Annotated in this window: 89 protein-coding genes and 1 tRNA gene (2 of these 90 cut by a window edge); 59 read left to right on the top strand and 31 right to left on the bottom strand. The window is 64.1% G+C overall.

All coding sequences use genetic code 11. The annotated features are described in order from the left end of the window. Window positions 1-396 carry the 3' portion of a formate-dependent phosphoribosylglycinamide formyltransferase gene (gene purT, locus ACCQ07_RS06395; protein ID WP_071117299.1) on the top strand. It extends 807 nt beyond the left edge of the window, so only the last 396 of its 1203 coding nucleotides appear in the window; the start codon falls outside the window, past its left edge; its stop codon occupies window positions 394-396. 130 nt (window positions 397-526) lie between these two features. Here the strand turns inward: purT and ACCQ07_RS06400 are convergent, their stop codons facing one another. The 4 genes from ACCQ07_RS06400 to ACCQ07_RS06415 all read right to left on the bottom strand — a co-directional run bounded on the left by ACCQ07_RS06400 (window position 527) and on the right by ACCQ07_RS06415 (window position 4518). Then, window positions 527-1579 carry an XVIPCD domain-containing protein gene (locus ACCQ07_RS06400; protein ID WP_011346739.1) on the bottom strand — a complete coding sequence of 351 codons (1053 nt, stop codon included), beginning with the start codon at window positions 1577-1579 and terminating at the stop codon, window positions 527-529. A 28-nt stretch (window positions 1580-1607) separates the two neighbouring features. Further along, window positions 1608-2222 (bottom strand): hypothetical protein, encoded by a 615-nt coding sequence (locus tag ACCQ07_RS06405; RefSeq protein WP_011346740.1) that lies wholly within the window; start codon window positions 2220-2222, stop codon window positions 1608-1610. Between the two features lie 255 nt (window positions 2223-2477). After that, window positions 2478-3809, bottom strand: a complete 1332-nt coding sequence (locus ACCQ07_RS06410) for an endonuclease/exonuclease/phosphatase family protein (RefSeq protein ID WP_372358184.1) — start codon at window positions 3807-3809, stop codon at window positions 2478-2480. Further along, complete coding sequence (locus ACCQ07_RS06415) at window positions 3763-4518, bottom strand: arginyltransferase (protein WP_080721371.1); 756 nt, start codon at window positions 4516-4518, stop codon at window positions 3763-3765. The genes ACCQ07_RS06410 and ACCQ07_RS06415 overlap by 47 nt, the downstream gene beginning before the upstream one ends. A gap of 199 nt (window positions 4519-4717) precedes the next feature. Between ACCQ07_RS06415 and ACCQ07_RS06420 the strand changes: the two genes are divergently transcribed. Then, on the top strand, window positions 4718-5308 hold the full coding sequence (locus ACCQ07_RS06420) for an EF-hand domain-containing protein (protein ID WP_277574924.1): 591 nt from the start codon (window positions 4718-4720) through the stop codon (window positions 5306-5308). A 167-nt stretch (window positions 5309-5475) separates the two neighbouring features. Here ACCQ07_RS06420 and ACCQ07_RS06425 read toward each other — a convergent pair whose 3' ends face one another. The 5 genes from ACCQ07_RS06425 to ACCQ07_RS06445 form a co-directional block, all read right to left on the bottom strand. After that, a complete protein-coding gene (locus tag ACCQ07_RS06425; RefSeq protein WP_008574722.1) occupies window positions 5476-5961 on the bottom strand; it encodes a hypothetical protein in 486 nt (161 codons plus the stop codon). A gap of 259 nt (window positions 5962-6220) precedes the next feature. Then, the gene (locus ACCQ07_RS06430; protein WP_277574925.1) at window positions 6221-7414 is read right to left on the bottom strand and encodes an RNA polymerase sigma factor; all 1194 of its coding nucleotides are present in this window, start codon (window positions 7412-7414) and stop codon (window positions 6221-6223) included. A gap of 109 nt (window positions 7415-7523) precedes the next feature. Then, window positions 7524-8036 (bottom strand): putative signal transducing protein, encoded by a 513-nt coding sequence (locus ACCQ07_RS06435; protein WP_014089633.1) that lies wholly within the window; start codon window positions 8034-8036, stop codon window positions 7524-7526. Window positions 8037-8269: 233 nt separating this feature from the next. Next, complete coding sequence (gene tesB / locus ACCQ07_RS06440) at window positions 8270-9175, bottom strand: acyl-CoA thioesterase II (RefSeq protein ID WP_372363915.1); 906 nt, start codon at window positions 9173-9175, stop codon at window positions 8270-8272. Between the two features lie 69 nt (window positions 9176-9244). After that, the gene (locus ACCQ07_RS06445) at window positions 9245-10015 is read right to left on the bottom strand and encodes an enoyl-CoA hydratase/isomerase family protein (protein WP_008574729.1); all 771 of its coding nucleotides are present in this window, start codon (window positions 10013-10015) and stop codon (window positions 9245-9247) included. A gap of 65 nt (window positions 10016-10080) precedes the next feature. Here ACCQ07_RS06445 and ACCQ07_RS06450 point away from each other — a divergent pair, with 65 nt between their 5' ends. Next, the gene (locus tag ACCQ07_RS06450) at window positions 10081-10509 is read left to right on the top strand and encodes a copper chaperone PCu(A)C (protein WP_014089634.1); all 429 of its coding nucleotides are present in this window, start codon (window positions 10081-10083) and stop codon (window positions 10507-10509) included. A gap of 113 nt (window positions 10510-10622) precedes the next feature. Here the strand turns inward: ACCQ07_RS06450 and ACCQ07_RS06455 are convergent, their stop codons facing one another. Continuing rightward, the gene (locus ACCQ07_RS06455; RefSeq protein WP_007967522.1) at window positions 10623-11027 is read right to left on the bottom strand and encodes an acyl-CoA thioesterase; all 405 of its coding nucleotides are present in this window, start codon (window positions 11025-11027) and stop codon (window positions 10623-10625) included. Further along, window positions 11027-13993 (bottom strand): excinuclease ABC subunit UvrA, encoded by a 2967-nt coding sequence (gene uvrA / locus ACCQ07_RS06460; protein ID WP_029818918.1) that lies wholly within the window; start codon window positions 13991-13993, stop codon window positions 11027-11029. The genes ACCQ07_RS06455 and uvrA overlap by 1 nt, the downstream gene beginning before the upstream one ends. Before the next feature lie 292 nt (window positions 13994-14285). Here uvrA and rplU point away from each other — a divergent pair, with 292 nt between their 5' ends. The 3 genes from rplU to obgE all read left to right on the top strand — a co-directional run bounded on the left by rplU (window position 14286) and on the right by obgE (window position 16193). Continuing rightward, complete coding sequence (gene rplU, locus ACCQ07_RS06465) at window positions 14286-14606, top strand: 50S ribosomal protein L21 (protein ID WP_003484328.1); 321 nt, start codon at window positions 14286-14288, stop codon at window positions 14604-14606. Between the two features lie 12 nt (window positions 14607-14618). After that, complete coding sequence (gene rpmA / locus ACCQ07_RS06470) at window positions 14619-14879, top strand: 50S ribosomal protein L27 (protein WP_003484326.1); 261 nt, start codon at window positions 14619-14621, stop codon at window positions 14877-14879. A 246-nt stretch (window positions 14880-15125) separates the two neighbouring features. Next, window positions 15126-16193, top strand: coding sequence for a GTPase ObgE (gene obgE, locus ACCQ07_RS06475; RefSeq protein ID WP_011346750.1), 1068 nt, complete (start codon window positions 15126-15128; stop codon window positions 16191-16193). A gap of 91 nt (window positions 16194-16284) precedes the next feature. On the opposite strand, the gene rpsT is transcribed toward obgE, so the two are convergent. Further along, window positions 16285-16554, bottom strand: coding sequence for a 30S ribosomal protein S20 (gene rpsT / locus ACCQ07_RS06480; protein ID WP_003484323.1), 270 nt, complete (start codon window positions 16552-16554; stop codon window positions 16285-16287). A 116-nt stretch (window positions 16555-16670) separates the two neighbouring features. Here rpsT and murJ point away from each other — a divergent pair, with 116 nt between their 5' ends. From murJ to ACCQ07_RS06545, 13 genes are all read left to right on the top strand, one after another. Continuing rightward, window positions 16671-18263 (top strand): murein biosynthesis integral membrane protein MurJ, encoded by a 1593-nt coding sequence (gene murJ / locus ACCQ07_RS06485; protein ID WP_218195464.1) that lies wholly within the window; start codon window positions 16671-16673, stop codon window positions 18261-18263. Window positions 18264-18448: 185 nt separating this feature from the next. Continuing rightward, window positions 18449-19501: a bifunctional riboflavin kinase/FAD synthetase gene (locus tag ACCQ07_RS06490; protein WP_008577112.1), complete on the top strand. Its 1053-nt coding sequence runs from the start codon at window positions 18449-18451 to the stop codon at window positions 19499-19501. A gap of 6 nt (window positions 19502-19507) precedes the next feature. Next, a complete protein-coding gene (gene ileS / locus ACCQ07_RS06495) occupies window positions 19508-22339 on the top strand; it encodes an isoleucine--tRNA ligase (protein WP_033479258.1) in 2832 nt (943 codons plus the stop codon). A gap of 316 nt (window positions 22340-22655) precedes the next feature. Continuing rightward, window positions 22656-23174 (top strand): signal peptidase II, encoded by a 519-nt coding sequence (gene lspA, locus ACCQ07_RS06500; RefSeq protein WP_008577115.1) that lies wholly within the window; start codon window positions 22656-22658, stop codon window positions 23172-23174. Between the two features lie 66 nt (window positions 23175-23240). Then, window positions 23241-24191, top strand: a complete 951-nt coding sequence (gene ispH, locus ACCQ07_RS06505; protein ID WP_011346754.1) for a 4-hydroxy-3-methylbut-2-enyl diphosphate reductase — start codon at window positions 23241-23243, stop codon at window positions 24189-24191. 90 nt (window positions 24192-24281) lie between these two features. Then, window positions 24282-24357, top strand: a tRNA-Thr gene (locus ACCQ07_RS06510). Window positions 24358-24717: 360 nt separating this feature from the next. Next, complete coding sequence (gene cyoA / locus ACCQ07_RS06515; RefSeq protein WP_372364125.1) at window positions 24718-25653, top strand: ubiquinol oxidase subunit II; 936 nt, start codon at window positions 24718-24720, stop codon at window positions 25651-25653. Then, window positions 25653-27653, top strand: a complete 2001-nt coding sequence (gene cyoB, locus ACCQ07_RS06520; RefSeq protein ID WP_003484298.1) for a cytochrome o ubiquinol oxidase subunit I — start codon at window positions 25653-25655, stop codon at window positions 27651-27653. The genes cyoA and cyoB overlap by 1 nt, the downstream gene beginning before the upstream one ends. Then, window positions 27650-28282, top strand: coding sequence for a cytochrome o ubiquinol oxidase subunit III (gene cyoC, locus ACCQ07_RS06525; RefSeq protein WP_008577121.1), 633 nt, complete (start codon window positions 27650-27652; stop codon window positions 28280-28282). The genes cyoB and cyoC overlap by 4 nt, the downstream gene beginning before the upstream one ends. Next, window positions 28282-28617, top strand: a complete 336-nt coding sequence (gene cyoD, locus ACCQ07_RS06530; protein WP_003484294.1) for a cytochrome o ubiquinol oxidase subunit IV — start codon at window positions 28282-28284, stop codon at window positions 28615-28617. The genes cyoC and cyoD overlap by 1 nt, the downstream gene beginning before the upstream one ends. A 168-nt stretch (window positions 28618-28785) precedes the next feature. Beyond that, a complete protein-coding gene (locus tag ACCQ07_RS06535; protein WP_372363916.1) occupies window positions 28786-30666 on the top strand; it encodes a M61 family metallopeptidase in 1881 nt (626 codons plus the stop codon). Between the two features lie 233 nt (window positions 30667-30899). Next, window positions 30900-32291, top strand: coding sequence for a DNA repair protein RadA (gene radA / locus ACCQ07_RS06540; protein ID WP_008571089.1), 1392 nt, complete (start codon window positions 30900-30902; stop codon window positions 32289-32291). 411 nt (window positions 32292-32702) lie between these two features. Beyond that, window positions 32703-33089, top strand: coding sequence for a DUF805 domain-containing protein (locus ACCQ07_RS06545; protein ID WP_008571090.1), 387 nt, complete (start codon window positions 32703-32705; stop codon window positions 33087-33089). A 531-nt stretch (window positions 33090-33620) separates the two neighbouring features. Here the strand turns inward: ACCQ07_RS06545 and ACCQ07_RS06550 are convergent. Further along, window positions 33621-34412, bottom strand: coding sequence for a winged helix-turn-helix domain-containing protein (locus ACCQ07_RS06550; protein WP_372363917.1), 792 nt, complete (start codon window positions 34410-34412; stop codon window positions 33621-33623). A 904-nt stretch (window positions 34413-35316) separates the two neighbouring features. On the opposite strand from ACCQ07_RS06550, the gene ACCQ07_RS06555 reads away from it, so the two are divergent. The 9 genes from ACCQ07_RS06555 to ACCQ07_RS06595 all read left to right on the top strand — a co-directional run bounded on the left by ACCQ07_RS06555 (window position 35317) and on the right by ACCQ07_RS06595 (window position 47179). After that, on the top strand, window positions 35317-36672 hold the full coding sequence (locus tag ACCQ07_RS06555; RefSeq protein WP_017156588.1) for a helix-turn-helix transcriptional regulator: 1356 nt from the start codon (window positions 35317-35319) through the stop codon (window positions 36670-36672). Between the two features lie 211 nt (window positions 36673-36883). Then, window positions 36884-38752 (top strand): ATP-binding protein, encoded by a 1869-nt coding sequence (locus ACCQ07_RS06560; RefSeq protein ID WP_008571094.1) that lies wholly within the window; start codon window positions 36884-36886, stop codon window positions 38750-38752. 25 nt (window positions 38753-38777) lie between these two features. Beyond that, a complete protein-coding gene (locus ACCQ07_RS06565; RefSeq protein ID WP_372363918.1) occupies window positions 38778-41102 on the top strand; it encodes a tetratricopeptide repeat protein in 2325 nt (774 codons plus the stop codon). A 660-nt stretch (window positions 41103-41762) separates the two neighbouring features. Further along, window positions 41763-42605 carry an STAS domain-containing protein gene (locus ACCQ07_RS06570; RefSeq protein ID WP_011346773.1) on the top strand — a complete coding sequence of 281 codons (843 nt, stop codon included), beginning with the start codon at window positions 41763-41765 and terminating at the stop codon, window positions 42603-42605. A 1-nt stretch (window position 42606) separates the two neighbouring features. Further along, a complete protein-coding gene (locus ACCQ07_RS06575; protein ID WP_003484273.1) occupies window positions 42607-42969 on the top strand; it encodes an STAS domain-containing protein in 363 nt (120 codons plus the stop codon). Next, on the top strand, window positions 42966-43361 hold the full coding sequence (locus ACCQ07_RS06580) for an ATP-binding protein (protein ID WP_008571097.1): 396 nt from the start codon (window positions 42966-42968) through the stop codon (window positions 43359-43361). The genes ACCQ07_RS06575 and ACCQ07_RS06580 overlap by 4 nt, the downstream gene beginning before the upstream one ends. A gap of 2 nt (window positions 43362-43363) precedes the next feature. Then, the gene (locus ACCQ07_RS06585; protein WP_181388214.1) at window positions 43364-44362 is read left to right on the top strand and encodes an ATP-binding protein; all 999 of its coding nucleotides are present in this window, start codon (window positions 43364-43366) and stop codon (window positions 44360-44362) included. Beyond that, window positions 44359-45234 carry a sensor histidine kinase gene (locus ACCQ07_RS06590; RefSeq protein WP_014089646.1) on the top strand — a complete coding sequence of 292 codons (876 nt, stop codon included), beginning with the start codon at window positions 44359-44361 and terminating at the stop codon, window positions 45232-45234. The genes ACCQ07_RS06585 and ACCQ07_RS06590 overlap by 4 nt, the downstream gene beginning before the upstream one ends. Then, complete coding sequence (locus ACCQ07_RS06595; protein ID WP_014089647.1) at window positions 45224-47179, top strand: response regulator; 1956 nt, start codon at window positions 45224-45226, stop codon at window positions 47177-47179. The genes ACCQ07_RS06590 and ACCQ07_RS06595 overlap by 11 nt, the downstream gene beginning before the upstream one ends. A gap of 92 nt (window positions 47180-47271) precedes the next feature. Here the strand turns inward: ACCQ07_RS06595 and ACCQ07_RS06600 are convergent, their stop codons facing one another. Further along, window positions 47272-48957 (bottom strand): glycoside hydrolase family 43 protein, encoded by a 1686-nt coding sequence (locus tag ACCQ07_RS06600; protein ID WP_209260906.1) that lies wholly within the window; start codon window positions 48955-48957, stop codon window positions 47272-47274. 257 nt (window positions 48958-49214) lie between these two features. On the opposite strand from ACCQ07_RS06600, the gene ACCQ07_RS06605 reads away from it, so the two are divergent. Beyond that, complete coding sequence (locus ACCQ07_RS06605) at window positions 49215-51584, top strand: TonB-dependent receptor (protein ID WP_372363919.1); 2370 nt, start codon at window positions 49215-49217, stop codon at window positions 51582-51584. A gap of 105 nt (window positions 51585-51689) precedes the next feature. Here ACCQ07_RS06605 and trxC read toward each other — a convergent pair whose 3' ends face one another. From trxC to ACCQ07_RS06635, 6 genes are all read right to left on the bottom strand, one after another. Continuing rightward, window positions 51690-52136: a thioredoxin TrxC gene (trxC, locus tag ACCQ07_RS06610; protein WP_372363920.1), complete on the bottom strand. Its 447-nt coding sequence runs from the start codon at window positions 52134-52136 to the stop codon at window positions 51690-51692. 173 nt (window positions 52137-52309) lie between these two features. Next, window positions 52310-52675: a DUF1428 domain-containing protein gene (locus ACCQ07_RS06615; RefSeq protein WP_008571105.1), complete on the bottom strand. Its 366-nt coding sequence runs from the start codon at window positions 52673-52675 to the stop codon at window positions 52310-52312. 363 nt (window positions 52676-53038) lie between these two features. Next, window positions 53039-54169 carry a hybrid sensor histidine kinase/response regulator gene (locus ACCQ07_RS06620; RefSeq protein ID WP_008571106.1) on the bottom strand — a complete coding sequence of 377 codons (1131 nt, stop codon included), beginning with the start codon at window positions 54167-54169 and terminating at the stop codon, window positions 53039-53041. Further along, on the bottom strand, window positions 54166-54750 hold the full coding sequence (locus ACCQ07_RS06625) for a chemotaxis protein CheB (RefSeq protein ID WP_011346781.1): 585 nt from the start codon (window positions 54748-54750) through the stop codon (window positions 54166-54168). Before ACCQ07_RS06625 ends, ACCQ07_RS06620 begins: the two co-directional genes overlap by 4 nt. Then, window positions 54747-55595, bottom strand: coding sequence for a CheR family methyltransferase (locus ACCQ07_RS06630; RefSeq protein ID WP_008571108.1), 849 nt, complete (start codon window positions 55593-55595; stop codon window positions 54747-54749). The genes ACCQ07_RS06625 and ACCQ07_RS06630 overlap by 4 nt, the downstream gene beginning before the upstream one ends. Next, complete coding sequence (locus ACCQ07_RS06635; RefSeq protein WP_218555804.1) at window positions 55568-58741, bottom strand: response regulator; 3174 nt, start codon at window positions 58739-58741, stop codon at window positions 55568-55570. The genes ACCQ07_RS06630 and ACCQ07_RS06635 overlap by 28 nt, the downstream gene beginning before the upstream one ends. A gap of 159 nt (window positions 58742-58900) precedes the next feature. On the opposite strand from ACCQ07_RS06635, the gene ACCQ07_RS06640 reads away from it, so the two are divergent. Both ACCQ07_RS06640 and ACCQ07_RS06645 read left to right on the top strand, forming a co-directional pair. After that, on the top strand, window positions 58901-60064 hold the full coding sequence (locus ACCQ07_RS06640; protein WP_046937560.1) for a two-component system sensor histidine kinase NtrB: 1164 nt from the start codon (window positions 58901-58903) through the stop codon (window positions 60062-60064). Beyond that, window positions 60057-60425 (top strand): response regulator, encoded by a 369-nt coding sequence (locus tag ACCQ07_RS06645; RefSeq protein WP_007967477.1) that lies wholly within the window; start codon window positions 60057-60059, stop codon window positions 60423-60425. Before ACCQ07_RS06640 ends, ACCQ07_RS06645 begins: the two co-directional genes overlap by 8 nt. Window positions 60426-60652: 227 nt before the next feature. On the opposite strand, the gene ACCQ07_RS06650 is transcribed toward ACCQ07_RS06645, so the two are convergent. Then, window positions 60653-62236 carry an alpha-N-arabinofuranosidase gene (locus ACCQ07_RS06650; RefSeq protein WP_122272229.1) on the bottom strand — a complete coding sequence of 528 codons (1584 nt, stop codon included), beginning with the start codon at window positions 62234-62236 and terminating at the stop codon, window positions 60653-60655. A gap of 237 nt (window positions 62237-62473) precedes the next feature. Between ACCQ07_RS06650 and ACCQ07_RS06655 the strand changes: the two genes are divergently transcribed. Continuing rightward, entirely contained in the window at window positions 62474-63523 is a 1050-nt protein-coding gene (locus ACCQ07_RS06655) for an aldose epimerase family protein (RefSeq protein WP_011346786.1), read from the top strand. A gap of 264 nt (window positions 63524-63787) precedes the next feature. On the opposite strand, the gene ACCQ07_RS06660 is transcribed toward ACCQ07_RS06655, so the two are convergent. Further along, window positions 63788-64579, bottom strand: coding sequence for a cytochrome C assembly family protein (locus tag ACCQ07_RS06660; protein ID WP_008571117.1), 792 nt, complete (start codon window positions 64577-64579; stop codon window positions 63788-63790). 369 nt (window positions 64580-64948) lie between these two features. Here ACCQ07_RS06660 and ffh point away from each other — a divergent pair, with 369 nt between their 5' ends. The 7 genes from ffh to rplS all read left to right on the top strand — a co-directional run bounded on the left by ffh (window position 64949) and on the right by rplS (window position 70659). Continuing rightward, window positions 64949-66325: a signal recognition particle protein gene (gene ffh, locus ACCQ07_RS06665; RefSeq protein WP_008571118.1), complete on the top strand. Its 1377-nt coding sequence runs from the start codon at window positions 64949-64951 to the stop codon at window positions 66323-66325. Between the two features lie 187 nt (window positions 66326-66512). Further along, complete coding sequence (locus tag ACCQ07_RS06670) at window positions 66513-67583, top strand: NAD(P)H-dependent flavin oxidoreductase (RefSeq protein ID WP_372165574.1); 1071 nt, start codon at window positions 66513-66515, stop codon at window positions 67581-67583. Then, entirely contained in the window at window positions 67574-68371 is a 798-nt protein-coding gene (locus tag ACCQ07_RS06675) for an aminotransferase class IV family protein (RefSeq protein WP_008571120.1), read from the top strand. The genes ACCQ07_RS06670 and ACCQ07_RS06675 overlap by 10 nt, the downstream gene beginning before the upstream one ends. A 97-nt stretch (window positions 68372-68468) precedes the next feature. Next, on the top strand, window positions 68469-68726 hold the full coding sequence (rpsP, locus tag ACCQ07_RS06680; RefSeq protein WP_003484223.1) for a 30S ribosomal protein S16: 258 nt from the start codon (window positions 68469-68471) through the stop codon (window positions 68724-68726). A gap of 43 nt (window positions 68727-68769) precedes the next feature. Next, complete coding sequence (gene rimM, locus ACCQ07_RS06685; protein WP_008571121.1) at window positions 68770-69282, top strand: ribosome maturation factor RimM; 513 nt, start codon at window positions 68770-68772, stop codon at window positions 69280-69282. A gap of 65 nt (window positions 69283-69347) precedes the next feature. Then, on the top strand, window positions 69348-70106 hold the full coding sequence (gene trmD / locus ACCQ07_RS06690; protein WP_014089658.1) for a tRNA (guanosine(37)-N1)-methyltransferase TrmD: 759 nt from the start codon (window positions 69348-69350) through the stop codon (window positions 70104-70106). Between the two features lie 145 nt (window positions 70107-70251). Further along, the gene (gene rplS, locus ACCQ07_RS06695) at window positions 70252-70659 is read left to right on the top strand and encodes a 50S ribosomal protein L19 (RefSeq protein WP_003484215.1); all 408 of its coding nucleotides are present in this window, start codon (window positions 70252-70254) and stop codon (window positions 70657-70659) included. A 267-nt stretch (window positions 70660-70926) separates the two neighbouring features. Here the strand turns inward: rplS and ACCQ07_RS06700 are convergent, their stop codons facing one another. Then, window positions 70927-72420 carry an MATE family efflux transporter gene (locus ACCQ07_RS06700; protein WP_029818941.1) on the bottom strand — a complete coding sequence of 498 codons (1494 nt, stop codon included), beginning with the start codon at window positions 72418-72420 and terminating at the stop codon, window positions 70927-70929. Window positions 72421-72799: 379 nt separating this feature from the next. On the opposite strand from ACCQ07_RS06700, the gene ACCQ07_RS06705 reads away from it, so the two are divergent. The 3 genes from ACCQ07_RS06705 to ACCQ07_RS06715 all read left to right on the top strand — a co-directional run bounded on the left by ACCQ07_RS06705 (window position 72800) and on the right by ACCQ07_RS06715 (window position 74842). After that, a complete protein-coding gene (locus ACCQ07_RS06705; RefSeq protein ID WP_372363921.1) occupies window positions 72800-73495 on the top strand; it encodes a helix-turn-helix transcriptional regulator in 696 nt (231 codons plus the stop codon). Between the two features lie 58 nt (window positions 73496-73553). After that, window positions 73554-74210, top strand: a complete 657-nt coding sequence (locus ACCQ07_RS06710) for a glutathione S-transferase family protein (protein WP_008571125.1) — start codon at window positions 73554-73556, stop codon at window positions 74208-74210. Window positions 74211-74434: 224 nt separating this feature from the next. Then, on the top strand, window positions 74435-74842 hold the full coding sequence (locus ACCQ07_RS06715) for an RNA-binding S4 domain-containing protein (protein WP_029818945.1): 408 nt from the start codon (window positions 74435-74437) through the stop codon (window positions 74840-74842). A gap of 123 nt (window positions 74843-74965) precedes the next feature. Here the strand turns inward: ACCQ07_RS06715 and katG are convergent, their stop codons facing one another. The 3 genes from katG to mutS all read right to left on the bottom strand — a co-directional run bounded on the left by katG (window position 74966) and on the right by mutS (window position 81102). After that, the gene (gene katG, locus ACCQ07_RS06720; protein ID WP_372363922.1) at window positions 74966-77212 is read right to left on the bottom strand and encodes a catalase/peroxidase HPI; all 2247 of its coding nucleotides are present in this window, start codon (window positions 77210-77212) and stop codon (window positions 74966-74968) included. Window positions 77213-77644: 432 nt separating this feature from the next. Continuing rightward, window positions 77645-78259, bottom strand: a complete 615-nt coding sequence (locus ACCQ07_RS06725) for a DUF937 domain-containing protein (RefSeq protein ID WP_008571130.1) — start codon at window positions 78257-78259, stop codon at window positions 77645-77647. Between the two features lie 287 nt (window positions 78260-78546). Then, window positions 78547-81102: a DNA mismatch repair protein MutS gene (mutS, locus tag ACCQ07_RS06730; RefSeq protein WP_372165578.1), complete on the bottom strand. Its 2556-nt coding sequence runs from the start codon at window positions 81100-81102 to the stop codon at window positions 78547-78549. Window positions 81103-82163: 1061 nt separating this feature from the next. Here mutS and ACCQ07_RS06735 point away from each other — a divergent pair. The 8 genes from ACCQ07_RS06735 to ACCQ07_RS06770 all read left to right on the top strand — a co-directional run bounded on the left by ACCQ07_RS06735 (window position 82164) and on the right by ACCQ07_RS06770 (window position 94469). Then, on the top strand, window positions 82164-84977 hold the full coding sequence (locus ACCQ07_RS06735; protein ID WP_071117320.1) for an RHS repeat protein: 2814 nt from the start codon (window positions 82164-82166) through the stop codon (window positions 84975-84977). Continuing rightward, window positions 84974-88600, top strand: coding sequence for an RHS repeat domain-containing protein (locus ACCQ07_RS06740; RefSeq protein WP_503255618.1), 3627 nt, complete (start codon window positions 84974-84976; stop codon window positions 88598-88600). Before ACCQ07_RS06735 ends, ACCQ07_RS06740 begins: the two co-directional genes overlap by 4 nt. Before the next feature lie 20 nt (window positions 88601-88620). After that, the gene (locus ACCQ07_RS06745) at window positions 88621-89112 is read left to right on the top strand and encodes a hypothetical protein (RefSeq protein ID WP_143030772.1); all 492 of its coding nucleotides are present in this window, start codon (window positions 88621-88623) and stop codon (window positions 89110-89112) included. 133 nt (window positions 89113-89245) lie between these two features. Continuing rightward, on the top strand, window positions 89246-89728 hold the full coding sequence (locus tag ACCQ07_RS06750; RefSeq protein WP_071117321.1) for an RHS repeat-associated core domain-containing protein: 483 nt from the start codon (window positions 89246-89248) through the stop codon (window positions 89726-89728). Between the two features lie 18 nt (window positions 89729-89746). Next, window positions 89747-90901, top strand: coding sequence for an RHS repeat-associated core domain-containing protein (locus ACCQ07_RS06755; RefSeq protein WP_372363923.1), 1155 nt, complete (start codon window positions 89747-89749; stop codon window positions 90899-90901). 1 nt (window position 90902) lies between these two features. Then, window positions 90903-91436, top strand: a complete 534-nt coding sequence (locus ACCQ07_RS06760) for a hypothetical protein (protein ID WP_136733450.1) — start codon at window positions 90903-90905, stop codon at window positions 91434-91436. A 584-nt stretch (window positions 91437-92020) separates the two neighbouring features. Beyond that, on the top strand, window positions 92021-93949 hold the full coding sequence (locus ACCQ07_RS06765; RefSeq protein WP_109290624.1) for an alpha-L-fucosidase: 1929 nt from the start codon (window positions 92021-92023) through the stop codon (window positions 93947-93949). 166 nt (window positions 93950-94115) lie between these two features. Continuing rightward, complete coding sequence (locus ACCQ07_RS06770) at window positions 94116-94469, top strand: hypothetical protein (RefSeq protein ID WP_031421772.1); 354 nt, start codon at window positions 94116-94118, stop codon at window positions 94467-94469. Window positions 94470-94705: 236 nt separating this feature from the next. Here ACCQ07_RS06770 and galA read toward each other — a convergent pair whose 3' ends face one another. The 4 genes from galA to ACCQ07_RS06790 form a co-directional block, all read right to left on the bottom strand. Then, window positions 94706-97270 carry a beta-galactosidase GalA gene (gene galA / locus ACCQ07_RS06775; RefSeq protein ID WP_372363924.1) on the bottom strand — a complete coding sequence of 855 codons (2565 nt, stop codon included), beginning with the start codon at window positions 97268-97270 and terminating at the stop codon, window positions 94706-94708. Beyond that, window positions 97267-98478, bottom strand: a complete 1212-nt coding sequence (locus ACCQ07_RS06780; protein ID WP_218195487.1) for a glycoside hydrolase family 53 protein — start codon at window positions 98476-98478, stop codon at window positions 97267-97269. Before ACCQ07_RS06780 ends, galA begins: the two co-directional genes overlap by 4 nt. Window positions 98479-98662: 184 nt before the next feature. After that, window positions 98663-101356, bottom strand: coding sequence for a TonB-dependent receptor (locus tag ACCQ07_RS06785; protein WP_218540221.1), 2694 nt, complete (start codon window positions 101354-101356; stop codon window positions 98663-98665). Between the two features lie 514 nt (window positions 101357-101870). Then, window positions 101871-103256, bottom strand: coding sequence for a helix-turn-helix domain-containing protein (locus tag ACCQ07_RS06790; protein ID WP_372363925.1), 1386 nt, complete (start codon window positions 103254-103256; stop codon window positions 101871-101873). 138 nt (window positions 103257-103394) lie between these two features. On the opposite strand from ACCQ07_RS06790, the gene ACCQ07_RS06795 reads away from it, so the two are divergent. The 6 genes from ACCQ07_RS06795 (at window position 103395) to ACCQ07_RS06820 (ending at window position 110305) form a co-directional block, all read left to right on the top strand. Beyond that, complete coding sequence (locus ACCQ07_RS06795) at window positions 103395-104900, top strand: CoA-acylating methylmalonate-semialdehyde dehydrogenase (RefSeq protein ID WP_372363926.1); 1506 nt, start codon at window positions 103395-103397, stop codon at window positions 104898-104900. A 10-nt stretch (window positions 104901-104910) separates the two neighbouring features. Beyond that, the gene (locus tag ACCQ07_RS06800; RefSeq protein ID WP_008574310.1) at window positions 104911-106092 is read left to right on the top strand and encodes an acyl-CoA dehydrogenase family protein; all 1182 of its coding nucleotides are present in this window, start codon (window positions 104911-104913) and stop codon (window positions 106090-106092) included. Beyond that, window positions 106089-106886, top strand: a complete 798-nt coding sequence (locus tag ACCQ07_RS06805) for an enoyl-CoA hydratase (protein WP_372353770.1) — start codon at window positions 106089-106091, stop codon at window positions 106884-106886. Before ACCQ07_RS06800 ends, ACCQ07_RS06805 begins: the two co-directional genes overlap by 4 nt. Next, window positions 106886-108073 carry an enoyl-CoA hydratase/isomerase family protein gene (locus ACCQ07_RS06810; RefSeq protein WP_122273571.1) on the top strand — a complete coding sequence of 396 codons (1188 nt, stop codon included), beginning with the start codon at window positions 106886-106888 and terminating at the stop codon, window positions 108071-108073. The genes ACCQ07_RS06805 and ACCQ07_RS06810 overlap by 1 nt, the downstream gene beginning before the upstream one ends. Window positions 108074-108221: 148 nt before the next feature. Next, window positions 108222-109124 carry a 3-hydroxyisobutyrate dehydrogenase gene (mmsB, locus tag ACCQ07_RS06815; protein ID WP_031421779.1) on the top strand — a complete coding sequence of 301 codons (903 nt, stop codon included), beginning with the start codon at window positions 108222-108224 and terminating at the stop codon, window positions 109122-109124. Window positions 109125-109339: 215 nt separating this feature from the next. Further along, window positions 109340-110305: a cation diffusion facilitator family transporter gene (locus ACCQ07_RS06820; RefSeq protein ID WP_029818966.1), complete on the top strand. Its 966-nt coding sequence runs from the start codon at window positions 109340-109342 to the stop codon at window positions 110303-110305. Between the two features lie 216 nt (window positions 110306-110521). Here ACCQ07_RS06820 and ACCQ07_RS06825 read toward each other — a convergent pair whose 3' ends face one another. After that, entirely contained in the window at window positions 110522-112600 is a 2079-nt protein-coding gene (locus ACCQ07_RS06825) for a 3-hydroxyacyl-CoA dehydrogenase NAD-binding domain-containing protein (protein WP_014089681.1), read from the bottom strand. Window positions 112601-112836: 236 nt separating this feature from the next. Between ACCQ07_RS06825 and rpoE the strand changes: the two genes are divergently transcribed. The 3 genes from rpoE to ACCQ07_RS06840 all read left to right on the top strand — a co-directional run. Further along, a complete protein-coding gene (gene rpoE, locus ACCQ07_RS06830) occupies window positions 112837-113457 on the top strand; it encodes an RNA polymerase sigma factor RpoE (protein ID WP_003488227.1) in 621 nt (206 codons plus the stop codon). Beyond that, a complete protein-coding gene (locus ACCQ07_RS06835; protein ID WP_372363927.1) occupies window positions 113454-114350 on the top strand; it encodes an RseA family anti-sigma factor in 897 nt (298 codons plus the stop codon). The genes rpoE and ACCQ07_RS06835 overlap by 4 nt, the downstream gene beginning before the upstream one ends. 109 nt (window positions 114351-114459) lie before the next feature. Then, window positions 114460-115343, top strand: partial view of a DegQ family serine endoprotease gene (locus ACCQ07_RS06840; RefSeq protein WP_039416718.1) — the 5' portion only. Its footprint extends 694 nt past the window's final position; 884 of the gene's 1578 nt are visible here — the first part of the coding sequence; its start codon is at window positions 114460-114462; its stop codon lies beyond the right edge, outside the window.

Here is a 115343-nt window from a genome sequence, read left to right on the forward strand (position 1 = left end):
TTCGTCAAGGGCGACGAAGTGTGGTTCAGCGAAGTCTCGCCGCGCCCGCACGACACCGGTCTGGTCACGCTGGTGTCGCAGGACCTGAGCGAATTCGCGCTGCATGCCCGCGCCATTCTCGGCCTGCCGGTGGGCGCGCAGGACGGCGGCGTGATCCGTCAGGCCGGCCCCTCGGCATCGTGCGCGTTGCTGGCGCACGGCAATGGCGTGCCGGTGTTCGACAACGTGGCCGAGGCGCTGCGCGACCCGGACACCGCACTGCGCCTGTTCGGCAAACCCCGGGTGGACGGCCATCGCCGCGTCGGCGTCACCCTGGCGCGCGCGGACAGCATCGATGCGGCGCGTGAGAAGGCGCGCGTCGCCGCTGCCGCGTTGACGATCCAGCTGCAGGCCTGAGTTTCCTGCCGACTCGCATTGGTGCAGTGACAAGGTTGCTGCACCGTAGACTATGGTTGCTGGCTCTGACAAGTCAGTTAGTAGCCAACAGGTCGGGCGCAGGAGTGCACATCTGGCGACTCTCGTGCGGTCAGCTCATGGTCCGAGCTGCTGGTGCCTGCGTCTGCTCTTGTTGCAAGTTCCGATGCTGCTCTGCCTGCCCGCGTTCGGCTGCAGCCTTTGTCCATTCCTGACTGCTCTGCTCCAGCGGTGTATTGAGTGCGGCGACCGTATCGACATGGGCACGCAGCTGGTCGTGCGATCCGGCCGAGTAAGGATTGTTCTGCACTGCAAATGCGCGCGAGGCATCGTCGCTCAGCCTGACTTCGTCGATGCGGTCCATTCCCATCTTGCAGGACTGCACCGCCAGGCAGCCCGCAAGATTGGCGCTGCGCGCGTCCGTTTGTCGTCCGTGCTCGCGATCCAGTATCTGTATGTGATCCTTTGCCTGTGCAAACAGTTGGTAGCCGGGATGCGTGGGATCCTTTAACGATGGCGCGTGCCGCTCCTCGCTGAGAATGTGCTGCTGCAAAGACCTTTGCGATGGAAGCGGGTTACGGATTTCCCTGTTCAATGGACTGTCAGGAAATGGTGCCTCAATGCTCTCTACACCGTGGATATTGCGTAGCGGGCGGTAAGCATCTTTTCCAGGCCCTTCTAGCGGCAGAGGGATGCGAACGTCCGGAAGCAGTTGCCCGGCTCCTGGAATAAGTAAGCCATTTACATCAATGCTCTTGTTTCGATGGAGTCCGGCATGATTGAGGGCCGCCCAGGTGAAATCGACGCAATTGTTGCGTACGTCCCTGTATTGCGTGTCAAAACCAAATTTTTCTGGTTCTTCCCCAAATTTATGGAGTTTTTCATATTGTTCTTTGCTTATTTCGATGGTTCTTGAGTATGCTGGCCTGTGATATTCGCTTGCATCTGTGTCATAGATTTTTCCTGGGCCGTTCATTTGCCCATGAGTGATCGGGGCAAAGCCATAGCTGGCTGGCCTGCTTTTGCCATCGTCGAGTACGAAAAACATGTGCCCTGGGCCAGAGGTGGCTGGTTCACCATCCACCAATTGTTGCTTTCCCTTTGTATAAAGGGGCGTCCCGGGCGCGGCAATGACGACCGTTACTGTGTAATGCTGCCTGTCCATTAGATGCCCCATTCAAATTCATTTTTGATTATTTGGAGGAAGTCCATTCCCGTTGAACGGAAATTTGCGCAGACGGGTCTTTGAGTGCTGGATTTCCTGATTGAGATGAGACATCGACGCGGTATCGGCCGTAGCTGTCTATTGGCAAATAGCAAACGGTCCAGTTGCTCGTATCTGAGGTGTGTGCGGCGACGTCAATGTATTTTTTTTCCTCGTTTCCGAACCGCCATTCAAAAAATTTACGTCTAGCTGGTTCTTTCTTGATGTACGCTTGAAACGCGTCTTCAGTGGGTAGTTTTTGGCATTGATCCCCGATCCATTTGCAGGCCTCGACATGGACCGCATATCGTGGCGGAGATTTCCCGTTATTTAAGAAAGTGACTGGATCGAGCTCGCCTTTGCGGTTCAAAGTCAATCCAACGATGTAGGATTGAGTGAGATTTACATTCTTCGGCGTTGCTTCGAATTCGAAGCGCACATGGGCATCGGTGGCATCCACCGGAAATGGCCGAATGAGGAGAAGGTCTTCTTTTTCAGAAGACGGTGGCTTGCTTGCGCTGCACGCGCTCGCAAGAAGCGCGAGCGCCAATGGCAGAAAAAAAGTACGCAGGAAACCGCGCGCGTCGTGGAAATGCAGTCTCATTCAACTTGCTCACGATACCTGTCTGCGAGGGAGTGTAAGCCTGTCGATCGGATCGGGACCACCAGATTCAATGGGGGCGCCCTCGGAGCCTTGTCGATCACTGCCTCAGTTGCCTCCGAAAGTCGTCTGCTCTTCCGGCATGGCGTTAGGACTCGGGGCGCTGAATCTTCCCTTTCTAGCGTATGGCCTTACTGTTATAAGCAGCCGTCGACACCAGGCCCAGAGCGTGACATCTCGGAGCCTCGGTACGATTGCTTAGTTGCTAGCCACATCCACCCACACCGCATGGTGGTCGCTGCCATCGGCAATCGCCGCTTCTGGTGCGCTGCTGGCCGGCCAGAAAATGCCGCTGCCGATCAGGGTGAACTGGCGCGACGGCAGCACGTAGTCCAGGCGCATGGTGCCGGCCTGCGGGCCGAAGTCGCCGGTGACCTGGTGCGGGTCGCCGCTGTGGGCGATGCCCAGTGCGGCGTATTCGGCGGTTTTTTCCGGGCCGCCATCGCTGCGCGGGGTGGGGTAGTGAAGGACGCGCGGGTGGTCGATCAAGGCGCGGATCGCCGCATGCCGGCCGGCACCATCGACCGGGTCGTTGTTCAGATCGCCCAGGATGACGAAGCGCGCATCGCTATCCAGACCACCGCAGCCGCCCTTGTCGTCGCAGAGCCAGCGTTGGCTTTCGGGTGCGTTGTCCAGATACGCGCGCCACAGCTGCAGTTCGTCGTGGTTGCGCGCGGCGTTGCGTTTCTCGGCACCGTCGAACACCGGCGGGGTGGGGTGCGACACCAGCGCATGCACGACGCCCAGCGGCGTGCGCACCGGCACATCCCAATGCGATTTGGACGAAAGCCGCAGCTGTGCCCAGATGGCATCGCTGTAGTACGACGTCTTGCTGGCCGGATCGATCGGCCGCAGTGCGCCGGGTAGCGCGCTCCACTTCAGCAGCTGGAAGCTTCGCACCGCCTGCGCATCGATCGGGTAGCGCGACAACACCAGCATGCCGTACTGGCCAGGATGCAGCCCGTAGCCCCACGCGTCGTTGCCACGCGCGCGGCCTTCGCCGCCGGTGCTGCCGTTGTTGTCCAGATCCAGGCCGCTCGGCACGCCGGTATTGACCGGTGCCAGATAGCGGTACGGATAACGCAACGCCTCGCCGCCGCCCGGCTGGGCGACCTGCAGGTAGCGTTGCTGGAACAGATCGGCAGCGCGATGTTCCGGGTCGAAGTCGAATTCGTTGAGCAGCACCAGATCCGGGCGCACGCGCTGCAGGACCGCAGCGATCTTGCGCGCATGTGCGCTATCGCCCTGCAGCTCGCGAATCAGGCCGCCGGCCTCGTCCGAATACAGCGAGGTGTTGTAGGTGGCGATGCGCAGCTGTGCCGCGGCCGGCCGGGCGGCGAGGGTGTCGGTCTGCATCTTGGGCGAGGGCGCGGGGTGGGCGCAGGCCGCGCACAAGGCGGTCAGCGTCAGCAGCAGGAAAGGTTTGATCATTGCGAGATTCTCGCATGCGGGATGCGACACGCCGATGTCGCAATCCGGCGGTTCAGTCGACCGATGCGTGAGCGGGCAAGCCGCGCCAGTGGCGACCATCGTAGGCTTCCAGTGCACTGAAGCGGCGCTTGTAGTTCATCTTCGCGTGGCCATCGATCCAGTACCCCAGATACAGGTGCGCGCGTCGCTCGCGTTGCGCCCACTGGATCTGCTGCAGGATCGCGAACGTGCCCAGGCTGCGTGCTGCCGCCTCCGGCGCGTAGAACGTGTAGACCGCCGACAACGCATGCTCGGTGACATCGGTCACTGCAACTGCCAGCAGCCGGCCGGGCAGGTGGGCGATGGCCGGTTCGCGGATCTCCAGAAAGCGCCCGTGCGACCAGCCGCCGATCAGGAACTGGTCAAACTCGGTGGCGCCATGTTCATCCATGCCGCCGCCGGGATGCCGGTGCTTGAGGTAGTGGCGATAGAGCGCCAGTTGTTCGTCGGTGCGCTCGGCGGCCACCACGCGGACCATCAGATCCTGGTTGCGCGCCAGGCAACGGCGTTGGCTGCGGTCAGGGTGGAACGCATCCACCGCGATGCGTACCGGCACACAGGCACGGCACCGTTCGCAGTGCGGCCGGTAGACCAGATCGCCGGAGCGACGGAAGCCCCATGCCAGCGCTTGCGGATAGATCGCCCCCAGGCGCGGATCGTGCGGATCCAGCACCAGATCGCGCGCCTGCCGGTCGGACCAATAGCCACAGGCATGCTCGCCGGTCTGGAACAGGCGCAGGTCGTCGTGGGTGTCGGCATGGATGGCCATGGCCGAAGGATAGCGCCTGAGCGTCGCATCAGCGGCGACTGTCCGCCGGATGAATACGTCCGGCCTGGGCGTCAACGCGCGCATCGATGGCGCGTTGATGGGGGTGTTGGTGGCAGCGCACGGATGATCCGCACGCACCACTCACGCGATGCGGCCCATGCAGGTGCCGCGTGTGGTTCCTATCTTTCAGGAGTGTCTCATGACGTCACGCAAACCCTTTCTCGCCCTGGCCGTGCTGGCCGCGCTGTCCGCTGGCACCGCATTCGCCGCCACTGTGCCGGCTCCCGGCGATGCGCCGCGGCCTGCCAAGCTCGACAAGAACGGCGATGGCGTGATCGACCGCAGCGAAGCGGCTGCCGATCCGACGCTGGCCGCGCAGTTCGATACGTTGGACACCAACAAGGACGGCAAGCTGTCGCGCGACGAGCGCCCGCACCATCGTGGCCCGGGGCGCGGCGGACGTGGCGAATGGATGGCCAAGCTCGATACCAACAAGGACGGCCGTATCAGCCGCGAAGAAGCCAAGGCCGACCCCAAGTTCGCTGCGCGCTTCGACCAGATGGATCTCAACAAGGACGGCTTCGTCGACCGTGCCGACCGTGAGTTGCGCATGCAGCAGCATCGCGATGCGTGGTTCGCCAAGGCCGACACCGACAAGGACGGCAAGTTGAGCAAGGCCGAGTTCGATGCCGCGTCCAAGTGGCGTGGCGGGCACGGACCGGGTGGGATAGGCAGGCACGGCGACGATGGCAAGCCGGCACCGGCGAGCGCACCTGCGGCCAACCGCTGAGGCATCGCCGAGTGCGGCGCTCGCTGCGTATCGGCGAGTGCCGCTTGGGTGAGCGGTGAGTTCACCCCGCGATTTGCAGTACGTAACAAGGCGCCGATCGACCGCGCCCTTCCGCCTGGCGGGAGGGCGCTTGCGTTTGGGGCAGACGCTGAGCGCGGCTACAACGCTCAGTCGTGCTTCCAGGACGTGGGAACCGGATTGGAGACGGTGTTCTTCTCCAGCGTGTAGGTGCCGTTCTGCTGCGCGATCGCTTCGCCGGTGTCGACGATGGCGTTCTGGATAAAGACATTCTGCTTGTCGCCGCGCACGAAGGTCAGCTGATGGAACGCGGTCTTGTTGCCCCAGTCTTCCGAGGGCAGGGAAATGAACCGGATGGTGTAGCTCTGGTCGTCGAATGTTCCCTGCAGGACATAAACGCCGTAATGGTTTTCGCCCTGGGAAATGATCTTGTACATGCCGTTGCTGAAATAATAGATTTCCGCATCGGGGAAGGGCTTCTTGTCGTAGAGCTTGCGGTAGTGAAGCACCTGCTTGAAGGTGGGTGCTCCGAAACTCACCGATAGCGTCTTGCCATCGGGGGACTTGGTGAGTCCGTCCGCATGCGCGCTCATGCTGACCATCATCAGCAGACTGGTGAACAGGCTTGCCTTCACTTCATGACTCCGTGGTCTGGTTGAATCCTGCCTGCTTATAGCAGCGCGGGCGCTGCCCGATGACGGCGACAGTCGGATACGAACCCATCACTTCGGATCATGCGACGTTGCTTGCTACGGGCTCACCGCCGCACGCGCATCGCACTGAACCGGTTCTCATCGCCCATGCCACCAGGCTGCCATACGCAGGGTTGCTCCGTCTGCGCTCACTTGGCCCGCACCGGCGTGTCATCGTCTCCTGCGGTGATATCCGGTCGGCTCAGAGCATTCCCAACTGCATGTAGTGCCGCACGACGGGCACAATGACAGCCGCAGTGCTCACCAGCATCGCGCCTGGACTGAACATGCAGCGGTATAACAGCGGTGCCCGGGTGACGCCGCGTCTGCGCGCATCGCGCTTGAGCATGGGGCGCATGACACGTGGCAGGACGCGCAGGGATTGATAGTTGAGCACCGCCATGCCTGCGCACAGCGCCAGAACCGATGCCCATGCGCCCGCCTGCAGGTGTTTCAGCACCAGCGTGCTGCCGCACGCCAGCACCGAGGTCAGCGTGGTGACGTGCACGAACCGACGGATCGCCGCTGCCTCGCTGGCGCTCTGTGCGAAGCACAGCAGGTACCAGTACGACCAGTAGGTGCCGATCCCGGCAACCAGCACTGCGCACGCAGCGAACAGGGCCGGCATGCCGAGCCAGAGGCTGAGTGCGCCCGCGGCGCCGCTCCCACCAAGCGCCGAGCCGCTCAACCCGCTCGCGCCTAGTTTGCCCGCGCCTCCGATGCCCGTCAGCACAACGGCCGCGCTAGCCTTGCCCGGCGCGCCCAACAGGCTGGCCGAGCTTACTGCGCTGGCGAACGCCACGCCGGGGGCGCTGCCGCGCGCGAATTCGCCGAACCGGCGCAGCAGCTCGCTGCGTACGCTGGCACGTGCGCGCGACAGGCGCTTGCGCACCGCTGCATCGCTGAGTCCAAGCAGCGAGGCAACCTGTTGCGAGCGCTGGCCTTCGCGGTAATACAACAGCAGCGTTTCGCGACTTTCTTCCGGCAGTGCAGAAATGATGTCGAGCGCCGCGATCTCTTCTTCCACCTGCAGCAACTGGTCGGCGGGCGAGGGCGCCGGGTCGGCTGCCATCGCGATGGCAAGCTCCGCCGCCCCACCACCGAGCGCACGATGGCGGTTGGCGCGCAGCCAGTCGCGCGCCAGGTTGCGGCTGATCTGACGAAGCCAGGGCAGGAAGCTGGCCGGCTGATGCAGTTGCCCCAGCCGCTGCCAGGCACGCAGGAAGGCCTCCTGGGCAATGTCTTCGCTGGCCGCGAGGTCGCGGGTGATCGCCAGCGCGATCGCAGTCACCGTGTTCTGGCAGGCAAGCACGATGCGTCCGTAAGCCTGCTGGCAGCCAGCCGCGGCGCTGGGCAGGTCGCGTTGCAACATCAGATTCAGCGTGTCGGCGTTCATCGGCGCAATCCATGTCCTGGTGCCAGCATGACGCAGGCCGGCAACGGATGTGACCGCGCCGACGAGCATGCTTGTCGTACCAGCGGATGGCCGCGCTGGCCAGCTGCGTTCAGCGGGTCGGCTGGATCCGTACGCGCACTTCGTCGTCTTCTGCTGCCGGTGGTGCGCCATCTGGCGTCGGCGTCCGTTGCGATGCCGGCTGGGCTGCTGGTGCCAGTTGCGTCGGCGCGCTGCGATGGCGCATCACCACCACCATCGCCACGGCGCCGATCACCAGCAGCAACACCAGGCGGATACGCCAGGCCCAGCTGCGCGCACTGGAGCTGGAGCCGTTTTCGCCTTCGCGGAAGGTGTATTCCACATTCGGCAGGTCGCGACGGGTGGTGTCCAGCAGGCGGGCGTCGCGCAACAGCTCGCGTGCGCGCGGTTGGTCGTTGGCATGCACGATCCAGACGGTGGGCTGCGCCTGGGCGTTGCTCTGCTCCAGGTAGCTGAACTGGCCGCCGCGCTTGCTCTGATAAGAGCGACCGTTGCTGATGCGGATCTCGATTCCCGCATCGCGCAACAGATTGGCCACGCCTTCGGCGGTTTCGATACGTTGACTGCTGAAGATCTTGCGCATGGTGGAAAACGCCGTTGGGTCCGGAACAGATGGCACCGTTGAGGCGCCAGTTCAAGATGAAACATCAAGGTGCGGGTGGTGTGGTCAGGTGATCGCATGCGCATGCCCATGGCAGGCAAGCATGCCAGCTTGCGGCGTCTGCAGTGCGCGGGGCGCGTTGCTCGGCTGCCTTCGACCCGGCCAAGGGTGCGTGCTGGCATCAAGCAGCGTGCCTTACCGTCGCGGCGTGAGGTCTACTCCTTGGCCGGCACGGCAATCGCGCTGCCGTCAGGCACCACCCGGATCAGGCCTTCCTGTGTGGTGCTTGCCACCAGCACGCCGTCGCGGGTGAAAAACTGCCCGCGGGCCAGGCCGCGTGACCCTTGCGCGGTGGGGCTGTCGAGCGAGTACAGCAGCCAGTCGTCGGTACGGAATGGGCGATGGAACCACAGGGCATGATCGAGCGAGGCCATCTGCACTTTCGGCGTGTAATAGCTGATGCCGTGCGGAAATGTCGAGGTACCGAGCAACTGAAAATCCGACGCGTACGCAAGCAGCGCTTGATGCAGGCCCACATCGTCGCCGATGGGATCGTTCAGGCGCAGCCACATCTGCTGGAACGGCGGACGCTTGGGCGGCTTGAGTTCGTCGCGCGGAAAGACATGGCGAAATTCGAACGGGCCGCCGCGCGACAGCCAACGCTGCACCTTGGCCGGTAGCTTGGCCAACACTTCCGGTGCCAGCGGTGAGGCCGGTTCGATGTCTTCCGGTGGCGGCACCACCGGCATCGCCGACTGATGCTCGGCGCCATCTTCGCGCTCCTGGAACGAAGCCGCGCAGAAAAAGATCACCTTGCCATGCTGGATCGCGGTAACCCGGCGCACCGAGAAACTGCCGCCATCGCGGGTGCGGTCGACGTCGTAGACGATGGGGTGGTCGATATTGCCGGCACGCAGGAAATACGCATGCAGCGAATGCGCCTGGCGGCCGTTTTCGACCGTGGCCTGCGCTGCCGATAACGCCTGGCCCAGCACCTGCCCGCCGAACACGTATTTGGTGCCGATGTCGCGGCTCTGGCCACGGAACAGGTTGTCTTCCAGACGCTCCAGCGACAGCAGGCTGATCAGTTCGGAGACGACGGGTTCGGCGGTGGCGGACAAGGGGCTGGCCTGGGCATGCGACGGAACGCGAGTATACCGGCCCGCCCAATGGGCGCCGCGAGGCAGGGCTCAGGCCTTTTGCAGGCGCGCCACCAGGCCATGCAGCGCGGCCTGCGCATCCGGCGCGTACCAGCCATCGATGAAACGCTCCAGCTGGATCAACTCCGGCGCCAATGCCGCGCGCAGGTCGGCACGCGCAATCGCGCGTGTGGTCAACATCGGTTGGCGGGGGAGCTGCTGCAGCTCCTGCAGCCACGCCACCGCACGCGCGGTGACCAGCTCGCCATCGACCAGTTCGTCCACCAGCCCGATCGCCACCGCCTGTTCGGCCGGCAGCAGTTGCCCGGAGATCAGCAGGCGTTCGGCGCGGTGCGCGCCCACCACGCGGCGCAACAGGCGTTGGATCCCCTCTGGCGCAGCAAGGCCAACCTGCACCTCGTTGAGGCCGATCGTATAGGGTCTTGCGGTATCGGCACTGCGTGCCATCACCCGGTAGTCGCAGCACAGCGCCAGCACGCAGCCGCCGGCCGGCGCATGCCCGCCGATGGCCGCCACCACCGGCACGCGGCTGTTGGCCAGCGCCTGCGCCGCATCGAAGAACGCGGTCCAACTGGCCAGTAGCGCGGCGCGGTCGGTACCGTGCGCCAGCAGATGCGGCACATCCATGCCGCCGGAAAAAATCCGCTCGCTGCCCGACAGCACGATGCCATCGACTTCCTCGCCCGCCTGCTGGACCGCGACGCTCAACGCCTGGCACAACGCGCTGTCCAGCGCATTGACCGGCGGACGCGCCAGACGGATTTCGCGAAGACGGCCATGGTCTAAGATCTGGATGCTCATTCGGGGCTCCTGGAGGTCAGGTCATGATAGACGGCAGTCGAAGCAGGCGGGTTAGGTGTGCCGGCGTGGTGCTCGCGGCGTTGGCGCTGGTGGCAAGTGCGGGCGTGTCGGCGCAATGCCTGCCCGAATTCAAGAATGGCTGGATCCGCATCCCGCCGCCCGGTGGCATGGGCATGGCGGCCGGGTTCGGGCAATTTCATAACGGCTGTGCGCAGCCGCTGAAGATCACCGCTGCCAACAGCAGCGTGTTTGCCGATGTCTCCTTGCACGAAACCACCCAGGTCAATGGCGTCAGCCGCATGCGCGCGGTGCCCGAACTGGCATTGCCGGCCGGCAAATCGGTGCCGTTGGCGCCGGGCGGCCTGCACCTGATGTTGATGGACGCCACTGCGCCGCTGCAGGAGGGCGCGCAGGTGCCGGTGAGCTTCACCCTGCAGGACGGCCGCCAAATCAAGGCCACCTTGGAAGCACGCAAGCGCGCGCCCGGGTCTTGAGTGTTTGATGGCTGTTGCGCGCCTGCGCCGGCATTGAAATGAAAGCGGCGGCTCCACACGGAGCCGCCGCCGATCTTTCGCGCTGCAGCCTCAGCGAATGAGGCGGTGGGAATTCAGCTGCTGGCCGCGCGCACCGCATCCGGCAGCGCGGCGCTCTTGCCGGTCTGCGTATCGATCCACACCACCACCACGTTGCCATCTGAGTACAGCTTGCTGTCGTCCTTCTGGTCGAAGATGCGGTGGCCGATGGTCACGCTGCTGGTGCCCAGGCGTTCGACGAACAACTCGACGGTGATGTCGTTGGGCCAGATCAACGGCTGCTTGTAGTTGACATTGGTGGCGGCCACCACCGGCGCGATGCGGTCGGTCATCGCCACGCCTTGCACGCCCAGCATCCAGCGCACCCGCGCTTCTTCCAGATAGGAAATGTACTTGGCGTTGTTGACATGGCCCATGCTGTCCATGTCGCGCCAGCGCACGCTGATCGGAATGCGTGCCAGTACCTTGTGTTCGCTCATCAGCTTGCCTTCTTCTTCGCAGTCTTCTTGGTAGCGGATTTGGCGGCCTTGGCCACCTTCTCCGGTTTGACCTTGCGCGGCGGGCGCGCATCGGGCTTGTTGGCCATCGCCGCCGGACGCGTCTCGCGCGCCTTCACCGATGGCAGCATCTTGGCCAGGAACTGCCCGGTATAGGACGGCTTATGCGCGGCCACGTCTTCCGGCGTACCGGAAATCAGGATGGTGCCGCCGCGATGTCCACCTTCCGGGCCCAGGTCCACGATCCAGTCGGCGGTCTTGATCACGTCCAGATTGTGTTCGATCACCACCACCGTGTTGCCTTCGTCGCGCAGCTTGTGCAGCACGCCGAGCAACGCTTCGATATCGTGGAAGTGCAGGCCGGTGGTCGGCTCGTCCAGGATGTACAAGGTGCGCCCGGTATCGCGACGCGACAGTTCCTTGGATAGCTTGACGCGCTGCGCTTCACCGCCGGAGAGCGTGGTCGCGCTTTGGCCCAGCTTGATGTAGCTCAGACCCACATCGACCAGCGTTTCCAGCTTGCGCGCGATCGACGGCACCGGTTCGAACAGGCGCAGCGCATCTTCCACGGTCATCTGCAACACGTCGCTGATGTTGAAGCCCTTGTAGCGGATCTCCAGCGTTTCGCGGTTGTAGCGCTTGCCGTGGCAGACATCGCAGGGCACGTAGACATCGGGTAGGAAGTGCATTTCCACCTTGATCATGCCGTCGCCCTGGCAGGCCTCGCAGCGTCCGCCACGCACATTGAAACTGAAACGCCCCGGCGAATAACCGCGTGCACGCGCCTCCGGTACCTGCGCGAACAGCTCGCGCAACGGCGTGAACATGCCGGTGTAGGTCGCCGGATTGGAACGCGGCGTGCGCCCGATCGGCGACTGGTCGATATCCACCACCTTGTCGAACAGGTCCAGGTTTTCGACTTCGCGATGCGGCGCCACCGTGTGCGAGGCGCCATTGATCTCGTTGGCCGCCAGGGTGAACAAGGTATCGTTGATCAGCGTCGACTTGCCCGAGCCGGACACGCCGGTGATGCAGGTCAGCAGGCCGGCGGGAATATCCAGGTCGACATTCTTCAGGTTATTCCCGGTGGCGCCGCGCAGATGCAGCATCATCTTCGGGTTGGGCTTGTGGCGCTGCTTGGGAATCTCGATGCGGCGCTTGCCCGACAGGTATTGGCCGGTCAACGAGCGTGGCGATTTCAGGATGTCGTCCAGCGTGCCTTGCGCGCAGATTTCGCCGCCATGCACGCCGGCGCCGGGGCCGATGTCCAGCACGTGGTCGGCCAGGCGGATCGCATCTTCGTCATGCTCGACCACGATCACCGTGTTGCCCAGGTCGCGCAGCCGCGTCAGCGTGCCGAGCAGGCGCTCGTTGTCGCGCTGGTGCAGGCCGATCGAGGGCTCGTCCAGCACGTACATCACCCCGACCAGGCCGGCGCCGATCTGGCTGGCCAGGCGGATGCGCTGCGCCTCGCCACCGGACAAGGTGTCGGCCTTGCGCTCCAGGGTGAGGTAATCCAGACCCACGTCGACCAGGAAGCCCAGCCGCTCGGCAATCTCCTTGACGATCTTGGCCGCGATCTCGCCACGCCAGCCCGGCAACGACAGGCCGCGGAAGAAATTCAACGCCTCATTGACCGGCAGCACCACCAGCTCGGGCAGCGGGCGATCGGCCACGAACACGTTGCGCGCAGCGCGATTCAAGCGCGTGCCGTTGCAGGCGGGGCAGGGCTGCTGGCTGACGTACTTGGTCAGTTCTTCGCGCACCGCTGGCGATTCGGTTTCGCGGTAACGGCGCTCCAGGTTCGGCAGGATGCCCTCGAAGCGGTGCTTGCGCGTGGTGCGCCCGCCCGCATCGGTGAAGTAGGTGAAGCTGATCACCTCATCGCCGCTGCCGAACAGCACCGCCTGGCGCACCTTGGCCGGCAGCGTATTCCACACCGCATCCACGTCGAACTTGTAGTGCTTGGCCAGCGAGGCAATCAGCTGGAAATAATAGGCATTGCGCCGGTCCCAGCCGCGCACCGCGCCGGCCGACAGCGACAGCTCCGGATGCACCACCACACGATCGGGGTCGAAGAATTCGGCCACGCCCAAGCCATCGCAGCTGGGGCAGGCGCCCACCGGTGCGTTGAACGAAAACAGACGCGGTTCCAGCTCCGGCAGCGAGTAGTCGCACACCGGGCAGCTGTACTTGGACGAGAACAGGTGCGGCGCGGCCGCCGGGTCGTCCAGCGACTGCACCGCCACCATGCCTTCGCCGAGCTTGAGCGCGGTCTCGAAACTTTCCGCAAGACGCTGCTTGATGTCCTCGCGCGGACGGAAGCGGTCGATCACTGCCTCGATGGTGTGCTTCTGGCGCAACGCCAACGGCGGCACCGCATCGATTTCATAGAGCTCGCCGTCCACGCGCACGCGCACGAAGCCCTGCGCACGCAGTTGCTCGAACACCTGCGCATGCTCGCCCTTGCGGTCGCGGATCACCGGGGCCAGCAACATGTAGCGCTGCTCCTGATCCTGGGTGAGCATGTGGTCGACCATCTGGCTGACGGTCTGCGCTTCCAGCGGGAAGCCGTGGTCCGGGCAACGCGGCTGGCCCACGCGCGCGTACAGCAGGCGCAGGTAGTCGTAGATCTCGGTGATCGTGCCGACGGTGGAGCGCGGGTTGTGCGAGGTGGATTTCTGTTCGATCGAAATCGCCGGCGACAAGCCTTCGATGTGGTCCAGGTCCGGCTTTTCCATCACGCTGAGGAACTGGCGCGCATACGCCGACAGCGACTCGACGTAGCGGCGCTGGCCTTCTGCGTAAATGGTGTCGAACGCCAGCGACGACTTGCCCGAGCCGGACAGGCCGGTAATCACGATCAACTTGTCGCGGGGCAGGTCGAGGTCGATGTTCTTGAGGTTGTGCGTCCGCGCGCCGCGGATGCGGATGAAATCCATCGCCATGGGGGATCCGATGTCGGGCCGGCGAACCGGCAGTGGTGCGAGCGTGCTCAGCAGGAATGAGTGGCAGTCGATCAGCCTACCCGCCGACCTAGGTGAGGGCAATTGCCCCAAATGCCAGTCTGCCGGGGCCGTTGTGGCGGCCGGATGATGCGTTCTACCAGCCCAGTGCGGGCCAGTCGCGGCCAGGCTGCTTGCGACTTGACCCGAAACCGGCTAAGCCAGTACAATTCCGCTCCTGTCTGCCCCATGGGCAAGGCAGGCGACCATAATAACTACAGAGGAACACCTGGTCATGTACGCAGTTCTGGTAACCGGCGGTAAGCAATACCGCGTCGCGCAGGGCGAAACGCTCCGCGTGGAAAAGCTCGAAGTCGAAGCTGGCAACGAGATCAAGTTCGACACCATCCTGATGCTGGGCGATAGCGATGGCATCAAGCTGGGCGATGCGCTGAAGGGCGCCTCGGTCACCGCCAAGGTCGTGGCCCACGGCCGCGCCGACAAGGTGCGCATCATCAAGTTCCGCCGCCGCAAGCACCACATGAAGCGTCAGGGACACCGTCAGCACTACACCGAAATCGAGATCACCGGCATTGCCGGTGGCGACAAGAAGTAAGGAGAACCAGTCATGGCACATAAAAAGGGCGTAGGTTCCTCGCGCAACGGTCGCGATTCGAATCCGAAGTACCTCGGCGTGAAGATCTTCGGTGGCCAGGCCATCGACGCCGGCAACATCATCGTGCGTCAGCGCGGCACCCAGTTCCATCCGGGCGCCGGCGTCGGCCTGGGTCGTGACCACACGCTGTTTGCGCTGGTCGACGGCAAGGTGGAGTTTTCCACCAAGGGTCCGAAGAAGCGTCGTACCGTCAGCGTGGTTGCCGAGGCGTAATCGCCCGCTCCATGCAGGCCAGTCCATGAGGCGGTAATGCCTTATGGGCAAGACGGAAAGCCCCGCTTTTGCGGGGTTTTTCGTTTGACGGCTGGGAATCGGGAGTAGGGAATCGGGAATCGGAACAGCGATTCTGCACCCCGACCGGATTCCACGGCTGTGCTGGCAAGCATTCTTGCTGGCAGGAGGCGGCCACTCGCTGTGCCGATTCCCGATTCCCCATTCTCCATTCCCGGTTGTCATCCCATGAAGTTAGTCGACGAAGCAGAAATCCTGGTCACCGCCGGTAATGGCGGCAACGGCTGTGTCGGCTTTCGCCGCGAGAAGTTCATTCCGCTGGGTGGGCCCGATGGCGGCGATGGCGGTGCGGGCGGTAGCGTCTGGATCGTGGCCGACGAGAACGTCAACACGCTGGTCGATTTCCGCCATGAGCGCACCTTTAAGGCGCAGCGCGGCGAGAACGGCATGGGCCGTCAGGCCTACGGCAAGGGCGGCGAAGACCGCATCATCGTGGTGCCGGTCGGTACCGTGGTGATCAATGTGCAGACCGACGAAGTGATCGGCGATCTGACCCGGCACGGCGACCGCTTGCTGGTCGCCAAGGGCGGCAAGGGCGGCCTGGGCAACATGCATTTCAAGAGTTCGGTCAACCGTGCGCCACGCCAGGCCACCACCGGTGAGGAGGGCGAGGAGCGTTTGCTCAAGCTGGAACTGAAGCTGCTGGCCGACGTTGGCCTGCTGGGTTTCCCCAATGCCGGCAAGAGCACCCTGATCCGCGCAGTGTCCTCGGCCACACCGAAGGTGGCCGACTACCCGTTCACGACCCTGTACCCGAATCTGGGCGTGGTCAGTGTCGAGGCGTACCGCAGTTTCGTCATTGCCGACGTTCCGGGCCTGATCGAAGGTGCTGCCGACGGTGCCGGTCTGGGCACGCAGTTCCTGCGCCATCTGCAGCGCACCCGCCTGCTGCTGCATCTGGTGGATATTTCGCCTGCGCTGGGCGTGTATGGCGAGGGTGGTGTGGACGGCGTATCGCCGGCCGATCAGGTGCGCACCATCGAACGCGAACTGGAACGACACGATCCCGAGTTGCTCAAGAAGCCGCGCTGGCTGGTGCTCAACAAGGCCGACCTGATGTTCGAAGACGAGGCGCGTGCCGCCGCAGAGAGCATCGTGGCCGAGTTGGGCTGGACGGCGCCGTGGTACCTGGTGTCCGCTCTCGGGCGTGACGGCACGTTCCCGATCATGAAGGACGTGATGGCGTTCTTCGACCGCCAGCGCGAAGACGAGCTCGATGCACGCAATGCAGGCTGAGTGCAGGCGCAGGCACACAAAAAACCCGGCCAAGGCCGGGTTTTTCTGTATTGCCGGAAGCCAGGCTCCCGGCAATGCGCAAACCGATCGCTTATGCGGCCTTGATGGCCTTGATGCGCGCGGTCAGGCGGCTCTTGTGACGTGCAGCCTTGTTCTTGTGAATCAGGCCACGGGCGCTGAAACGGTCGAGGATGGGCTGGGCAACGGCGAAAGCAGCTTCGGCGCCTGCAGCATCGTTGGCGTCAAGGGCCTTGATCACCTTCTTGACGGCGGTGCGCAGCATCGAGCGCTGACCGGTGTTGCGCTCATTGCGCACAATGGTCTGCTTGGCGCGCTTCTTGGCGGACTTGATATTGGCCACGGTGGTGGGTTCCTGAAAAATCGGTATGGTGGAAAAAGCAAGCGCGAAAGTATGATGGACCCGGATATGTACGTCAAGTCAGTTGTCAAGAGGGATGCAGAGTGAGCAAGCCCGGCATGTTGAGAGGCCTGCTCTCATTCAGCAGTATGACCATGATCTCGCGGGTGCTGGGCCTGATCCGCGACCAGGCGATTTCCACCACCTTCGGCGCCAATGCGGTGACCGACGCGTTCTGGGTGGCCTTCCGCATTCCCAATTTCCTGCGCCGGCTGTTCGCCGAAGGCTCGTTCGCCACTGCGTTCGTGCCGGTGTTCACCGAGGTCAAGGAGACCCGCCCGCATGCCGACCTGCGCGAGCTGATGGCGCGCGTGTCCGGCACCTTAGGCGGGATGTTGCTGCTGATCACCGCACTGGGGCTGATCTTCACCCCGCAACTGGCCGCGGTGTTTTCCGATGGCGCGGCCACCGATCCTGAAAAATACGGTTTGTTGGTCGATCTGTTGCGGCTGACCTTTCCGTTCCTGCTGTTCGTCTCGTTGACGGCGCTGGCCGGCGGCGCGCTCAACAGCTTCCAGCGCTTTGCCATTCCGGCGCTGACGCCGGTCATCCTCAATCTGTGCATGATTGCCGGCGCGCTGTGGTTGGCGCCGCGGTTGGAGGTCCCGATCCTGGCGCTGGGCTGGGCGGTCCTGGTGGCCGGTGCGTTGCAGTTGCTGTTCCAGTTGCCGGCGCTGAAGGGTATCGACCTGCTGACGCTGCCGCGCTGGGGCTGGAATCACCCGGATGTGCGCAAGGTGCTGACCTTGATGATCCCGACCTTGTTCGGCTCGTCGATTGCGCAGATCAACCTGATGCTGGATACGGTGATCGCCGCGCGCCTGGCCGATGGGTCGCAGTCGTGGTTGTCGCTGGCTGACCGGTTCCTGGAACTGCCGCTGGGTGTGTTCGGTGTGGCGCTGGGCACGGTGATCCTGCCGGCGCTGGCGCGCCATCACGTCAAGACCGACCGCAGCGCTTTCTCCGGCGCGCTGGACTGGGGATTTCGCACCACCTTGCTGATCGCGATGCCGGCCATGCTCGGCCTGCTGCTGCTGGCCGAACCGTTGGTGGCGACGTTGTTCCAGTACCGCCAGTTCACCGCGTTCGACACCCGCATGACGGCGATGTCGGTCTACGGTCTGAGCTTCGGTTTGCCGGCCTACGCCATGCTGAAGGTGCTGCTGCCGGCCTTCTACGCACGCCAGGACACCCGCACCCCGGTGCGTGCGGGCGTGGCGGCGCTGATCGCCAACATGGTGTTCAACTTCGCGTTGCTGGCGGTCGTGTACCAGATCATGGTGCCGCCCGAACTCAAGGCGCAGGGTGTGATGCAGGCGCTGGGCAAGCAGCCGGGCCTGCATCTGGCGTTGGGTATCGCCAGTGCATTGTCGAGTTATCTCAATCTGGGATTGCTGTGGTATTGGCTGGGCAAGTCCGGCGTGTACCAGCGCCGCCCGGGCTGGGGGGGCTATACGCTGCGTCTGCTGCTGGCGTGCGCGGCGATGGCGGCAGTGCTGTTGAGCCTGCTGTGGTGGCTGCCGTCGTTTACGCAGATGGACAAGTGGAACCGCATCGGCTGGCTGGCGGTACTGGTGGGCAGTGGCGGGGCGACGTATCTGGTCGCGCAGTTGGCGCTGGGGCTGCGGCCGCGGCATCTGCGCGAAGGCTGAGGCGACAGCCGAACGAATGCGCGGCACGGTCGCCTGCGCTGGCTGAGGTTGCGCATCCCCGCGCACCGCAGGCGGTGGCGCGCTGCCACGCCAAGGTGCCATACGGCTTGACAGGCACGGCTATACTTGCAGGTTATGTATCAACGAGGGTCGGCCGGCGGGCCGGCATCTGTTTGGATCGAGGAATGAGCAGGCTGTTTAGAGACGTCGAAGGCGGGACGCTGTTCCCGCGCGGAAGCGTGGTCTGCATCGGTGCCTTCGATGGCCTGCATCTGGGGCATCGGACGCTGGTGCAACACGCCGTGGCGCGTGCCCGCGCACTCGGTGTGCCGGCAGTGGCGGTGAGCTTCGAGCCGCTACCGCGTGAATTCTTCGCACCCGCCGCGCCGCCGCCGCGTCTGACCCTGGCGCGCGCCAAGATCGAAGGCTTATACGGGTTCGGCGCCGACAGCGTGGGCATGATCCGTTTCGACGGTCGCCTGTCCAAGATGCGTGCGGAAGATTTTGTGCGGCTGGCGCTGGTTGGCCGGCTGCGCGCGCGCGAAGTCTGGATTGGCCCGGAATTCCGTTTCGGCCATCGACGCAGCGGCGACATCGGCCTGTTGCGTACGCTTGGCGAGCAGCATGGGTTTGTGGCGGGCGAGATTGCGCCGGTGCATCTGCATGGGGAGCGGATTTCAGCGACGCGGATTCGCGAACTGCTCGGCGCCGGCGAATTTGCCCACGCTGGCGACTTGCTCGGTCGCCCGTACGCCATCGGTGGCCGGGTCGTGCGCGGCAAGCAGCTTGGCCGGACCTTGGGCTATCCCACCGCCAACCTGCGCTTTCCGCGCACGCCGGCGTTGTCGGGGATCTATGCAACCTGGGTGCACGGCGTGGCCGAACGGCCGTGGCCGTCGGTGTCGAGCTTCGGCACGCGCCCCACGGTAGCGGGCGTGGAGCCGCTGCTGGAAGCGCACTTGTTCGATTTCCAATGCGATCTGTATGGCCGGCACATTGCCGTGGAATTCGTCGCCAAGCTGCGCGACGAAGAAAAATTCGATGGCCTGGAGGCGCTGACCGTGCAGATGCACCGCGATGCCGAACAGGCACGTGAGGTGCTGGCGGCGCAGATGCATGCTGAGCAACAACCCTCGAGTACGGCCAGTCCCTTGCAAGAGCCCGAAGATAATGCGAGTCCCTCGCAAGAGCCCGCACATCCATGTGCGGACTTCTCAAGCAATCCAGCGCAACGGTAGATTCCTGTGACCCAAGACTACAAAGCCACTCTTCATCTGCCTGCGACGGAATTTCCGATGCGCGGCGACCTGCCCAAGCGCGAGCCGGCGATGCTGGAGCGCTGGGAGCGCGAGGGCTTCTACGCGCAGCTGCGTGCCAATGCCGCCGGCCGCCCGTTGTTCGTGCTGCACGACGGCCCGCCGTATGCCAATGGCCAGATCCATCTGGGCCATGCGGTCAACAAGATCCTCAAGGACATCATCGTCAAGTCGAAGTATCTGGCCGGCTTCGACGCGCCGTACATCCCGGGCTGGGATTGCCACGGCCTGCCGATCGAGATCGCGATCGAAAAGAAATACGGCAAGGTCGGCGTCAAGCTCGATGCGGCCCAATTCCGGCAGAAATGCCGCGAGTACGCCACCGAGCAGATCGATCTGCAGCGACGCGATTTCAAGCGCCTGGGCGTGATCGGCGATTGGGACAACCCGTACAAGACGCTGGATTTCCGCTTCGAAGCCAACGAAATCCGCGCGCTGGCCAAGGTGGTCGACAACGGCCATCTGACCCGCGGCGTCAAGCCGGTGCACTGGTGCTTCGATTGCGGTTCGGCGCTGGCCGAGGCCGAGATCGAATACGCCGACAAGGTGTCGCCGACGGTGGATATCGCCTATCCGGCGCGCGATCCAGGTGCAGTGGCTGCCGCATTCGGCGCGACGCTACCGAGTGGCGTGGGCGTGGCGGTCCCGATCTGGACTACCACGCCGTGGACGCTGCCGGCGTCGCTGGCGGTGAGCCTGGGCGCGGAGCTGGACTATGTGCTGGTGGAAGGCCCGGCCGATCGCGGCCAGCCGCGCTGGCTGGTGATCGCCGAAGCGTTGGCTGCCAAGGCGCTGGCGCGCTACGGCGTGGATGCTGTCGTGGTGCACGGCCATGCCAAGGGCGCCGCGCTGGAGCAGATGCTGCTGAACCACCCGTTCTATGCCGAACGCGAGATCCCGCTGCTGCTGGGCGATCACGTGTCGGCCGAGGACGGTACCGGCGCCGTGCATACCGCACCGGGTCACGGCCAGGAGGACTATCAGGTCTCCAAGCACTACGGTCTGCTGGAGCGCTATGGCGCCGCGCAGATCAATCCGGTGGACGGGCGCGGCGTGTATCTGCCGTCGACGCCGCCGCTGGGCGATACCGCGCTGGCCGGCCTACATATCTGGAAGGCCAACGACGTCATTATCGACGCGCTGCGCGGCACCGGTGTGCTGCTGGCGGCCAGCAAGATGGAGCACAGCTATCCGCATTGCTGGCGGCACAAGACGCCGATCGCGTTTCGCGCCACGCCGCAGTGGTTCATCTCGATGGAGCAGGCCAATCTGCGCGCCGATGCGCTGAAAGCCATCGAAAACGTGCATTGGTATCCGTCCTGGGGCCAGGCGCGCATCGCCGGCATGGTCGACGGGCGCCCGGACTGGACCATTTCGCGGCAGCGCACCTGGGGCGTGCCGATCGCCTTGTTCGTGCATCGCGAAACCGGCGAACCGCATCCGCGCAGCACCGAGTTGCTGCGCCAGGTGGCCGACCGCGTGGAGCAGGGCGGTGTGGATGTCTGGTACACGCTGGACGCGTCCGAGCTGCTGGGTAGCGAGGCGGCCGACTACGAGAAGATCACCGACATCCTGGATGTGTGGTTCGACTCCGGCGTGACGCACGAAGCGGTGCTTCCGGATCGTGGCCTGCCCAAGCCGGCCGACCTGTATCTGGAGGGCTCCGACCAGCACCGCGGTTGGTTCCAGTCCTCGCTGCTGAGCGGCGTGGCGATGGACAAGGCCGCGCCGTACAAACAGTGCCTCACCCACGGCTTCACCGTGGACGAGCACGGCCGCAAGATGTCCAAATCGCTGGGCAACGGCATCGAACCGCAGGACATCATGAAGACGCTGGGCGCGGACATCCTGCGCCTGTGGATCGCTTCTGCCGACTACAGCAACGAAATGTCGCTGTCGCAGGAGATCCTCAAGCGCAACGCCGATGCCTACCGCCGGCTGCGCAACACCGCGCGCTTCCTGCTCGGCAACCTGCATGGTTTCGATCCGCTGCAGCACCTGGTGGCGCTGGACCAGATGGTGCTGCTGGACCGCTGGATCGTGCATCGTGCCCACGAGCTGCAGGAAAAGATCGTGGCCGCCTACGCGCGCTACGACTTCGCCGAGATCGTGCAGGCGCTGCTGAATTTCTGCAGCGTGGACCTGGGCTCGCTGTACCTGGACGTCACCAAGGACCGCCTGTACACGATGGCCGAAGACGCACGCGGCCGCCGTTCGGCGCAGAGCGCGATGTACCACGTGGCCGAGGCGTTCGTGCGCTGGATCGCGCCGGTGTTGAGCTTCACCGCCGAGGAACTGTGGGGCTACCTGCCGGGCCAGCATGTCGACAACGTGCTGTTCGCCACCTGGTACGACGGCCTTGCGCCGTTGCCGGCCGATGCTGCATTGACCGGTGCGGATTTCGACAAGTTGCTGGTCCTGCGCGAGCAGGTGGCCAAGGTGCTGGAGCCGATGCGTGCCAATGGCGCGATCGGTGCGGCGCTGGAAGCGGAGATCACCGTGGCCGCCGATGCGCAGACCGCTGCGCGCTGGCAGCCGCTGGCCGAGGAACTGCGCTTTTTGTTCATCAGTGGCGATGTCACCGTGACCGCAGCCAGCACCGACGACATCTTCGTCAGTGCGCAGCCCACCACCAAGGCCAAGTGCGTGCGCTGCTGGCACCACCAGGCCAGCGTGGGCAGCGACCCGCGTCACCCGGAACTGTGCAGCCGTTGCGTCAGCAATATCGAAGGTCCGGGCGAGCAGCGTCGCTGGTTCTGACGCGGCCTCGCCGGCGGCGGCGCGTGGCGGGGATCTCGCCACGCACACTGCCGGCCTCTGGCGCTGGCGCAGCTCGCGTCAGCTGCCGGGGTAGCCCTGGTCGCCCTGCGGCGAGGCGGCCATTCCGCCGTGCGCCTGGCTTGCTGAAGCTTGGGGCATGCACGCGGTCAGGGCGGCGCGGCTGGTCGAGCTGCCCGTGCCATGCTTGTCCGCCTGCAATCGTGCATCTGTCGTTTTCTGCCGCTGCCGTCACTGTCTCCCACCCAGGCGTCTTCTCCGGCATCGGAGCAGCGGCCACCAACTGCGATCCTTCGACATGAGTCAACGCCCCAATCCCTCCGCCCTGATCTGGCTGCTGCTCTCTGTGCTGGTGGTCGGCCTGGACCAGTGGAGCAAGGCCTGGGTGCTGTCCAGCCTGCCCGAGTACACCCCGGTGCCGGTGATCGACGGCTTCTGGAACTGGTACCGCACCTACAACACCGGCGCGGCCTTCAGCTTTCTGAGCGATGCCGGCGGCTGGCAGCTATGGTTCTTCACTGCATTGGCGGTGGGCATCAGCGGCCTGCTGGCGTTCTGGCTCTCGCGCACCGCGCGCGGGCAGTGGCGCAGCGCGCTGCCGTATGCGCTGGTGATCGGCGGGGCGATCGGCAATGTGATCGACCGGCTGATGCACGGCCACGTGGTGGATTTCATCCAGTGGTACATCGGCAGCCATACCTGGCCGTCGTTCAATATCGCCGACTCGGCGATCGTGGGCGGCGCGATCGGAATTGCCGTGTTCGGCTTGTTCGACAAATCCGGCAAACAGGAGCCGGGAACTGGGAATCTGCGCTGAAGCCTGCCTGCAGGCGCATGCCGCCCGGTCCGACCCCGCATCCCTCATTCCCGTAGAATGCCCGCCATGGATGTCCTGCTCGCCAATCCCCGTGGTTTTTGTGCCGGTGTCGACCGTGCAATCGAGATCGTCAAGCGTGCGATCGAGACGCTGGGCGCGCCGATCTATGTGCGGCACGAGGTCGTGCACAACCGCTTCGTGGTCGACGACCTCAAGCAGCGTGGCGCGATCTTCGTCGAAGAACTCGACGAGGTGCCCGACGATGCCACCGTGATCTTCAGCGCGCACGGCGTCTCGCAGGCGGTGCGTCAGGAGGCCGAGCGGCGTGGACTGAGGGTGTTCGACGCCACCTGCCCGCTGGTGACCAAGGTGCATTTCGAGGTGGCGCGGCACTGCCGGGCCGGCCGCGACGTGGTGCTGATCGGCCACGCCGGGCACCCGGAAGTGGAAGGCACGATGGGGCAGTGGAGCCGCGAGCGCGGGGCGGGCACGATCTACCTGGTGGAAGACATCGAACAGGTCGCCACGCTCGATGTCCGCCAACCCGATAACCTTGCCTACACCACCCAGACAACGCTGTCGGTGGACGACACCATGGGCATCATCGAAGCCCTGCGGGCTCGGTATCCGGCCATGCAGGGGCCGCGCCACGACGACATCTGCTACGCCACCCAGAACCGCCAGGACGCGGTCCGCGATCTGGCGCGCCAGTGCGATCTGGTGCTGGTGGTCGGTTCGCCCAACAGCTCCAATTCCAACCGGCTGAGCGAACTGGCCCGGCGCGACGGGGTGGAGTCCTACCTGATCGACAACGCCAGCGAGATCGACCCGGCCTGGATCGTTGGCAAGCAGCATATCGGCCTGACCGCCGGCGCCTCTGCGCCGCAGGTGCTGGTCGATGGCGTGCTGGCGCGCTTGCGCGAATTGGGCGCAGCCGGCGTCTCCGAACTGGAAGGCGAGCCGGAATCGATGGTCTTCGCGCTTCCCAAGGAGCTGCGCTTGCGTCTGGTCAGCTGACGCGACTGCTTCCGGCATGACGGTGCAGGCGCGACGCGGTGCCTGCAGTGATTGACCCGGGGGCGGCTGCGCTCCTACAATTGGCGGCTCGCCGGAATAGCTCAGTTGGTAGAGCGGCGCATTCGTAATGCGTAGGTCGTAGGTTCGATTCCTATTTCCGGCACCACGCTTCAAGACTGGGTCGGCCTGTGCCGGCCCAGTTGCGTTTTGAGGCGTCGAGTGCCGCGTTTCACGCATTGCCCGCGTGTGTTGCAGCCGCGCAGGCGCTTCCCGTTCGGCGGCCGCAACGGCGCAATTCTTGCCTCGCGCTGCGCTGCGACAACATGTCGCACAAATTGGCGCGCTTTTATTGCGTCAGATCATTGCCAATGGGTTTCGTGCAGGTGCAGCAAAGACTAAAATTAGCGCGCTAACCCGTGTCTTCGGTCTGCGCAGTTCATCTCCTCCAGGAAGACAGCTGCGTCGGGAACATCCCGCGACCGATACGACGAACGAGGCTGGCGTTCCTTCGCACTTGGATCGACCGATGATTCCGCTGAAACAGCTCGGGCGTTTACTTCGTCCAGGTCTGATGTTGCCCTTCCTGCTGCTGGCAGGCTGCAACTCGGCCATCCTCAATCCGAAAGGCCAGATCGGCCACGACGAAAAGCAACTGCTGATCACCTCGGTGGTGCTGATGCTGATCGTGGTCATCCCGGTGATCGTGATGACGATTGCGTTCGCATGGAAATATCGCGCATCCAACACCAAGGCGCGCTACGAGCCGGACTGGTCGCACTCCACTGCCATCGAAGTGGTGGTGTGGTCGATCCCGTGCGTGATCATCCTGGTGCTGGCGGTGCTGACCTGGCGCTCGTCGCACGCGCTGGACCCGTACCGGCCGCTGGATTCGGACGTCAAGCCGATCAACATCGAAGCGGTGTCGCTGGACTGGAAGTGGATGTTCATCTACCCCGACCAGAACATCGCCACCGTCAACGAGATCGCGTTCCCGGTGCACACGCCGCTGAACTTCAAGATCACCTCCGACACGGTGATGAACTCGTTCTTCATCCCGCACCTGGGCACCATGATCTACGCCATGGCGGGCATGGAAACCAAGCTGCACCTGGTGGCCAACGAGCCGGGCGAATACTTCGGCCTGTCGACCAACTACAGCGGCCACGGCTTTTCGAAGATGAGCTTCAAGGCGCACGCCGTCGATCAGGCCGGCTTCGAGGCCTGGGTGGCCAAGGTCAAGGCATCGCCGACCGCGTTGAACGCTGCCGAGTACCAGGTGCTGGCAGCCAATCGCAACGACAATGAACAGTATCCGGTCACCTACTACTCGTCGGTGCAGGACGGCATGTTCCGCTCGCTGGTCGACAAATACATGAATGGTCCGGGCCACAGTAAGGGCCACGGCGACCATCAGGCATCGGCTACGGAGCCGGTCGCCATGTGCACTTCTGGAGACAAGTGATGCTAGGCAAACTCACCATCGAGGCAGTTCCGTACCACGAGCCGATCATCATGGTCGCGCTGGGTGGTGCCGGCCTGCTCGGCCTGCTCATCGCGGGCGCCATCACCAAGTACAAGCTGTGGGGCTATCTCTGGAAAGAGTGGTTCACCTCGGTGGATCACAAGCGCATCGGCGTGATGTACATCATCGTGGCGCTGGTCATGCTGCTGCGCGGCTTCGCCGACGCGGCGATGATGCGCACCCAGCAGGCGCTGGCCGGCGGCGGTGGCGAAGGCGTGCTGCCTCCGCATCACTACGACCAGATCTTTACCGCGCACGGCGTGATCATGATCTTCTTCATGGCCATGCCGTTCATGACCGGCCTGTTGAACCTGATCGTGCCGCTGCAGATCGGCGCGCGCGACGTGGCGTTCCCGTTCCTGAACTCGCTGAGCTTCTGGCTGTTCGTGGCCGGCGCGGCGCTGATCAACATCTCGCTGGGTGTCGGTGAATTCGCGCAGACCGGTTGGCTGGCCTATCCGCCGTTGTCGGGGCTGGAATACAGCCCGGGGGTCGGTGTCGATTACTACATCTGGGCGCTGCAGGTGTCCGGTTTAGGCACGTTGCTGACCGGCATCAACTTCTTCGTGACGATCATGCGCATGCGCGCGCCGGGCATGACCCTGATGCGCATGCCGATCTTCACCTGGACTGCGCTGATCACCAACATCCTGATCATCGCCGCGTTCCCGATCCTGACCGTGGCGCTGGCGCTGCTGGGTGCCGACCGTTACCTGGGCACGCACTTCTTCACCAACGACGGTGGCGGCAACGCCATGATGTACGTCAACCTGATCTGGATCTGGGGTCACCCGGAGGTCTACATCCTGATCCTGCCGGCATTCGGCATCTTCTCCGAGCTGATTGCGACCTACAGCCGCAAGCGCCTGTTCGGCTACACCTCGATGGTGTACGCCACCTCGTGCATCGGCGTGCTGTCGTTCGTGGTGTGGCTGCACCACTTCTTCACCATGGGCTCGGGTGCCAACGTCAATGCCTTCTTCGGCATCACGACGATGATCATCTCGATCCCGACCGGCGTGAAGATCTTCAACTGGCTGTTCACCATGTTCCGCGGTCGCGTGCACATGACCTCGCCGGTGCTGTGGACGATCGGCTTCATCATCACCTTCACCATCGGCGGCATGACCGGCGTGATGCTGGCGATTCCTGCCGTGGACTTCGTGCTGCACAACAGCCTGTTCCTGATCGCGCACTTCCATAACGTGATCATCGGCGGCGTGGTGTTCGGTTACCTGGCTGGCCTGACCTACTGGTTCCCGAAGGCGTTCGGCTTCAAGCTCAACGAGAAGATCGGCAAGGCCTCGTTCTGGTGCTGGATCATCGGTTTCTTCGTGGCCTTCATGCCGCTGTACGTGCTCGGCTTCATGGGCATGACCCGTCGCATGAACACCTACAACCACCCCGAGTGGGCGCCGTGGCTGTACGTGGCCGCGGTGGGTGCTGCCATCATCGGCATGGGCATCTTCTTGAACCTGGTGCAGATCGGTTACAGCGTGTGGAAGCGCAAGGAGCATATGGACTACACGGGCGACCCGTGGGATGGCCGTACGCTGGAATGGGCAACCTCCTCGCCGCCGCCGTTCTACAACTTCGCCGTGCTGCCGCACATCGACGACCGCGATCAGTTCTGGGCCGACAAGCAGAATGGCAAGGGCTGGGTGCGTCCGTCCAAGTACGAAGCGATCCACATGCCGCGTAACACCGGCGCCGGCGTCTATATCGGTGCCTTCAGTGTGCTGCTGGGCTTCGGTCTGATCTGGCACATCTGGTGGCTGGCCATCATCGGCCTGGTGGGCATGATCGGCAGCTTCATCGCGCGCACCTTCGATGACGACATCGATTACTGGGTGCCGGCCGACGAAGTGGAGCGCATCGAAAACGCACGTTTCGCCCTGCTCGAACAGCAACAGGCGGCGCAGGCCGCGAAGGTGGTATGACCATGGCTTCCTCGACCACGCTTGACCACGCCGCCCACGCGGGCGGCCACGATCACGACCACGAGCATCACGACGGCGGTGGCAACACCGTCTTCGGGTTCTGGGTCTATCTGATGAGCGACTGCCTGCTGTTTGCCGGTCTGTTCGCCACCTATGCGGTGCTCTCCGGCGCCACGGTGGACGGGCCGACCGCCAAGGAGCTGTTCGATCTGAAGTTCGTGCTGGTGGAAACCTTCCTGCTGTTGTTCAGCAGCCTGAGCTTCGGCTTTGCGATGATTGCCGCGCACAAGCGCAAGATGGGCGGCCTATACGGCTGGCTGGCCGTCACCGCGCTGCTGGGTATCGGCTTCCTGTGCATGGAAGTATGGGAGTTCAACCACCTGATCCATGAGGGTGCCGGCCCGGGTCGCAGTGCGTTCCTGTCGGCATTCTTCACCCTGGTGGGCACGCACGGCCTGCACGTGGCCTCCGGCCTGCTGTGGATGGCCGTGCTGGTGATCCAGATTTCCAAGAACGGCCTGACCGCGCGCAACAGCACGCGTCTGGCCTGCCTGAGCCTGTTCTGGCACTTCCTGGACATCATCTGGATCGGTGTGTTCACCGTCGTCTATCTGCTGGGAGCGCTGTAATGGCCAATCACCACCACACCGATACCGCTGCCGATGCGCATGCCGGCGGCCTGAAGTCCTACCTGATCGGCTTTGTGATGGCCGTGATCCTCACCGTCATCCCGTTTGCGATGGTGATGAGCGGCGCGTTCTCCAAGGGTGTCACCATCGTCGTGATCTCGGTCATGGCCGCGGTGCAGATGCTGGTGCACATGGTGTACTTCCTGCACATGGACCGCACGCCCGAGCAGCGCTCCAACGTGCAGGTGGGCCTGTTCTCGCTGCTGATCATCGGCATCGTGATCGTCGGCTCGCTGTGGGTGCTGCACAACATGAATGTCAACATGATGCATTGAGACGGCGACACGCCGAATCGCCGCAACGTTGAAGAAGAGGTCGCCAAGTGATTGGCGGCCTTTTTTTTACGCGTCAATCGCCCGCAGCATGACCAATGGCATACGGTCAAGCACAGGCAGGCGCTTAGCATCGTGGGCTTGCCTGTCCAGGTCACCTGCGGAGTTGCGATGAAAATGCCCACCCTGTTGTCCGTGTCGTTGTTGGCGGCGTTGTCGCTGCCTGCGGCTGCGCAAACCGCACCGCCGCAGGACGTGCCGTTCGACGGCACCTTGAAGATCGACGTGGACGCCACCGATCTGGCGCACCGCATCTTCAAGGTCAAGGCCACTATGCCGGCCAAGCCGGGCCCGATGACGCTGCTGTACCCGCAGTGGATTCCCGGCAACCATTCGCCGACCGGACCGATCGACAAGCTCGCCGGTCTGGTGATCAAGGTCGATGGCAAGGTGGTGCCCTGGAAACGCGACCAATTCGATGTCTATGCGTTCAAGGTGGACGTGCCTCAGGGCGCCACCGAGCTGACGGCCGAGTTCAAGTTCCTCTCGCCGCAGGCCGGCAACCAGGGCCGGGTGATGATGACCCCGGAAATGCTCAACCTGCAGTGGAACACCACGGCGCTGTATCCGGCCGGCTATTTCGCGCGCAACATCAAGGCGCAGGCCAGCGTCACGCTGCCGGCCGGCTGGAGCTATGCCACGGCACTGGAAACCGATCGCCGCGTCGGCGACACGGTGAGCTTCAAGCCGATCGATTTCGACGACCTGGTCGATTCGCCGATGTTCGCCGGCAAGTACTACAAGCGCGTGGAGCTGAGCACCGGCAAGCAGCCGGTCTACCTCAACGTGTTCGCCGATGAAGCCAAATCGCTGGAGGCCAAGCCCGAGCAGATCAAGGCACACGCCGCGTTGGTGCAGCAGATGGACAAGCTGTACGGCGCGCGTCACTTCGACCATTACGAATTCCTGCTGGCGCTGACCAAGAAGCTGGGCGGCATCGGCCTGGAGCATCACCGTTCCAGCGAAAACAGCGGCCCGCCGAATTACTTCACCGAGTGGGACAAGAGCTGGACCATGCGCGACCTGCTGGCGCACGAGTTCAACCACTCCTGGAACGGCAAGTACCGCCGTGGCGCCGACCTGGCGACGCCGAACTTCAACGTGCCGATGGGCGACAGCCTGCTGTGGCTGTACGAGGGCCAGACCCAGTTCTGGGGCGAAGTGATGGCCGCACGTTCCGGCCTGTGGACGCAGGACCAGGCGCGCGACATGCTGGCCGGCGTGGCGGCAACCTACGAGCGCGGCCGCCCCGGCATGGCCTGGCGCACGGTGCAGGACACCACCAACGACCCGACCATGTCGATGCGGCGTCCCAAGGCGTACCGCAGCTACCAGATGAGCGAGGACTACTACTCCGGCGGCCAGATGATGTGGCTGGAAGTGGATAGCAAGCTTCGCGCGCTCACCAACAACAAGCGTTCCATCGACGATTTCGCCAAGGCGTTCTTCGGCATGAAGAACGGCGATTGGGACGTCAACCCGTATACCTTCGACGACATCGTCAGCACGCTCAACGGCGTGGCCGCCTACGACTGGGCCAGCCTGTTGCGCGAGCGCATGGACGGGCACGGTTCGTTGAATGGCGGCATCGAAGCCAATGGCTGGAAGCTGGTCTACAACGACGAACCGAACCTGGCCATCAAGACCTACGAGAGCAACGAAAACGACGTCAGCCTGACCTATTCGCTGGGCCTGTCGCTGGAGGGCTCGGGCGAAGTCAACGAAGTGTTGTGGGACAGCCCGGCATTCAATGCCGGCATCATCAACGGCAATACCCTGGTGGCCGTCAACGGCCGCGCCTTCAGCGCCGATGTGATCAAGGATGCGATCAAGGCGGCCAAGGGCACCACTGCGCCGATCGAACTGCTAGTCAAGCGCGGCGACCGCTACGAAACCGCCCGTATCGACTACCACGGCGGTCTGCTGTATCCGCATCTGGAGCGTATCGCCGGCAAGCCGGATCGCCTGAGCGAGTTGTACAAGGCGCGCTAAGTGGCGCACGCCCACGTCGTTGCCCGACGTGGGATCAGTGGAATCCAAGCGGCATGGCCGGTCGTCACGGTCATGCCGCCGTTGTGTGAGCGTAGCCGATCACCGCTTGCACTGCGCATCAGCAAATCGTCGACTTGTCCGAATCCCGAATCCCGAATCCGCAAAGTCCTGCGTCGCGCACACTGAGACCGTCAGCCACTATCCTGCTGCTTCAATAACGATGGGCAAGAGCGATGGCGAAGGCGAAAACGGCCTATGTCTGCGGCGAGTGCGGTGCCGAGTACACCAAGTGGCAGGGCCAGTGCACCGAATGCGGTGTCTGGAACACGCTGAGCGAAATCGTGCTCGAGAGCGCCGCGCCGGGCGGCAAGGCGTCGCCAGCGGCCTCGCGGCGTAGCGGCTGGGCCGGCAAGGCCGAGGCGCCCAAGATCACCGCGCTCAAGGACGTGCAGCAGTCCGAGCAGGCGCGTGTGTCCACCGGTATCGGCGAGTTCGATCGGGTGCTGGGTGGCGGGCTGGTGGAAGGTGCGGTGGTGCTGATCGGCGGCGATCCCGGCATCGGCAAGTCGACGCTGCTGCTGCAGGCGCTGGCGAGCATGGCCTCCACGTTGCCGGTGTTGTATGTGACCGGCGAGGAATCGCTGGCCCAGGTGGCCGGGCGCGCGGTGCGCCTGGACCTGCCGCTGGAAGGCCTGAACGCCCTGGCCGAAACCGGCATCGAAAACATCCTGCAGCACGCCAGCGTGGCGCGACCGAAGCTGATCGTGGCCGATTCGGTACAGACCTTGTGGACCGAATCGTTGACCGCAGCGCCGGGCTCGGTGAGCCAGGTGCGCGAGAGCGCAGCGCGGCTGGTGCGCTACGCCAAGGAAACCGGTACCGCGGTGTTTCTGGTCGGCCATGTGACCAAGGAAGGCGGCATCGCCGGGCCACGCGTGCTCGAGCACATGGTCGATGCGGTGCTGTATTTCGAAGGCGAGAGCGGGAGCCGGTTCCGCCTGTTGCGCGCGTTCAAGAACCGCTTCGGTGCGGTCAACGAACTGGGCGTGTTCGCGATGGGCGAGAAGGGCCTCAAGGAAGTCTCCAACCCGTCGGCGATCTTCCTGTCCGGCGGCAGCACCCAGCAGCCGGGCAGTTGCGTGATGGTCACCCGCGAAGGCACCCGCCCGCTGATGGTGGAGGTGCAGGCGCTGGTGGATGCCTCGCCGTTGTCCAACCCGCGTCGGGTGGCGGTGGGTCTGGAGCAGAACCGGCTGGCGATGCTGCTGGCGGTACTGCATCGCCATGGAGGCATCGTGGTGGGCGATCAGGACGTGTTCGTCAATGTGGTGGGCGGCATCCGCGTGCAGGAAACCGCGGCCGATTTGCCGGTGCTGCTGGCGGTGCTGTCGTCGCTGCGCGACCGGCCGCTGTCCGAAAAAACCATCGCGTTCGGCGAAGTGGGCCTGTCCGGCGAAATCCGCCCGGTGCCCAATGGCGAGGACCGCCTGAAGGAAGCGGCGACGCATGGCTTCAAGCGCGCCATCGTGCCCCGCGCCAATGCGCCCAAGACCACCAGCATCAAGGGCATGGAAATCATTGCCGTGGAGCGCCTGAGCCAGGCATTGGAAGCGGCGGCCGACTGAAGCCGCGTACCGCGCGGATGTTGCGATAGGCCGGGTTGGCGACCTGCGAATGCGCCGGAAGTCTTTGCCATGTCCGGGGCCAGCCTGCCGCCATCGTCTCGGCCGGCTGCCGGGCGACCATCGATGATCGTCCGGCTTGGTCACCACGGGTGCGGCTGTGCCGCCACCCTCAAGAAACGCTGAGTGCAGAGGTCATCGCGCGCCTTTCAGACGTGCTGCGGGAGGCGCGCATGGCATGCGTCGCGGGGCGACCTGACGCCCGCAAGCCGTTTGTCGGACAAACGCCGGGATTTGGTAGTTGGTTGTCGAGAAAGCGTTTTCAGAAAGAGTGGGGCTATGGCAACATGCGCGGCCCGTTGCACTGTGCACCGGACCACAGACACCACTCACTGCGTTTTCAGGAGAATCACGATGGAATGGATGTTGCTGCCGCTCAAGCGTTACGCCGACTTCAACGGTCGCTCGCGCCGCAAGGAATACTGGATGTTCGCGCTGATGCAGCTCCTGGTGCTGTTCGTGTTTGGCGGCCTGTTCGCCGTCGCGGCAGTGGCGATGGGGAACGAGAACGGCCCGGGCGCGCTGGCTTGGCTGATCTGTGCGGTCATGGTGATCGTTTGTCTGGCGTTGATCGTGCCCGGTATTGCAGTCACGGTGCGCCGCCTGCACGACCAGGACAAGTCCGGCTGGTTTTATCTGATCAGCCTGGTGCCGTACGTCGGTGCTTTCGTGTTGCTGGTCTTCATGTGCATCGAAGGCACGCCCGGCCCGAACCAGTACGGCGAAAACCCTAAGCAGTAATTCGCGCGTTATGAAAGCGGACAACGGCGCAGGAGTTCCCTGCGCCGTTGTCGTGTGTGAATGTGCCAATCGTGCCATTGCGTATGGCGCATAGGCGCAAGGTCACGGCCTGCGTGCGTGAGAGTTGCCAAGTCTGCGCTCTGCAGAGTGGGCGTCCGCATCCGATCCCCAGAGATGGACGGCGGAGCCACAGCGACATGCTTGAAGCGTGTTTCGCTGGACAGTCCCGGCGCAGCAGGCAGCGCCGCATTCGTCGCTGCCACGCCTGCTCACGGATGCAGCGACGTCGCTCAACGCCGATCAGCTTGCACCCCACGCTGTGCAGTGAACGATGCAGCCAGCCGCATGGCCGGTACCTGCAGAACTTGAATGACGGCACAGCTTGCGGGCCGAGTGCGCGCGTGCAGGCCGCTCCGTCGTCGATGGCGTGCCGACGCCCGTCCTGTCATCAAGCACCCTTCGCTGTCACGCAGGCGAGACTGCGCAATGCAGGTCGCAGGTCGCAGGTCGCATCTGCAGCGGTGCGCTTGCTCAGCAGGCGGCTGCGTGATGTGCAGGGCCAAGACTTGGGCTAACGGACTTGCTCATTGTCGTTGCCTCGGTATCGTGCAACGCGAGCTCCAGCTTGTAGCCGTGCGAATAGACGGTTCTGATGCGCACCGCGCTGCTGTCACCGCTCAGCTGCAGTTTCTTGCGCAACTTGTAGATGTGCTGCTCCATGGTGCGGTCGGTGAATTCGGTATGGCTGCCCCAGACCGCCTTGGCCAGCTGGCAACGCCGGAAGCACACGCCGGGGCTGGAAAAGAGCAGCCAGGCAATCGAGAACTCGCGTGCGGTCAACGCGATCGGCTTGCCTTCCAGGTAGACGGTATTTTCATCGCGGATCAGCTTGTAGGGACCCACGCTCAGGTGCTGCGTCTCCGGGCAGGCATGCGCCAACGGCGATATCGCCAGGGCCGCGCGCACGTGCAACTCATGCGAATTGAAAGGCAGCGCAAGGACCTCCTGCGCGCCTGCGCGATACCAGGCCAGAATGTTGTCGGCGCAATCGAAACGGCCAAGCACGATCAGCGGCGTGGGCTGGCCGCTATGGCAGCGCTGCCAGGCCAGCAGTGAACTGTCATCGGCGGCGACACAGCTGGCATCGAAGATCAGCAGCTCGCACGGCGAGTGCCGCAGCGAACGCAGGAGCTCCAGTTCATCGGAAAACGTCGAGACGTTGCGTGCGAGCGGTGCAAGGCTGGCGTTGACCTGCGAGGTCAGGCGCGCGTCCTGCGTCAACAGGAACACCGATCCGGCATTGGAGGGGGAGTGGTCGTTCATTCAGGCGGCCTTCGCGTGTCGGCGTACAAGCCACGCATGGGACGGGCGCCGGTGCGGGTCGGCCAATGCCAGGACAAAATCCATCTTCAAAGATCGCTGCATCGTCGGACCAGTCGGTTGGCGGGGGAGAGTCCAGTGGAGCTGGACGAATGGTATGTACCATTGCAGAGACCAAAAGTTTCACGCTTGCGTACGCGTCTTCGGATTTGTCGACATCGGCTTTAACTCGCGCTCATTTAGACGTAACAGAGCTCTTACATAGCGGGCATGTCTGGGACGCATGCAATTGCGCCATGCGCGTCATGCAGTAGCGAGTAAGCATGGACTGACGCGCGCGGGCAGAGGCATCCGGTTGCCGAGGTCTAGACCAATCTATTGCGATTGGTCGTGGGATCGCGCGCGGCTGGAATAGGTCGGCAGCGATTTTCCTTCGTGGCATGCCCGCTTCTCGCGATCAAAAACGCTTCGGCGTACGTGTCCGTACAGTCACGGTGCATCGTGTTGAACATCGCCGATGACCATCAATGCGCATGGAAGCGGCGCGTTCGCAGACGTTGTCCGACTGTGCCTGGGGATTGGCGTAGACCGGCGATATCGATACTCAACCGGATGGCGCGAAATGTCTGGCGTACGACAAGGCCGACGATGTGCAAATGCGCTTTGCGTCGGGAGAAAACGCATCACATGGTTGTTTGACAGAGTGAGCTTTTTTGATTTTTTCAATGGCTTTCAGAGAGAAATTCTATTGGATCCGCTGCATACAATCGTTTGCGCCAGCGAGTTCGGCGCCTGTTGTCTTTTGCTCCGCCCCCCAAAGAGAGAGACCGGCATGATCCTTTCCACCTACTTTGCAGCGATCTCTGCGTTGTCATACGCAGAACGTCTTCCTACCTATACGAGCAGGATGCTGGTTGGTGCTTGGCCACAGGGACTGCAACATCTCCAACAGCGACGCGACGGACAGGGCGCAGCGGATGGCGCCGACGATGAGGTCAGCTTGTTCGGTGCCAGCGGCGATGCGTTGCTGATCCTGGAATATCAGGAAGAGGCCGAAGATGCGTATCGGCAGGCCTTGAAGGCCATGCGCGGGCATCAGCGTCAATTGCGCCTGCTGTCGTGCCGGAACACCGCCTGGTTGATGCTGAGCCAGCGGCGCCTGAGCGCGGCGTTGAATTGCTTCGCGCAGTTGGCAATGGACCGCGAAACGCCGCCCAGCCTGTGCGGCGAGAGCCTGTTGGGCAAATCGCTGACCCACTTCCATCTGGGCCAGAGCACGTTGGCCTTACAGACCCTGGAGCGTGCCCGCGAGGTGCTGGCCGACCTGGAGAGCGGCGCGTCGGACTGGCTGCGGATTGCCACTGCGCTGCGTCTGGACATGATTGCGCAGCTGCGTATCCGTCGCTCCGACCGCATGAGCGACCATGTGTTCTGGCAAGCCACGCTGCGCCAGGAAGATGCCACGCATGCCTTCGAGCCCAGCGACCTGCGCGCCTGCATCGCCGATCTGGCAGAGAGCATGCCGGTGCTGGCGCAGCGCATGCGGCATGTACGCAGCCTGTTGCGTATTGCCGGCGGCGACACCTTCGGCTTCGACGCGCAGATCGACGCATTGCCGGCCGCAGCCACCGGCTGCCCGCCGTGCGCGCGTCAAGACGCGCAGGTGGAACTGGCGCTGGCGGCATTGGCGGTGGGCCGTGCCGATCTGGCCGAGCGTGCACTGGCCGGTGCCGGTCGGCATCATGCGCCGCGCTGGAACCTGGAGTTCGAGTACTGCCAGGCCAAGATCAGCCAGGCGATGGGGCGCACCGAACAGGCGTTGCTGCTCTACAACCGCTACGCGCTGGGCGCGGTGCAGTGCCTGCGCAGCGAAGTGCAAGCACCGCGCTTGCTGGAAAGCGGCACCCCTGCGCACGTCAGCGACGACATCTCCGCCCGGTTGCCGGCCAAGTATCGGCGCGCCTACAGCTACATGATCACCAATGCGCATCGCTCGGATCTGTCGATCAACGAAGTGGCCGCACAGATCGGGGTCACCGGGCGCGCGCTGCAGCAAGCGTTCAAGTCGGCTACCGGACTGTCACCGACGCAGGTGCTGCGCCGTTACCGGATGCAAAGCATCCGCGACGAACTGCTGGCCGAAGGCGGCTGCGGCAGTGTGTTGCAGGCGGCCAGTCGCTGGGGCGTCGGCAGCCGTTCGGCGTTGGCCAAGGGCTATCGCCAGCACTTCAATGAGGCGCCGATGGAGACCCTGCAGCGTTAATCTCCGCAACCCACGGATTGGTAGCGCTACCGATCCGTGGTGGGTCAACCCGGCGTGCGGTGCAGTGCGCGTCGCTGTACGCAACGGAGGGCAGGGGTCAAACTGAGACGTGCGTGCAATGTGGGTTCCGGCTATCCTTTCCGGCTGGCACTGGCACCCAGGGGGACGCGTCCGAGGATGGGCGTCGTCGCCAAGGAAACGACGACCGATCATGCAAGATCCCACTCCCGAGGCGACCGACGCCTCGCAGATCCGCCGGGCAGGCGTCGATCTCAATGGACTGATGTCGGTCCTAGGCAAGCACCTGTACTCCACCCCGGTGGTGGCGCTGCGCGAGCTGGTGCAGAACGCGCACGATTCCATCCTGCGTCGTCGTCTGGAACAACCCGATTGGCACGGCCAATCGCGCATCGAGGTGCATGCCGATACCGCGCAAGGCATCGTGCGCATCGTCGATACCGGTGCCGGACTGACCCAGCAGGAAATCCACGACTACCTGGCCACCGTGGGCGTGGGCTATACGCGTGGGCTGCGCCAGGGCGGCCACGAGGACAGCGGCCTGATCGGAATGTTCGGGCTGGGCTTCTTGTCCGCCTTCGTGCTGGCGCGGCGGGTGACCGTGCGCACCACCTCCTACCAGTCTCCCACGCTGGGCTATTGCTACATCTCCAGCAACGCCGAGCAGTACACGGTCAGCCCGATTCCTGCGCGTGCGCAGGTGGGCACCGAGGTGGTGCTGGAACTACACGGCGATTATCTGTCGTTGGCTCAGGAAGGGCGGCTGCGCGAGATTCTGTCGCGCTATTGCGCGCTGTTGCGCGAGCCGATCTGGATCGGCGCCGCAACGCAGCCGATTAATCCCGAGCCGCCGCCGTGGCGCGTGCAGGACGCCGTACCGTTGCATCCGGTGCAGGCCTGGCGCCGGCAACGCGAGTTCGCCGCGCGCTTTGAGCGCAATTTCGAGCCGTTGTGCTGCATGCCGGTGCGTGCGGAAGAGGGCAGCGATGCGGTCGGCCTGTTGTGGGTGCAGGACGGTGCGACCTACGGCACCAGCGACAACCGCAATCTGTCGGTGTTCCTGCGCGGCATGTTGCTGGATGACAACGCGCGCGAACTGCTGCCGCCGTGGGCGGGCTTCATCGGTGGGGTGATCGAATCCAATCGGCTGACGCCTACCGCAAGCCGCGAAGACCTGCAGCGCGATACGGTCTATAGCGCGGTGCAGCACGCCTTGTCCGAGGCCTTGGTGCAAGGCCTGGCCGATGTGGCGCGCCAGCAACCGGAGGCATGGCGACGCATCCTGTTGCGTCATAACGAAGCTCTGCTGGGCGCGGCGCTGTGCGATGAGCGCCTGTTCGAATTGCTGCTGGAACACGTGCGGGTACCGACGTCGCAAGGCGATCTGCCGGCGCAGCAATTGCCATCGCGCGGTGCGGTGCACGTGATCCTCGACAGCGACAGCGGTTTCGAAGAAATGCTGTTCCGTGCGATGGGCGTGCCGGTGGCCTACGGCAACCGGTATGCGGTGGTGCCGTTTCTGCGGCGCTGGGCGCAGGTCAAGGGTGTGCGTCTGGTCGAGCTGGGCACCGAGCAGGGCAACCGCCAGTTGTTCCAGCTGGACACGCTGCCGGCCGATGAACTGGCCTGGCTGGAACAGCACCTGGGCGATGGCGAAGCGCTGGTGCCGGCGCGTTTCAGCCCGCAGGAACTGCCGTTGGTGGTAGTGCCCGACCGCGAGGCCGAGCTCAAACGCCGCCTGGAGCAGGACGAAAACGACAAGCGTGTCTCTACCGCCGCGTTGCGCCTGGCGCGGCAATTCACCGCGCGCATCCAAGCGCGGCAGACCCAGCGGCTGTATCTGAATCTGGATAATCCGGCGCTGCAGGCCTTGCTGGGCGCGCAGCGCGCAGGCAACCCGCAGGCCGCGGTGGCGGCGCGCTTGCTGCGTGCGCTCAAGGTGATCGTCGCGGCGCAGGGGCGTACGCAGCCGCAGCCGGGCAGCACCGAATCAGGTGTTTCCGATCTCAACAAGGCCTTCGGCGATTTCGCCGAGACCGTGACCCAATTGCTGGCGCGCTGAAGCGCCGCATCGCAGGAGCGGCACGATGGAAATCTGGAACTGGGTAGAAAAACTGCAGGACGATCTGGGCGAAGCCGGGCAGCCGCAAAATGCGCAGTTGCTGACGCGGCTGACCGACCACATCTGCGATCTGCAGATCGACCGCGCCGAGGCCTTGTTGCCGGAGGCACGTGCGCTGGGCAAGACGCTGGCCAACCCGTGGCTGGAGGTGTTCGTCGGGCATTGGGAAATGCGCAACCGGGTCGGCAACCTGTGCGAAGGCGAGCGTGCGCTGGGCGATGCGGTGGCGCTGTTCGAGCGTGCGCATCGCGCCGACGCAGTGGAGTGCCCGCAATCGGTCTGCGTGACCCAGGACCTGGCCGCGTGTTATGCCAACATCGATGGCCCGGGTTGGGTGGAAGAACGTATCGAGGTGTGCGACGAAACCCTGGGCCGCATCGACCCGAGCTGGTCGTGTTACCAGTGCCTGAGCTGCGAAAAAGCCGATGCATTGCTCGACGACGGGCGCGGTGACGCGGCGCTGCAGTACCTGGAGCAGCAGTCGCAGGCCATCCTGGACCATGGCGGCGAAATCTACGACGGCGTGCCGGACATGCGCATCTCGATCCTGCTTGCGCTTGGGCGTGCGCAGGAAGCGCTGGCGCTGGTGGAACAGCGCGAACGCGACGCCGCGCGCGAAGGTGCCGAGTGGGCCAATTGCAGCCAGCCGCGGCGCCTGCAGAAGGCACGCGCGTTGGCGCTGTTGCAGCGCGATGACGAAGCCATGGAAGCGTTGCTGCCATGGCGCGAGATTGCGCCGCGTTATCGCCTGCACTGGCTGCGTGCGGTGGCGGTGCTGGTGGCGCGCGCGCCCGAGCGCAATAGCTGGGACCTAGGCAGCCGCGTGCAGCAGATGCTCGACCATTACGCGCAGGTTGGCGCGCATCGCATCTTGATCGAAGCGGCCGAGCTTGCGATCGGGCTGGCGCTGCAACGCGGCGCGGTGTGGACCGCGCGCAGGCATCTGGCGCTTGCACGTGCGCATCTGCCCAAGTTGCGACAGGACCGTGGTGCCACGCTGGCGCTGGACGGTTGGGCTGCGCGCATCGCAGCCGTATCGGTGGGCGAGGAGTCACCGGTCGCTGCCGCGCAGTTGCTGGAATGGTTGAACGCGCAGGGCGATGATGTGGTGCGCAATCCCGAGCGCGAAGCGCAGTGGTTGCTGCAGGCCGTCACTGACTGTCCGGACGATGCCGAGCTTGTCGACACCACTGCTTCTGCCTTGAGTGCCTGTGCGGCCGACGAGGAAGCGATCGCGTTGCTGTGGTCATTCGTGCAGCGGCATGCCGATCGCGAAACCAGCCCCACCTTCCGGCTGATGAATCTGTTGCTGGGCCGCGGCGATGAAGCCGGTGTGCGCCGGCTGGCACAGCTGTATCGCCCACAGGCGCCGGTGGCGGCATTGTGGTGCGAGGCGCAGCTGGCGCAGCGGCTGGGCGACTGGCCGGCGCTGGAGCAGGCCTGCACGGCACTGTTGGAGCTATCGCCCGGCTCGCACGGCGCACGCGGCTTGTTGGCGCGCATGTATCTCGATACCGGCCGGTTTGCCGAGGCCGCCGCGGTCTATCGGCAACTTACCGAGCTGCTGGAAGAACCGCGTTCTGCGCATTGGGATCACATGACGGCGGCCAGTGCGGCGCAGGATTGGGACGCGGTGCGTGCCTCTGCGCAGGCCATTGGCATGGAGCTGAGCAGCACCGGCGGCGTAGTCGAAGAGACCTGGGGCTGGGTGATCATTCGTTGCATGGATGATGGCGAAATGGCCGAGTACTACGCGCGCCGCACCGGCCCGGTCACTGCACGCATCGTCGAAAACGCGCCTGCGCATCGGCGCCAGCATGTCGGCGACTGGGTGGTGTTCGACGCGGAACTGTTGTATCCGCCGCCGGAAGACGAAGCCGAACGCGAGCGTTTCGTGCCGACCTACGCGCAGGTGCATGTGCTGCAAGCGGGTGGCTATGCCAATAGCTGGCTGGTGGACGGCGTGCATCCTGGCGACGAGGTGATCGAGGCGATGCGTGCAGACCTGGAAATGCGCGGCTGGAAGATGTGGCTGCACAGTCGCGACGACTACCGCGTGGTCGACCCGGACCATCCGGACGCGTTCGACCCGGAGGATGCAACATCCGGACTGCCGGGCGTGTTGTTCACCGTGGCGCTTCCGGAAAACGTCGCCCCGCAGGAACTGCATCGCGTCCTGCGATGCACGACCTCGCGCTGGTCGCATCCGATGTGCTGGCTGCGGCTTGCCGAGGCCTGCGGCCAGGATCCGCAGCCGCATCTGGATGCGGTGGAGCGTTACGGACTATAGGGCGGCGATCGGCCTGATCCAACGGCGTTTGTCGCCGGGGTGGGTGGACATTGGCGATCGTGGCGTGCGTTCGGGCGCCACGCTGGATGCGCGGCGCTGCATCCGGCGTCAAGAACACGCTCATTGCTCTTGTGCAACGCGGCAGCATTCATGCCGGCACACCCTCCCGCTTTGGACGTGCCGCCACACCGTCGGCAGGGCGATGACGCAAGTGCATGCCCTGCGTGCAGGCGCAGGGCGCAGCGCCACGCACTGCCGTTTCTGCGGCGTTTGGTCCTGTTTGGTCTCCAGTGTCCTGATGGAGCTCGCCATGGCAGTGGCAATGCCGATCGGAAGAGCATCGCCGCAGGCTCAAAACGCAGTGACGCGCCGTCGATCGGCCATCGCCAGGGCCCGGGGTGATGGCACGCCGACCGGTTGGCGTGTTGCCTTGCACGGGCGCTGGTGCAGTGCATGTCCGCAGGCGTGGACCGGCGCACGTTCGGCATGCGCGCGGCAATGTCACACTGCGCCCGTGGGCGGCTGACTGCTACAGGTTGGCTCGCTGGTTGGTCAATCTGAATTGCTTTATTCTGCTGCGCATCGGCGTGGGGGCGCCGCGTCGGTCAGGGCGCAGTCCAGCCCGCATGCCCAACCTCTTTTCTTTTGGTGGGTGATCTCATGGTGGCATTGCAGCAGCGCTCGATCGATGCGATTGGTGGCCAGGAACATGCGTTGCTGGCCGCATGGTTGGAGTCCAGCCTGGGCAACGATGCGCGTCTGTCGCGGCAGGAATTCGAAGCGCAGGCCGGCGAATTCCTGCGCTTGCTGGTGGCATCGTTGAAGCACGACGGTAGCAGCCTGGACAGTGCTGAATGGAGCGAGGTGCGTCGCTTCCTGGAACATCTCTCGCGCGACCGCGCCACGCGTGGTTTCGATTCGCAGGAAACCGCCAACTTCATCTTTTCGCTCAAGCGCGTGTTGTTTGCGCTGGTGCAGCGCGAATACGCCAGTACCCCGGAAGAATTGGGCCAGCAGTTGTGGGCGTTGTCGGAATTGCTCGACCGCCTGGGCTTGTACACCGTGAAGGTCTTCCAGAAGACCCGCGAAGACATCATCGTGCGTCAGCAGGAAGAGATGCTGGAGCTGTCCACCCCGGTGGTGAAGCTGTGGGACGGCGTGCTGGCGCTGCCGATGATCGGCACACTGGATTCGCAGCGCACCCAGGTGGTGATGGAGTCGCTGTTGCAACGCATTGTCGACACCGGCTCGGAAATCGCCATCATCGACATCACCGGCGTGCCCACCGTGGACACCCTGGTGGCACAGCATCTGCTCAAGACCGTGACCGCGATCCGGCTGATGGGGGCCGACGCCATCATCAGCGGCGTGCGCCCGCAGATTGCGCAAACCATCGTGCATCTGGGCCTGGACCTGCAGGGGATCGTGACCAAGGCCAACCTGGCCGATGCGTTGGCGCTGGCGCTCAAGCGCACCGGCGTGACCGTCAGCAAGGCAGACTGACATGGAACGTATTCCGATCCTGCGGATGGGCCATCTGTTGCTGGTCACCATCCAGGTGGACATGCACGACCAACTGGCGCTGCAACTGCAGGACGACCTGTCCGAGAAGATCAGCGCCACCTCTGCGCGTGGCGTGTTGATCGACATTTCCGCGCTGGATATCGTCGATTCGTTCATCGGGCGCATGATCAGCACCATTTCCGGGCTGGCGACGCTGATGGGCGCACAAACCGTGGTGGTGGGCATGCAGCCGGCGGTGGCGATCACCCTGGTGGAGTTGGGGCTGACCTTGCCGTCGGTGCGCACCGCGCTCGATGTCGAGCGCGGCATGCGCCTGCTGCAACAACCCGATGCGGCTCCATGACGGTCGGCTCGCAACCGGTGCGCACCGAGCAGGATGTGGTGCTGGCGCGGCAGACCGTGCGCAAGCTGGTGGTGCAATGCGGGCTGCGGTTGGTCGATCAAACCAAGCTGGTCACCGCGGCCAGCGAACTGGCGCGCAATACGGTGATCTACGGCGGTGGCGGCGACATGGACTGGGCACTGGTCGAAAGCGGCATCCGCAAGGGCGTGCAGCTGACGTTCCGCGACCAGGGCCCGGGCATTGCAGACCTGGAGCTTGCACTGACCGACGGCTGGACCTCTGGCAGTGGCCTGGGGTTGGGACTGTCCGGCAGCCGGCGGCTGGTGGACGATTTCGTGCTCGATAGCGCAGCCGGCAAGGGCACCCGCATCACCATCACCAAATGGAAGTAACCATGACCGGCGCGCTCACCCAGGTGATCCGCGTCGAAGAGGGCACCCAGGTCGGGCAGGTGCGCCGCGAAGCGGTGGCGCTTGCACAGGCCTGCGGTTTCGATGAAGACGGCTGTGGCCGCGTGGCCCTGGTGGCGACCGAGTTGTGCACCAACCTGCTCAACCATGCCGGTGGCGGGCAGATGCAGCTGTGCAGCGTCGCCGGCCGCGATGGTCTGGGCATCGAGTTGTGCACGCTCGATCAGGGGCGCGGATTCGTGCTGGCCGATTGTCTGCCGGACGGATATTCCACCGGCAGCACGCCTGGCAACGGCCTGGGCACGGTGCAGCGACATGCCGCGTTGCTGGACGCCTATTCCGATGCCCGGGGGGCCGTGGTCCTGGCGCGCGTGTACGCCGACGCCGACAGCATGCCCGACCTGCCCTACGGCGCGCTGCGTGTGCCGCTCCAGAACGAAACGGTCTGCGGCGATGGCTGGCATCTGGCGATCGATGCGCAAGGCGTGACCGTGAGCATGATCGACGGCCTGGGCCACGGAGCGGGCGCGGCCGATGCCGCCGATGCGGGGACGCGCGCTGCGGCAGCGGCCCGTGGCGAACCCGGCGAACGCATCGCGCGCCTGCATGCCGGCATGAGCGGCACGCGCGGCGGCGCGGCGGCGGTCATGCAGTTCGATCCCGGCAGCGGCCAGGTGCGCTTTGCCGGGGTGGGCAATATCGTCGCCTCGTTGTGCGATGGCGACGGCGTGCGCGGCATGCCCTCGCACCCGGGCATCGTCGGGGTGCAGTTCCGCAAGGCGCAACCGTTCGACTTTCCACGCGCCGCCGGCAAGTTACTGGTCATGCACAGCGACGGCCTGCAATCGCGCTGGACCCTGCGCGATCATCCGGGCCTGCTGTCGCGCCATCCACGCATCATTGCCGCAGTGCTGGCGCGCGATTACGCGCGCGGCCGCGACGATTGCTGCGTGTTCGTCATGCGCTTGGGAGCCATGCAATGAATTCAACCACCGAGATGCCGGCAGCCGAGGCGATGGCTGAACTGGAAAGCTTGCGCCAGCAGAACCAGGCCTTGCGCGAAGAACTGGAAGAAACCAACCAGGGCGTGCTGGCCCTGTATGCCGAGCTCGACCAACAGGCCGAACAGCTGCGCGAGGTGTCCGAACTCAAGAGCCGCTTTCTGTCGTACATGAGCCACGAGTTCCGCACCCCGCTAGGCTCGATCCTGAGCATCACCCGGCTGCTGGAGGATGGCATGGACGGGCCGCTCAATGCCGAGCAGCTCAAGCAGGTGCGCTTTGTCAGCGGTTCGGCGCGCGAGCTCACCGAGATGGTGGACGACCTGCTGGACCTGGCCAAGATCGAGGCCGGGCGCATCACCATCTCGCCGGGCTGGTTCGACCTGATGGACCTGTTCGCGGCGCTGCGCGGCATGTTCCGTCCGCTCACCGATGTGGGCACGACCACGCTGATCTTCGAGGATCCGCCGGTGCTGCCGCTGCTGTACACCGACGACAAGAAGCTGGCGCAGATCCTGCGCAATTTCATTTCCAACGCGCTCAAGTTCACCCCGCAGGGGCAGGTGCGCGTGTTTGCGCAGCTGGAAGGCGACAGCCATGTACGCTTTGGCGTGCACGACACCGGCATCGGCATTCCGGCCGAGCTTCACGAGGCCTTGTTCGAAGATTTCGTACAGGTGGACTCGCCGCTGCAAAAACGCCTGACCGGCACCGGCCTGGGGTTGTCGATCTGCAAACGGTTCGCCGAATTGCTGGGCGGCCGGGTGGGGATCAACAGCGTGGTCGGGCAGGGTTCTGAATTTTACGTGGTGCTGCCGATGACACTGGCAGCGGAGGAAACGCGTGGGCAGTAAGCACCACATTCTGGTCGTCGACGACAACGCGGTGACGCGTTATTCGGTGCGGCGCGTGCTCGAACACCATCAGTTCGCGGTCGAAGAAGCCGGCACCGGGACCGAGGGTCTTGCCAAACTTTCCGCGCAGACGTTTTCTGCGGTGGTGCTGGACGTCAACCTGCCGGACATGAGCGGCTTCGATATCGTGCGGACGCTGCGTGCCGAGCCGCGCACCGCGTTGCTGCCGGTGGTGCATGTTTCGGCGGCCTCGATCGCCACCGGCGACATGATCACCGGGCTGGATGCCGGCGCCGACGCCTACCTGATCCATCCGGTCGACCCCAACGTGTTGCTGGCCACCTTGCGCACGCTGTTACGCGCACGCCGCGCCGAGGAGGCGTTGCGGGTCAGCGAGGCGCGTTTCCGCGAAATCTTCGAACACATCAGCGCGCCGATTGCGGTGGTGGATGCCAACCTGCACATGCACGAGGCCAATGCCGCATTCCAACGCTTGATCGGCAGCGCCACGCCCGGCGCTGCGATCCATGCCGCCGGGTTGGATCAGGCCGCCGCCGTGCACGCACTGACCACTGCGTTGGCGCAACGCGAGCGCTGGAGCGGCACCTTGTCGCTGCTGCGCGATGGCAAGCTCTGCGAAACCGAATGGCGGGTGTCGCCCTACCGCGAGCCGGATCTGGGGCTGTTGCTGGTGGAAGACGTGACCGAGCAGCGCCTGCGCGAGCGCGAGCAGCGCCAGGAACTGGATACCGCCACCAGCGAACTCGCGCATCAGATCGCGCAGCGTCAGCACACCGAAATCCAGCTGCTGCAGGCGCAGAAGATGGAAGCGCTGGGCAAGCTCACCGGTGGCATCGCGCACGACTTCAACAACCTGCTGACCAGCATCATTTCCGGCTTGGACATGATCCAGCTCGCAGTGGAATCCAATCGCATCGAACGCGTGCCGCGCCTGGCCGAGATCGCTAACGGCTCGGCGCACCGCGCCGCCGCGCTGACCCAGCGCATGCTGGCGTTCGCACGCAAGCAATCGCTGGACGCGCAACCGTTCGACGTCAACACCCGTGTGCGTTCGCTGGAAGACATGCTGCAACGCTCGATCGGCGAAAACATCGCGCTGGAGCTGGATCTTGCGTCCACGCCGCTGGTGGCCATTGCCGATGCCAACCAGCTCGAAAACGTGGTGCTCAACCTGGTCATCAATGCGCGCGATGCCTTGAAAGGGCAGGGCACCATCCGCATCCAGAGCGCGGCCTACACCGCGCACAACGATCCGGAACTGGACGACGGCGACTATGTCGCGGTGAAGGTGATCGACAACGGGAGCGGGATCGAGCCGGCCATTCTCGACCAGGTGTTCGAGCCGTTTTTCACCACCAAACCCATCGGCGAAGGCACCGGTCTCGGCCTGTCGATGACCTACGGGTTCGCACGTCAATCCGGCGGTACCGCACGCATCACCAGCGATGTGGGTCGTGGCACCACGGTGGCGCTCCTGCTGCCGCGCGGGCTCTCGGCCAACGAAATGCTGCCGGCACCGGCGCCCAGCGCGCCGCGCACGCGCAACGAGCGCATCCTGCTGGTGGACGACACCGACGTGGTGCGCATGATGGTGAGCGAAGTGCTCAGCGATGCCGGCTACCAGGTCATCGAAGCCGAGGATGCCAACGGCGCGCTGGAACACTTGCGCACCGAGGCGCACATCGATCTGGTGGTCTCCGATGTCGGCCTGCCCGGCATGAACGGGCGCGACATGGCCGATGTGGCGCGCACGCTACGCCCGGGTCTGCCGATCCTGTTCATTACCGGCTATGCCGAAAACGCGGCCACGCGGCAAGAATTTCTGGCAGAGGGCATGGCCTTGCTGCCCAAGCCTTTCAGCCTCAACGATCTGCTCAACACGGTGGTGCAGATGCTCGACAGCAGCGTCCTGGCGCGGGCGTAGGGCGTTAAGCGGCTCCAAACACGCATGCGTCGCTGCGGGGCGGGCGCGGCCTGCGCATGCAGCGGGCGTGCAGCCACGTTCCTGCACTTGGCTTAGCGCGCATACGCGTACGGCCCGAATGTGGCGCCAAGAAAACCGCCGGCCGACTCGGTACTGAGCACACTTGCATCGCCTTGTTCGAGCAGCGTCTGCCACTGCCCCTGGCCGACGGCGTAATCCACGCGCACGCGTGCGGCATCCAGCGCAAAGCGCAGTTTCACCGGTTGCGTGGCATCGGGCAGTGGCGCGCGTGCCAGTTCGGTGCCGGTGCCGGGCTGTTGCGCTCCGGCGCGGCAATACAGCACCACCGCAGCGCCGCTGTCCTCGCGCACCAGCATTGCTGCCAGGAAGTTGCTCTCCTTGGCCACGATCGCCAGACCGGCCTGTTCGCCTGGTGCCAGCGCACTGCCATCCACGCTGGCGACCAAGGTGGCGTGATGATGCTGCAGGCGATGACCCAGATAGGCCGGCTGACCACGGCCGATATCGCCCAGCGCAATGTTTGCCGGCGTCACGCGCAAGCCTTGTGCGCCGGGCTGATACCACGGCCTGATGGGTGGGTGGATGGTCATCCATTGCATCGGCACGCGCGCATCCCCGAAGCGCTCGCTCCACTGCATTGGCCCGGTGGTCGGCAGGGGCTGCGTGCCCGCCGGCAAGGGTGGGCGCGCTGCCACGACAGGGACCGCGGCGCCGTGCGGCAGCACCACCGGCCAGCCATCGCGCCATTGCACCGGCAACAGGAAGGTTTCCCGGCCCAGGTTGTAGTGATTGCCGCGGTAAGGGCGCGTTGCGAGAAACACCGCCCACCATGTGCCGTCCTTGAGTTCGACGAACTGTGCATGCCCGGCCGAGGTGATCGGCGCATTGCGCAATGGGTCCAGGTCGCGTTGGGTGAGTACCGGATTGCCGCTCCAGGTTTCGTATGGCCCGGTGATCTGGCGGCTGCGGTAGATCATCTGCGCATGCTGCTCGCCGGTGCCACCTTCGGCCGCGGTGAGGTAGTAGTGGCCATCGCGGCGGAACAGGTGCGGGCCTTCGATGTGTTCGGGATTGGTGGCCGGCTTGAAGCCCGAATCCACGATCACCTGACGGGTGCCGACCAACTTCATGCTGGCCAGATCCAGCCGCTGCAGCCAGATGGCGCGGTGCCCGTCGTAGCGCAGCTTGCCGGCCGGCACGTCGTTGTTGACCAGCCAGGCGCTGCCATCGTCATCGAAAAACAGCGAGGGGTCGATGCCCTTGGCGTCCAGCCAGATTGGATCCGACCACGGCCCGGCCGGATCGGTGGCGGTGATCAGGAAATTGCCGCCATCGCAGTAGAAACAGGTATTGGCGATATAGAAGGTGCCAGCGTGGTAGCTGATGCTGGCGGCAAACAGGCCGCGGGTCAGTTCGTCGTTGCCGTAATTGATCTGGGTTGGACGGTCGATCGCGTTGCCGATCTGGTTCCAGTGCACCAGGTCGCTGCTCTTGAAGACCGGCAGGCCGGGGAAATAGCCGAAACTGGAATTCACCAGATAAAAATCGTCGCCGACGCGCACCGCCGATGGGTCCGGATGAAAACCGGCCACGACCGGGTTGCGGTACTGCGCGGCGGTTGGCGCGGGGCCACCATCGTCGCCCTGGTAATCGATCTGCGTGATCAACGCGGTGCCGGCATGCGCCAGCTGACAGCTCAATGCGGCCAGCAGGCCGGCCACCCATGCGAGTCGTTTCAAGAGATCCCCTCGTGCCATGCCCTGGCGCAACGCCAGTACGACACCAGCATGACAGCACGCAGGGCGGCGTGGCATGACGTTTTGCGATGCCAACCCCGCGTGGTGGCATGCCTCCACGCGCGTGGCGGGGTGTGTGGACCGGGCGCTGCCACTTCGCTGCAACATTGCTGACATATCGTGCGCGCGGCGCCACGCGGCGCCGCCAACCGGCGTGCCATGCCAAACGGCTTGGACGCTGTGTCATCACCTCGCATCACTACCTAGGATCAACCCGCATGTCGTTGTACTCGCCTGTCTTTCCGTCGCCGGTGTCCGCTATTGCACAGGTCGCTGCGCGCCGCCGCACCGCCTTGCAGCGCACGCCGCTGGCCCGTGCCTGCGCCGGCCTGTTGCTAGCCTCGCTGGCGGCAACCGCGTCTGCGCAGCAAGCGCCGGCGACCCAGGGCGAAGCCAGCCCGACCGCGCTGGACACGGTCACCGTCACCGCCGAGCACCGCGAGCAGAACCTGCAGGACGTGCCGGTCTCGGTGGGCGTGGTGCAGGGCGCAGCGATGCGCGACTACACCGCCGGTGGCGATGACACGCTGCTGGCCCTGTCCGGCCGCGTGCCGGGCTTCTACGCTGAAACCACCACCGGGCGCATCTTCCCGCGCTTCTATATCCGTGGCCTGGGCAATATCGATTTCTACCTGGGTGCCTCGCAGCCGGTCTCCATCATCCAGGACGATGTGGTGCTGGAGCATGTCGTGCTCAAATCCAATCCGGTCTATGACGTGGACCAGGTCGAAGTGCTGCGCGGTCCGCAAGGCACGCTGTTCGGCCGCAACACCACCGCCGGCATCGTCAAGTTCGACACCGTCAAGCCCAGCGACACCTACACCGGTCGCGTCAACGCCAGCTACGGCAGCTACAACACCATCTCTCTGGATGGCGGCTTCGGTGGCCCCATCAACGACGTGCTGTCGTTCCGCGTGTCCGCGTTGTACCAGCACCGCGACGATTGGGTGGACAACACCTTTGCCGGCAGCAGCGCCGATGGCACGCGCACCCCGCGCAAGGACGCGATGGGCGGTTACAACGACCGCAATGCGCGCCTGCAGGTCTTGCTCAAGCCCAACGATGCGTTTTCGCTGCTGGGCTCGGTGCACACGCGCGATTACGACGGCACTTCCACCTTGTTCCTGCGCAACGCGATCACGCGTGGCAGCGACAAGGTGGACGTGCCGCGCGACCGTGTGGCCTATGATGAGGGGCACGACAACCCGCAGGCGTATCAAACCGATGGCGGCTCGCTCAAGGCGATTTACGACTTCGGTGGCGTGTCGCTGACCTCCATCACCGCCTACGAAACCACTTCCGGCTATAGCCGTGGCGACACCGATGGCGGTGCTGCCGCCAATTACCCGGTCAATGGCGTGCCGAACGGCTTTGGCCAGTCGATGGGACAGATCCGCGACCTGGACCAGTACACGCAGGAATTGCGCCTGGCCAGCGAAGGCGACGAGGCCCTGCAGTGGCAGGTGGGCGCGTTCTATTTCGACGGCCGCGACACCACCGATTTCTATCAACGTGCCTATTTCCTGCAGACCGCCGCGCGCAACCCGAATAACTGGGTGCGCCTGCGCAATACCAATACCTCGTGGGCCGGCTTCGGGCAGATCAGCTACAAGGCGACCGACGCGCTGACGCTCACCGCCGGCATCCGCCAGACCAAGGACACCAAGGAAACCCGTCTGCTCAAGACCGCCGATACCGCAGCCGGTGTGGTGACCTACCGCGGCCGGCGCGATGTGCGCATGTCCGATACCCAGCCCAGCTGGGATCTGAGCGCGATGTATGAGATCGACCCGCAGCTGAGCGTGTATGCGCGCGTGGCGCGCGGTTTCCGTGGCCCCACCATCCAGGGCCGCAGCGCGGTGTTCAATTCGGACTTCACTACCGCCGATTCGGAAACCATCCTGTCGTGGGAAGCCGGCATCAAGAGCAGCCTGTTCGAGAACCGTCTGCGCCTGAATGTCAGCGGCTTCACTTACACGGTCGACGATATCCAGCTCAACGGCAACGACTCGGACGGCAATGGCGTGCTGTTCAATGCCGACAAGGCCAAGGCCTACGGCATGGAAGCGGACCTGGACTGGCGCCCGATCTCCAACCTGTCGATCACCGCCGGCCTGAGCCTGTTGCACAGCGAAATCCACGACAAACGCGTGTTTGCGCAGGCCTGCGCGCTCAATGGCGTGGTGGTGTGCACCGTAAAAGACCCGACCATCCGCGTAGGTGCCAACACCTTCGCCCAGATCGACGGCAACCCGCTGCCCAACGCGCCCAAGTACAACCTCAACCTGGCCGCGCGCTACGACATCCCGGTGGGCAACGACGGCGCGTTCTTCGTGTCCACCGACTGGAACAAGCAGGGCCAGACCAGCTTCGTGCTGTACGACTCCACCGAGTTCCGTTCCGACGGCAATTTCGAAGGTGGCCTCAAGCTGGGTTACACCGGTGGCTACGGTGCCTGGGAAGTGGCGGCGTTCGCGCGCAACATCACCAACGAAAAGAACCTCAAGGGTGTGATCGAAAACTACATGGCCGCGGTCTACAACGAGCCGCGTGTCGTTGGGGTGTCGGTCAACGTCAACTGGCAGTAACCGGTTGATCGGCTGATGCAGTCACTGCGGCAACTGCGCCGCAGTGATGTTTCCTGCAGGTGGATGGGCCAACTGCGTGTATGCGCAGCTGGCCGTCGTGTCGTTTCACCGCTTGCTCAGGACAGAGCGCACCCAGTTGACGATTTGCGCGCTGCTCACTGCGCCGGAATGACGGCCTAGTTCCTGCCCACCCTGGATGACCAGCAAGGTGGGAATGCTGCGGATGCCAAAGCGCGTGCCCAGCGCCGGATGCAGGTCGGTATCCACCTTGGCCAGGCGCACCTGCGGTTCCAATGCTGCAGCGGCTGCGGCAAATTGCGGCGCCATGCTCAGGCATGGCCCGCACCAAGGTGCCCAGAAATCCACCACCAGCGGCAGTGCACTGCGCACCGCATGCTTGTCGAAATCTGCAGCCGACAAAGCCACCGGCGTCCCCAGGAACAGCGGCTGATGGCAGCTGCCGCAGTTGGGCGCATCGTGCAGGCGCGTGGGCGCAATGCGGTTCATCGCAGCGCAACTCGGGCAGGCGATCAGTAGTGGTGCATCGGTCATGTTGGTCTCCAGTCGGCGGCGCTGCCTGCGCTGTCTCCGGCCATCGCTGGCGGCGCATGCTGCATGCGGCCAGTGTAGCGATCACCACCAGCGATTCCGTGCCCAATGCCAGCGGCGGCACCAGCCTGCGCATGCCTGGCCAAGCTCCTGCGGGCCGCCACGCGCCACATCGCTCACGCCGATTGGCCCAGCGCCACGATCGGCACGAAGCCACCGTAGACCATGCGCTTGCCATCGAATGGCATCGGATTGACCGACGGGTCCATGCGTGGGTCTTCCATCATCTTGCGCATGCCCTCATCGCGGGTGGCCTTGTCCGGCCATTCGATCCAGGAAAACACCACGGTCTCTTCGGCGGTGGCATCCACGGCGCGATAGAAATCGGTCCATTGCCCCGGCTGGACATCGTCGCCCCAACACTCCACTACACGCAGCGCACCGTATTCCATGATGACCGCATCGCCCATGCGGGCATGCGCGATGAATGCTTCTTTGTTGGCCGTGGGGACGGCAAGCACAAAACCATCGATATACGACATAACCACCTCCGCAGACGGGGTGCACGGTGTGCACCCGAGGATGACCAAGGGATGTTGGTACGACCAAGAACTGGAGAGCAGTGGGGCAGGAGCGTGCGTCCAGCGCGCTGGCCGCACGAGCATACGGCGCATGGGGTGCAACGGCACTGCTTGAGTTGGCTGTCACCTGGGCCGCCTGGCGCACTGCCAAGGCGCTGGCTGTCGGGCTCGCTGACACGGCGGCAGCGGATCTGTTGTGCGTTGATCGACGGCAGCGCGCTGTTGGCCCCTCTTGCTGGAGGCCGCGGCAATCCATCGGCCAAGATGCGCTGGTCGCACACCTGCGCGCGCCTCGGCACTGCAGCCGCCGGGAACGTGCGGCGGTCAGGCTGCCAGGTTGTGGCGGCGCAGTCGTGCTTCGAAGACCACATCGCCGTCCTCGTTGCGCGCCTGCAGCGTGCCGCCGTGTGCCTTGACGAACTGGTCGGCGATGAACAGGCCCAGTCCCAGTCCTTGGCTGGCATGGAAGCTGGCCTTGAACGGTTCGAACAGGCGCGGCATCAGGCTGTCGGGGATGCTGCCGGCGTTGCGCACCGACAGGCGCAGGGTGTCGTGTTCGCGTCCATCCAGATGCACCTGCACCGGATGGCGTCCGCCATGCAGGACGGCGTTGCCGACCAGATTGGACACGACCTGCGCCAACCGGTCGCCATCCCCATCGCCATCCAGGTCGCCCTCGGTGCGCAGGTCGATCGTAGTGTGCGGATTGGCCTGCGCCACTTCGCCTACCACGCTGTGCACCACCTCGCCCAGGTTGCATGGGCCGAACTGCATCGGCAAACCATCGGTGCGCAGGCGCGAAAAATCCAGCAATTGCTCGACCATGCGCGACATGCGGTGCGCGCTGTTTTCCAGGTGTTCCAGCGTGCGCGCCGCCGAACTGTCGGCATCGACATCCAGGCCGAGTTTGTCGGCGCACAGCAGGATCACCGACAGCGGCGTGCGCAGGTCGTGGGTGAGCACGGCCATCATGGTTTCGTTGAGCGTGAGCGCGCGTTCGAGCGAGGCATTTCTCGCCTTGAGCAGCCGCCGCTGCTGGTACAACTCGATGAACACGTTGACCTTGCTCAGGATGACGTGCGGCTCGATCGGCTTGTGCAGAAAATCCACGGCGCCGGTTTCATAACCCTGGAAAGCGCGCATCGGATCGTTTGGCGAGGCGGTCAGGAAAATGATCGGCACATGCCGGGTGCGCTGCGAACCGCGCATCAATTCCGCCAGCGAAAAGCCGTCCATTTCCGGCATGTGCACGTCCAGCAGCGCCAATGCCACGTCGTGTTCGAGCAGCAGTTCCAGCGCCTGCGCACCGGAGGCGGCGCATAGCACGCGGATGCCGTCGCGTTGCAGCAGCGCTTCCATGGCCACCAGGTTCTGCGGCACATCGTCCACGATCAGGATCTTGGTCGATTCGGTGTCGTCGCTGCTTGCAGCCAGGCCGGTCGCGGTGAGGTTCATGCGTGAAAAGCTTCCAGTCGGGTGCAGATGGCTTGCAAGGTCAGCACCGCATCGGCGCCGGCGTGGGCGAGAGCGGAGGCGGGCATCAACGAGGCGGCAGCGTCATCGGGGCGCTGGATCCAGGCGGTACCGCCCACCGCACGCACCGCGGCCACCCCGGCGCTGCCGTCGCTGCTGGCACCGGTGAGCAGGATCGCCAGCAGGCGTTCGCCGAAGACATCGGCAGCCGATTCGAACAGCAGGTCGATCGCCGGGCGCGAAAACAACACCGGCGCATCCATCGACAACGCCAGGCTGTGGCGGGTTTCCACCAGCAGGTGGTAGTCGGGCGGGGCGATGGTGACGGTGCCGGGTAGCAGCGGTTGCTTGTCGTCGGCCTCGCGCACCGGCAACGCGCAGCGCGCATCCAGCAGCTCGGCGATGTGGCTGGGGCGGTCGCGCGGCAGATGCAGCACGACCAACACCGGCATCGGCAAATCTGCCGGCAGCCCGGACAACAACGCCTGCAGGGCCATCACGCCACCGGCGGAGGCACCGATCACGATCGCATCGAAACACTGGGCTGCAGACGCGCGGCTCATGCGGCCTTCCGATACAGCCGCTGCTCACGCGCGCAGGCTTCAAAGGCCTGCGCGTGCGCGCCGAACTGCAGCGACTCCTTGCTGCCCAATCCGAGAAATCCGCGATGCACCAATGCGTCGTAGAACAGCCCCACCGCGCGATCCTGCAAGCTGCGGTTGAAATAGATCAGCACGTTGCGGCACGACACCAAGTGGACTTCGGAAAACACCGTGTCGGTGGCCAGGCTGTGATCGGCGAACACGATATTGCGTTTCAGGCGCCGGTCGAACACCGCACCGTCGTAAGCGGTGGTGTAGTAGTCCGACAGCGAGGTGCGGCCACCGGCGTCCAGATAATTGCGGCTGAACTGCGCGATACGATCGATGCCATAGGCGCCGGCTTCGGCCATGCCCAGCGCTTCGGGGTTGATGTCGGTGGCGTAGATCACCGCCTTTTCCAACAGGCCTTCTTCGTGCAGCAGGATGGCCAGGGACCAGACTTCTTCACCGGTACTGCAGCCTGCCACCCAAAGCTTGATCGAGGGATAGGTGCGCAAGACCGGCACCGCATGCTCGCGCAGGACGCGGAAATATGCCGGGTCGCGGAACATCTCCGAGACCTGCACGGTGAAGAACTGCATCGCCTGCGCGAAGGTGTCCGGCTCGTGCAGCAGACGGTGCTGCAGATCGGCCACGCGCGCGCAGTCGAAACGCGCCATCGCGTGGCGCATGCGCCGTCGCAACGACGACACTGCATAGTCGCGGAAGTCGTAGTGATAGCGCTGGAAGACCGCTTCCAGCAGCACGCGCAGTTCCAGGTCGAACAGCTCTACCGCGTTCATTGCCGCGAGCACCACACGCGGCACAGCGAGACCAGCTTGTCCACGTCGATGGGCTTGGCGATGTAGTCGTTGGCGCCGGCTTCCAGGCAGCGTTCGCGGTCGTCGGCCATGGCCTTGGCGGTCAGCGCGATGATGGGCAGATCCTGCCATTGACGGTTCGTACGGATCTGCCGCATCGCGGTGATGCCATCCATCTCCGGCATCATGATGTCCATCAGGACCAGGTCCACCTCGTGCTTGGCCAGGTGCTCCAGCGCCTCGCGGCCATTGCGTGCGATCTGCAGCGTGACGCCCAGCGGTTCGAGCACGCTGGAGAGCGCAAAGATGTTGCGCACGTCGTCTTCGGCCAGCAACACGGTGGCGCCGTCCAGCACCGCGTCGCGGCGGCGTGCTTCGCGCAGCAGGCGCTGCTGATCGCTGGGCAACGAGGCTTCCACGCTGTGCAGGAACAGCGTCACCTCGTCGAGCAGGCGTTCCGGCGAGCGCACGCCCTTGATGATGATGCTCTTGGAATACCGGCGCAGGCCTTGTTCTTCGTCGCGGGTCAGGGCGCGCCCGGTGTAGACGATCACGGGAGGGAAGGCGACCGCATCGTTGCCGGCCATGCGTTCGAGCAGGTCGTAGCCGCTGCCGTCGGGCAAGGCCAGATCGGTAACCATGCAATCGAAGGTGGAGCCTGCCAGCTGATCCATCGCCTCGGCAATGCTGCCGACCGCGACGATGTCCAGCTGGTCGCGCGCCAGCAGCAATTGTAGGTTCGCGCGCAATGCGCTGTCGTCTTCGACGATCAACAAACGACGCACTGCGCGTGCATTGGTTTCTTCCAGCTGGCGGATCGCACCGGCCAGCAGTTCGCGCGTGGCCGGCTTGATCAGGTAGCCAACCGCACCAAGCTCCAGCGCAATCTGGCTGCGTTCCAGCGCGGACACCACGTGGACAGGCACATGGCGAGTGGCCGGATCGCGCTTGAGGCGTTCGAGCACGCTCAGACCGGACGCATCCGGCAGGCCGATGTCCAGCAGGATGCCGCTCGGGCGCATCTCGGCGGCCAGGCGCAGGGCCTCTTCTGCGTTGGGGGCCACCACGCAATCGAAATCCAGTTCGTGGGCCAGTTCCACCAGTGCTTGCGCAAAGCGGGTGTCGTCTTCCACCGCCAGGATCAGCCGGCCGGGGCGGCTGCGTTGGTCGCGATCGTCGTCGGCCCGTTGGATCGGTGCAGCGTTGGGCGATGCGATTGGCACCGGCACCGTGTGGGCCACCGCACCACCAGATGCGCCGGATTGCGCACCCATCGCGCTGCCGTTGCGTTGTTGCACATGGGCAGCAGACGCCGGGCCTGCGACCGCGGCGGCGTTCGTAGCTGTATCGGCAGGGCCGGTCACCTCCGCAGGTGCGCCATCGGTCGGCAATTCCAGCGTAAAGCAGCTGCCGCGCCCGGGCTCGCTGTCCACACTGATGCTGCCGCCCATGCGTTGGGCCAGGTCGCGCGAAATCGACAGACCCAACCCGGTACCGCCATAACGGCGGCGCGTGCTGCCGTCGGCCTGACGGAACGCTTCGAAGATCACCTCGCTCTGTTCGCGCGCGATGCCGATGCCGGTATCGGTCACCGCAAAGTGCACACGGCCGGGCGCATGCGCCTGGACCGTCAAGCTGACCTTGCCGTGTTCGGTGAACTTGATGGCGTTGGCCAACAGGTTCTTCAGGATCTGCTGCAGGCGCTGGTTGTCGACGACCAACTGTGCCGGCGCGCCGGCAGCTGCCGCGATCTCCAATGCCAGACCCTTCTGTCGCGCCAGCGGTTCGAAGGTTTCGCGCAGGCGTTGCAGCACCGAATCGGTGACGACCGTTTCGTCGGCCAGCTCCACGTGCCCGGCTTCGATCTTGGACAGGTCCAGGATGTCGTTGATAAGCGCCAGCAGGTCGTTGTTGGACGACAGGATCGCCTGCGCATATTTCACCTGCTCGGCGCTGAGCGTGCCGTCCTTGTTGTCGGCCAGCAACTTGGCCAGGATCAAGGCGCTGTTGAGCGGCGTGCGCAACTCGTGCGACATGTTGGCCAGGAATTCCGACTTGTAGCGCGATGCAGTGGACAACTCGTTGCTATTGCGCACCAGCTGATTCTGCGCGATCAACAAGGCCTGCTTTTGCGCCTCAAGCGCCTGCGTGCGCTCTTCCAGCTGCACGTTGGTCTGTTCCAGTTCTGCCTGCTGCATTTCCAGGTCGCTTTGCGATTGCTGCAGGCTACGGCTCTGTTCTTCGAGTTCCTCGTTGGCCACGCGCAGTTCTTCCTGCTGGGTCTGCAGTTCCTCGCTCTGTCGCTGGGTTTCTTCCAGCAACGCCACCAGCTGCGCGCGCAGCAATGCGGTGCGCAGTGCCAGGCCGATGTTCTCGCCGCAGCGTGCCAGCAGTTCTTCTTCGCGCGAGCCGGCGGTGCGTGGGTCGGTCACGCGCCCGAGCTCGATGACGCCGATCACCCGGTCGTCGGCGGTGATCGGCGCCAGCAGCAGCTCCTGGCAGCTGCTCTGGCCCAGCCCGGAGGCGATCTGCAGATGCCCGGCGTCCATGCCACGGATGCGACGCACCGTGCCACGTTGCAGCACTTCGCCGAGCTGGCCGGCTGCGGTGGGCAGCGTCTGCGGCAGATCCGGCGGCAACGCGGCACCACCGGTGAGTCGCAGACGGTCGCCCTCGATGCGATACAGCGCGCCGACCTGCGCATCCAGTGTCTGGCACAGTGCGCGCACCGCGGCATCGGCCAGCTCCTGCGGTGCCTGATCGCCGCGCAAACTGGCTTCGACCGTGTTTTCTGCCTGCTGCAGCCACAGTGCGAATTCGGCCTGGCGGCGTGCGCGGATCGCCTGCATCACCACCAACGCCATTGCCAGGAACGACACGCCGCCAATGCTGCGATTGACCGAGGAAAAGCTCGAATTCGTGCTTGGTGGCGCGAGCTGAAAACCGATCGCCAGCAAGACACACGACAGCACGCCGACGATGAGTGGCACCTGCGGGCGGTTCTGAAACACCGTCACGCCCACTGCCACGAAGTAGGTCAGCCACACTGCATAACCGAGCGGGGTTACCAGTTCCATGCCCAGCGTTCCAGCCATCAAGGCCCCCGCGATGACCCACACCCAGCGGTCGCGTGTGGTCGAGATGGTGTGCATAAGGTGCGTGGACCGAACTGGAAGGGCGGTCATGGTAGCCGATAACTTTCACGCACAAATCGCCGGGAAATTGACGCTTTTTGCTGCCGGGTTGGCTTGCACGCAGCCTTCACGTCGCTATCAATATGGTCCCGCGCTTTTCCGGAGAATCATCGCGCGATGGATGCGGAAACGGCCGTCGACAGCGCAGGGCCGCTTTCTTACGACAGCCGGCAGTGTCAGCTGTTGGTACAGAGCGTGTCCGATTACGCGATCTATATGCTCGATATTGGTGGGCATATTCGCAGCTGGAACCCCGGCGGCGAGCGCATCAAGGGCTACAGCGCAAGCGAGGTCCTGGGCACGCATTTCTCGCGGTTCTACCTGCCCGAGGATGCGCAACGCGACGAACCCAGCCGCAATCTGGAAATTGCCAAGCAAGAAGGGCGCTTCGCTGCCGAAGGTTGGCGCCTGCGCAAGGACGGCAGCCGGTTCTGGGCCAGCGTGGTGATCGAACCGGTGCTGGAATTCGGCGTGCTGGTCGGGTTTGCAAAAGTCACCCGCGATCTGACCGAGCGCCATGAAGCGCAGCAGTTGCTGCAACAGGCGCAGCAGGCGTTGCTGCAATCGCAGAAGGTCGAAGCCTTGGGCCGGTTGACGCTGGGCATGGCCCACGATTTCAACAACCTGCTCACGGTGATGGTGACCAGCCTGGACCTGATAGCGCTGAGCGCTGGTGAAGATGCGCGCACCCGCATGTTGATTGAAGTGGCGCAAACTGCGGTGGATCGCGGCACCTTGTTGACGCGGCAACTGCTCGCTTTCGCGCGCGGGCAACAGCTGAACCCCGAGCGCCACCCCGTCAACGACATCGTGACCCGTTCGCTGGAACTGTTACGGCGTGCTTGCCCGCCGGGTGTGAGCTTGGCGTTGCAGTTCGCCGACGCACTGCCGCATGTGCGCGTCGACCCTGGACAGCTGGAGGCGGCGCTGCTCAACCTGGTCTTCAATAGTTGCGATGCGATGCCCGCTGGCGGCAGCATCGTGTTGCTTGCTTCTGCTGCGCAACGACCCGAACCCTCAGGCCACCAAGGCGTCCTTCGCCCGTACGTCGCCCTTGCGGTACGCGACGATGGTCCGGGGATGTCCGCCCACGTTGCACAGCGCGCCAGCGAACCTTTTTTCACCACCAAAGATGTCGGCAAGGGCTCCGGCCTGGGCTTGAGCCAGGTCTATGGCTTCGCATCCCAGTCCGGTGGCTTCGTCGAGCTTGAGACCGCACCTGGACGCGGCACCACCGTCACCGTGTTTCTCCCGGCCGTCGAGGAGGCCGAGCATGACTGAATCCCTTCGCCTGCTGATGGTGGAAGACCAAGAAGAACTGCGCGAACTGATCGGCGAAGCGCTGCGCGATGCCGGCATCAGCGTCGACACCGCCGATGATGGTCACAGCGCGTTGCGCATGGTGCGCGACAGCGGCCCGTACGATGTGGTGTTCAGTGATATCCGCATGCCCAACGGCATGTCGGGCATTGAACTGAGCGAGCAGGTGGCGCAACTGCTGCCGCAGGCACGCGTGATTCTGGCCTCGGGATTTGCCAAGGCGCAGTTGCCGCCGTTGCCGGCTCAGGTCGATTTCCTGCCTAAACCCTACCGCCTGCGCCAGCTCATCGACATGCTCAAGAGCACCCCCGCCAACGCGTAAACGTTGGCTGGGCGTGCGGCATCGACGGCGCTGCTAGTGCGCCTTGTCGATGGCGCCTTCAACCCGGAGTGTCACGCCGGCACGGCGACGTGACCACCAGGCACATCAGATGCAACGATCGCGCCCGGTTCGAAGGCGCGCCCGCGCGCGGCAACGCGGCGCCACACGGCTGGCGGTGCCCGACACGTCATGCGCCTGGGCAGGCCCTGTGCATTGCATCCGATCGCTCATCGCAACTTGAGCATCACGATCGAATGCGCCGGCAGCGCCACGTTCACTGCCTTGCCTTGGACACGTGCGCCTTTGAATGCCGCCGGCGCAACGGCCTGTGGCTGCGCATAGGTGTTGTACGTGGTGATCGCCGGTGCGGTCAGGATCTGTCCCTCCACCGCACGCAGCGGCAGCCCTTCCACCTGCACGCTCACAGCCGCCGCCGCAGTCGCGTCCAGGTTGGTCAGCGCGAGATACACATGGCCGTCCTTCGCCTTGACCGCCGAGCCGTGCACGGCCGGCACCTGCGTGTCGCCATGACGATACGCAGGTGTCTGCAATTGCAGCGGCAGGTGTGTGGCGTCCTGGTAGGGCTTGTAAAGCGCAAACACGTGATAGGTCGGCGTCAGCACCATCTTCTCGCCATCGGTGAGGATCATCGCCTGCAGCACATTGACCATCTGCGCGATGTTGGCCATGCGCACACGCTCGGCATGCTGGCTGAAGATGTCGAAGTTGAGCGACGCCACCAGCGCGTCACGCAGGCTGTTTTGCTGCTGCAGGAAGCCGGGATTGGTGCCTGGCAATGGCGCATACCAGGTGCCCCATTCGTCCACGACCAGGGACACTTTCCTTGCCGGGTCGTACTTGTCCATGATCGCGCTGTGCTTGGTGATCAGCTCGTCCATCACCAGCGTGCGTGACAACGTCTGGATCCACGCGGTTTCGTCGAACGTGGTCGAAGACGCGCGCGGCGGCCAGCCACCGGGAATGGTGTAGTAGTGCATGCTCAGCCCATCCATGAACTTGGTGGCCTCGCGCATCATCACCTCGGTCCAGTGATAGTCGTCGTCGCTTGGGCCGGGCGCGATCTTGAAAATCTTCTGGTTGGCCGGCGACTTGACGAAGGTCTGGTAGCGGCGAAACACATCGGCTGCGTACTCCACGCGCATATTGCCGCCGCAGCCCCACAGCTCGTTGCCCACACCGAAGTAGGGAACCTGCCAGGGCGCATCGCGGCCATTGGCGCGGCGCTCGTTGGCCAGGCTCGAGCGTGTCGGCGCGGTCATGTATTCGGTCCACTGCGCAATCTCCTCCGGCGCAGCATCGCCCACATTCCCGGCGACATAGGCCTGGGTGCCGAGCAATTCGGTGAAGTCCATGAACTCGTGCGTGCCGAAACGGTTGGACTCTTCCACACCGCCCCAGTGCGTGTTGACCCGGATCGGGCGCTTGCCCGGCGTGCCGACGCCATCGCGCCAGTGGTATTCGTCGGCGAAGCAACCTCCAGGCCAGCGGATGTTGGGCACGGCAATGGCTTTCAGCGCGGCGACCACGTCGTTGCGATAGCCGCGCGTATTGGGGATCGACGATTCCTCGCCCACCCACACGCCACCATAGATGCCGGTGCCCAGATGCTCGGCGAATTGGCCGAACAGTTGCCGTGACACCTGCGCGCCGGGCTGGTCCACGCGCAAGGTGCCGCTGACCTTGACCTCGGCAGCGAAGCTGGCCGGCACGCTGGCAAGCGCGGCGGCGACGAAAACGGCGTTCAACAGCTGCCTGCGCGATGCCTGCAACGCGGGGGAAATCCACTGCATCGGGTCGGTGCTCCTGTGCTGGTCGATGGTCGGGTGGGTGCTGCTGCGATGGGAAGTGCGCGGCTAGCGTAGTGCCGGTGGCCGCCCTTTGTATTGCTGCAGCGCGGCCGCTGCAGGCGAGCGCGGCAGTCGCTTCGCCACTGCAATCGCCTCGCCGGCCAGGATGTGCGCGGCGGCATGGTCGGCAGCCATCGCATGCGGCTATGCTCGCGGGCTACCTCATCGGCAGGACGATCCATGCAGCGAGTGTTCGGGCAGTTGCCAGACGGTGTCGAAATCCATGCGCTCACGCTACGCAGCCAGGCTGGTCTGCAGGCGGAGGTGCTCACCTACGGCGGCATCCTGCATACGCTGCAGTTGACCACCGCACAGGGTGTCGTGCCGCTAGTGCTGAACCTGCCGGATCTAGCCGCCTATGCTGCCGATGGCGACAGCCTCAACATTCTGGTGGGCCGCTTCGGCAACCGCATCGCCGGTGCGCGTTACACCCTGGAGGGCGTCACCCACGTGCTGGCCGCCAATGAGGGGCGTAACCAGTTGCACGGCGGGCTGCGCGGTTTCGGGCGACGGGTGTGGAGCGTGCTGGAGCAGGCGCCGGACCAGGTGCTGCTGGGCTACGACTCACCCGATGGCGAAGAGGGCTACCCCGGCAATCTGCATGTGCGCGCGCACCTACAGCTTCACGGGCTGAGCCTGCAGCTGAACTTCCAAGCGCACTGCGATGCCGCGACTGCGTTGAACCTTACCCACCACCCGTATTTCAATCTGTCCGGCGACCCGCAGCTGCGGGCCGCAGCGCAGGTGCTGCGCGTGCCGGCCGATCGCTACCTGCCGGTGGATGCCGAGTCGATCCCCACGGGCGAGATCGCATCGGTGACCGGTACGCCATTCGATTTCCGCCAGCCTGCTGCGCTGGCCGACAACATTCAGCCGGCGCATCCCCAGATCATCCTCGGCAAGGGCTACGACCAGTGTCTGGTGCTGGCCGCCGACGCGGACTGCGTTGCCGAGCTGTACTCCCCGCACAGTGGCGTGGCGCTGCGCATCAGCAGCGATGCCCCGGCGGTGCAGGTGTACGAAGGCCAGCATCTGGACGCCCACCATCCCGGACTGGGCCGTGGCGTATGCCTGGAGCCGCAGGACTATCCGGACGCTCCCAACCACCCCAACTTCCCTTCGACCATCCTGCGGCCGGGTCAGACCTACCGCCGCAGTATCAGCTATCGCTTTGCCAAGGCGGGGCCGGACCAGCCCTGGGACGCCGTGCGCGCCGCGCTGGATGCGTGAGAGATTTCAGCGCTTGGGGGTTGGCTGAGCTGCGTCGTGCGGGCGCGACCCGGCACCGCTGATCGCAGTGCCCACTCTGAAGTTGCAAGACCTTCAGTTGCCGCAAGCCTGGGTTGCCAATGCTCTGGTGTGCCTGCCCGTAGCAGGCCGCAGAAGTTCGATCCATGCGCGCGGCCAGCGCACCGGCCAGGATGTGCAATCCAGGCGATCGCACTTCGCCGTGTTCGATTTCACATCAGAGACGCTGGGCTAGGCCAACCGCGCTCAACGCGGCCCCAGCACCAGCTCGATGACGAACTTGCTGCCGAAGAACGACAGCACCAGCAGCGCCATCGCGGTCAGCGTCCAGTGCACCGCCTTGGTGCCGCGCCAGCCATTGCGCCAGCGGCCGATCAGCAGCGCACCGAACACGATCCACGACAGGATGCTCAGCACGGTCTTTTGCAACAGCCGCTGCGCCAGGAAGTCCTGCACGAACAACAGGCCGGTCAGCAGGGTCAGGCTCAACAGCACAAAGCCCACCGTGATCGTGCGGAACAGCAGCGTTTCCAGCTCGGTCAGCGGTGGCAGTGCGCGCAGCCAGCTATGGAAATCGCGCCGCCGCAACGCGCGTTCCTGCAGCCACAGCATGATTGCCAGCAGCGCAGCGATGCCCAGCGTGGCGTAGGCCAGCAAGGCCAGCCACGCGTGCAATTCGAGTCGCCAGCCCAGATCCGAACTGGGCTCATGGCCGTAGGCGTGGTAGCTGGCCAGCAGGATCGCCGACAGCGGGAACACCACCACACCCACCGCCGCCATCCGCCCGCGGCCGCCGAACACCGCCGTCAGCGCAGCCATACCCAGCCCGCACAACGACAAGGCCGCGAAGAAGTGCATGTCCGGCCCGCCAGCGGTGCGCACGGCCACCAGCACGTGGTAACCGGCGTGCAAGGCCACTGCAGCCAATGCGGGCGCCAGCCAGTGCGCAGGCGATTGGTTGCCATCGCGCAACACCGCCCGGGTGAGCAGTGCCGTGGCAAGCAGATACAGGGCGAACGCGATGAGAACGATTGTCATCGTGGAAGTTTCGCATGGTGGGGCCGGGATTGGGGATTGGGGATTGGGGAATCGGGAATCGGGGAATCGGGGAATCGGGGAATCGGGGAATCGGGGAATCGGGGAAGCCTGGCAATGGGTCGCTTGGGTTTTGCTGGCCGGCAAGGGGGGCGGTACCTCGCATGAAGCGGGGGTGCGCCGGGTATGCAGTAGAGCGTCTATTACCGGCCTTGCTGCCGTTCTGCTCGTCGCAGTCCCGGTCCCGGCGGATTGCCCGCCGCGCGGTGCGGTCGAAGAGTTCCTTAAAAGGTCACGTTTCCGGGGCTGGGGCCGGCCGCCAGCCGGTGCCGCTATAATCGGCACCCGTTTCCCCTCCGCGGTCCTTTGCGCATGTTCGAGTCCCTTACCCAACGTCTCTCCGGCACCATGGAGCGCCTGCGCGGCCGCGGCCGCCTGACCGAGGAGAACATCCGCGAAGCCACCCGCGAAGTGCGCATCGCGCTGCTCGAGGCCGACGTGGCGCTGCCGGTGGTGCAGGCGCTGATCGAGCGCATCAAAGTGCGCGCAGTCGGTCAGGAAGTGCTCAAGTCGCTGACCCCGGGCCAGGCGCTGATCAAGGTGGTGCGCGACGAGCTCACCGCCGTCATGGGCGCGGCCGCCACCGACCTCAACCTCAACGTGCCGGCGCCGGCGATCGTGCTGATGGCCGGTCTGCAGGGCGCAGGCAAGACCACCACGGTCGGCAAGCTCGCCAAGCACCTGAAGGAAAAGCGCAAGAAGAAGGTCATGGTGGTCTCGGCCGACGTCTACCGCCCGGCCGCGATCGAGCAGCTCAAGACCCTGGCCGAACAGGTGGGCGTGCTGTTCTTCGCCTCCGACGCCTCGCAGAAGCCGGTGGACATCGTGCGCGCGGCCATCTCCGATGCGAAGAAGTCGTTCGTCGACGTGTTGCTGGTCGATACCGCCGGCCGCCTGGCGATCGATCAGGCGATGATGGACGAGATCAAGGCGCTGCACGCCGCGGTCAACCCCACCGAAACCCTGTTCGTGGTCGATGCGATGACCGGCCAGGACGCGGCCAACACCGCCAAGGCGTTCGGCGAGGCGCTGCCGCTGACCGGCGTGGTGCTGACCAAGACCGACGGCGACGCGCGCGGCGGCGCGGCACTGAGCGTGCGCTACATCACCGGCAAGCCGATCAAGTTCGTCGGTACCGGCGAAAAGACCGACGGCCTGGACGTGTTCCATCCCGATCGCGTCGCCAGCCGCATTCTGGACATGGGCGACGTGCTGTCGCTGGTGGAGCAGGTCGAGCACAGCGTCGATCAGGAAAAGGCCGCCAAACTGGCCGCCAAGGTCGCCAAGGGCAAGAAGTTCGACCTCAACGACATGAAGGAACAGCTCGAGCAGATGCAGAACATGGGCGGCATCCATGGGCTGATGGACAAGCTGCCGGGCATGGGCCAGATCCCGGACAACGTCAAGCAGCAGGTCACCGGCAAGGAAGTGCCGCGCATGATCGCCATCATCAATTCGATGACCAAGAAAGAGCGCCGCAACCCCGCGCTGCTCAACGGCTCGCGCCGCGCCCGCATCGCCCGCGGCTCGGGCATGCAGCCGGCCGACGTCAACAAGCTGATGAAGCAGTACCAGCAGATGGAAAAGATGATGGGCAAGCTGGCCGGCGGCGGCATGAAGGGCCTGATGCGCAACATGAAGGGCATGATGGGCGCCATGGGCGGCCGCGGCGGCATGCCGTTCCGCTGAGCAACCTGCGTACGCCGCGCTGCGAAGACATTCGCAGGCGCAGTGCGTGCATCTTGCGCTGGCCCTTGTGCTGGCGTGGCAGACCACTTCAAGGTAGACGGGCGCGGCAGGTGCCCGTGCCCGTGCCGGCATCAGCGTTTCTCCATCGCGGTTACCATGCGCAATCTCATGGTGTGCGAAGTGATTGATGACCAGGTTTTCCAACGTCGATGCCTTCCAGCAGCGCTTTGGGCTGCGCTTGCCGATCCTGCTCAGTCCCATGGCCGGCGCCTGCCCGGTGCCGTTGTCGGCGGCGGTTGCCAACGCCGGTGGCATGGGCGCGATGGGTGCGGTGTTATCGCAGCCGCACGACATCGTGGCGTGGATGGCGGCATTCCGTGCGGCCAGCGCAGGGCCTGCGCAGATCAATCTATGGATTCCCGACCCGGCACCTGCACGCGATGCGGCCACCGAGGCGCGGCTGCGCGCGTTTCTTGCGCAGTGGGGGCCACCGGTGGCGGAGACAGCGGGCGATGCGACACCTGCCGATTTCGATGCGCAATTGGATGCCTTGCTCGCTGCGCGGCCAGCAGTTGCCTCATCGATCATGGGTGTCTTTCGGCCCGATCAGGTGGAACGTCTCAAGAATGCCGGGATCGCCTGGTTCGCCTGCGCGACCACCTTGGACGAAGCCCTTGCGGCGCAGGCAGCAGGCGCCGATGCAGTGGTTGCGCAAGGGGCCGAGGCCGGGGGTCATCGCGGTGCGTTCGAGGCCGGCCGCGCAGCGCAGCAGATGACCGGGCTGTTGGCGCTGTTGCCGCGTCTGGTCGATCGTCTCGATGTCCCGGTCATCGCGGCCGGCGGCATCGCCGATGCGCGCGGCATCGCGGCAGCGCTGACCTTGGGCGCAAGCGCGGTACAGATCGGCACCGGCTTGCTACGCACGCCCGAAGCTGCATTGCCAAGCGCCTGGGCCGACGCGTTATCTCAGGCAGAGCCGGAGCACACCCAGCCAACCCGTGCATTCTCGGGCCGGTTGGGGCGCGCGCTGACCACAGCGTATGTCAGTGCAGCAAGCGCTGCAGACGCACCGCCACCCGCGCCGTACCCGGTGCAGCGCGGGCTCACCGCGCCGATGCGCCAGGCGGCCGCGCGCGATAACCGTCTGGATGCGATGCAGGCCTGGGCCGGCCAATCCGCCTGGATGGCGCCTGCACAGCCAGCTGCGCATGTCGTGACGCAGTGGTGGGAACAGGCGCAGGCGCTGTTGTGCCGTTGATCTTCTGCAATGGCATGGCCGCCACCGCGCAGCAGCTCAGTGCCGCGGCGTTGAACAATTACGGCCACTTCACCACGCTGCAGGTGCGCAACAACGCTGCGCTTGGGCTGGACCTGCATCTGCAACGGCTGCAGCACGACAGCGCAGCCCTGTTTGGTGCTGCCGTCGATATTGAGGCCATTCGCGCGCAGTTGCGGGCCGCATTGTCGGTCGCCGGCAGTGCCGATGCGAGCGTGCGCATCACGGTGTTTTCGCAGGATTTCGACCTGCGCGATCCAGCGCGCGTCGTTGCACTGGATGTGTTGATCGCGCTCTCGCCCGCTGCGCAGATGCCAGCAACTGCTGTGCGCGCGCAGCCGGCCTGCTACGTGCGCGAGCAGCCGCTGTTAAAGCACGTCGGCACCTTTGCGCTGCTGCAACTGCGCCGTCAGGCAATGCTTGCCGGGTTCGACGACGCGCTGCTGATCGATCCGCAAGGCCGGCTCGTGGAGGGGGCATTCTGGAATCTGGGCCTGTGGCAGCAGGGCAGGGTCGTGTGGCCACGGGGGCCGGCCTTGCCCGGCACCCGGCAGCGGCTGCTGCAGGCCGGGCTGCAAGCGATTGGCATCGAGCAGGACACGCGCCCCGTCACGCTGGACGAACTCCACGGATTCGATGGCGGCTTCAGCTGTAATGCGCGTGGGCAACAGGCGTTGGCGGCGGTCGGGTCTGTGCAGTGGCCGGACGCCGCCGCCCAGCTGGCAATTCTGGAGCAGGCCCTGCAAACCCAGGCCTGGCAAGCGATCTGAGCGGTTCAGGGGTGACTTGGCTTCGCCGCCGGAGCCCGCTATAATCGTCGGCTTACCGCGCCACTCTGGCGACTGGGCAACTCAGGAAAACAACACCATGGTCAAGATCCGACTGACCCGCGGCGGCGCCAAGAAGCGTCCGTTCTACCACATCATCGTGACCGACGTGCGCAGCGCGCGCGACGGCCGCAACATCGAGCGCCTGGGTTACTACAACCCGGTTGCCCAGGGCGCAGAGCCGCGCATCGTGCTGGACGTCGCACGCGTCGACCATTGGGTCGGCAACGGCGCGCAGCTGACCGACAAGGTGCGTAACCTGTATCGCGAAGCCAAGTCTCAGGCCGCTGCGGCCTGATCTTGAGGGCCGGGTGTCGCCACCTGGCCCAGAGTCGACGCAGATGAAGCAGACCGAGCGCCGCATCCTGTTAGGCAGGATTGTCGGCGCTTTTGGTGTCAAGGGTGAGCTGAAGCTCGAATCCTGGACCGAGCCACGAACCGCTATCTTCCGGTACCAGCCGTGGATCGTGCGCGCGCCATCCGGACAGGAGTCGGTGGTCAGCGGCGTGCGTGGGCGCGATCAGGGCAAGAATCTGATTGCGGTGTTCCCCGGCGTCACCGACCGTGACACGGTCGAAGCCATGCACGGGACTGAAATCTATGTCGCGCGCAGTGCGTTGCCGCCGCCCAAGCCCGACGAATATTACTGGGTGGACCTGGAAGAGTTGCAGGTGGAAACCGTCGAAGGCGTCAAGCTGGGCACGGTGTCGCACCTGTTCTCCACCGGCTCCAACGACGTGGTGGTAGTGCGTGGCGATCGCGAGCGGATGATTCCGTTCGTGTTCCCGGATTTCGTCAAGTCGGTCGACTTCGACGCCAACCTGATCGTGGTGGACTGGGATCCGGATTTCTGATCAAAGCGGTGCTTCGGCGCTGCGCTTGACTCTACCCATTCCCCAATTCGACTCCCGATTCTCCAGTGCGCATCGACGTCATCAGCCTGTTCCCCGAGTTCATCGCGCAATGCGCGGCGTTCGGCGTGGTCGGGCGTGCGCAGGAGCGCGGCTTGCTGGAATTGCAGGGCTGGAATCCGCGCGAGCATGCGCAGGGCAACTATCGCCGCGTGGACGACCGTCCGTTCGGTGGCGGGCCCGGCATGGTGATGCTGATCGAGCCGTTGCGGGCCTGCCTGGAGACGGTGCAGGCCGCAGATACGCGGCCAGCGCCCGTGATCTACCTCAGCCCGCAGGGGCGTCCGCTCACGCAGGCGCTCGCACGCGAGTTGGCGCAGTTGCCGCGCATGGTGTTGTTGTGCGGCCGCTATGAAGGCGTGGACGAGCGCTTTCTGGCGCAGGCGGTGGAGATGGAAATCTCCATCGGCGATTACGTATTGTCCGGCGGTGAATTGGGTGCAGCGGTTGTCGTGGACGTGGTGGCGCGGTTGCAGGACGGCGTATTGAACGATGCCGAATCTGCCGCCCAGGACAGTTTCGAAGGCCCGCAAGGCCTGCTCGATTGCCCCCATTACAGCCATCCGGCGACCCATGCATGGGGCGATGTGCCCGATGTATTGCGTTCGGGCAACCATGCGGCAATTGCGCGCTGGCGCCGGAAGCAATCGCTGGGCCGGACCTGGCTGCGCCGCCCGGACCTGCTCGACGAGGCGGGGCTGGAGAAGAACGATCGCCGTCTGCTGGACGAGTTTCGCCGCGAACTCGCCCCGGACGACGAGAAATAAAGGGCTCACCCCTAGCTCTTGCAAGATTGATTGGGGTACAATATGCGGCTTGCTGGCCAGCCTTGCGTCTGGCCCTCCTACGAACCTCGAGCAATCGCCGTGCGGCGACTGCCGGTCCAATATCACCAGACACGCGGTGCCCACCATGAGCAAACTCAACAAGACCATCCTGGCTGACTTCGAAGCCGCCCAGATCCAGCGCAAGCTGCCGGAATTCAACCAGGGCGACACCGTTGTGGTGAACGTCAAGGTGAAGGAAGGCAACCGCGAGCGCGTGCAGGCCTATGAGGGCGTGGTGATCGGGACCAAGAATGCCGGCCTGAACTCCTCCTTCACCGTGCGCAAGATCTCGCACGGCTTCGGCGTCGAGCGCGTGTTCCAGACCCACAGCGCCATCATCGACTCGGTCGAAGTGAAGCGTCGCGGTAAGGTGCGCGCCGGTAAGCTGTACTACCTGCGTGGTCTGGAAGGCAAGGCTGCCCGCATCAAGGAAGATCTGGCCGCCGCTGCGCAGGCCAAGGCCGCTCGCCAGGCTGCTGCCAAGGCCGAGTAAGCCACATTGGCGGGCCTGTCCCGCCACTGCCAAACAGCCGCCTTCGGGCGGCTGTTTGCGTTTGTGGGAATGGTTTTTGGGAATGCCTGTCCGGTTGCGGCATCCACGCATGATGCACACTGCGCCTTGCGGGAATTCTTCAGCAACCCCGTGTTCTCGATCGCGGGTGGTCGAGATACGGAGGCTGGCTACCCTGATCCCATGACGGTTCCAAGCGCATGCGCCCGGATGGCTGCGGACCCGGCGGTACGCCTGCCGCCAACGTAACTAACGCTGCGGTGTCCGCGGTACTTGCTGCGCGCCTGGTGCGTCGGTGAGCGGGGCCGGGTCGGCGACCGGTGAGGCCGGATGCGCGGGCACTTCCGCTGCAGCCGCAAGCTCCGACGGATGCGCGGGTGCGGTCAGCATGCGCGCCTTGCGCCAGCCGCCCCAGCGGTAATACGCCAGCGACAGCAGCATCGAACAGGCCGAACTGATCGGAAAGCTCCACCACACCGCATCGGCGCCCAGATGCGGCAACAGCGCGTTGGCCAACGGCACGCGCACGCCCCACAGCGAAAACGCCAGGATCAACAACGGCGGAATCACCGCACCGGTGGCGCGTACCACGCCCGAGACCACGAAGCTGACACCGAACAGCAGGAACGACCAGATCGCGATGTGGTTGAGGTGCCGCGCAACCTCCAGCGTGGCGCTGCCTTCGGGCAGGAACAGGGCCAGGGTCCAGCGATCGAACAGGATCAGCAGCACGATCAGCAGGCCCGTCATTAGGAAATTGGCGGCGATGCCGGTACGTGCGACCGCATCCACGCGTGGCCACAGGCCGGCGCCCACATTCTGCGCGGCCATCGACGAACAAGCGGCGCCCACCGCCATGGCCGGCATCTGCACATAGTTCCATAGCTGCAATCCTGCGCCGAATGCCGCAGCGGTTTCGGTGCCGAAGCCATTGACCAGCGACAACATGGCGATCATCGACAGCGAGATCATCACCATCTGCAGGCCCATCGGCACGCCTTTGACGATCAACGCGCGCAGGATGGCTGGGTCGATGCGAAACAGGCGCAAGTCGCTCCGGCCCAGCCACAAGACATGGCGTTTGTTGCGCAGATACACCAGCAACCCGGCCAGTGCGACGACCTGCGCGATCAACGTGGCCCAGGCCGCACCGGCAATGCCCAATGCCGGAAACGGGCCGATGCCGAACAACAGCAGCGGGTTGAACACGATATCCAGCAGCACCGACAGCAACAGGAAACGGAACGGCGTGCGCGCATCGCCGGTGCCGCGCAAGGCCGCCGACAGGAAGGCGAACAGATACAGCGTGGGCATCGCCAGGAAGATCACCCGCAGATAGTCTTCGGCCAGCGTTTGCGAGGCGGCGGGCGTGCCCATGGCGGTCAGCAGATGCGGCGCCAGGTACCAGCCGAGCACGGCAATCACGGCCGACAGCCCGCCGAAGAAGCTTGCGCTGGTGCCCATCACTTTGCGCGCTTGGGCGATATCGCGTGCGCCCATCGCCTGGCCGATCAGGATGGTCGAGGCCATGCCGATGCCGAACACCGAGCCGATCAGGAAGAACATGATGCTGTTGGCATTGGCCGCCGCGGTCAGCGCTTCTTCGCCGAGATAGCGACCGATCCAGATCGCGTTGATCGAGCCGTTGAGCGACTGGGCGATGTTGCCGGCCATGATCGGCAGCGCGAACAACAGCAGGTTCTTGCCGATCGGGCCTTCGGTCAGGACAGCGGATTTGGGCATCGCAGTCGTATCGTCGCGCAGAAGGTGCGCACACTAGCATTGCCTAGGTGAGCCCGGATGCAGCGCACGTGCGGCGAGGCGGCGTGGGCGCGCCGCTCGTGGAGCACGCTGCGCGTTTTGTCTGGCGGCGACATGCAAGTTGCCGCAGGCTTGCGCCCGCATAGGCAACGCGGCATGTGCAGCCTGGCGAGGATGGGAAGTGCGCGTCGGCTGGGGCGCAGCCAGGTCGGACGTGTTCGACAGCTGGCCTGCTGATGCGCCGATCGATCGCTGCATCGCGATTGGATTCCTATTGGTGCGCGCGTTCGTCTAAGACCCGAATGCAGGATCGCTGTGCGGCCCAAGGCAGCGAGGACGCAAAGCCCACTATGCTGTCGCGATGGTGATCCGTGCGACCCGTTTGCTGCATCTGCTCGACGCCCTGCGCGGACGGCGTCGGCCCGTGGCCGGTGCGCAGCTCGCCACTGCGCTGGGCGTCAGCCTGCGTACGCTGTATCGCGATATCGCCACCTTGCGCGCGCAGGGCGCCGACATCCTCGGCGATCCCGGCGTCGGCTATGTGTTGCGTCCAGGCTTCCTGCTGCCGGCACTGAATTTCACCGAGGACGAACTGGAGGCCTTGACCCTGGGCGCGCGCTGGGTGGCGCGCCAGGCCGATCCGGAACTGGCGCAGGCGGCGCAGCGTGCGGTAGCGCGCATCACCGCCACGCTGCCCGGCAATCTGCGCGCATCGATCGAGACCAGCGGGCTGCTGGTGCCTGCGGCCGATGCCGCGCAACCGCCCGCACCGTGGCTGCCGATCCTGCGTCGCGGCATCCGGCTCGAACACGTGCTGCGGATGGACTATGCCGATGCCGAAGGCGCTGCCTCGCAACGGCGGGTCTGGCCGTTCGCGATGGCCTTTCTTGGCGGCTACGGCATGGTCGCCGCGTGGTGCGAACTGCGCGGCGATTTCCGCCATTTCCGCGCCGACCGGGTGCTGGCCCTGGCCGACGATGGCGAACGCTATCCCTCGCGCCGGCATCTGCTGAGCAAGCGCTGGCGCGCGGCGACCGGCTACGGAGCCGACTGCTGACAGCACCTGTCAGCAGGGCAGGACCAGACTGCAGGCTGTCCACCAGGAAAGTCTGCCCATGTCCACCGAGATCGTGCTCTACACCCACCCGTTGTCACGCGGCCGTGTCGCCCGCTGGATGCTGGAGGAGACCGGCCTGCCGTACCAGACGGTCATCCTCGACTACGGCACCACGATGAAGGCGCCGGACTATATGGCGATCAACCCGATGGGCAAGGTGCCGGCGCTGCGCCATGGCGAGACGGTCGTCACCGAAAACGCGGCGATCTGTGCCTACCTGGCCGACCTGGTGCCGGAGCGGCATCTGGCGCCGCCGCCGGGATCGCCGGCGCGCGCCGATTATTACCGCTGGCTGTTTTTCCTGGCCGGCCCAGTGGAGGCGCTGCTGACCGCGAAGGAAAGCGGCGTGCTGGCACCGGCACGCAGCGCCGGCTACGGCCACGAAGCGGACCTTCTGCAGACCCTGGAACAGGCCATCGCGGGCCGCGAATACCTGGCCGGCGCGTGCTTCAGCGCGGCCGACCTGTACATGGCGGCGGTGGTGGGTTTCTACACGCGTACCGGCATGCTGGAGCCGCGGCCTGCGTTTACTGCCTTCGCGCAACGGCATGCCGCCCGACCTGCGGCACTGCGTGCCAACGCTGCCGACGATGCGTTGATTGCGGCGCATCCGAACCCGGACATGCCGCGCACCGTGGACACGACGAACACCTAGCGGCGGCGACGGTCCGCTGGCGGTGCTGCCCTGCGGTGCGGACCAGGCCGCACCTGGTTCTGCCCGCTTGAGTTCCGCAGTCGTTGCCCAAACATCGGGTGTGGCGCACACCATCGTCGCCGAAGGCGCCGGCAAGCGAGCCGGCGTTTGCGCAAGATCGCAGCGCTTGCACGCATGCAAGGCGTGCTGCGCTAGCCAACGCACGACACGAGACCGCGAGACGAATGAATCTAGAGCTGGAACGGGCGATGACGGTCAGGCTGGATGTCTGGCTGTGGGCAGCGCGCTTTTTCAAGACGCGTAGCCTGGCCAAGAATGCAGTGGAGACCGGCAAGGTCGACGTGGCCGGTCAGCGTCCCAAGCCGTCGCGTGCGCTGCGCAGCGGCGAACGACTGCGTATCGACCGCGGCGGCGAAATCTTCGAGATCACCGTTGCCGCGCTCAGCGATGTGCGCGGCCCGGCCCCGGTCGCACAGGCGCTCTACATCGAAACCGACAGTTCGCGCGAGGCCCGCGCGCAATGGCGCCTGCAGCGCGCGGCCGAGCGCACCGGTTACCGTGCGCCCGAGGGTAAACCGGACAAGCGTGCGCGCCGCCTGATCACGGCATTGGGCGATATCGACGCGTTGTAGCGCGCTGTCGGCGCAGGCTGTCATGCAATCGACCCGCAAATGCAAACGCCCCGGCGATTCGGGGCGTTTGCATTAGGTGGAACACGCACCTGGGTGTTGGCAGGTGCGTGTGAGTGAGCACGCTTAGGCCAGATCGAAACGATCCAGCTGCATCACCTTGGTCCAGGCGGCAACGAAGTCGTGCACGAACTTCTCCTGCGCATCGGCGCTGGCGTAGACCTCGGCCACCGCACGCAGGATGGAGTTGGAGCCGAACACCAGGTCCACGCGCGTGCCGGTCCAGCGAAGTTCGCCGGTGCTGCGGTCGCGGCCTTCGTACTCGTCCTTCGCCTCCGAGGTGGCCTTCCACTCGGTGCGCATGTCGAGCAGGTTGGCGAAGAAGTCATTGCTCAACACACCGGGACGGCTGGTGAACACACCATGCTTCGAGTCGCCGACATTGGCGCCCAGCACGCGCAGGCCGCCGACCAGCACGGTCAGCTCCGGCGCGGTGAGGGTAAGCAGCTGGGCCTTGTCGATCAACAGCGCTTCGGCCGGCACTGCGTAGCGACGCTTGGCGAAGTTGCGGAAGCCATCGGCCACCGGTTCGAGCACGGCGAAGGATTCCACATCGGTCTGTTGCTGCGACGCATCGGTACGGCCGGGTGCGAACGGCACGGTGACCTGGTGGCCGGCGGCTTGCGCTGCATGTTCCACTGCGGCGTTACCGGCCAGCACGATCAGGTCGGCCAGCGAGATCTTCTTGCCACCCGATTGCGCAGCGTTGAAGTCGGCCTGGATGCGTTCCAGCGTCGCGAGCACCTTGGCCAGTTGCTCGGGCTGATTGGCCTGCCAATCCTTCTGCGGGGCCAGGCGGATGCGCGCACCGTTGGCGCCGCCACGCTTGTCCGAGCCGCGGAACGTGGAGGCCGACGCCCACGCAGTGGACACCAGGTGCGCCACGCTCAGGCCCGATGCCAGGATGGTCTGCTTGATCGCGGCGGCGTCCTGCGCATCGACCAGTGGGTGATCGACCGCCGGCACCGGGTCCTGCCACACCAACTCTTCAGCAGGCAAGTCAGCGCCCAGGTAGCGCGAGCGCGGGCCCATGTCGCGGTGGGTGAGCTTGAACCAGGCGCGTGCGAAGGCATCGGCGAATTGTTCGGGATGCTGCTGGAAACGCCGCGAGATGGCTTCGTACGCCGGGTCAAAGCGCAGCGCCAGATCGGTGGTCAGCATCGTCGGGCGATGCTTCCTGGAGGCGTCGTGCGCATCGGGAATGATGGCGTCGGCGTTCTTGGCCACCCATTGGTGCGCGCCGGCCGGGCTCTTGCTCAGCTCCCACTCGAAACCGAACAGATGGTCGAAGTAATCGTTGCTCCACTGCGCCGGTGTGGTGGTCCAGGTCACTTCCAGGCCGCTGGTGATGGTGTCGGCGCCCTTGCCGCTTCCATAGCGGTTGTGCCAGCCCAAGCCCTGGCTTTCCAGCTCGCCGGCTTCGGGTTCGGCACCCACGTTGTCGGCCGGGCCGGCACCGTGGGTCTTGCCGAAGGTGTGGCCGCCGGCGATCAGCGCCACGGTCTCTTCATCGTTCATGGCCATGCGCGCGAAGGTGTCGCGGATGTCGCGCGCGGAGGCGATCGGGTCGGGGTTGCCGTCCGGGCCTTCCGGATTGACGTAGATCAGGCCCATCTGCACTGCGGCCAGCGGGTTTTCCAGGTCGCGGGTATGCGGCACCTGGCTGTCGTCGTCCTTCACCAGCACCCCGTGCGCTTCGTCCACGCCCGGCGAACCGCGCGAGTAGCGGTCGTCGCCACCCAGCCACTTGGTTTCGCGACCCCAGTACAGGTCCTGATCCGGCTCCCAGGTATCTTCGCGGCCACCGGCGAAACCGAAGGTCTTCAAGCCCATCGATTCCAGCGCGACGTTGCCGGTGAGAATCATCAGGTCGGCCCAGGAAATGGCCTGGCCGTACTTCTGCTTGATCGGCCACAGCAGGCGACGCGCCTTGTCCAGGCTGACGTTGTCCGGCCAGCTGTTGAGCGGGGCGAAGCGTTGCTGCCCACGTCCGCCACCGCCACGTCCATCGCCGATGCGATAGGTGCCGGCGCTATGCCAGGCCATGCGCACGAACAGCGGGCCGTAATGGCCGAAGTCGGCCGGCCACCAGTCCTGCGAATCGGTCATCAACGCATGCAGGTCCCGCTTGAGCGCCTGCAGGTCCAGGCGCTTGAATGCGTCGGCATAGTTGAACGACTGGCCCAGCGGGTTGGATTTGCTCGAATGCTGGCTGAGCAGATCCACGCGCAGCTGCTTGGGCCACCAATCGCGATTGGTGGTTCCGGTACCGACGACGGCGTGGTTGAACGGGCACTTTGCTTCGGTGGTCATGGCAATACCTGTGTGCGGGAGCACTTGGGGAGCTGCGTGCCGAAGGTTGCAGACACGTGCTGTTGGAGTCGAAGTGGCGGACGGGGCTTAAGGCTGGGTCATCGGGATTGCGGGAAGGTACGAGCGATACCGGTCTGACGTGGCCGCTGCGTTCGTCGATGCTAGCGCCTGCCTGGAAGGCCCGGAATAGGTCGACCGGGAGCGGGCGGAGATCGCAAGGACGCGCATCAGGCGGGCTCATCATGGCGGCGTTGCGCACACGATAAGGAGCATCGATCATTTGGTGAATTCGAATTATTCAACCATATCGATAGCGTGCCACTATGGATAGCACGCCGGTGCCCGACCGGCGTGCCGCACGCCTATTGCATGGGGGTTGCAGGCCGTCATCCGCATCTGCAACAGAGGCGGCCGCCCGGTTGGCCTGCCGGCTCAGCGTTTGCCGAACAGGCTGCCGCCCAGCTTCATGACGTCGCCCAGGCCCAGCTGCCCGTCGCCGTCCTGGTCCAGCACGCTGGTCAGTAACCGGCCGGCGCCGGGATGGCTGCGCACCTGCTGATGTTCCTGTGCCAGCGCAGGCCCGAGCTGGCTGCTGGCTGTGGCATCGCCGCCCAGAAAGCGCTTGGCCAGATATGCCATCACGATCGGGGCAAGCAACTGCAACAGCTGACTGGCCTTGCTGGTCTCCAGCCCGGTGGCCTGGCCCAGGCCGGCAGCGGCCTGCGGCGCCTTGTCGCCGAACAGATGGCCGACGATGCCGGCACCGTTGCCCTGCGCACCGGTGGCCGAGCCGCCCAACAACGAGCCGAGCAAGCTGCCCAGGTCCGGGCTGGCAGCATGGTCGCGTTGCAGTGCGCCCAGCAACGCGTCGGTGCCACCGGCCTGCTGGCTATTGCGGCCCAGCGCACCCATCAGCAACGGCAGCGCGGCCTGCACTGCCGACTGCGCCTGCTCAGGCGCAATGCCCAGGCGGCCGGCGAGTTGCTGCAGCTGCGGGCCCTGCAATTGCGCGGCAAGTTGATCGGTCAACGAAGCGGACATGGTCATCGGAAGGTTTCCTGTCTGGCGAAGCGTTGCGGCAGGGTGCGCCCGTCGCGCCGACAGATCAATCCGGCGGCAAGCACACGCCGCGCGTTACGCACGGCGCGATGCAGGACATCGCAATCACGCAACCATGCCTCGACGGCTTCCAAATTCTGCTAACAAACCTCCGCAAAACAGCATCAAGCCGATCACCAATTCCCGCATGGCAAAGCATCCGCACGCGCAGCAAACGTCAGCCATGCAGCCCCGCTCCTACGAATCCCAAATCCCGACTCCCCAATCCCGGCACCTCAAAGCAACGCCTTCAACCGATACAGCGCCTCCAGCGCCTGCTTGGGAGTGAGCTCATCCGGGTCCAGCGCCTGCAAGGCTTCCTGTGCAGCGGAGGAGGGTGCGGTGAACAGCCCGAACTGTTGTGGCGCATCCAGCGCGGTGGGCGCCATCTGCGCGCTGTGGCTTTCGCCGCCGCGTTGTTCCAGTTCCACCAGCCGCCGCCGCGCCTGCGTCACTGCCGCCTTGGGCAGGCCGGCCAGCGCCGCCACCTGCAGGCCGAAACTGCGATTGGCCGGGCCATCTTTCACTGCGTGCATGAACACCAGGCGCTCGCCGTGTTCGACCGCATCCAGATGCACGTTGGCGATGCCGCTGGTGCCACCGGCATGCGATTCGTCGGCCAGCGCGGTGAGCTCGAAATAATGCGTGGCAAACAGCGTGTAGCAGCGGTTGGTCTGCGCCAGATGGCGCGCGACGGCATCGGCCAGTGCCAGGCCATCGTAGGTGGAGGTGCCGCGGCCGATCTCGTCCATCAGCACCAACGATTGCGGCGTGGCGTGATGCAGGATGTAGCTGGTTTCGGCCATTTCCACCATGAAGGTGGATTGCCCGCGCGCCAGGTCGTCGCCGGCGCCGATGCGGGTGAGGATGCGGTCGATCGGCCCGATCACCGCACGGCTGGCCGGCACATAGCTGCCGATATGCGCCAACAACACGATCAGCGCGTTCTGCCGCATGTAGGTCGATTTACCGCCCATGTTCGGGCCGGTGATTACCAGCATGCGGCGATCGCTGTGCAGGTCCAGATCGTTGGGCTCGAACGGTTGCTCGCGTACCGCCTCCACGACCGGGTGACGGCCGCGTTCGATGCGCAGGCACGGCGCATGATCGAGTTCCGGCTGCGACCAATCCAGCGCCTGCGCGCGTTCTGCAAAGCCGGCCAGGACATCCAGTTCGCTCAAGGCACCCGCGCAGCGCTTGAGACTTTCCAGCTCGGTGCCGAGTGCGTCGAGCAGACCTTCGTACAGCAGTTTTTCGCGCGATAGCGAACGCTCGCGCGCGGACAGCACCTTGTCTTCGAAACTCTTGAGTTCTTCGGTGATGTAGCGTTCGGCGTTGGTCAACGTCTGCCGGCGGCTGTAGTGCAACGGGGCTTTCTCGGCCTGGCCCTTGCTGATCTCGATGTAGTAGCCGTGCACGCGGTTGTAGCCGACCTTGAGCGTGGCGATGCCGCTGCTGGCGCGCTCGCGTTGTTCCAGGTCGATCAGGAATTGATCGGCATTGGTGGACAGGCGGCGCAACTCATCCAGCTCGGCGTCGTAGCCGGTGGCGATCACGCCACCGTCGCTGAGCTTGAGCGGCGGCGTCTCGGCCACTGCGCTGATCAACAGATGCGCGGTGGCATCGTGCTCGCCGAGTTCGGCATGCAGCGTCTGCAGGCGCGGCGAATCCAACGGTGCCAGGATCGTGCGCACCTTCGGCAACAGCGCCAGGCCATCGCGCAAGGTGGAAAAATCGCGCGGCCGCGCCGAGCGCAAGGCCACGCGGGTGAGGATGCGTTCCAGATCGCCGAGCGCACGGAAGGCTTCGCGCAGATCGGCATCGGCACCTGCATCGATCAGCGTACCGACCGCATGGTGGCGCTGCACCAGTACATCGCGCAGGCGCAGCGGACGGTGCAGCCAGCGCCGGAGCAGCCGCCCACCCATCGGCGTGACGGTGCTGTCCAGCACGCCGAGCAAGGTGTTGCGCGTATCGCCGTCGACGCGCGTATCCAGCTCCAGATGCCGGCGCGTGGCCGCGTTCATCGAGATGGCCTCGCTGGCCACTTCCATCGCGATCGAGGTCAGATGTGGCAGGCGCTGTTTCTGGGTCTCTTCGACATAGCCCAGCAGCGCGCCGGCGGCGGCCGTGGCGCAGGGTTTGTCGTCGATGCCGAAGCCGGACAGATCGTGCAGTTTGAAGAACGCCAGCAGCTGTCGGCGCCCGCTGTCGGCATCGAATAACCACGGCGGCCGGCGCCGCACGCCGGTCCGTCCGCGCAGGAAGTCCGGCCAGTTGTCTTCGTCGGGCACCAATAGCTCGGCCGGTTCCAGGCGCGCGATTTCCGCTTCCAGCGCATCGGCGCTGTCCACTTCGTTGACCAAGAAGCGCCCGCCGGCCAGATCGGCCCAGGCCAGGCCGTAGCCGTGTTTGCTGCGCGAAATCGCCATCAACAGCGTGTCGCGGCGCTCGTCCAGCAGTGCCTCGTCGGTGACCGTGCCCGGCGTGACGATGCGCACCACCTTGCGCTCGACCAGCCCCTTGGCCAGCGCCGGGTCGCCGATCTGCTCGCAGATCGCCACCGACTCGCCCAGTGCCACCAAGCGTGCCAGGTAGCCTTCGTACGCATGCACCGGCACCCCGGCCATGGGAATCGGCGCACCGCCGGAGCTACCGCGCTGGGTCAGGGTGATGTCGAGCAGCCGCGCGGCCTTGCGCGCGTCGTCGTAGAACAGCTCGTAGAAATCGCCCATGCGGAAGAACAGCAGCAGGTCGGGGTAATCCGATTTGGCTGCGAAGAATTGCTTCATCAGCGGCGTGTGCTCGACGGCTCCGCTGGCGTTCTTGTTTTTTTCTTTTGTATCAGTGCTTTGCAAGAAATATTCTTCCGGGATGTGGCAGTCAATCAGGGGCGATTTCGACGACTCGCGATGCCTTGTAGCACGGCGATTGCGACGACCCTCTCAGCGGGACGAAATCCGTGTCGCGGCCAGACGGACGGGGAGCTGAAGTCATACAGCATGTGGTGAGGGACCATGAACCGCCCGCGTCAGCGCGGGCTCCAAGTTTAAGCCCACCCACCAAAAAATCCTTGGCAGTTCGGTATAGGGAAGGGCTGACATGCGTCTCAGTAGGCGATTGGCTGTCATGTCCAAGCGTCCGGGCGGAGAACGGAAGGCCGGCTGGCTTCTGGACGACAAGCGGAAGCCCTTGCCGGGGCCTGCTTCTACGTGGAAAAGCGGGCAACAACCTACGAATCGGTGCGTCGCCTCTAATCGGGCAGCGTCACCGTGATCAGCCTGGTACAGGCTCGTGTCGCAGCGCCGCAGCGGCTTGCGCTGATGCAAGAGCCGGCGACGATTTACCCATCAGCAAGTTTGGAACGCCAGCGAACAAGCTGAGGGCGGTCACAGTGATTCACCTGCGCGGGCAGCTTGGGGCGATTCGTCATTCGCATTGCCGCGCATCTGGCGCCCATCGCACACGGCTTCAGCGGGAGACTGCTAGCTTCGCTTGTCTGAAAAGCACTAATAACTTCGTCAGAATTATCTGATTGCAATGTAGGCCAAGCGCTCTAGTTCAAGGTTTTGCGAACCCGAACTCTTGCGCCGTCAACATCTTGGCATTGCCGAAGCCGTGGGCTGGGCCGCGTTAGCTCTCTGTAGCGCGTTGACAAGCCAATCCCTGTGCGCAACTTTCGTCTGCGCGAGAGCATTGGGGAATGACTGCTGTCGCGCTTCGCGCGCTCTCGAAACCTTCTACCTAGGGCTGGCCATTGCCTGCGTGAGCGAGCGCTGCTGCTTGCTGTGCGGAGCATTGGCCTGCCTATGGATACCGATGAGCTTCGTGCTGGCCTTGGTCAGTCGTCAACTTGGAAGATGCTATGGAATCGGGCAGGACCTCGCGTCAGATACGCGTGTTTGGATTGGCGCTGGCTGCTTTGGTTGGACTGTCGCCTGCACTGGGTGCGGCCGAGGATGTCTACGACGACTATGGCAAGTTGATCCAATCGGGCGCAGTGGTGAAGAGCCCCGGCGACAAGCTCTTCGGGGACAACATCAACCTCTATACGGGCTCAATGGAGATCGTCCAGACCGATGTGGATCTGAAGGGCAACAATGCTCTCCAAGTCCGTGTAGGTCGTCGGTTCACGGTGGGGAGCCCGACGAAGGGCCACTTCAAACTTTGGGATTTGGATATTCCCTACATGCATGGTGTCTTCGGCTTTCCGGGTGGGAACATCGCGCCCGATGGCTGGGTGGTCAACGGGACTAGGGACACGGCTTACAGCCGCTGTAGCCGTTATGAGGTTCCCCCCGCTTTTGAAAATCAAGGTGGCTACTTTGATCCTTCAGAGTTTTGGAGGGGAAGCTTTCTTTATCGACCAGGGAGCGGAGACCAAGAGCTTTTGCAGACCTCCGCTCAGGCGCTGCGGCCGAACGATGGCAGAACCTATCCCATCGTCTTGAAGGATGGTTCTGCCGTCCGCTGCTTGGCGTCGCTTGATGGCGCCAGCGAGTCGGGTGCTCGTGGCGAAGGCTTTGAACTGGTCGACACACAGGGCAGCGTGTATGCGTTCAACCACATGGTCTCGCGCTGGTATCCCCCCTTGAGCAAGTCTTCGCCTGTTCCCCAAGCCAATTCGGTGGGCACAGCATCTGCTGGCGGGGCGAGCATGACAACCGCAGGTATCGGGAACATTGTTCCCATGGTGGCCAACAATTACATTCTGGTTCGCAAAGAAGTCTTGATCTATCCCACACGAGTGACCGATCGCTTTGGCAACACGGTGACTTACAACTGGAATCCTGGCGCCCCTTGGCAACTGTTAAGCATCGTTGCTAGTGACGGCCGACGAATCGACTTGTCGTATGCCGGAGGAGATGGAAACACCATTACATCAGTGACCACTGGCGGGCGGACATGGTCTTACGGCTACAGTGACACCCTGGATACAGTGACGTTGCCTGATGGCAGTAGCTGGACCTTCGATCTGGTTGCCTTGTCCCGTGCACGTGTCACCTACGGCCAGCCACCAGGCTGTGACAACATCCGCCCGTGGTCACGCACCAACGTTTTCGGAAGCATCACGGCGCCCACGGGCGCTCGCAGCGATTACACAGTCAACTCCATGCTCATGGGGCGGTCATGGGTGCCCAGGGTGTGCCGGATCCAGGAGGCCTACTCGGACATCCCCTACCAATTCTACGTCATGGCCGTCACCAGTCGTCGGATCTCTGGCCCCGGGTTGCCCGCACAGGGACTCACGTGGACGTATGACTACGGCACGCCCAACAACTGCTGGCAGCCAAGCCCCTACCCAAATCCCAGCGACCCTGCCAAATACGTCGAGTGCAATGCCGGTTCCCCCATCACGCGGGACATCACGGTCAAAGATCCCGCAGGGCAGGCCACGCGCTACCGGTTTGGCAATCGCTACTGGTCCAACGAGGGTCTGCTTTTGCAACAGGACTTCGGATGGAACGGGTCGACGGCCAAGCGCAGCAAGGTGAGCGACTACGCAGCGTTCGATGCAGCACCTTACGCGGCGCGGACCATGTATCCAGCCGGCAACTACGGGGACAACACCGTGGCTGCCAGGCAGCGGCCTGTGCGCCAAGTGATCACGATCGACAACGGCGACCAATTCGTCTGGCGCATCGCGGACTGCAATGGGCAGCCGTGCTTCGATGAGTTCGCGAGGCCAACGCGCACTGAGCGGTTCAGTCCTTGGCACAGCCGCACCGACGAAACCACGTATTACGACGAACGCGGCGCGTGGGTGTTGGGACAGACCGCCATGGCTCGGAACGTCAACACAGGCATCGCGACCTCTCAGATTGACTATGGCGCCAACGCGTTGCCTCAGACGGAATGGCGCAACGGGAAGTTGGTTGCAACCTATACCTACAATCCCGATGGGACCTTGGCCCAGGTTAAGGACGGCCTAGGAAATGCAACGACCCTGTCCGGTTGGAAGCGTGGCATTCCCCAGATGGTTACAAATGCCGATGGCACGGCCAAGTCCGCGTCGGTGGACGACAATGGGTGGATTCGTCAGACCACCGACGAGAATGGATTTGCGACCACGTATGGTTATGACGCGATGGGGCGGCTGAATGCCACGAACTACCCATCGGGCGACAGCACAGCGTGGAACTCGACTGCACAGACGTTCGAGCGGGTGGGGAGCGACGAATATGGCATCGGCGCTGGCCACTGGCGCCAGACCGTGACTACCGGGAACGCGCAGAAGATCACTTACTTTGATGCGCTGTGGCAGCCGCTGTTGACGCGGGAATACGACGCGGCAAACTTGGCGGGAACGCTGCGGACCAAGCGCTTCGCCTACGACCATGAGGGACGAGCCGTCTTTGCGTCTTACCCGAGCAGCACCGAAGCGGCGAGCACTGGGATCTGGACCGAATTCGACGTGGTGGGCAGGCCCACTGCGGTATCGCAGGACAGCGAGCAGGGATTGCTGACCACGATCACGCAGTATCTGCCTGGCGCACAAACCCTAGTCACGAACCCGCGAGGTGCTCAGACGCGCACGGGTTACCAGGTGTTCGATCAACCGGTCTATGACGCGCCCGTGTGGGTGCAGCTTCCCGAATCTGCACGAACATCGATTGCTCGGGACGTCTTTGGTAAGGCAATCAGGATAGAGCGAGGCGCGCAATGATCGGTCGAAAGGAATCTTCGATGAGAGCGTCGGAAATAAATGTTTTTAGACGACAGAGCGGTAGGCTAAAGGTGCGCTGGACCATTGCCGCTCTGCTAGTGTTCAGCGTCTTGGCTGGGCCGTCCGAAGCTGCACGGAAATGTCCTGATGGCTCGACCGCAGGATCGGCCAATGAGTGCCCTTCACCTGTGGAGCTCAAGGAGAACGACTCAAAATACATCGGCGGGTCAGTCCCAACGACAATGGTGGTTGGTCAATCGTATACGGCGAGCATCACTTTTCAGAACACCGGATGGAAGACGTGGACGCCGCAAGAAGGATATCGGTTGGGTAGTCTAGGGCCGACAGATAACACGACGTGGGGAACCTCGCGTGTTGAACTGGCCTCAAGTGTGGCCTATCCATCAAGCACTACTTTTAACTTCACGGTCCGTGCGCCTCTCACGGCGGGATCCACCCTTTTCCAATGGCGGATGGTGAGGGATGGGGTTGCATGGTTTGGTGGAGTAGGTTCTCCAACTTACGTGAACGTTCTCCCATCCCTTATCAAAGGCAACATCGACAGCGTCACTTACGGTTCCATTTCAGGCTGGGCGTGCTCGACGAATCTGAATCGTTCTGTCGACGTGCACATGTATTTAGGCGGCCCCGCTGGCTCAGGCACCTTTGCCGCGGCTACCGCAGCTACGTTACCAAGTGATGCCGGCATCGCTAGCGCTTGTAGTGCTTCGGGCAGCAACTACCGATTCTCATTCCCCATCGATGAGAACTTCATCATCCAGAACGGCGGTAAGGCCATTTATATCCATGGCCTGTCTCCGGTAGGAGCCTCAAACGACACCATTTCCGGATCGGGCGCAGTAGCCGTGCCTGCATCGGTGATCAAAGGGCGGATCGAGGGTATCCAGGACAACAAGGCGATTGTGGGCTGGGCGTGTTCTGCAGGACTACGCCGATCGATCGACGTCCATATGTATGCGGGCGGGCCCGCCGGCAGCGGCACGATTGCGGCCATCGCCAGTGCGAACCTTGCCAGCGAACCGGGCGTTGCCAGCGCTTGCTCATCGTCAGGAAGCAACTACCGCTTCTCAATTCCAGTTACCGAAGACCTGATTCGAAGCCAAGGCGGCAAACCGTTCTATATCCATGGCATTTCTCCGGTCGGTCGGGACAACTCCCTCATTGATGGGTCGGGTGCACTCTCGATTCCTGCTATGCAGCGTAATGCTGCTTTCGTCTCTCAGAACATGCCTGCGCAGCTCCCAACCGGACGTTCTGTCACCGGGTCCGTGCGGTTCACGAACACGGGAAATGTCACTTGGCACCAGGGGCAGGGCTATCGGGCTGTGTTGGTTGGCGATACGCGAGGATGGTCGCCAGGCGAAGTGGGCCTGCCATCCGATGTTCCGCCTGGCGGAAGTGTGGACTTCAACTTCAGCCTCCGCGCCCCCCTTGGTGCGGGCGGCTACAACCTGCGTTGGCGAATGCGCGATGGTGCCGGTGATTTCGGGAATGAATCCAGCAACCAGGTCGTGCAGGTGGTGGCGCCGCCACCGGTGGAGCATGGCGTTGGCCTGGCGGCCCGTAGCTACGTCTATGATGCGAACCAGCAGCTGTGCAAAGTGATCGAGCCCGAGAGCGGGTCGACCGTCATGGCCTACGACGCGGCTGGCAATCTGGCTTGGTCGGCCAGTGGCCTTGATCTTCCCAGCACGACCAGCTGCGACCTGGAAGCCGCGGCTGCCAGTGGCCGCCAGGTGGTGCGCACCTACGACACTCGCAATCGCCTCAAGACCCTGCGGTTCCCTGACAAGAATGGCAACCAAGACTGGTCCTACACGCCGGACGGCCTGCCTGCACAGGTCACGACATGGAACGATGCCGGTAGCTCATCTGTCGTCAATGCTTACAGCTACAACAAACGTCGGATGCCGACATCCGAATCGTCTGGTCAAACCGGTTGGTATACCTGGTCCATCGGCTACGGCTATGACGCGAACGGAGCGTTGGCGAATCAGACGTATCCGACCGGCTTGGTCATCAGCTACACACCGAATGCATTAGGACAGCCGACTGCTGTCCGTGACCAGGCGGGGGGCAATTACGCTACGGGGATTGGCTACTACCCGAATGGAGCCGCGCGGCAGTTCACCTATGGCAATGGCGTGAGCCACTCGCTCGTGCTCAACGGGCGTCAGATGCCCCAGCAGGTGCGGGACAACAATGTCGCTTCGTTCGAGTATCAATACGACGCCAATGGAAACGTCGGCGCCATCATCGATCAGCAGCGGGGGACGGCCTACAACCGCTACATGGGGTATGACGGACTGGATCGCCTGATGGAGGCGGGCTCGGAGCGGTTCGGCGGCGACAACTGGAACCGCTATACCTACGACGTGTTGGACAACATCCTCACCGCCAAGCTTCCAGGTGTGCGCGAGAACAATTACTGGTATGACGCCAAGAACCGCTTGACCAATGTCCAGAACAATGCGGGCGCCACCACCGTCGGGCTGAGCTACGACCCGCAGGGCAACCTCAAAAACAAGAACGGTCAAGCCTACACGTTCGACTACGGAAATCGTCTGCGAGATGTCACCGGCAAGGAAAGCTACGCCTACGATGCCTACGGCCGTCGCACGATAGCTGGGCGCCCCACGACGCGGACCGTTCAGGTCTATAGCAATGCTGGCCAGCTGTTCTACACAGAGGCGTCGGGCAAGGGCAACATGGAATACGTCTATCTCAATGGGAGCCTACTTGCCACCCGTAACTCAGGAACCATCAAATTCCAGCACACCGATGCGCTAGGCAGCCCTATCGCTGTGACGGACACGGCGGGGCATGTGGTAGAGCGCACCGACTATCAGCCCTACGGCAGCCCCATTGGCAAAACGGTCGATGGCATCGGTTACACCGGTCATGCCATGGATGGGGCGACCGGACTGACCTACATGCAGCAGCGTTACTACGACCAGGACCTTGGGCGGTTCTTGAGCGTGGACCCGGTGGCCGCGGACTCGGTGTTGGCGGCTAACTTCAATCGCTATAGATACGCGTCAAACAATCCGTATAGTTTCAAAGATCCAGATGGAAGGGCTGAATATTACAATTTTCCCAATGGGGTGATGGTTGTCATACAGAGCTACGATAACAAAAGTCAGTTCTCCAACGCTCAAATAGAAGTTCAGGCGTCAAAGTTCAATGGTCCAACATCAGGCGGTAAAAATATGGTTGTTCTATTCCGACAAGGTTCTGGAGCTGATACGGTAAAGATTTCAACTAATAATGCATTAAGCGATGCGCCTGGGTCAAATAATCGATCTCATGTCGATAAAATTAATGGTAGAAATGTGGAGATGGCGCCAGATGCGGTTGGGTCGATCACTGTAGGCCATGAAATGGGCCACACCTTGGGGGCGGGCGATCAATATAAAGGTGGTGTTGACGCTGGCGGAGCACAACTGAGTAATGATGTTCCTGGAACGCAAGGTGCGATCATGAGAGACTATGGTGGACAGCCGGCCAGTCAGCAAACCAGGGACGAGATTGAAAATAATTCAACACAGCCTGGTAATAAAGTATTTAATTGCTCATCGATGCAAGGGAGTTCCTGTAAATGAGATGCTATCGAGCGGGATTTTTGAGCCTTATTATTTTTGCCGCAGGTGGCGTCGGTCTACAAGCGGTGGCATCAGATGGTGACGTTTCTTCTCGTGTTGGGCCGAAGCCGACAGCAGCACCAGTAGTTACGTGCACTGTTAAAATGAATCACTGGTGTATTATTCAGGCCGATGCTGGTCTCAATATGATTGAGTCTGGGAGGGACCGCATCTGGAGGCTGACTGCGCCGGATAGTTCGAAAGAGCTTGTAGTTATTAGGGAAAGCAAAGCTTGCGACACGCCTACTGATATACAGCCAAGAAAGAATTATGAAAGAGAGGAGCGTTCTTCCTCTGGTGAAATATATAATGTGATGGAATTTTACATTACATCTGATAAGGCTTGCGTGCTAAAGGTTAAGTATCTGGCCGGGGGCACGGAATCGGCGCTCGAAGCAGTGCAGCTTGCGAAAAATAGAATTTACCTCTGCGCGAAAGGTTTGTGTAACAGGCCGTTGTTAAAGGTGTTGTAGTCTGGGTATATGTTAAGCTAATGAGGGATTTTGTTGTCTGCTTGATTCGTTATCCGAAGTAAGCTGGTTGGGCAGAGGTGAGATCCGATATAGAGATATCTGGACAGCTGAAGGGAAGCGGCCAAATGGAGGGATGCTAAGACCTGTGTTATTGGAGAAGTTTGCCGACTATCAGCCCTACGGCAGCCCCATCGGCAAGACGGTCGATGGCATTGGCTACACCGGCCACGCCATGGACGGGGCGACCGGGCTGACCTACATGCAGCAGCGCTACTACGACCAGGACCTCGGCCGGTTCCTGAGCGTGGATCCGGTGGCTGCGGATTCGGTATTCTCGGCGAACTTCAATCGCTATTGGTATGCGAACAACAATCCGTATCGGTTCACTGACCCGGATGGGAGAGACGTCAAGTGCGATGGTGTTAATTGCCACGTAAATAGCAGAAACGTTTATGAGTTTTTGGCTGTTGATGCTCCAAAATACACATTGATTACAATGCAGACGGCCGTGCTTGATTCGGCAATTGCGTATGTAAATGCGATTCAGGCGCTAGCTGGAGCTGCCCAGAATAATGAGTCCTCTTCTCAAGCAGGTGTGCGCGAGAACAATTACTAGTATGACGCCAAGAACCGCTTGACCAATGTCCAGAACAATGCGGGCGCCACCACCGTCGGGCTGAGCTACGACCCGCAGGGCAACCTCAAGAACAAGAACGGTCAAGCCTATACCTTTGACTACGGAAATCGTCTGCGAGATGTCACCGGCAAGGAAAGCTATGCCTACGATGCCTACGGCCGTCGCACGATAGCTGGCCGACCCACGACGCGAACCGTTCAGGTCTATACCCAGGCTGGCCAGTTGTTCTACACGGAGGCGTCGGGCAAGGGCAACACGGAATACGTCTATCTCAATGGAAGCTTGCTTGCCACCCGTAACTCAGGAACCATCAAATTCCAGTACACAGATGCGCTAGGCAGCCCTATCGCTGTGACGGACACGGCGGGGCAGGTCGTGGAGCGAACCTACTATCAGCCCTACGGCAGCCCCATCGGCAAGACAGTCGATGGCATCGGTTACACCGGGCACGCCATGGACGGGGCGACCGGGCTGACCTACATGCAGCAGCGCTATTACGACCAAGACTTAGGGCGATTCCTGAGCATTGACCCGGTGGCCGCGGACTCGGTGCTTGCAGCGAACTTCAATCGCTACTGGTATGCAAACAACAATCCGTATCGGTTCACCGACCCGGATGGACGCAATTCAGTTATAACTACTGCGAAGGATGGTTCAATAAGTATAGACATTCCAATTAATTTTGTTGGCCCGGGGGCTACTCAGGCCAATATAGACTCAGTAAAGGGTGATATATCAGCTCGATGGAGTAGGGCGTATAATGTAAAAGGGAGTTCCGTGCAAGTAAGTGTTCAGGTTGTTCCTGTTACTAAAGACACTCCCAGGAAAGTGCAAAATACAATAACTTTGACTACTGGGCCTACGTCAGACAAAGCGTCTCAAGGCGCGTCCTTTGTCAAGGATGGTAAGACTGGGGAGTGGAATATAACCTCTCGCGGAATGCCGTACGGGGAGGCAGCTCATGAAGCAGGACATTTGATGAGGGCGGACGATCACTATTTGGCTACTGTTGACGCGAGTGGGAACCGCGTGAGCACTCCTGAAGCTGGATATGATAAGAACCTCATGGGTGAGCTTGGCAATCCTCCTGACGATAGGAATATGGGTGAGATACTTTCAAGTAGAAAGAATATTTATATAGAGGAGAAATAGTTTGATTATGGGAAATTTTAATTTCATGCCTAAATTGGCTTTGGGGTTGGTTGTCCTTATGAGCTTTACGGGCGCTTCAGCTGAGAGTAAAAGAATTAATTATTTGTACTGCAATATCTATACTGATAACTCCTGTTTTGGTGTGGCGTCCGGCGAGAAAGTGAAAATTAGTTTGGCTTCTGATTTTTTTGTATATGAGGTCGAGATGGCTGGTGGTTTAAGTGCCTCAGTTTATTCCGGGGGAAATCCTGACATTCAGAGTAAGATTCTTGACCGAAAATTTGAGGATTGCACTGAAGATGATGGGGTTTGTAAATTTATTGATTTTCAGGGCGGGATAGTCGAGGCTGTATATTCTAAGGCAAGAGCTGTAAACTCAACACATTTAATTGTCAGGGGTGTAACTGATGCAAACCTGGCTCTTGCGAAGGAGTTTGTAGAAAATTTTCGGGGTTGCAAGAGTGTTGGAGCGTCCGTTGAATGTAAAGATCTGCCGATTTTTAAATTCCCGTCAAAGGCCATGGTGTCCCCATAAATTATTGATTGGCCGCCTCTTTAAATAGTTTGGGATGTGCGTTTTGAGAAGCTGAGGGTGGCCGTGATAAGCAGGCTTACTGCCCTCATTTTTTGCATGAACCAATTTCGCTAGAACTTCATCGCCTGATCCTCGTCATCCACGGGAGCCCACGCGCGGCGAAATCTCTACTTTACAGTGGCCCGGTTTATTGGGGGTGGGTCAACCTGTGGACTTCCCGCAAATCAGTACCGGTCAAGATCAGACCTCTACGGTCAATGTTGATGACAAAACTTGGCAGGTGTTGGCACGCCGACGCTGTCGTGTGGTCCTTATTGGTTGTCGTCGGCCAGCCACTGTTCGTTCTGTTCGCGGAACTTGCTTCGCGTACGCAAGATGCGGCCATGCGAGCACCAACAACGCAGCGTGCGGCGCGGCCATCAGTCGTCAAACGGCGCTTGCTCGACTTGCTTGGCACGTTATTCGGCGCTCGTCGCGCAAATGCCTGCGTGTGCGCGGCGCATTGCACACACCGGCTGTTGTTTTGGGACTCTTCGCCGTCGGAAAAGCTAAGATCGAAACTTGTGCAAAGTCGGAAGTCGCCAATGATCGATCGTCGTACCTTTCTTGCCACGGGTGTGGTGGCCGCTGCCGCCAGCTTCGGCGCGTCGGCAGCGCGCATCGCGCAGACGCCGCGTGCCAGCGGGCCGGCGCCGTGGGGTGCGGTGCCCAGCCCGCGCCAGCTGCGCTGGCATCGGTGGGAGCAATATGCCTTCGTGCATTTTGCGATGAACACCTTCACCGACAAGGAATGGGGCTACGGCGACGAGGATCCGCGCAAATTCGATCCCAGCGATTTTTCAGCCGACCAGATCGTCGCTGCTGCGAAGGCCGGCAATCTGAAAGGGCTTATTTTCACTGCCAAGCATCACGATGGATTCTGTCTTTGGCCGACACGCCTGACCGAGCATTGCATCCGCAATTCGCCCTACAAAGACGGCAAGGGTGACATCGTCGGCGAGATGGCCGCGGCGTGTCGACGCGCCGGCCTGGCCTTCGGCATCTATCTGTCCCCCTGGGATCGCAACCACGCCGAATATGGCCGCCCTGGCTATCTGGACTATTTCCGCAAGCAGATCGTCGAACTCTGCACAGGCTACGGGGATCTGTTCGAGTTCTGGTTCGACGGCGCCAATGGCGGCGATGGTTATTACGGTGGGGCGCGCGAATCGCGCAAGATCGATGCGCCTGCGTACTACAACTGGCCGCGGATGATCGAGCTGGTGCATCGGCATCAGCCTATGGCATGTACCTTCGATCCGCTTGGCGCCGATATCCGGTGGGGCGGCAACGAAGATGGCATTGCCGGCGATCCGTCCTGGCCGACCATGCCCAATGCGCCGTACACCCAGGAAAACGGCAATTCCGGCGTGCGCGGAGGGGCGTTGTGGTGGCCGGCCGAAACCAATACGTCGATCCGTCCGGGCTGGTTCTATCACGCCGACGAAGACGGCAAGGTGCGGAGCCCGGAGAATCTGGTGCGCTATTTCGACACCTCGGTGGCGCGCGGTACCAACATGAACCTGAATCTGCCGCCCGACCGACGCGGCCGCATCCCCGACCACGACGTGGCGGTGCTGCAGAGTTTCGGCGACGCGATCCGCGCCAGCTTCGCCATCGACCTGGCCAAGGGCGCCAAGGCCAGCGCCAGCGCCTCGCGCGGTGCCGGGTTCGAGCCGGCGCGCGTACTCGATCGCCAGCCGGACAGCTACTGGTCCACGCCGGACGAGGTCACCACGCCGACGCTGACGCTGGAACTGTCGAGCGCGCACAGCTTCGACCTGATCCGGTTGCGGGAGTATCTGCCGCTGGGCGTGCGCGTCACCCGCTTCGCGGTCGAAGCCGAGGTCGATGGGCAGTGGCGGCGGCTGGCCGAGGCGCAGTGCATCGGTGCACAGCGGATCGTGCGTCTGGAGCGCCCGATCGCCGCACGCCGGGTGCGCCTGGTCGTGCTCGAGGCGCCGGTCTGCCCGGCGATCAGCGAATTTGCCCTGTTCCGCGCCGTTGCGCCGGTGCCGGTCGCACGGCCGACGGCGACAGCGCCGGACGTGCTGTCCACCGCCGGCTGGCGCATCGTCGAGGCGAGCGCGCCAGGGGCGGAGACGTTGCTCGACGACGATGCCAGCACGATCTGGATCACGCCCGCACCGACGCCGGGCCATCCCGTGCAGGTAACCATCGACCTCGGCGGCTCGCGTCAGGTTGCCGGGTTCAGCCTCACGCCCTCGCGCGCAGTGATGACCGGTGCGGCGCCGCCGAAGGGCTATCGCGCAGAAACCAGCGAAGATGGCCAGCACTGGCAGCCGGCCGGCGCGGGCGAGCTCTCCAACATCGCCTATGCGCTCTCGACCCAGCGGCTGAATTTCCCCGAAGTCCGCCAGATCCGCTATCTGCGGCTGTCGTTCGCGGAGACGGCCGTGCCCGCCGAGCGGCTGGCGATCGCAGGGATCGGCGCGTTCTCACGCTTGCGATGAGAGCCTGCACTCCCGCGCGGCCGTGCGTCGCGTGGGAGGGGATTGCTGGGTGGCGACAGTTTCGTGCGTCGAAATACGTCAAGCGAAGCGATGGAGAGGGCGCTGGCCGCAGTCGCACCACGCGGTGATCTGAATCTTCAACCTGCCTTGCACGCCGCCGTTCCAGATCAGGCGCTATGGTGCGCGGCGCATGACGCAAGCGAGTTGGCTGGATATGGAACAGAAACAACACGAGTGGATGCAGGCCGTGACCGAGGCGCTCAGCGATCTGCTGGCCGCGCGCGTGGCCCAGGCCACGCTGCTGGAGGCGATGCTGGTCTCGCATCCGGATCCGGTCATGCTCAGGAAGGCGTGGGATGAACTGTCGTCCCAGCGCATCGCCTATGTGGCGCAGAAGAAGGCCCTGGCCGACGACCCGCGTCCGATGGATGCCCAGACCTTGGAGCAATTTCGCGCGTGGGAAGAAAAACTCAACCGCTATTTTCCGCGCGACCCGGCTGCCGGAAGTGCACAGACCTGAGGTTGCCGGTATCACGCGAACGGTCGCGAGCTGACCGGTCAGCACTGCCGACGATGTTCTGGCAGCGGCCAACGCCCGCATGCGATCTTCTACCTGGGATCACCTGCTCGGCCATCCCCGTCAGCACACATGCCGATGGCTGGCCTTCGACTCGCGTATGGCATCGCGACGCTACCGAGGCCACCACTGGCCCAGGTAACGCAGCACGTTCCGTTGTCGTGCGCAGCGACTGCGTTTCAAGCCACCGACGCGCGCGCTCGGGTGGGCTCGGCAGGCAGGCGCAACGTGGATGCGGTCAGGCCAGGCGCGGTGGCCTGCAGCACGATGTCGCCGCTGCTGCGCGTGGTTTGCAGCAGCGCCGCACACAGGCCGTTGAATGCCTTGCGCCGCGGCGCCTTGTCGTCTTCGTGGCTGCTGGGATCGCCATTGCCGACCCCAATCAGCCGTGCAGGTCCGCGCAGCGCGAACTGCACCAGGTTGTCGGCAGTCGGTACCAGGCGGCCTTGTGCGTCGACGATTTCCACCTTGACCACTGCGACGTCTTCGGCATCGGCACGTAGCGTGTTGCGATCGCAGCTCAAGCGAATCGCCGCCGGCTTGCCCGTGGTTTGGCGACGCTCGCTCAGCACCAGCTTGCCGCCGCGATAGCCGCGCGCTTCGATCATGCCGGGCGCATAGAGCACACGCCATTCGACATGGCCGTAGGCCGGCACCTGCTGCGTGCCCTGGCTGACGCCGTTGACCAGCAGTTCCACCGCCTCGAGATTGCTGTGGCACCAGACCGCGATGCGGCCGTTGTCGTCGGGCTGCAGCAAGCCGTCCCAGTTCCAGTGCGGGAACAGATGCAGTACCGGTTCGCTGGTCCACTGCGCGCGGTAGTACCAGTAGTTGTCTTTCGGAAAACCGCAGCTATCGAGTACGCCGAATTGCGAAGCCACATTCGGCCAGCGGTTGTAGGGCGTGGGCTCGCCGCGATAATCGAAGCCGGTCCAGATGAAGCCGCCGGCAATGTATGGGCGTTGCGCGACATAGCTCCACCAGGCTTCGGCGGTGCTGGCCCACCAGGGGTGGTCCAGGTCGTAGGCACGGGTATAGCCGCGTTGGTCGTCGCGCTGATAGTTGCCGCGCACTGACACGGTGCTGCCGGTTTCGCTGCCGTAGATCGGGATGTGGGGATATTGCGCGTGGAAGCCATCCATCTGGCTGGTGCGGTAGTTGAAGCCGACCACATCCACCACCTGGCCCACGCCATCACCGAAGCCCTTGTCCATCGCGAAGGTGGTGGGGCGGGTGGGATCGAGCTGGCGCACACGTTGTTGCATGCGGGTCACGATGCGTGCACCGCGCTCGGTCACTTGCTGCGGCTCTTCGTTGCCGAGCGACCACAGGATGACGCTGGGATGATTGCGGCCACGCCGCACCATCGTTTCCAGTTCGCCCATCGCTTCGGGGTCGGTCGACATGCGGCGGGTTTCTTCGATCACCAACATGCCGAGGCGGTCGCACAGCGCGAGCAATTCCGGCGTGGCCGGATTATGCGAGCTGCGATACGCGTTGCAGCCCATCGACTTGAGCTGGCGCAGGCGCCAGGCGTGCAAGGCGTCAGGAATGGCGGTGCCGACACCGGCATGATCCTGGTGATTGTTGGTGCCATGCAGCTTGAGCGGTGCGCCGTTCAACAGGAAACCGCGTTGCGCATCGAAGGCGATGCTGCGCACGCCGAACGGCGTCACCAGCGCATCGAGCGCGGTGCCGTCGCTGTGCACGCTGGTGGTCAGGCTGTAGAGCTGCGGGGTGTCGATCGACCACAGCGCCGCCTGCCCGAGCGGCAGGGTCTGTTCGACCACCTGCACCTGGCCGGGCGCGACCGTGATCGCTGCGCTGGCCGCCTGCGCCACGGTGCGTCCATCCGGTGCGGCAATGCGCGCCTGCACCACGCACTGGCGTGGCGCGGTGCCGTCGTTGCGCACTTCGGTGGAGAGCTGCGCAGTGGCGTTGCCGTCCTGCACGCTGCCGCGTACGAACACACCGTCTTGCGGAATGTGGAGGGGGTCGGTCTTCTGTAGCCACACATGCCGGTAGATGCCGGCGCCTTCGTAAAACCAGCCTTCGCCCAGCGTGGCATCCACGCGGATGGCGATGATGTTGGGCTTGCCGTAGTCGAGCACTTCGCTGAGGTCGACCTCGAAGCCGCAGTAGCCGCTCGCGTGACGGCCGACGATGTGGCCATTGCAGAACACGATGCACTCACGGAACACGCCATCCAACACCAGGCTGATGCGCTTGCCCAGATCGCTTGCCGGAATCTGCAGCGTGCGCCGGTACCAGCCCACGCTGTTCTCCGGGAAACTCGTGCCCAGCGGCTTGTAGCCGTGCGCGGCGGCCGGGTCTTCCTCGGTCATGAAGGCCGAGATCGGCTCCTGCCGAAATGGCAAACCGACGGCCCAGTCGTGCGGCAAGTCCACCTGCTGCCAGGCGCTATCGTCGAATGCCAGTTGCGCGGCGGTCGCGGTGTCCTTGCCGGCCTTGGCGAAGGTGCGCTGGAAGGTGCCGAACTCGAAATCGCGCGCGGCATCGCTGGCATGGCCCAGGTGGAAGCGCCAACCGAAGTCGAACAGCAGACGCTCCCGCGGTGCCAGCGCTGCATCGCCTAGCGCTGCTGTCGATACGGTGTTTTTGGCCGCAGGTGCAGCCATCGCGCCAGGCGATGCCAAAGCACCGGCTGCCCCCACCGGCAACGCGGCGCTCACGCCACTTGCCAGCATGCCGCGCAGCAACTCGCGTCGATTGATACCACTCATGGCTGCGTCCTTTTGCCGGCATCTACAGAACTCTCTGGCGCGCTTGCATCATGCTTGCCCGCGTCGGATGTACGCGATGCAGGCACACCGGTATACGGGTGGCGCATGAAGTCGATCGCCGGCAACACCTCGTTGCCGTGCTTGAAATCGAAGAAGCTGGCGTTTTCCCACGACGAGCCGGTGCCCCAGCGCGTTTTGCAATGGCTGCTGGTCCATGCCGGCTCCCAATACACCACGCCGGCGCCGCCGGTATCGATGACCAGTTGGGTGAGGTCCACCATGTAGCGCGCCTGGCCTTGCGGCGTGGCCGGGTAGCCGGCAATCAGCGAATCCTCGCCGAGCAGATTGTGCGAGGTGTCGCCGGAGTCCAGCGTCCACGGGTACGCGGTTTCCACTACCACCACATCGGCATCATAGCGGCCGCGCAGGCGCTCGATGGTCTTGCCCAGCTCGGCCATCGATTGCGTGGACCATTTACGGTAGTAGCTGATGCCGATCAGATCGAAATCGGTGACGCCGGCCTTGGTGGCATCGGCGAACCACGGCTCCACATTTTCAGGTTGGGCGATATGCAGCATCACCCGCGGTTTGATCGCCGAGCGTACGCTCATGTCGCGCACCGCCTTGATGCCGGCGTTGAACAGCTTGGCATTGCGCTGCCAGTTGATGGGGCGCTTTTTGTCCCAGGGCGAGCTGTCCATCAGGTCGGAATTGCTTTCGTTGCCCACTTGCACGAGCTCGGGCATCAGACCGGCACGGTCGAGCGCGCTGAGTGTGTCATAGGTGAAGCCGTACAGCGTGCGTGCCAGTTCATCGGTGTCGGTGATGCTGGCCCAGGCCTTGGGGATCAATTGCTTTTCGCCGTCGGCCCAATCGTCGGAGTAGTGCAGATCCAGCAGCACCTGCATGCCTTGCGCGCGTGCACGTGCAATGGTCTTCTTGACGTCCGCCAGGTCGCTGTAGCGGGTCCAGCGCGCATCGTTCCACAAGCGTACGCGCACCAGATTGGCCCCGTGCGCATGGAACAGTTCGAACGGATCTTTGACCACGCCGTTCTCGCGGTATTGCACACCGCATTCTTCCATCTCGTTGACGTAGGACAGGTCCGCGCCGAGATACAACGTGGCGGGAGCCGGGGCGGCGTGTGCGAAGGTGGAAATGGCCAGCGCCAGGAGCGCGGGTGTCCAGAGACGGCGTGGTGAGCGCATGCAATTCCTCGACAGAGACAACGTGGAGCGGGTGACAGCATGCCGCAGGCGGGCGTGCTGCTGCACGGCCGCTGTGCAGAGTCCAAACGTGGCTTGCAGATTGGATTCCACCTAGTAGCTGCGGTGTTATGCAGGTGCAATCAGATCGGCTGCGCAGCAGCATGTGCAGCCGATCAAGCGACGCCTAGAACTTGTAGGTTGCTTCCAACTGGTAACGGCGACCGAATACCTGGTAGCCGCCATCGTCCTGATTGGCCAGCCGGTTGGGCTTGTTGTCGGTATAGGCGCGCAACGGCTCGTTGGTGAGATTGCTGGCCTGGAAACGGAAGCCGAGCTGCTTGCTGTACTGCCAGTTCAAGCTCAGATCCACCGTGCCTTCGCTTTGCAGGCGCGCCAGCCGTGCGGCATTCCAGCCGTACACCACCGTGTAGGGGCTGTGGTACTTGTAGCCCACGCGCGCTTCGAAGGTGCCGTTGCTGTACCACAGGTCGAAGGTGCCGGTCTTGCGTGCCAGCCCGCTCAACGGCAGCGGGTTGTCTTCCGGCGAGAATTCCTTGAGGTTGGAATCGACCAGCGAATAGTTCGAGTAGACGCCGAAGTTTTCCATGTGCGGGATGAAGTAGAACGGCGTCTGGAAGGTGAGCTCCACGCCATTGATGTAGCCGCCACCGCCATTGAAAGGGGCGCTCACCAGGTAATCCAGGCCGTTGATCGTTTCGCGGTCGGTGCGGTAGCCGATGCTCGAATCCACTTCCTTGCGATACACCGCCAGGGCGGCGAGCGCTTCGGTGTGGAAGTACCACTCGTAAGAGACATCGACCTGGGTGGCCTTGAACGGGTCCAGCTGCGGGTTGCCGCCGCTGCCGGTGAGCTGGCCAACGGTCACGCTGGGGTCGTCCAGACGGCGGCCGGTGCGCAGTTCGTCCAGCGGCGGACGCGCGATGACCTTGGCCACTGCAAAGCGCAGGATGCGCTGGTCGTCGATCAGGAAATTGAGCGTGGCACTGGGCAGCACGTCGGTGTATTCCTTGCTGCCGGTGCTGGGCTGGATGGTGCTGCCGACCGAATCGAAACCCTCGCTGGTGGTCCTGGTGTTGACCAGGCGCACGCCGACATTGCCGGTGACATCGGTGCCGAACAGTTGCGAGCTGAAGACAGCTTTGGCGAAGGCTTCGCGCACGTCTTCCTTGACGTTCCAATGGTCGAGCAGTTGTTCGTCGAGCGTGTTCGGATCGAACCCGCCAAAGCCGATGCGTGCGATCTCGGCCATGTTGCCGCCGGTCAGCGTGGGCACGTTCAAGTCGGGCATGGTGACCGGGTAGATCAGGTCCTGATACGCCGAGATCGGCTGATCGTAGCCGGACTGGTTGCTGAGAAAGCGACGGTTCTGTTTTTCGCGACGCGCGGCGCGTGCGCCCAGTTCCAGCGACGTGAACGGGCCGGCATCCACGGCGCGGCTGGCGTTGAGTGCCAGCGCAGCGATCTTGTCGCGCAGCGCCTGCGGCTCGGTCTGCCCGGCAATGCCGTATTCGGGCGTGTCCGAGCTGGTGCTGATGGTGGGGGTGACGCTGCGACGGAAATCGAACGAGATGGTGTCCGGGTTGCTGCCGAAACGCACCGCCTGCCAGGTGTTGTCGCGCTTGGCCTGCGAGAACGACAGGTCGCTGCCCAAGGTCCATACATCGCCGCTCCACTTGGCGTTCAAACCGCCGGCGGTGAGTGTCTTGACCTCGTTGTAGTGGCTGACCACATGGTCGACCTGCAGGTTCGAATTGGCCAGCGTGCCGGCCACCACATCGCCATCGACGATGGTGTAGGACGAGCCCGGCGTGGTGTATGGATTGGTGCTGCCGGAGAAGGTGCTGAAGGCCAGCCCGTTGAACCAGTTCTGCAACTGGTCTTCGTCGATTTCGATGCGCGAATACAGGCCGTCGAACTTCAACTCGAAATTGCCCGAGCGCCATTGCACGGTGCCCATCGCGCCGGTGCGGGTCTGGTCGATCAGCTTGAGCTGGTCGGCCGCGCCCCACGGGGTCGGGTCCACGGTGCCGTCGCCATCCACATCGCGCGAGGTGGTTGCATCGGTATAGCCCCAGCTGCCGATCGACGAGCTGGCGTTCTTCTGCTTCTGGTAGGTAGCGCCGAAGGCGACCGCCAGGTTGTCGTTGAGCTTGTGCACCCAGCTGGCGCCGAAGCGGCTGCCCCACGGGCTGTAGCCGTCCACATCCTTGGCGTGGTCGTAGAACACCGGGCCGGCGGTGCCGACGAATCCCGGGCCGGTGTAGTCGAGCGGGCTGATGGTGGAGATGTCCACGGTGGCGGCAAGACCGCCGGCGACCAGATCCGCCGACTGGGTCTTGTAGACCTTGACGGTGGAAACGATCTCGGTGGGGAACACCTCCCAACGCACTGCGCGGTTGGGCTCGGACGAGGCGATTTCGCGCCCGTTGACGGTGCCCATGGTCATGCGCGGGCCCAGCCCGCGCACGGTGGCCAGGCTCTCGTTGCCGCGGTCGCGGGTGCCATTGACGCCGGGCAGCCGCACCAGCGCCTCGGCCACGGTGACGTTGGGCATCTGGCCCATGTTGTCTGCGGAAATCACTTCCACGACATGATCGGACATCTGCTTGGCTTGCACCGCCTGATTCAGGCTGGCGCGCTGGCCGATCACGGTGATGTTGTCCAACGTGACCGGCGCCTGGCCATTGCTGGCGGCGCTGCTGGTGTCGTTGGCCGGCGGCGCGGCGGGTGCAGTGTCCTGTGCATGCGCGCCGAACGCTGTGGCCAGCACGCAAGCGATGGTGGTGCACAGGATGGCGCGAACGGGCGTGCGGCGCAGGCGCCGACTGGCCGGGTGGCCGGTATGGTGAACAGGCATCGGTTGATCCCTCCCAGGACAAAGTGACCGAATACGGTGGTAGCTGCTGGTGCGGCCAGCCGCATGGAGCGGGGCGGGCGCATCTGCGCGGGTGTGGCCAGTGGTGCTGTGCTGCGTGATCGCTGTTGGTCGTTCGGTGCGTGACGCCGCACGCGCGCTGCGGCGCGCTGGCGTCCCCCCTGTCTTGCATGTGTCCGCTTCAGGGTAGAAGCGCAAGCCATTCCATTCCAATGAAGCATTTTGCGGCAGCTATCTCGGCTTGGAATGCTGCGCTGCGGCACTCGCGCTTGCTTGGCCCCTGAAGGTAAGGCGGTGATGCGGCAGAAGCTTTGGCATCGGGGCGGGTGCTTGGCTGACGTGGACTGATGCGATTGCCCAAGGCTGTTGCCGCTTGTGCACGCGGCGGGAGCGCCAGAGTGGCCAATGCAATAGCCCAGGTGCAGTGTGTCTGTCGTTGCGATCGCGGGCCGACGCACGGCTACGTCCGACAACCAGATCCACTTCCACCAACTCGCTAACGCGCGCGCGCGGGCAGGCGCGGCAGCGCAGGAAACGCGCGCTGCACGCAGTCGCTGCGTTCGCAGGTCAGGCAGCCCGGGCCGATCGGTACCGCATCGTCGACCGCGTTCAGATCCCAACCCCGCGCATACACCAACTGATCGGCGTGGCGCAGGTCGCAGCCCATTGCCAGGGCAAAGGTCTTGCGCGGGCGGCCATACCCCGGCGGACCGCTGCTGACCTGGCGGGCCAGCCAGAAATAGCGCCGGCCGTCGGGCATGCGCGCGATCTGGGTGAGGATGCGGTCAGGCTGGTTGAACGCCTCGTACACGATCCACAGCGGGCAGGCGCCGCCGACATGCGAGAAATGGAAATCGGTGGCCGAGTGGCGCTTGGAGACATTGCCGGCGCGGTCCACCCGCATGAAGAAGATCGGCAAACCGGCTGCCCCGCGCCGCTGCAAGGTGCTGAGCCGGTGACACACCGCTTCGAAGCCCACGTCGAAGCGGTCGGCCAACCATTCGATGTCGTAGCGCGAGGTTTGCGCGCTGTGCAGGAACGCGCTGTAGGGCATCACCAGCGCGCCGGCGAAATAGTTCGACAGGCCAATCCGCGACAGCGCGATGCGCTCGGCGTCCTCGAAACCGGCATCGGCAATGCGCGCGTCCAGCAGCGGCGCGCATTCCAGCAAGGCCAGCTGTGCGGCCATCTGGAATGCCTGCTGGCCCGGCCGCAAGTGCGCCGGCAGCCACAGCACACGCGCCTGCGCATCCATGCTGCGTTTGTCGCTGTGCAGGTCGGGAGCGTCCTGCACCAGCAGGCAGTGGCGATCAGCGAGGCGTTGGCGCAGCCGCAGCGGCAGATTTTCCGGGGTCAACCCAAGTTCGGCGTAAAGCGCTTCGGCGCGCTCGTCCAGTTCCGGCAGATAGTTGTGCGCGCGGTTGAAGTAGTCGCGTACCTGCTCGCCGGGCGATAGCGATGGGATTGCCGCGTGCTCGACCCCGATCTGCAGTTCCAGCGCCGCGTTGCGTTCGAGCAGATGCTGATGGGCGCGGTGCAGGTCCAGCAGCGCCTGCGCTACCTGCGGCAGATTGCCGGTCAGCGCACGCAGCTCGGCCGGCAACAGCGTATGGCCCAGGCTGCGCAGCGATGCGTCCAGCGGCTCGACCAGTGCGGCCGGGTCGTCCAGGTCCAGCAGGCCGTCCAGGTCGCCCAGCGCGCTCTTGAGCCGCTGCTGGATGGCCAGGGTGAGCGGGCGCTGATTGCGCTCGATCTGGTTGAGATAGCTCGGCGACAGTTCGAGCCGGCGCGCCAGCTCGGCCTGGGTCAGGCCATGGCGCTGGCGCAGCCGCTGCAGGCGCAGCCCAAGCTGGTGGCGGAGTTGAGCGTGCGAGTGGGGCATTCGCAAGATTCGCAAAATTGTGTCGCCAGCTTAGCGCGATTAAGCAATCGCGGGCTGGGAATGGAGGGTGTCGATGCAAACAATGCGAAGTATTGGCCTGCAACGGCCCGATGTCCTTCTCAACAAGCGAGCCCTGCAATGAGCCAGTCCGTCCCCCGCGTCTTCCTGTTGATTGATGGCGAAATGGTGGTGTCCGCCAGCACGCAGTGGCAGGACGTGGTCAACCCGGCCGACCAATCGGTGCTGGCCCAGGTGCCGTTCGCCACCACCGCCGAAGTGGATGCCGCAGTGGCGGCGGCCAGCCGCGCCTTCGTGACCTGGCGCAAGACGCCGATTGGCACCCGGGCGCGTATTTTTCTCAAATACCAGCAGCTGATCCGGGAACACATGCCCGAACTGGCTGCGCTGCTCAGCGCCGAGCAGGGCAAGACCCTGGCCGATGCCGAAGGCGATGTGTTCCGTGGCCTGGAAGTGGTGGAGCACGCCGCGGCGATCGGCAACCTGCAACTGGGCGAGCTGGCCAACAATGTCGCCACCGGCGTGGATACCTATAGCCTGCTGCAGCCGTTGGGCGTGTGCGCGGGCATCACCCCGTTCAACTTTCCGGCCATGATTCCGCTGTGGATGTTTCCGATGGCGATTGCGACCGGCAACACCTTCGTGCTCAAGCCCTCCGAGCAAGACCCGATGGTGACCATGCGGCTGGTGGAACTTGCGCTGGAAGCCGGCATTCCCAAGGGCGTGCTCAACGTCGTGCATGGCGGCGAGGAAGTGGTCAATGCGCTGTGCGATCACCCCGACATCAAGGCGTTGTCGTTTGTCGGTTCCACCAAGGTGGGCACGCACGTTTATCAACGTGCCTCGCTGGGCGGCAAACGCGTGCAATGCATGATGGGCGCCAAGAATCACGCCGTGGTGCTGCCCGACGCCAACCGCGAGCAGACGCTCAATGCGATGGTCGGTGCCGCGTTCGGCGCCGCCGGGCAGCGCTGCATGGCCGCCTCCACGCTGGTCCTGGTCGGTGACGCCCGTACCTGGATTCCGGAGTTGGTGGCCAAGGCCAAGAGTTTGAAGATCGGCGCCGGCAACGCGCCGGGCACCGAGGTCGGTCCGCTGATTTCCTGCGCCGCACGCGAGCGGGTGGAAGGCTTGATCGCCTCCGGCGTGGAGCAGGGCGCCACCCTGGAACTGGATGGCCGCGCGCCACAGGTGCCGGGTTTCGAGCAGGGCAACTTTGTTGGCCCGACCATCTTTTCCGGCGTCAAACCCGGCATGCGGATCTACGACGAAGAGATCTTCGGGCCGGTGCTGGTGATTCTGGAAGCCGCCACGCTGGACGAGGCCATCGCCTTGGTCAACGCCAACCCCAACGGTAACGGCACGGCGCTGTTCACCCAGTCCGGCGCGGCTGCGCGGCGTTTCCAGGAAGACATCGATGTGGGCCAGGTCGGCATCAACGTGCCGATTCCGGTGCCGGTGCCATTGTTTTCCTTCACCGGCTCGCGCGCTTCCAAGCTCGGCGACCTGGGCCCGTACGGCAAGCAGGTGGTGATGTTCTACACCCAGACCAAGACCGTGACCGCGCGCTGGTTCGACGATCAGACGCTGGCCCATGGCGTCAACACCACCATCTCCCTCAAGTGACCCGATCGCCATGAATGCAGCCATCCAGCTCCACCCCAACGCGGCCGATTTGAACGACGAGCAGGAAGCCTTCCGCGCTGCCGCGCGCGACTTCGCCGACAAGGAACTCGCCCCGCATGCAGCGCAGTGGGACGCAGAAGGTCACTTCCCGCGCGAGGCCATCGCCAAGGCCGCCGAGCTTGGCTTTTGCGGTCTCTACACCGACGAAGGCGTGGGCGGCCTGGGCATGCGCCGCCTCGATGCCGCAGTGGTGTTCGAAGAACTGGCCACGGTGGATCCGTCCACCTCGGCGTTCATCAGCATCCACAACATGGCCACCTGGTTGATCGCCAGCTACGGCACCGATGCGGTGCGCGCGCAGTGGGGCCAGGCGATGACCAGCGGCGCCAAGCTGGGCTCGTACTGCCTGACCGAACCGGGCAGCGGCTCGGATGCGGCATCGCTGAAATCGCGCGCCCAGCGCGACGGCGACAGCTATGTGCTCAATGGCAGCAAAGCCTTCATTTCCGGTGCCGGCGCAACCGACGTGCTGGTGGTGATGGCACGCACCGGCGAAGACGGTGCGCGTGGCATCAGCGCCTTCGTGGTGCCGGCCGATGCGCCTGGCATCAGCTACGGTCGCAAGGAAGAGAAGATGGGCTGGAACAGCCAGCCGACGCGCGGTGTGAGCTTCGAAAACGTGCGTATTCCGGCCGAGAACCTGCTGGGCAATGAGGGCGAAGGCTTCAAGATGGCGATGAAGGCGCTGGATGGTGGCCGCATCAATATCGCCGCATGTTCGTTGGGCGCCGCGCAAGGCGCGCTGGATGCCGCGCGTCGCTACATGGGCGAGCGGCGCCAGTTCGGCAAGAAACTGGCCGATTTCCAGGCATTGCAGTTCAAGCTGGCCGACATGGCCACGCAGCTGGTGGCCGCGCGGCAGATGGTGCACACCGCCGCGCGCAAGCTCGATGCCGGCAGCCACGACGCCACCGTGTGGTGTGCGATGGCCAAGCGCTTCGCCACCGATGCCGGCTTTGCCATCTGCGACGATGCCTTGCAGATCCATGGCGGCTACGGCTATATCCGCGAATACCCGATCGAGCGTTTGCTGCGCGATAGCCGCGTGCACCGCATTCTGGAAGGCACCAACGAGGTGATGCGCATGATCGTGGCGCGTCACCTGCTCAATGGCGAGGAGGAATTGCGATGAGCGATTGGGAAGGATGTCTCCATACCGGTCTGCAGGTCGAGCGCGATGGGCACGTGGCCATCGTGACCTTGAGCAACCCACCGGCCAACACCTGGACCGTGCACAGCCTGGCGGCCCTGCGCGACCTGGTGCGCGCACTGGATGCCGACCGCAGCATCTATGCGTTGGTGATCACCGGCGAAGGCGAGAAGTTCTTCAGCGCCGGGGCCGATCTCAAGCAGTTCGCCGACGGCGACAAGGCCAATGCACGCCAGGCCGCGCGCCGGTTCGGCGAAGCATTCGAAGCCTTGAGTGCGTTCCGCGGCGTGTCGATCGCCGCCATCAACGGCTATGCGATGGGCGGCGGGCTGGAGTGCGCATTGGCTTGCGATCTGCGCATTGCCGAGCAGCATGCACAGCTCGCGTTGCCCGAAGCCAGCGTTGGCTTGCTGCCGTGTGCCGGTGGCACCCAGAACCTGCCGCGTCTGGTGGGCGAGGGCTGGGCCAAGCGCATGATCCTGTTGGGCGAACGTATCGATGCGGCAACCGCGCAGCGCATCGGCCTGGTGGAAGAGGTGGTCGGCAAGGGCGAGTCGCGCGCGCTGGCGGTTGCCTGGGCGCAACGTGCCGGCAAGCAGAGCCCGGTCAGTGTGGCGGCGTGCAAGCAGCTGGTGCAGTCCACGCGCCATGGCACCCACGCAGCGGCGTTGATTGCCGAGCGCGAAGCCTTCGTCGATCTGTTCGAGCACGCCGATCAGGCCGAAGGTGTGGCCGCGTTTCTGGACAAGCGCGCGCCGCAGTGGAGCAACCGCTGATGGGGCAGGTCAGCGCAACCGACGAGGCACCGGTGCTGTTCGAGCAGCGTGCGTGCGCCGATGGGCATCGCATCGGCATTGCCACCTTGAATGCGCCCAAGACGCTCAACGGCCTGTCGCTGCAGATGACCCGGCAACTGGAGACGCAGTTGCGCGCGTGGGCCGACGACGCGCAGATCGCGTGCGTGGTGTTGCGTGGCGCCGGCGAAAAAGCGTTCTGTGCTGGTGGCGATCTGCATGGCCTGTACCAGAGCATGCGTGCGCACCGCGATGCAGTGCCCGACAGTGCAACGCGACGCGCAGCGCCGCAGGCCAACGCGCAGGCGGCCGCATTTTTCGAAGAGGAATACCGGCTCGACTACCGCATCCATACCTATCCGAAGCCACTGCTGTGCTGGGGCCACGGCATCGTGATGGGCGGTGGCATCGGCTTGATGTCCGGCGCCAGCCATCGCGTGGTCACCGAACGCTCGCGACTTGCCATGCCGGAGATCAGCGTGGGGCTGTTTCCCGATGTGGGTGGCAGCTGGCTGTTACGCCGCGTGCCCCAGGGGGCCGGCCTGTTTCTGGCGCTGACTGGCGCGCCGCTGGATGCCAGTGATGCCATTTACGCGGGGCTGGCAGATGTACGCCTGGAGCATGCGCAGTACGCAGCAGTGCTGGATGCGCTGAGCGCGCACGCATGGACAGGCAATGCGGACTACGACCGCAACCAGCTCAGTGCATTTCTGCATGGCATCGCGCAACCGACCGAGCCGGGCCCGCTACAAGTCCACGCACAGTTGATCGAACAGTTGGTGGCCGGCGAATCACTGGAGCACGTTGTCGCTGCGATCCTGGCGCTGCAAAGCGAAGACGGCTGGCTGCAGGCTGCACGTGCCACCTTGGCCGCGGGTGCTCCGGGCTCGGCACGCCTTGCCTGGGAGCTGCATCGCCATGCGGGCACCACGACGCTGGCCGACACCTTCCGTACCGAATACGTGGTCGCATTGCATGCGGCGGCGCACGGCGATTTTGCCGAAGGCATCCGCGCGCTGTTGATCGACAAGGATCGTCAACCGCACTGGCAACCGGCGTCGCTGGAAGCAGCCGATGCGCAGTGGGCCGCAGCCTTCTTTGTTGCGCCCTGGTCGCCTACATCGCATCCGCTTGCCGATCTGGGGGCAGGCGAGCTGGGTGTGCAGTGAGTGGCTGGCAACTTGCGAAGCGCGTTCGGCTCACGCCGGATTGCAGTGCGGTTGCCATCTCTGACCTGCGTCGTCGCAGCTGAAAACCGGCGGTGGCTCCGCGCGCAATCCGCGATGATCCCGGCCATCTGTTGAAGATGGTCCTATTTTGGAAACCGACACCATGAGCAAGATCGCTTTTATCGGCCTGGGCAATATGGGCGGGCCAATGGCTGCCAATCTGATCAAGGCCGGGCATCAGCTGCGGGTATTCGATCTCGCACCGGCCGCCCTGGAGGCTGCCTCGGCGGCTGGTGCGCATGCTGCCAGCTCCGCGCAGGACACGCTGGCCGATGCCGAGGTCGTGATCTCGATGCTGCCTGCAAGCCGCCACGTCGAAGGTGTGTACCTGGGCGAATCCGGCATCCTGGCGCAGATCCCGGATGGCGCCCTAGTCATCGACTGCAGCACCATCGCGCCGGTGTCTGCGCGCAGGGTGGCCGATGCGGCCAAGGCGCGTGGCCTGACGATGCTCGACGCCCCGGTCTCCGGTGGCACGGCCGGGGCTGCAGCCGGCACGCTGACCTTCATCGTCGGCGGCGCTGCCGATGCGCTGGAGCGCGCCCGCCCGGTGCTGCAGGCCATGGGCAAGAACATCTTCCATGTCGGCGACAACGGGGCAGGGCAGGTCGCCAAGCTATGCAACAACATGGCCCTGGGCGTGATCATGGCCGCCACCGGTGAAGCGCTGGCGCTTGGCGTCGCGCAGGGCCTGGACCCTGCGGTGCTGTCGCAGATGATGGCGGTCAGTACCGGGCGCAGTTGGGCCACCGAGGTGTGCAACCCGTGGCCCGGCGTGCTGCCCAATGCGCCGGCGTCGCGTGGGTATAGCGGCGGCTTCGGCAACGACCTGATGCTCAAGGATCTGGGCCTGGTTGCCGAATCGGCGGTGCAGGCCGGCGTCTCGATTCCGCTCGGTGAGCTGGCGCGCAACCTGTATGCGATGAACAGCCAGGCAGGCAACGGGGCGCTGGATTTTTCCAGCGTGGTCAAGCTGGTCGCCAAGATATAACAGGCGATCCGCTCGCGCCGCGGAGTGTTGGATTGGCGGTGCGAGGGGGCATGCTTCCAGAGCGTGACTTCTTTCGCCCCGCAAATAGCGCAACCACTGCGCCTTGTGCGGCCCGCCGCACGGCTCGCGTGATGTGATGTCATTACGCGCAGGTGTAATAGTCTCCGCCATCGCGTGCGCCTAAGGTGCGCGCATTGCAGCAGGCCACGACACCCATGGGACACGACCACAACCACGCACCCAGCGAAATCCGTCACGAAGCCCCCTTGTGGTGGGCACTGGGGTTGACCGCCACTTTCCTGCTGGCAGAGATCATCGGCGCATTCGTGACCAACAGCCTGGCGCTGCTGTCCGACGCTGCGCATATGGCCACCGACACCGTCGGCCTGATGATCGCGCTGGTCGCGGTGCGCTTGAGTCGTCGTCCGGCCGACGCGCGTCGCACCTATGGCTATGTGCGGCTCGAAGCGCTTGGCGCACTGGCCAATGGCGCGCTGTTGTTCGTAGTGGGTGGCTACATCCTGTGGGAGGCCGCGCAACGCTTCCGCGCTCCGCAGGACATCGCGTACAGCGGCATGCTGCTGATCGCCGGCTTCGGCCTGGTGATCAATCTGGTCGCCATGAAGCTGCTGCACGCCGGCAGCGGCGAAAGCCTTAACGTCAAGGGTGCCTATCTGGAGGTCTGGAGCGACATGCTCGGCTCGGTGGCAGTGATCATCGGTGCCCTGCTGATCCGCTGGACCGGCTGGCAATGGATCGACCCGGTGCTGGCCGTGCTGATCGGCCTGTGGGTATTGCCGCGCACCTGGGTGTTGCTGCGCGAGGCGATCAACGTGTTGCTCGAAGGCGTGCCCAAGGGGATCGACCTGGCCCAGGTGCAGCAGGCACTCACCAGCCATCCCGGCGTCGAAGACGTGCATGACCTACACGTCTGGGCGCTGGCCTCCAGCACGCCCGCGCTCACCGCGCACGTGGTGGTCAACGAGGCCACCGACCGCGACCGCCTGCGTGATGCGCTCGGCGCCCTGTTGCACGACCGCTTCGACATCGCCCACGTCACCTTGCAGGTGGAAAGCGGCCACTGCGGCACTGAACCCTGCGGCACACCAAAGCCGGCTGCAGACGCTGGCCATGACGCGCACCATGGGCACAGTCATGCGCATGGGCATTCCCATCATTAACCTCTGGTAGCAGCAGGTCGGCAGGTCATCGAATCAGCGCGTTTCGACCTGCGCAATCCACCGCACCTGTCCGGCCCTGGCGCGACATATCCAGATCGACTCCGACTGCCAGGTAATCGGTGCCAGCATCTGCACGCTGCGGTCTTGGCGCAAAAAAGAAGGCTGCCAACGGCAGCCTTCTTGCAAATCAGACTTGTCGATAGATGCCTGCCGGCCTCAGGCCACCGCTTCCCGCAACAACGGCGAGTCCCAACCCGGGCGCGGCGCGAAGCGTTCGCCATAGCGTGCATGCAGCGCGTGCAGGCGCTCCAGCAGCGCGTCTGCGCCGACGCTGCGGATGTACTGGATCGGGCCGCCACGGAAAGGTGCGAAGCCTGTGCCGAAGATGACCCCGGCGTCCAGCAGGTCTGCGTCGGCCACCACGCCATCGTGCAGGCAGGCCACCGCTTCGTTGAGCAGCGGCAGGATCAGGCGGTCTTCCAGATCCGCCGGTGCGGTGTAGCCGCTGGCAACCTCGGGTTTGACGGCGCGTCCGTTCTCCCACTTGTACAGGCCCTGGCCGTCCTTCTTGCCGCGCTTGCCGGCTTCCACGGTCGCCAGTGCCGCCGGGATGGGCAAACGCAGGAACGGCGCCAGCTCCGCGCCTACGCCCGCCGCCACATCCAGGCCCACGGTGTCGATCAGTTCGATCGGCCCCATCGGCATGCCGAACTTCACCGCCGTCTTGTCCAGCACCGGGCCAGGAATGCCTTCGGCATACGCGGTGGCCGCCTCGAGCAGGTAGGGGAACAGCACCCGGTTGACCAGGAATCCCGGCGTGCCGGCCACCGGCACCGGGAACTTGTCCAAGGCCTTGCAGAACGCAGCCAGGCGCGCGACGTTGGCCGGATCCAGACCATCGTGCTGCACGATTTCCACCAGCGGCATCATCGCCACCGGGTTGAAGTAGTGCAGGCCGGCAAATTGCGCCGGGCGCTGGATGTGGCCACGCAATTCGGTCAGCGGAATCGACGAGGTATTGGTCGTCAGCAAGGCATCCGGCTTGAGTTGCGGCTCGATCGATTGGTACAGATCGCGCTTTGCCTGCGGGTTTTCGATGATCGCCTCGATCACCAGGTCGGCCTGCGTCACGCCCGCGCCGGCCAGGTCGCCGCGCAGCCGCGCGGCCACTGCCGGCCGCTTGGCGTCGTCCTTGACGCGCTTGGCGAACAGCTCGCCACCACGTGTCAGCGCCGTATCGATAAAACGCTGCTCGCGGTCCTGCAACGTGACCTCGAAGCCCTTGTAAGCCGCCCAGGCCGCGATATCACCGCCCATGACGCCGGCGCCGATCACATGCACATGGCGAATCGGGGCCGCCGCACCGGCTGCGTCCTTGCCGCCCAGCGCTTTCAGGCGCTCGGTCAGGAAGAAGATGCGGATCAGGTTGCGTGCGGTCGGCGTGCTGGCAAGTTTGACCACCGCCTTGCGCTCGGCCGCCAGGCGCGCCTGGATGCCGCTGCCGCCCGCCCGCTCCCAGACGTTGATCAGGGCGTAGGGCGCCGGGTAATGCTCCTTGCGCGCCTTGCGCGCCACCTGCTTGCGCATCTGCGGCGCCAGTAGTTTGCGCGCGAGCAAGGTATTGGTGGCCCACGCAGTGGCGCGCTGCTTGAACGCACGCGTGGTGCCGGCGAGCGCCAGGCTGGCTGCCACATCCACCAGCACGGCAGGCGCGGCGACCTTGTCGACCAGCCCCATCGCGCGCGCAGCCTTGGCCGATACCGTGCGGCCGGTGAGCATCAGATCCATCGCGGCCGGCGCACCGATCAGGCGCGGCAAGCGGGCGCTGCCGCCCCAGCCGGGAAAGATGCCCAGCTTGGTCTCCGGCAGCCCGATGCGGGTGCTGCCGTCATCGGAGGCCACGCGGTAGCGGCAGGCCAGCGCGATTTCGGTACCGCCGCCCATGCAGAAGCCATGAATCGCCGCGACGGTCGGGCAGGGCAGTTCGGCCAGCTTCTGGAAGACCTGCTGCCCGCGGTGGATGGCATCGTTGACCGTACCCTTGCGATCGAATTCCTGGAATTCCTTCAGATCGGCGCCGGCGATGAAGCCGTTGGGCTTGCCCGAGCGCAGCACCACGCCCTTTGGCGGATCCAGTGCCAGCCGCTCGACCACGGCGCCCAGCTCCAGCAGCACCTCCTGCGAAAATGCGTTGACCGGTGCGCCCTGCCGATCGAGGCTGAGAACCACCACGCCGTCCTCGCGCAGATCGGCCTGCCAATGGCTGAATCGGAGCCCGTCGAAACCTGGAAGCATGCGTCTGGCCGTCCGGCAATAGAAGGAAAGGTCGTTATCATCCAGAGGTTGTTTCCTTCACGTCAAATACCCATACCTGTCGACAGGGGAGATCCGCGCGTTGCGCGCGGCGTCGCCAGCGGTGCATCGCTGCCGCTACCCTGATGCGTGACGGTCGTACGGATCGGTATGAACTTTTCTTTTCAACGGCGGTCTCATTGCCCGACTTCGGTGGGCTGACAGGAGTGCGGCCCGACATGGCCGAAGTCGATACACCTCAGGAGCTGGACCTGGAACTGGTCCGGCGCGTGCAGCGCGGCGAAAGCGCGGCGTTCGATGTGCTGGTGCGCAAATACCAGCATCGGATCGTTGCCTTGATCGGGCGCTACATCGCCGACTGGAGCGAATGCCAGGACGTTGCCCAGGACACGTTCGTGCGCGCCTACCGCGCGATCAACAGTTTTCGTGGCGACGCCCAGTTCTACACCTGGCTGCACCGCATTGCCGTCAACACTGCCAAGAACCATCTGGTTGCGCACAACCGCCGCCCGCCCACCGACGACATCGAGATCAGCGATGCCGAGCAATTCGATGGAGCGACCCGGTTGCGCGACACCGATACCCCGGAGCGTGAATTGATGCGACAGGAGCTGGAACAAACGGTGATGCGCGCGGTCCAAGCGCTACCGGAAGAACTTCGGTTGGCCATCACCCTGCGCGAGGTGGAGGGCCTGAGCTACGACGAAATCGCGCAAAAGATGGATTGCCCGATCGGAACGGTGCGCTCGCGCATCTTCCGGGCGCGCGAGGCCATCGACATCGAGCTGCGGCCTCTGCTGGAGACCGAAAGCGCTACCCGTGAGCGACACCGCGTATGAACCAGAACCCTGCCATGTCCACCACCGACAAATTCGAGCTTCACTATCGCCAGCAGCTGTCTGCGCTGGTCGACGGCGAGTTGAGCGCCGACGAGTCGCGCTTCCTGCTGCGCCGTCTGGCCCACGACGAAGACTTGGCCGGCTGCCACGAGCGCTGGCAGTTGTGCGGCGATGTGCTGCGCGGTGCGGCCAGTGCGCCGGCGCCGCTGGATTTTGCGGCGCGTGTGCGCAGCGCCATTGCCGAGGAGCCGGCACCGCAAGCGCAACCGGCGACCCGCCCTGGTGCACGTTGGCGCTGGGGCGGCGGTGCAGCGATTGCCGCCTCGGTCGCGGCGATTGCCTTGTTCCTGGCGCGCGAGCGCCTGCCAGACACCGCCGCGCCGGGTGCTGAAACAACCCCCGTCTATGCCACCGCCGCGCAGCTTCCGCCCGCCTCGCAAGCGCCGCAGGGACCTGAGGCACCGAAGGTGCCGGCCGCACCGGCTCCTGGGGCGCCGGATGAGGTGGCCGCGCTTGCTGCAGCCGTGCCTGCCGCTGCGCTGGCGTCTACTCGGCGCGGCGCGGCAACCCGCAATGAGCAAGTCGCACGCAGTGCGGCTGCGCGTCAGCAGCAGGCGCCGACCCGTATGGTCGCTGCGGCAGCACCGGCATCCACGGGCACCGCATCTGCGGTTGCGGCGACGCCGTCCAACCCGTTCACGCATCCGGATACCACGCTGCAGGCACGCCCGTGGCCGCGCGCGGCCCTGTCCGGGGCTGGCGAAAGCTCGCTCAATGCCAGTTTCCGCCAGAGCCAGCCCGGCACGGCGTTCTATCCGTTCGAACCCGCGCCACAGGCCGTGACCAGCCCGGCGCCGAACCGGCCGGCGCCGGCGCAGGCCCCGCAGGACTGACCCTGTCGCCGGCCTTCATCCGTTCGGCAATCTCCCTCCCGTTATCGTGCCGGGCCCGTGTTGCTACGCGGGTTCTGGCCCCTGTCGCCCTGCCATCGGAGGCAACCTGATGAACCATCGCATCCGCAACCAGATGTTCGGCCTGATCGCCATGACCCTGCCGCTGGCCGCCTGCGCGCAGCAGCCCGCACCTGCTGCCAAGGACCTCGCCCCGATTGCCGCCAACCGCAGTGCCACGCCGGCGCCGCAGCTGGTGGCGGGGCTGCCGGACTTCACCAATCTGGTCGAGCAGGTCGGCCCGGGCGTGGTCAATATCGAAACCACCATCACCCGCAAGGACGCCATGGCACGTCAGCAGCGCAGCGGCCCGGGTGGTCGCGGTGGTGGCGCGATGCCCGATGACGATCAGATGCCGGAATTCTTCCGCCGCTTCTTCGGGCCGGATTTCCAGATGCCGGGCGGTCCGCGGCAGGGGCCGGGTGGCGGCGATGACGACGGCGGCATCGCCGGCAAGTCGATGGGCTCGGGCTTCATCATCTCGGCCGACGGCTATGTGCTGACCAACCACCACGTGGTCGATGGCGCCAGCGAGGTGACCGTCAAGCTCACCGACCGCCGCGAATTCAAGGCCAAGGTGGTGGGGAGTGACGAGCAATACGACGTGGCGCTGCTGAAGATCGAGGCCAAGGGCCTGCCGACCGTGCGCCTGGGCGATTCCAACACGCTCAAGCCGGGGCAGTGGGTGGTGGCGATCGGCTCGCCGTTCGGTCTGGATCACTCGGTCACCGCCGGCATCGTCAGCGCCACCGGCCGTAGCAATCCCTACGCCGACCAGCGCTACGTGCCCTTCATCCAGACCGACGTGGCGATCAACCAGGGCAATTCCGGCGGCCCGCTGCTCAATACGCGTGGCGAGGTGGTCGGCATCAATTCGCAGATCTTCTCCGCGTCGGGCGGCTACATGGGCATCAGTTTCGCGATCCCGATCGACCT

The organism is Xanthomonas sp. NCPPB 3583, assembly GCF_041475715.2.
Lineage (GTDB): Bacteria > Pseudomonadota > Gammaproteobacteria > Xanthomonadales > Xanthomonadaceae > Xanthomonas > Xanthomonas euvesicatoria.

What these genes read in the sequence shown, in the direction of transcription:
- ACCQ07_RS06400 (WP_011346739.1), bottom strand. Translation starts at nt 1,579, where the DNA reads ATGGACAGGCAGCATTACACAGTAACGGTCGTCATTGCCGCGCCCGGG.
- ACCQ07_RS06405 (WP_011346740.1), bottom strand. Translation starts at nt 2,222, where the DNA reads ATGAGACTGCATTTCCACGACGCGCGCGGTTTCCTGCGTACTTTTTTT.
- ACCQ07_RS06410 (WP_372358184.1), bottom strand. Translation starts at nt 3,809, where the DNA reads ATGGTCGCCACTGGCGCGGCTTGCCCGCTCACGCATCGGTCGACTGAA.
- ACCQ07_RS06415 (WP_080721371.1), bottom strand. Translation starts at nt 4,518, where the DNA reads ATGGCCATCCATGCCGACACCCACGACGACCTGCGCCTGTTCCAGACC.
- ACCQ07_RS06420 (WP_277574924.1), top strand. Translation starts at nt 4,718, where the DNA reads ATGACGTCACGCAAACCCTTTCTCGCCCTGGCCGTGCTGGCCGCGCTG.
- ACCQ07_RS06430 (WP_277574925.1), bottom strand. Translation starts at nt 7,414, where the DNA reads ATGAACGCCGACACGCTGAATCTGATGTTGCAACGCGACCTGCCCAGC.
- ACCQ07_RS06435 (WP_014089633.1), bottom strand. Translation starts at nt 8,036, where the DNA reads ATGCGCAAGATCTTCAGCAGTCAACGTATCGAAACCGCCGAAGGCGTG.
- ACCQ07_RS06445 (WP_008574729.1), bottom strand. Translation starts at nt 10,015, where the DNA reads ATGAGCATCCAGATCTTAGACCATGGCCGTCTTCGCGAAATCCGTCTG.
- ACCQ07_RS06455 (WP_007967522.1), bottom strand. Translation starts at nt 11,027, where the DNA reads ATGAGCGAACACAAGGTACTGGCACGCATTCCGATCAGCGTGCGCTGG.
- uvrA (WP_029818918.1), bottom strand. Translation starts at nt 13,993, where the DNA reads ATGGCGATGGATTTCATCCGCATCCGCGGCGCGCGGACGCACAACCTC.
- rplU (WP_003484328.1), top strand. Translation starts at nt 14,286, where the DNA reads ATGTACGCAGTTCTGGTAACCGGCGGTAAGCAATACCGCGTCGCGCAG.
- rpmA (WP_003484326.1), top strand. Translation starts at nt 14,619, where the DNA reads ATGGCACATAAAAAGGGCGTAGGTTCCTCGCGCAACGGTCGCGATTCG.
- obgE (WP_011346750.1), top strand. Translation starts at nt 15,126, where the DNA reads ATGAAGTTAGTCGACGAAGCAGAAATCCTGGTCACCGCCGGTAATGGC.
- murJ (WP_218195464.1), top strand. Translation starts at nt 16,671, where the DNA reads ATGTTGAGAGGCCTGCTCTCATTCAGCAGTATGACCATGATCTCGCGG.
- ACCQ07_RS06490 (WP_008577112.1), top strand. Translation starts at nt 18,449, where the DNA reads ATGAGCAGGCTGTTTAGAGACGTCGAAGGCGGGACGCTGTTCCCGCGC.
- lspA (WP_008577115.1), top strand. Translation starts at nt 22,656, where the DNA reads ATGAGTCAACGCCCCAATCCCTCCGCCCTGATCTGGCTGCTGCTCTCT.
- ispH (WP_011346754.1), top strand. Translation starts at nt 23,241, where the DNA reads ATGGATGTCCTGCTCGCCAATCCCCGTGGTTTTTGTGCCGGTGTCGAC.
- cyoA (WP_372364125.1), top strand. Translation starts at nt 24,718, where the DNA reads ATGATTCCGCTGAAACAGCTCGGGCGTTTACTTCGTCCAGGTCTGATG.
- cyoB (WP_003484298.1), top strand. Translation starts at nt 25,653, where the DNA reads ATGCTAGGCAAACTCACCATCGAGGCAGTTCCGTACCACGAGCCGATC.
- cyoC (WP_008577121.1), top strand. Translation starts at nt 27,650, where the DNA reads ATGACCATGGCTTCCTCGACCACGCTTGACCACGCCGCCCACGCGGGC.
- cyoD (WP_003484294.1), top strand. Translation starts at nt 28,282, where the DNA reads ATGGCCAATCACCACCACACCGATACCGCTGCCGATGCGCATGCCGGC.
- ACCQ07_RS06535 (WP_372363916.1), top strand. Translation starts at nt 28,786, where the DNA reads ATGAAAATGCCCACCCTGTTGTCCGTGTCGTTGTTGGCGGCGTTGTCG.
- radA (WP_008571089.1), top strand. Translation starts at nt 30,900, where the DNA reads ATGGCGAAGGCGAAAACGGCCTATGTCTGCGGCGAGTGCGGTGCCGAG.
- ACCQ07_RS06545 (WP_008571090.1), top strand. Translation starts at nt 32,703, where the DNA reads ATGGAATGGATGTTGCTGCCGCTCAAGCGTTACGCCGACTTCAACGGT.
- ACCQ07_RS06550 (WP_372363917.1), bottom strand. Translation starts at nt 34,412, where the DNA reads ATGAACGACCACTCCCCCTCCAATGCCGGATCGGTGTTCCTGTTGACG.
- ACCQ07_RS06555 (WP_017156588.1), top strand. Translation starts at nt 35,317, where the DNA reads ATGCTGGTTGGTGCTTGGCCACAGGGACTGCAACATCTCCAACAGCGA.
- ACCQ07_RS06560 (WP_008571094.1), top strand. Translation starts at nt 36,884, where the DNA reads ATGCAAGATCCCACTCCCGAGGCGACCGACGCCTCGCAGATCCGCCGG.
- ACCQ07_RS06565 (WP_372363918.1), top strand. Translation starts at nt 38,778, where the DNA reads ATGGAAATCTGGAACTGGGTAGAAAAACTGCAGGACGATCTGGGCGAA.
- ACCQ07_RS06570 (WP_011346773.1), top strand. Translation starts at nt 41,763, where the DNA reads ATGGTGGCATTGCAGCAGCGCTCGATCGATGCGATTGGTGGCCAGGAA.
- ACCQ07_RS06575 (WP_003484273.1), top strand. Translation starts at nt 42,607, where the DNA reads ATGGAACGTATTCCGATCCTGCGGATGGGCCATCTGTTGCTGGTCACC.
- ACCQ07_RS06580 (WP_008571097.1), top strand. Translation starts at nt 42,966, where the DNA reads ATGACGGTCGGCTCGCAACCGGTGCGCACCGAGCAGGATGTGGTGCTG.
- ACCQ07_RS06585 (WP_181388214.1), top strand. Translation starts at nt 43,364, where the DNA reads ATGACCGGCGCGCTCACCCAGGTGATCCGCGTCGAAGAGGGCACCCAG.
- ACCQ07_RS06590 (WP_014089646.1), top strand. Translation starts at nt 44,359, where the DNA reads ATGAATTCAACCACCGAGATGCCGGCAGCCGAGGCGATGGCTGAACTG.
- ACCQ07_RS06600 (WP_209260906.1), bottom strand. Translation starts at nt 48,957, where the DNA reads ATGGCACGAGGGGATCTCTTGAAACGACTCGCATGGGTGGCCGGCCTG.
- ACCQ07_RS06605 (WP_372363919.1), top strand. Translation starts at nt 49,215, where the DNA reads ATGTCGTTGTACTCGCCTGTCTTTCCGTCGCCGGTGTCCGCTATTGCA.
- trxC (WP_372363920.1), bottom strand. Translation starts at nt 52,136, where the DNA reads ATGACCGATGCACCACTACTGATCGCCTGCCCGAGTTGCGCTGCGATG.
- ACCQ07_RS06615 (WP_008571105.1), bottom strand. Translation starts at nt 52,675, where the DNA reads ATGTCGTATATCGATGGTTTTGTGCTTGCCGTCCCCACGGCCAACAAA.
- ACCQ07_RS06620 (WP_008571106.1), bottom strand. Translation starts at nt 54,169, where the DNA reads ATGAACCTCACCGCGACCGGCCTGGCTGCAAGCAGCGACGACACCGAA.
- ACCQ07_RS06625 (WP_011346781.1), bottom strand. Translation starts at nt 54,750, where the DNA reads ATGAGCCGCGCGTCTGCAGCCCAGTGTTTCGATGCGATCGTGATCGGT.
- ACCQ07_RS06635 (WP_218555804.1), bottom strand. Translation starts at nt 58,741, where the DNA reads ATGCACACCATCTCGACCACACGCGACCGCTGGGTGTGGGTCATCGCG.
- ACCQ07_RS06640 (WP_046937560.1), top strand. Translation starts at nt 58,901, where the DNA reads ATGGATGCGGAAACGGCCGTCGACAGCGCAGGGCCGCTTTCTTACGAC.
- ACCQ07_RS06645 (WP_007967477.1), top strand. Translation starts at nt 60,057, where the DNA reads ATGACTGAATCCCTTCGCCTGCTGATGGTGGAAGACCAAGAAGAACTG.
- ACCQ07_RS06650 (WP_122272229.1), bottom strand. Translation starts at nt 62,236, where the DNA reads ATGCAGTGGATTTCCCCCGCGTTGCAGGCATCGCGCAGGCAGCTGTTG.
- ACCQ07_RS06655 (WP_011346786.1), top strand. Translation starts at nt 62,474, where the DNA reads ATGCAGCGAGTGTTCGGGCAGTTGCCAGACGGTGTCGAAATCCATGCG.
- ACCQ07_RS06660 (WP_008571117.1), bottom strand. Translation starts at nt 64,579, where the DNA reads ATGACAATCGTTCTCATCGCGTTCGCCCTGTATCTGCTTGCCACGGCA.
- ffh (WP_008571118.1), top strand. Translation starts at nt 64,949, where the DNA reads ATGTTCGAGTCCCTTACCCAACGTCTCTCCGGCACCATGGAGCGCCTG.
- ACCQ07_RS06670 (WP_372165574.1), top strand. Translation starts at nt 66,513, where the DNA reads ATGACCAGGTTTTCCAACGTCGATGCCTTCCAGCAGCGCTTTGGGCTG.
- rpsP (WP_003484223.1), top strand. Translation starts at nt 68,469, where the DNA reads ATGGTCAAGATCCGACTGACCCGCGGCGGCGCCAAGAAGCGTCCGTTC.
- rimM (WP_008571121.1), top strand. Translation starts at nt 68,770, where the DNA reads ATGAAGCAGACCGAGCGCCGCATCCTGTTAGGCAGGATTGTCGGCGCT.
- rplS (WP_003484215.1), top strand. Translation starts at nt 70,252, where the DNA reads ATGAGCAAACTCAACAAGACCATCCTGGCTGACTTCGAAGCCGCCCAG.
- ACCQ07_RS06700 (WP_029818941.1), bottom strand. Translation starts at nt 72,420, where the DNA reads ATGCCCAAATCCGCTGTCCTGACCGAAGGCCCGATCGGCAAGAACCTG.
- ACCQ07_RS06705 (WP_372363921.1), top strand. Translation starts at nt 72,800, where the DNA reads ATGGTGATCCGTGCGACCCGTTTGCTGCATCTGCTCGACGCCCTGCGC.
- ACCQ07_RS06710 (WP_008571125.1), top strand. Translation starts at nt 73,554, where the DNA reads ATGTCCACCGAGATCGTGCTCTACACCCACCCGTTGTCACGCGGCCGT.
- ACCQ07_RS06715 (WP_029818945.1), top strand. Translation starts at nt 74,435, where the DNA reads ATGAATCTAGAGCTGGAACGGGCGATGACGGTCAGGCTGGATGTCTGG.
- katG (WP_372363922.1), bottom strand. Translation starts at nt 77,212, where the DNA reads ATGACCACCGAAGCAAAGTGCCCGTTCAACCACGCCGTCGTCGGTACC.
- ACCQ07_RS06725 (WP_008571130.1), bottom strand. Translation starts at nt 78,259, where the DNA reads ATGACCATGTCCGCTTCGTTGACCGATCAACTTGCCGCGCAATTGCAG.
- mutS (WP_372165578.1), bottom strand. Translation starts at nt 81,102, where the DNA reads ATGAAGCAATTCTTCGCAGCCAAATCGGATTACCCCGACCTGCTGCTG.
- ACCQ07_RS06740 (WP_503255618.1), top strand. Translation starts at nt 84,974, where the DNA reads ATGATCGGTCGAAAGGAATCTTCGATGAGAGCGTCGGAAATAAATGTT.
- ACCQ07_RS06750 (WP_071117321.1), top strand. Translation starts at nt 89,246, where the DNA reads ATGCTAAGACCTGTGTTATTGGAGAAGTTTGCCGACTATCAGCCCTAC.
- ACCQ07_RS06765 (WP_109290624.1), top strand. Translation starts at nt 92,021, where the DNA reads ATGATCGATCGTCGTACCTTTCTTGCCACGGGTGTGGTGGCCGCTGCC.
- galA (WP_372363924.1), bottom strand. Translation starts at nt 97,270, where the DNA reads ATGAGTGGTATCAATCGACGCGAGTTGCTGCGCGGCATGCTGGCAAGT.
- ACCQ07_RS06780 (WP_218195487.1), bottom strand. Translation starts at nt 98,478, where the DNA reads ATGCGCTCACCACGCCGTCTCTGGACACCCGCGCTCCTGGCGCTGGCC.
- ACCQ07_RS06785 (WP_218540221.1), bottom strand. Translation starts at nt 101,356, where the DNA reads ATGCCTGTTCACCATACCGGCCACCCGGCCAGTCGGCGCCTGCGCCGC.
- ACCQ07_RS06790 (WP_372363925.1), bottom strand. Translation starts at nt 103,256, where the DNA reads ATGCCCCACTCGCACGCTCAACTCCGCCACCAGCTTGGGCTGCGCCTG.
- ACCQ07_RS06795 (WP_372363926.1), top strand. Translation starts at nt 103,395, where the DNA reads ATGAGCCAGTCCGTCCCCCGCGTCTTCCTGTTGATTGATGGCGAAATG.
- ACCQ07_RS06800 (WP_008574310.1), top strand. Translation starts at nt 104,911, where the DNA reads ATGAATGCAGCCATCCAGCTCCACCCCAACGCGGCCGATTTGAACGAC.
- ACCQ07_RS06805 (WP_372353770.1), top strand. Translation starts at nt 106,089, where the DNA reads ATGAGCGATTGGGAAGGATGTCTCCATACCGGTCTGCAGGTCGAGCGC.
- ACCQ07_RS06810 (WP_122273571.1), top strand. Translation starts at nt 106,886, where the DNA reads ATGGGGCAGGTCAGCGCAACCGACGAGGCACCGGTGCTGTTCGAGCAG.
- ACCQ07_RS06820 (WP_029818966.1), top strand. Translation starts at nt 109,340, where the DNA reads ATGGGACACGACCACAACCACGCACCCAGCGAAATCCGTCACGAAGCC.
- ACCQ07_RS06825 (WP_014089681.1), bottom strand. Translation starts at nt 112,600, where the DNA reads ATGCTTCCAGGTTTCGACGGGCTCCGATTCAGCCATTGGCAGGCCGAT.
- rpoE (WP_003488227.1), top strand. Translation starts at nt 112,837, where the DNA reads ATGGCCGAAGTCGATACACCTCAGGAGCTGGACCTGGAACTGGTCCGG.
- ACCQ07_RS06835 (WP_372363927.1), top strand. Translation starts at nt 113,454, where the DNA reads ATGAACCAGAACCCTGCCATGTCCACCACCGACAAATTCGAGCTTCAC.